Annotated in this window: 93 protein-coding genes and 2 riboswitches (2 of these 95 cut by a window edge); of the genes, 45 read left to right on the top strand and 48 right to left on the bottom strand. The window is 68.3% G+C overall.

Going from position 1 to position 115,343, the window contains the following annotated elements; all coding sequences use genetic code 11:
* From AC6CR5_RS17165 to AC6CR5_RS17140, 6 genes are all read right to left on the bottom strand, one after another.
* A protein-coding gene (locus AC6CR5_RS17165) for a TonB-dependent siderophore receptor (RefSeq protein ID WP_498084750.1) crosses the window boundary here: on the bottom strand, positions 1-2,177 show its 5' portion. The gene continues 295 nt to the left of window position 1, outside the view; 2,177 of the gene's 2,472 nt are visible here — the first part of the coding sequence; its start codon is at positions 2,175-2,177; its stop codon lies off the left edge, out of view.
* A gap of 80 nt (positions 2,178-2,257) precedes the next feature.
* The gene (locus AC6CR5_RS17160; protein ID WP_049056952.1) at positions 2,258-3,226 is read right to left on the bottom strand and encodes a FecR domain-containing protein; all 969 of its coding nucleotides are present in this window, start codon (positions 3,224-3,226) and stop codon (positions 2,258-2,260) included.
* Positions 3,220-3,720 (bottom strand): sigma-70 family RNA polymerase sigma factor, encoded by a 501-nt coding sequence (locus AC6CR5_RS17155; RefSeq protein ID WP_054518159.1) that lies wholly within the window; start codon positions 3,718-3,720, stop codon positions 3,220-3,222. The genes AC6CR5_RS17160 and AC6CR5_RS17155 overlap by 7 nt, the downstream gene beginning before the upstream one ends.
* A 130-nt stretch (positions 3,721-3,850) precedes the next feature.
* The gene (prpF, locus tag AC6CR5_RS17150; protein ID WP_020926233.1) at positions 3,851-5,035 is read right to left on the bottom strand and encodes a 2-methylaconitate cis-trans isomerase PrpF; all 1,185 of its coding nucleotides are present in this window, start codon (positions 5,033-5,035) and stop codon (positions 3,851-3,853) included.
* A gap of 64 nt (positions 5,036-5,099) precedes the next feature.
* Positions 5,100-7,718: a Fe/S-dependent 2-methylisocitrate dehydratase AcnD gene (gene acnD, locus AC6CR5_RS17145; protein ID WP_498084749.1), complete on the bottom strand. Its 2,619-nt coding sequence runs from the start codon at positions 7,716-7,718 to the stop codon at positions 5,100-5,102.
* Entirely contained in the window at positions 7,715-8,425 is a 711-nt protein-coding gene (locus AC6CR5_RS17140) for a GntR family transcriptional regulator (protein WP_006385795.1), read from the bottom strand. The genes acnD and AC6CR5_RS17140 overlap by 4 nt, the downstream gene beginning before the upstream one ends.
* A 215-nt stretch (positions 8,426-8,640) precedes the next feature.
* Between AC6CR5_RS17140 and ykgO the strand changes: the two genes are divergently transcribed.
* Positions 8,641-8,781: a type B 50S ribosomal protein L36 gene (ykgO, locus tag AC6CR5_RS17135; RefSeq protein WP_006385796.1), complete on the top strand. Its 141-nt coding sequence runs from the start codon at positions 8,641-8,643 to the stop codon at positions 8,779-8,781.
* 128 nt (positions 8,782-8,909) lie between these two features.
* Complete coding sequence (locus AC6CR5_RS17130; protein ID WP_047991930.1) at positions 8,910-9,140, top strand: hypothetical protein; 231 nt, start codon at positions 8,910-8,912, stop codon at positions 9,138-9,140.
* Positions 9,141-9,211: 71 nt separating this feature from the next.
* Here the strand turns inward: AC6CR5_RS17130 and AC6CR5_RS17125 are convergent, their stop codons facing one another.
* Entirely contained in the window at positions 9,212-9,379 is a 168-nt protein-coding gene (locus AC6CR5_RS17125) for a hypothetical protein (protein ID WP_006385798.1), read from the bottom strand.
* A 200-nt stretch (positions 9,380-9,579) separates the two neighbouring features.
* Here AC6CR5_RS17125 and AC6CR5_RS17120 point away from each other — a divergent pair, with 200 nt between their 5' ends.
* Entirely contained in the window at positions 9,580-10,020 is a 441-nt protein-coding gene (locus AC6CR5_RS17120) for a hypothetical protein (protein WP_047992111.1), read from the top strand.
* On the opposite strand, the gene ertE is transcribed toward AC6CR5_RS17120, so the two are convergent.
* Together ertE and ertD are read right to left on the bottom strand one after the other, a co-directional pair.
* Positions 10,017-11,279: an N-carbamyl-l-glutamate amidohydrolase ErtE gene (gene ertE / locus AC6CR5_RS17115; protein ID WP_498084748.1), complete on the bottom strand. Its 1,263-nt coding sequence runs from the start codon at positions 11,277-11,279 to the stop codon at positions 10,017-10,019. The two genes, AC6CR5_RS17120 and ertE, sit on opposite strands and share 4 nt — an antisense overlap.
* A gap of 5 nt (positions 11,280-11,284) precedes the next feature.
* Entirely contained in the window at positions 11,285-12,640 is a 1,356-nt protein-coding gene (gene ertD / locus AC6CR5_RS17110) for a hydantoin-5-propionate amidohydrolase (protein WP_498084747.1), read from the bottom strand.
* 101 nt (positions 12,641-12,741) lie between these two features.
* Here ertD and AC6CR5_RS17105 point away from each other — a divergent pair, with 101 nt between their 5' ends.
* The 13 genes from AC6CR5_RS17105 to AC6CR5_RS17045 all read left to right on the top strand — a co-directional run bounded on the left by AC6CR5_RS17105 (position 12,742) and on the right by AC6CR5_RS17045 (position 29,216).
* On the top strand, positions 12,742-13,638 hold the full coding sequence (locus tag AC6CR5_RS17105) for a LysR family transcriptional regulator (RefSeq protein WP_054445973.1): 897 nt from the start codon (positions 12,742-12,744) through the stop codon (positions 13,636-13,638).
* A 215-nt stretch (positions 13,639-13,853) separates the two neighbouring features.
* Positions 13,854-14,957 carry a thiohydantoin desulfurase gene (gene ertC, locus AC6CR5_RS17100; protein ID WP_026384767.1) on the top strand — a complete coding sequence of 368 codons (1,104 nt, stop codon included), beginning with the start codon at positions 13,854-13,856 and terminating at the stop codon, positions 14,955-14,957.
* Between the two features lie 10 nt (positions 14,958-14,967).
* Positions 14,968-16,623, top strand: a complete 1,656-nt coding sequence (gene ertB, locus AC6CR5_RS17095) for a thiourocanate hydratase (protein ID WP_047991926.1) — start codon at positions 14,968-14,970, stop codon at positions 16,621-16,623.
* A gap of 50 nt (positions 16,624-16,673) precedes the next feature.
* On the top strand, positions 16,674-18,014 hold the full coding sequence (locus tag AC6CR5_RS17090) for an MFS transporter (RefSeq protein ID WP_411764459.1): 1,341 nt from the start codon (positions 16,674-16,676) through the stop codon (positions 18,012-18,014).
* On the top strand, positions 18,007-19,155 hold the full coding sequence (locus tag AC6CR5_RS17085; protein ID WP_498084746.1) for an MBL fold metallo-hydrolase: 1,149 nt from the start codon (positions 18,007-18,009) through the stop codon (positions 19,153-19,155). Before AC6CR5_RS17090 ends, AC6CR5_RS17085 begins: the two co-directional genes overlap by 8 nt.
* Before the next feature lie 71 nt (positions 19,156-19,226).
* A complete protein-coding gene (locus tag AC6CR5_RS17080) occupies positions 19,227-20,900 on the top strand; it encodes an HAL/PAL/TAL family ammonia-lyase (RefSeq protein ID WP_241116974.1) in 1,674 nt (557 codons plus the stop codon).
* 232 nt (positions 20,901-21,132) lie between these two features.
* Positions 21,133-21,831: a glutathione S-transferase N-terminal domain-containing protein gene (locus tag AC6CR5_RS17075; RefSeq protein ID WP_241116973.1), complete on the top strand. Its 699-nt coding sequence runs from the start codon at positions 21,133-21,135 to the stop codon at positions 21,829-21,831.
* Between the two features lie 254 nt (positions 21,832-22,085).
* Positions 22,086-23,438, top strand: a complete 1,353-nt coding sequence (locus AC6CR5_RS17070) for a c-type cytochrome (RefSeq protein ID WP_058665685.1) — start codon at positions 22,086-22,088, stop codon at positions 23,436-23,438.
* Positions 23,431-24,330, top strand: a complete 900-nt coding sequence (locus AC6CR5_RS17065; RefSeq protein WP_026384772.1) for a c-type cytochrome — start codon at positions 23,431-23,433, stop codon at positions 24,328-24,330. The genes AC6CR5_RS17070 and AC6CR5_RS17065 overlap by 8 nt, the downstream gene beginning before the upstream one ends.
* Positions 24,331-24,450: 120 nt before the next feature.
* Complete coding sequence (locus AC6CR5_RS17060) at positions 24,451-25,377, top strand: LysR family transcriptional regulator (RefSeq protein ID WP_110060118.1); 927 nt, start codon at positions 24,451-24,453, stop codon at positions 25,375-25,377.
* 145 nt (positions 25,378-25,522) lie between these two features.
* Positions 25,523-26,956, top strand: coding sequence for an FAD-dependent tricarballylate dehydrogenase TcuA (tcuA, locus tag AC6CR5_RS17055; protein ID WP_110060119.1), 1,434 nt, complete (start codon positions 25,523-25,525; stop codon positions 26,954-26,956).
* Positions 26,943-28,148: a tricarballylate utilization 4Fe-4S protein TcuB gene (gene tcuB / locus AC6CR5_RS17050; RefSeq protein ID WP_054437880.1), complete on the top strand. Its 1,206-nt coding sequence runs from the start codon at positions 26,943-26,945 to the stop codon at positions 28,146-28,148. The genes tcuA and tcuB overlap by 14 nt, the downstream gene beginning before the upstream one ends.
* A gap of 90 nt (positions 28,149-28,238) precedes the next feature.
* A complete protein-coding gene (locus tag AC6CR5_RS17045; protein WP_150101217.1) occupies positions 28,239-29,216 on the top strand; it encodes a Bug family tripartite tricarboxylate transporter substrate binding protein in 978 nt (325 codons plus the stop codon).
* Between the two features lie 39 nt (positions 29,217-29,255).
* Here the strand turns inward: AC6CR5_RS17045 and AC6CR5_RS17040 are convergent, their stop codons facing one another.
* From AC6CR5_RS17040 to AC6CR5_RS17005, 8 genes are all read right to left on the bottom strand, one after another.
* On the bottom strand, positions 29,256-29,732 hold the full coding sequence (locus AC6CR5_RS17040; RefSeq protein WP_498084745.1) for a hypothetical protein: 477 nt from the start codon (positions 29,730-29,732) through the stop codon (positions 29,256-29,258).
* A gap of 54 nt (positions 29,733-29,786) precedes the next feature.
* Positions 29,787-30,506, bottom strand: coding sequence for a hypothetical protein (locus AC6CR5_RS17035; RefSeq protein ID WP_006385819.1), 720 nt, complete (start codon positions 30,504-30,506; stop codon positions 29,787-29,789).
* Between the two features lie 103 nt (positions 30,507-30,609).
* Positions 30,610-32,019 (bottom strand): aminotransferase-like domain-containing protein, encoded by a 1,410-nt coding sequence (locus tag AC6CR5_RS17030; protein WP_020926248.1) that lies wholly within the window; start codon positions 32,017-32,019, stop codon positions 30,610-30,612.
* Positions 32,020-32,044: 25 nt separating this feature from the next.
* On the bottom strand, positions 32,045-32,185 hold the full coding sequence (locus AC6CR5_RS17025; protein ID WP_020926249.1) for a DUF2474 family protein: 141 nt from the start codon (positions 32,183-32,185) through the stop codon (positions 32,045-32,047).
* On the bottom strand, positions 32,185-33,192 hold the full coding sequence (gene cydB / locus AC6CR5_RS17020; RefSeq protein WP_054516007.1) for a cytochrome d ubiquinol oxidase subunit II: 1,008 nt from the start codon (positions 33,190-33,192) through the stop codon (positions 32,185-32,187). Before cydB ends, AC6CR5_RS17025 begins: the two co-directional genes overlap by 1 nt.
* 4 nt (positions 33,193-33,196) lie before the next feature.
* Positions 33,197-34,633 (bottom strand): cytochrome ubiquinol oxidase subunit I, encoded by a 1,437-nt coding sequence (locus AC6CR5_RS17015; protein WP_498084744.1) that lies wholly within the window; start codon positions 34,631-34,633, stop codon positions 33,197-33,199.
* Positions 34,634-34,967: 334 nt separating this feature from the next.
* Complete coding sequence (locus AC6CR5_RS17010; protein ID WP_047991913.1) at positions 34,968-35,186, bottom strand: tautomerase family protein; 219 nt, start codon at positions 35,184-35,186, stop codon at positions 34,968-34,970.
* Between the two features lie 59 nt (positions 35,187-35,245).
* The gene (locus AC6CR5_RS17005; RefSeq protein ID WP_047991912.1) at positions 35,246-35,983 is read right to left on the bottom strand and encodes an SDR family NAD(P)-dependent oxidoreductase; all 738 of its coding nucleotides are present in this window, start codon (positions 35,981-35,983) and stop codon (positions 35,246-35,248) included.
* Positions 35,984-36,120: 137 nt separating this feature from the next.
* Here AC6CR5_RS17005 and AC6CR5_RS17000 point away from each other — a divergent pair, with 137 nt between their 5' ends.
* Positions 36,121-37,032, top strand: coding sequence for a LysR family transcriptional regulator (locus tag AC6CR5_RS17000; protein ID WP_316312177.1), 912 nt, complete (start codon positions 36,121-36,123; stop codon positions 37,030-37,032).
* 115 nt (positions 37,033-37,147) lie between these two features.
* On the opposite strand, the gene phbB is transcribed toward AC6CR5_RS17000, so the two are convergent.
* From phbB to AC6CR5_RS16965, 7 genes are read right to left on the bottom strand one after another with little or no spacing between them, the layout of a single operon-like run.
* Positions 37,148-37,894 (bottom strand): acetoacetyl-CoA reductase, encoded by a 747-nt coding sequence (phbB, locus tag AC6CR5_RS16995; protein ID WP_006385829.1) that lies wholly within the window; start codon positions 37,892-37,894, stop codon positions 37,148-37,150.
* The gene (locus tag AC6CR5_RS16990) at positions 37,884-38,366 is read right to left on the bottom strand and encodes a hypothetical protein (RefSeq protein WP_020926254.1); all 483 of its coding nucleotides are present in this window, start codon (positions 38,364-38,366) and stop codon (positions 37,884-37,886) included. The genes phbB and AC6CR5_RS16990 overlap by 11 nt, the downstream gene beginning before the upstream one ends.
* A gap of 47 nt (positions 38,367-38,413) precedes the next feature.
* The gene (locus AC6CR5_RS16985; RefSeq protein WP_020926255.1) at positions 38,414-39,541 is read right to left on the bottom strand and encodes an ABC transporter permease; all 1,128 of its coding nucleotides are present in this window, start codon (positions 39,539-39,541) and stop codon (positions 38,414-38,416) included.
* Between the two features lie 3 nt (positions 39,542-39,544).
* A complete protein-coding gene (rbbA, locus tag AC6CR5_RS16980) occupies positions 39,545-42,298 on the bottom strand; it encodes a ribosome-associated ATPase/putative transporter RbbA (RefSeq protein WP_054445966.1) in 2,754 nt (917 codons plus the stop codon).
* Positions 42,298-43,365, bottom strand: a complete 1,068-nt coding sequence (locus tag AC6CR5_RS16975; RefSeq protein ID WP_020926257.1) for an HlyD family secretion protein — start codon at positions 43,363-43,365, stop codon at positions 42,298-42,300. The genes rbbA and AC6CR5_RS16975 overlap by 1 nt, the downstream gene beginning before the upstream one ends.
* Positions 43,362-44,870 carry an efflux transporter outer membrane subunit gene (locus tag AC6CR5_RS16970; protein ID WP_020926258.1) on the bottom strand — a complete coding sequence of 503 codons (1,509 nt, stop codon included), beginning with the start codon at positions 44,868-44,870 and terminating at the stop codon, positions 43,362-43,364. Before AC6CR5_RS16970 ends, AC6CR5_RS16975 begins: the two co-directional genes overlap by 4 nt.
* 2 nt (positions 44,871-44,872) lie before the next feature.
* Positions 44,873-46,393: a PHA/PHB synthase family protein gene (locus tag AC6CR5_RS16965; protein ID WP_051429216.1), complete on the bottom strand. Its 1,521-nt coding sequence runs from the start codon at positions 46,391-46,393 to the stop codon at positions 44,873-44,875.
* 236 nt (positions 46,394-46,629) lie between these two features.
* Between AC6CR5_RS16965 and AC6CR5_RS16960 the strand changes: the two genes are divergently transcribed.
* A complete protein-coding gene (locus AC6CR5_RS16960) occupies positions 46,630-47,232 on the top strand; it encodes a TetR/AcrR family transcriptional regulator (RefSeq protein WP_047991908.1) in 603 nt (200 codons plus the stop codon).
* Between the two features lie 3 nt (positions 47,233-47,235).
* On the opposite strand, the gene AC6CR5_RS16955 is transcribed toward AC6CR5_RS16960, so the two are convergent.
* The 3 genes from AC6CR5_RS16955 to AC6CR5_RS16945 all read right to left on the bottom strand — a co-directional run bounded on the left by AC6CR5_RS16955 (position 47,236) and on the right by AC6CR5_RS16945 (position 51,181).
* Positions 47,236-49,614: a TonB-dependent siderophore receptor gene (locus AC6CR5_RS16955; RefSeq protein ID WP_498084743.1), complete on the bottom strand. Its 2,379-nt coding sequence runs from the start codon at positions 49,612-49,614 to the stop codon at positions 47,236-47,238.
* Positions 49,615-49,724: 110 nt separating this feature from the next.
* On the bottom strand, positions 49,725-50,672 hold the full coding sequence (locus tag AC6CR5_RS16950) for a FecR family protein (protein WP_054445961.1): 948 nt from the start codon (positions 50,670-50,672) through the stop codon (positions 49,725-49,727).
* Positions 50,669-51,181, bottom strand: a complete 513-nt coding sequence (locus AC6CR5_RS16945) for a sigma-70 family RNA polymerase sigma factor (RefSeq protein ID WP_047991906.1) — start codon at positions 51,179-51,181, stop codon at positions 50,669-50,671. Before AC6CR5_RS16945 ends, AC6CR5_RS16950 begins: the two co-directional genes overlap by 4 nt.
* A 143-nt stretch (positions 51,182-51,324) precedes the next feature.
* Here AC6CR5_RS16945 and AC6CR5_RS16940 point away from each other — a divergent pair, with 143 nt between their 5' ends.
* The gene (locus AC6CR5_RS16940; RefSeq protein WP_325100427.1) at positions 51,325-52,905 is read left to right on the top strand and encodes an EAL domain-containing protein; all 1,581 of its coding nucleotides are present in this window, start codon (positions 51,325-51,327) and stop codon (positions 52,903-52,905) included.
* Positions 52,906-53,053: 148 nt separating this feature from the next.
* Here AC6CR5_RS16940 and kch read toward each other — a convergent pair whose 3' ends face one another.
* Both kch and AC6CR5_RS16930 read right to left on the bottom strand, forming a co-directional pair.
* Positions 53,054-54,244 (bottom strand): voltage-gated potassium channel protein, encoded by a 1,191-nt coding sequence (gene kch / locus AC6CR5_RS16935; RefSeq protein ID WP_370445606.1) that lies wholly within the window; start codon positions 54,242-54,244, stop codon positions 53,054-53,056.
* A gap of 439 nt (positions 54,245-54,683) precedes the next feature.
* Positions 54,684-55,499 carry a winged helix-turn-helix domain-containing protein gene (locus AC6CR5_RS16930; RefSeq protein WP_006385843.1) on the bottom strand — a complete coding sequence of 272 codons (816 nt, stop codon included), beginning with the start codon at positions 55,497-55,499 and terminating at the stop codon, positions 54,684-54,686.
* A 679-nt stretch (positions 55,500-56,178) separates the two neighbouring features.
* On the opposite strand from AC6CR5_RS16930, the gene AC6CR5_RS16925 reads away from it, so the two are divergent.
* Positions 56,179-56,574, top strand: coding sequence for a helix-turn-helix domain-containing protein (locus tag AC6CR5_RS16925; protein WP_155874114.1), 396 nt, complete (start codon positions 56,179-56,181; stop codon positions 56,572-56,574).
* Here AC6CR5_RS16925 and AC6CR5_RS16920 read toward each other — a convergent pair.
* Complete coding sequence (locus AC6CR5_RS16920) at positions 56,555-57,754, bottom strand: acyltransferase family protein (protein ID WP_223203251.1); 1,200 nt, start codon at positions 57,752-57,754, stop codon at positions 56,555-56,557. The two genes, AC6CR5_RS16925 and AC6CR5_RS16920, sit on opposite strands and share 20 nt — an antisense overlap.
* Positions 57,755-58,019: 265 nt before the next feature.
* Here AC6CR5_RS16920 and AC6CR5_RS16915 point away from each other — a divergent pair, with 265 nt between their 5' ends.
* The 3 genes from AC6CR5_RS16915 (at position 58,020) to AC6CR5_RS16905 (ending at position 60,316) form a co-directional block, all read left to right on the top strand.
* Positions 58,020-58,550 carry an META domain-containing protein gene (locus tag AC6CR5_RS16915; RefSeq protein ID WP_020926270.1) on the top strand — a complete coding sequence of 177 codons (531 nt, stop codon included), beginning with the start codon at positions 58,020-58,022 and terminating at the stop codon, positions 58,548-58,550.
* Positions 58,551-58,688: 138 nt separating this feature from the next.
* The gene (locus AC6CR5_RS16910; RefSeq protein WP_006385847.1) at positions 58,689-59,483 is read left to right on the top strand and encodes an META and DUF4377 domain-containing protein; all 795 of its coding nucleotides are present in this window, start codon (positions 58,689-58,691) and stop codon (positions 59,481-59,483) included.
* Between the two features lie 95 nt (positions 59,484-59,578).
* Complete coding sequence (locus AC6CR5_RS16905) at positions 59,579-60,316, top strand: sulfurtransferase (RefSeq protein WP_024070442.1); 738 nt, start codon at positions 59,579-59,581, stop codon at positions 60,314-60,316.
* An 87-nt stretch (positions 60,317-60,403) separates the two neighbouring features.
* Here AC6CR5_RS16905 and metG read toward each other — a convergent pair whose 3' ends face one another.
* Together metG and AC6CR5_RS16895 are read right to left on the bottom strand one after the other, a co-directional pair.
* A complete protein-coding gene (gene metG, locus AC6CR5_RS16900; RefSeq protein WP_241061022.1) occupies positions 60,404-62,470 on the bottom strand; it encodes a methionine--tRNA ligase in 2,067 nt (688 codons plus the stop codon).
* A 211-nt stretch (positions 62,471-62,681) separates the two neighbouring features.
* Entirely contained in the window at positions 62,682-62,957 is a 276-nt protein-coding gene (locus tag AC6CR5_RS16895) for a hypothetical protein (RefSeq protein WP_006385850.1), read from the bottom strand.
* A gap of 101 nt (positions 62,958-63,058) precedes the next feature.
* Between AC6CR5_RS16895 and apbC the strand changes: the two genes are divergently transcribed.
* From apbC to dcd, 4 genes are all read left to right on the top strand, one after another.
* Positions 63,059-64,147, top strand: a complete 1,089-nt coding sequence (gene apbC / locus AC6CR5_RS16890) for an iron-sulfur cluster carrier protein ApbC (protein WP_006385851.1) — start codon at positions 63,059-63,061, stop codon at positions 64,145-64,147.
* A 3-nt stretch (positions 64,148-64,150) separates the two neighbouring features.
* Positions 64,151-66,043, top strand: a complete 1,893-nt coding sequence (locus AC6CR5_RS16885) for an autotransporter assembly complex protein TamA (RefSeq protein ID WP_150101228.1) — start codon at positions 64,151-64,153, stop codon at positions 66,041-66,043.
* Entirely contained in the window at positions 66,040-69,756 is a 3,717-nt protein-coding gene (locus tag AC6CR5_RS16880; protein WP_498084742.1) for a translocation/assembly module TamB domain-containing protein, read from the top strand. Before AC6CR5_RS16885 ends, AC6CR5_RS16880 begins: the two co-directional genes overlap by 4 nt.
* A 91-nt stretch (positions 69,757-69,847) precedes the next feature.
* Positions 69,848-70,411 carry a dCTP deaminase gene (gene dcd, locus AC6CR5_RS16875; protein WP_006385856.1) on the top strand — a complete coding sequence of 188 codons (564 nt, stop codon included), beginning with the start codon at positions 69,848-69,850 and terminating at the stop codon, positions 70,409-70,411.
* 43 nt (positions 70,412-70,454) lie between these two features.
* Here the strand turns inward: dcd and AC6CR5_RS16870 are convergent, their stop codons facing one another.
* The gene (locus AC6CR5_RS16870) at positions 70,455-71,306 is read right to left on the bottom strand and encodes a VOC family protein (RefSeq protein ID WP_054437853.1); all 852 of its coding nucleotides are present in this window, start codon (positions 71,304-71,306) and stop codon (positions 70,455-70,457) included.
* A gap of 160 nt (positions 71,307-71,466) precedes the next feature.
* Between AC6CR5_RS16870 and AC6CR5_RS16865 the strand changes: the two genes are divergently transcribed.
* A complete protein-coding gene (locus AC6CR5_RS16865) occupies positions 71,467-72,705 on the top strand; it encodes a GGDEF domain-containing protein (RefSeq protein WP_498084741.1) in 1,239 nt (412 codons plus the stop codon).
* Here AC6CR5_RS16865 and AC6CR5_RS16860 read toward each other — a convergent pair.
* Positions 72,675-73,247: a GNAT family N-acetyltransferase gene (locus tag AC6CR5_RS16860; protein ID WP_051429218.1), complete on the bottom strand. Its 573-nt coding sequence runs from the start codon at positions 73,245-73,247 to the stop codon at positions 72,675-72,677. The two genes, AC6CR5_RS16865 and AC6CR5_RS16860, sit on opposite strands and share 31 nt — an antisense overlap.
* 116 nt (positions 73,248-73,363) lie before the next feature.
* Here AC6CR5_RS16860 and AC6CR5_RS16855 point away from each other — a divergent pair, with 116 nt between their 5' ends.
* The 8 genes from AC6CR5_RS16855 to gcvP all read left to right on the top strand — a co-directional run bounded on the left by AC6CR5_RS16855 (position 73,364) and on the right by gcvP (position 84,243).
* A complete protein-coding gene (locus AC6CR5_RS16855; protein WP_006385860.1) occupies positions 73,364-73,816 on the top strand; it encodes a hypothetical protein in 453 nt (150 codons plus the stop codon).
* A 254-nt stretch (positions 73,817-74,070) separates the two neighbouring features.
* Positions 74,071-76,332: an arginine/lysine/ornithine decarboxylase gene (locus AC6CR5_RS16850; protein ID WP_006385861.1), complete on the top strand. Its 2,262-nt coding sequence runs from the start codon at positions 74,071-74,073 to the stop codon at positions 76,330-76,332.
* Positions 76,333-76,349: 17 nt separating this feature from the next.
* Positions 76,350-77,552 carry a BaiN/RdsA family NAD(P)/FAD-dependent oxidoreductase gene (locus tag AC6CR5_RS16845; protein ID WP_437257292.1) on the top strand — a complete coding sequence of 401 codons (1,203 nt, stop codon included), beginning with the start codon at positions 76,350-76,352 and terminating at the stop codon, positions 77,550-77,552.
* Between the two features lie 208 nt (positions 77,553-77,760).
* A complete protein-coding gene (locus AC6CR5_RS16840; protein ID WP_049053699.1) occupies positions 77,761-78,375 on the top strand; it encodes a superoxide dismutase in 615 nt (204 codons plus the stop codon).
* A 27-nt stretch (positions 78,376-78,402) separates the two neighbouring features.
* On the top strand, positions 78,403-79,296 hold the full coding sequence (locus AC6CR5_RS16835; RefSeq protein WP_437257293.1) for a ZIP family metal transporter: 894 nt from the start codon (positions 78,403-78,405) through the stop codon (positions 79,294-79,296).
* A 69-nt stretch (positions 79,297-79,365) separates the two neighbouring features.
* A riboswitch (glycine riboswitch) is annotated at positions 79,366-79,458 on the top strand.
* 33 nt (positions 79,459-79,491) lie between these two features.
* Positions 79,492-79,614, top strand: a riboswitch (glycine riboswitch).
* Positions 79,615-79,701: 87 nt separating this feature from the next.
* The gene (gene gcvT, locus AC6CR5_RS16830; protein WP_024070433.1) at positions 79,702-80,802 is read left to right on the top strand and encodes a glycine cleavage system aminomethyltransferase GcvT; all 1,101 of its coding nucleotides are present in this window, start codon (positions 79,702-79,704) and stop codon (positions 80,800-80,802) included.
* 97 nt (positions 80,803-80,899) lie between these two features.
* The gene (gene gcvH / locus AC6CR5_RS16825) at positions 80,900-81,277 is read left to right on the top strand and encodes a glycine cleavage system protein GcvH (RefSeq protein ID WP_498084740.1); all 378 of its coding nucleotides are present in this window, start codon (positions 80,900-80,902) and stop codon (positions 81,275-81,277) included.
* A gap of 92 nt (positions 81,278-81,369) precedes the next feature.
* A complete protein-coding gene (gcvP, locus tag AC6CR5_RS16820) occupies positions 81,370-84,243 on the top strand; it encodes an aminomethyl-transferring glycine dehydrogenase (protein WP_498084739.1) in 2,874 nt (957 codons plus the stop codon).
* Between the two features lie 106 nt (positions 84,244-84,349).
* On the opposite strand, the gene AC6CR5_RS16815 is transcribed toward gcvP, so the two are convergent.
* The 10 genes from AC6CR5_RS16815 to aptA form a co-directional block, all read right to left on the bottom strand.
* Positions 84,350-86,320 (bottom strand): DUF945 family protein, encoded by a 1,971-nt coding sequence (locus AC6CR5_RS16815; protein WP_047991895.1) that lies wholly within the window; start codon positions 86,318-86,320, stop codon positions 84,350-84,352.
* 209 nt (positions 86,321-86,529) lie between these two features.
* Positions 86,530-88,005, bottom strand: coding sequence for a M81 family metallopeptidase (locus tag AC6CR5_RS16810; RefSeq protein ID WP_047991894.1), 1,476 nt, complete (start codon positions 88,003-88,005; stop codon positions 86,530-86,532).
* A gap of 45 nt (positions 88,006-88,050) precedes the next feature.
* The gene (locus AC6CR5_RS16805) at positions 88,051-89,457 is read right to left on the bottom strand and encodes an amidase (protein ID WP_498084738.1); all 1,407 of its coding nucleotides are present in this window, start codon (positions 89,455-89,457) and stop codon (positions 88,051-88,053) included.
* A gap of 44 nt (positions 89,458-89,501) precedes the next feature.
* Positions 89,502-91,187 carry an ABC transporter ATP-binding protein gene (locus tag AC6CR5_RS16800; protein ID WP_047991892.1) on the bottom strand — a complete coding sequence of 562 codons (1,686 nt, stop codon included), beginning with the start codon at positions 91,185-91,187 and terminating at the stop codon, positions 89,502-89,504.
* A 5-nt stretch (positions 91,188-91,192) separates the two neighbouring features.
* A complete protein-coding gene (locus AC6CR5_RS16795; protein WP_006385876.1) occupies positions 91,193-92,098 on the bottom strand; it encodes an ABC transporter permease in 906 nt (301 codons plus the stop codon).
* Between the two features lie 9 nt (positions 92,099-92,107).
* Positions 92,108-93,049, bottom strand: a complete 942-nt coding sequence (locus AC6CR5_RS16790) for an ABC transporter permease (protein WP_006385877.1) — start codon at positions 93,047-93,049, stop codon at positions 92,108-92,110.
* 26 nt (positions 93,050-93,075) lie between these two features.
* Positions 93,076-94,641: an ABC transporter substrate-binding protein gene (locus AC6CR5_RS16785; RefSeq protein WP_006385878.1), complete on the bottom strand. Its 1,566-nt coding sequence runs from the start codon at positions 94,639-94,641 to the stop codon at positions 93,076-93,078.
* Between the two features lie 84 nt (positions 94,642-94,725).
* Positions 94,726-96,231, bottom strand: a complete 1,506-nt coding sequence (locus AC6CR5_RS16780; RefSeq protein WP_024070429.1) for a M81 family metallopeptidase — start codon at positions 96,229-96,231, stop codon at positions 94,726-94,728.
* Between the two features lie 78 nt (positions 96,232-96,309).
* On the bottom strand, positions 96,310-97,806 hold the full coding sequence (locus tag AC6CR5_RS16775) for a CoA-acylating methylmalonate-semialdehyde dehydrogenase (RefSeq protein WP_026384808.1): 1,497 nt from the start codon (positions 97,804-97,806) through the stop codon (positions 96,310-96,312).
* A 98-nt stretch (positions 97,807-97,904) separates the two neighbouring features.
* The gene (gene aptA / locus AC6CR5_RS16770) at positions 97,905-99,230 is read right to left on the bottom strand and encodes an omega-aminotransferase AptA (protein WP_006385881.1); all 1,326 of its coding nucleotides are present in this window, start codon (positions 99,228-99,230) and stop codon (positions 97,905-97,907) included.
* A gap of 171 nt (positions 99,231-99,401) precedes the next feature.
* Here aptA and AC6CR5_RS16765 point away from each other — a divergent pair, with 171 nt between their 5' ends.
* Entirely contained in the window at positions 99,402-100,820 is a 1,419-nt protein-coding gene (locus AC6CR5_RS16765) for an aminotransferase-like domain-containing protein (protein WP_047991889.1), read from the top strand.
* 70 nt (positions 100,821-100,890) lie between these two features.
* Here the strand turns inward: AC6CR5_RS16765 and AC6CR5_RS16760 are convergent, their stop codons facing one another.
* From AC6CR5_RS16760 to AC6CR5_RS16745, 4 genes are all read right to left on the bottom strand, one after another.
* A complete protein-coding gene (locus AC6CR5_RS16760) occupies positions 100,891-101,376 on the bottom strand; it encodes a dihydrofolate reductase (RefSeq protein ID WP_020926293.1) in 486 nt (161 codons plus the stop codon).
* A 114-nt stretch (positions 101,377-101,490) separates the two neighbouring features.
* Positions 101,491-103,554, bottom strand: coding sequence for a putative bifunctional diguanylate cyclase/phosphodiesterase (locus AC6CR5_RS16755; protein ID WP_020926294.1), 2,064 nt, complete (start codon positions 103,552-103,554; stop codon positions 101,491-101,493).
* 398 nt (positions 103,555-103,952) lie between these two features.
* A complete protein-coding gene (locus tag AC6CR5_RS16750; RefSeq protein WP_353630821.1) occupies positions 103,953-104,924 on the bottom strand; it encodes a thymidylate synthase in 972 nt (323 codons plus the stop codon).
* A gap of 50 nt (positions 104,925-104,974) precedes the next feature.
* The gene (locus AC6CR5_RS16745; protein WP_006385886.1) at positions 104,975-105,415 is read right to left on the bottom strand and encodes an OsmC family protein; all 441 of its coding nucleotides are present in this window, start codon (positions 105,413-105,415) and stop codon (positions 104,975-104,977) included.
* Positions 105,416-105,531: 116 nt separating this feature from the next.
* Here AC6CR5_RS16745 and coq7 point away from each other — a divergent pair, with 116 nt between their 5' ends.
* From coq7 to AC6CR5_RS16705, 8 genes are all read left to right on the top strand, one after another.
* Positions 105,532-106,209, top strand: coding sequence for a 2-polyprenyl-3-methyl-6-methoxy-1,4-benzoquinone monooxygenase (coq7, locus tag AC6CR5_RS16740; RefSeq protein WP_006385887.1), 678 nt, complete (start codon positions 105,532-105,534; stop codon positions 106,207-106,209).
* A gap of 809 nt (positions 106,210-107,018) precedes the next feature.
* A complete protein-coding gene (locus tag AC6CR5_RS16735) occupies positions 107,019-108,122 on the top strand; it encodes an MraY family glycosyltransferase (RefSeq protein WP_006385888.1) in 1,104 nt (367 codons plus the stop codon).
* Between the two features lie 97 nt (positions 108,123-108,219).
* Positions 108,220-109,497 (top strand): Vi polysaccharide biosynthesis UDP-N-acetylglucosamine C-6 dehydrogenase TviB, encoded by a 1,278-nt coding sequence (gene tviB / locus AC6CR5_RS16730; RefSeq protein ID WP_006385889.1) that lies wholly within the window; start codon positions 108,220-108,222, stop codon positions 109,495-109,497.
* Positions 109,498-109,509: 12 nt separating this feature from the next.
* On the top strand, positions 109,510-110,535 hold the full coding sequence (locus AC6CR5_RS16725) for an SDR family oxidoreductase (protein ID WP_024070425.1): 1,026 nt from the start codon (positions 109,510-109,512) through the stop codon (positions 110,533-110,535).
* Between the two features lies 1 nt (position 110,536).
* Positions 110,537-111,886, top strand: coding sequence for a murein biosynthesis integral membrane protein MurJ (murJ, locus tag AC6CR5_RS16720; protein WP_047991887.1), 1,350 nt, complete (start codon positions 110,537-110,539; stop codon positions 111,884-111,886).
* Entirely contained in the window at positions 111,887-113,032 is a 1,146-nt protein-coding gene (locus AC6CR5_RS16715; RefSeq protein ID WP_047991886.1) for a glycosyltransferase family 4 protein, read from the top strand. It begins immediately after the preceding gene.
* Positions 113,033-113,078: 46 nt separating this feature from the next.
* Complete coding sequence (gene asnB, locus AC6CR5_RS16710) at positions 113,079-115,010, top strand: asparagine synthase (glutamine-hydrolyzing) (protein ID WP_047991885.1); 1,932 nt, start codon at positions 113,079-113,081, stop codon at positions 115,008-115,010.
* A 3-nt stretch (positions 115,011-115,013) separates the two neighbouring features.
* Positions 115,014-115,343, top strand: partial view of a glycosyltransferase family 4 protein gene (locus tag AC6CR5_RS16705; protein ID WP_047991884.1) — the start only. Its footprint extends 786 nt past the window's final position; only the first 330 of its 1,116 coding nucleotides appear in the window; its start codon is at positions 115,014-115,016; its stop codon lies off the right edge, out of view.

Here is a 115,343-nt window from a genome sequence, read left to right as displayed (position 1 = left end):
CTGGCCTTGAGCATCTGTTCGGGCTGCGTGGTCTGGACCTTCCTGCCGGCGTTGTCCTTGGATACCCGGTAGGTGTAACCCAGGAACAGGTTCCAGCCGGGCGATACCTCGCCGGCCAGTTCCAATTCGAATCCGCGGGTGCGCGTGCCGTCCAGCATCTCGTACCAGGACTCATTGCGGGCGGCGTCGAAGCCGGCGTATTCGGCCACGTCCTTCTGGTTGGTCTGGAACACGGTGAACGAGCCATTAAGGCGGCCCTCCAGATACGAAGCCTTGATGCCGGCTTCGTAATTGTGGCCATACGCCGGACCGGTCATGTTCCAGTCCCGCGTCTTGTACATCTGCGGCTGGAAGATGTTGGTGTAGCTCACATAGGCCGTGTAGGTGTCGTCGAGGTCGTACGTGACGCCCAGGTAGGGCGTTATCTCGGAGTAGCGCTGCGATTGCGACAGCGTGATGGGGGCGGAATCGGGCGACCACTGGTTCCAGCGGTATTCATCGGCTTCCCAGCGCGTCCAGCGCGCGCCGGTCAGCAGGTGCAGGCGACTGCCGAGATTGAAGCGGGCGGTGCCGAAGATGCCGGTCTGGGTGGTGCGCAATTGCTGGTCGGATACCGCCAGGTCCCAGACCGGTTCGGGCCAGTCGCCATGCCAGTCATGGATGTTGGGGACCGGGTAGGTGGCCTGGTCTGAAGAGTTCCAGCCCTTGGTCCGGCTGCGCGTCCTGGAATGCGAAAAGCCCAGGTTGAATTCGTGCGTCGCGCCGAGCAGGCCGAAGTCGCCGGTCAACGATCCACCATAGACGTCCTGCTTGCTGTGGCCACGGTATTTGCGCAGCGTCGGCGTGCCCGAGAGGTAGCCGGTGTCCGCGTCCACCGGGAAGTCGGCCGCGAAAAGCAGCGACGCGTCGAAGTCGTTGTCCAGTCGCGAGTACGACAGCCGGCCGTTCCAGCCGTTGGCGAAGCCGTGCTCCAGCTGGGCGAAGTACTCGGTCGAGTCGGTGTCCCAGGTGGTCCATTTGGCGCCGACCGTCTGGCCCTTCTTCCAGTCGACCTGATCGCCGTTGGTGTCGAAGATCGGCAGGCCGCCCCACATCACGCCCTTGGGACGCGAGCGCTGCGTCGAGGCGCCGGCGCTGAGGGTGGTGGCCGGCGCGAGATCCGCCTCGACGATGCCATAGGCCACGTCGCGCTTCTTGCTGTAGAAATCCAGTGTGTCGCCGCGTCTTTCCTTGGCTCCGACGATGCGCGCGCGGATCGCGCCGGACGCGGTCAGGGGCGACGACAGGTCGATTTCACCGCGATAGGTGTCGTAGCTGCCGCCCATGGCTCGCAGGCTGCCCTGGAATTCGCGCGTGGGCCGCTTGCGGATGAAGTTCACTGAACCGCCCGGGTTGCCGGTGCCGCTCATCAGTCCGGTGGCGCCGCGGATGATCTCGACGTGGTCGTAGATGACGGGGTCCAGATTGCCTTCGCCGAACTGGTAGGTGCCGTCCAGCGGCTTGACCACGCCGTCGAACTGCATGGTGTCCATCTGGAAACCGCGCGAGTAGTAGCTTAGCCGGTCTGTCTCGCTTTGCTGGACGTTCATGCCGGTGGCGTTCTCCATCACGTCCCGCACGCTGCCCATGGCCTGATCGTCGAGCTGCTGGCGCGTGACGATACTGGTCGATTGGGGCGTGTCGCGCTGCGCCAGCACCAGGCCGTTGGCCGAGCGCATCCAGTCGGCGGTGTAGGCGCCGGTGCCTTCGGTGGTGGCGCCCGCGCCCAGCACGGTGACAGCGGCGAGTTGGCTGATGCCCTCGGCGGCGGCCGCCTCCAACGCGTAGCTGTCGTCGGGCAGGCGCCGCACGCGCAGGGCGGTGCCGGACAGCAGGCGGGCGAAGCCTTCCTCGACGGCGTAGCTGCCGCTCAGGCCGGGCGTCGACAGGCCGTCGGTCTGGGCGGGACGGAACGACAGCAGTACCCGCATGCGCTGGGCATAGGCGGCCAAGGCCGGTCCCAGCGGACCGGCCGGGATGTCGACGGCGCGGCTGTCGGCCTGGAGGGCGGGTTGGGCCAGGGCGGCGGCCGGGCAGAGCATGGTTCCAGCCAGGGCGGAAAGCAGGGCGAGCGCCAGGCCGGCCAGGCGTGGACCGTCTTGTCGAGGGGCGGGGGGGCGCCGTGTGGGAGCGTGCATGTCGATGGATTTCCGGTGAAGAGAAATGAGGCTTCACCTGTATGCCAATCGAGATCGGAAAAGTGACAATCCCGTCGGTGTCAGCGCGCCCTCACCGTGACCCAATAGCGGGTGAGGCGGTCGGCGCGAACCGGCAGCACGCGTTCAATCGCGGCCAGCGCGCGGTCGGTATCGTCCACCGGATAGGCGCCGGAGATGCGCAGGGACCCGACCGCCGGGTCGCAGGCCAGGCGGCCGGGCCGATAGCGCGCCAGCGCCGCCACCAACGCGTCCAGCCGCATGCCGTTCGCATACAGCATGCCGTCGACCCAGCCCTGTTGCTGTGGCGGGAAGGCCGTGGGCGCAGTCGCCGAACCGGCGTCGAAAGTGGCTGCCATGCCCGCCGGCACGACGACCGAGGCATGGGTCGCGAGGCGTGGTTCCAGGCGCACCGCGCCCTGTTCGACCGCGACCTGGGCGTGATCGCCCATCAGGTTGACGTCGAACCGGGTGCCAAGCGCGGTGGCGCGGCCGACGGGCGTGCTGACGAGGAAGGGCCGGGCAGGACGCAGCGGATCCGGGCGCGTCTCGATGTGGATTTCGCCACGCCGCAGGATCAGTTCGCGCTTTGCGCCGTCGAATGCCAGGTCCACGGCGCTGTCGGTGTTCATGGTGAGGATGCTGCCATCGGCCAGCTCCAGCCGCCGCCGTTCGCCGGTGGCGGTGCGCGCGTCGGCGCCCCAGGCATCCCACGGCAGCTCCTGGGCGGCCAGGGCCCCGCCGCCCGCCACGAATGCCAGCGACAAGGTCTTGAGCAGCTTGCGCCGGCCCGCTGAGCGCGGCCTGTCCAGCGCCGTCAGGCCGGCGCGCGGTTCGATGTGGCCGAATTCCCGCCCCAGGGCTTCGACCCGTTCCCAGGCCTGTTGGTGCAGGGGATCGGACCGCAGCCATTCCTGCCATTGCCGCCGATCGTCCGCGCCGGCGTCTTCCGCGCCCAGGCGCACGAACCAGACGCTGGCGGCCTGGAGGACGGCATCGGGCAGGCCGGCGGCCGCGCGACGGTTCAGCACGACGCCAGGCAATGGCGCATGGCGAGCGCCAGGTATTGCCGCACGGAGCTGACCGATACCTGCAGGCGTTCGGCGATCTCGCCGTGCTTCAGGCCTTCGAGTTGCAGCAGCAGGAACGCGCGCCGCGCCTTGGGCGGGAGGCCATCGAGCAGCCGATCGATTCGTACCAGCGCCTCCAGCGCCAGCGCCCGGCGTTCAGGCGAGGGCCAGGAAGTTTCCTCGCAGGCCGCGAGGCAATCGAGATAGGCGCGCTCGATGTCACGCCGACGGAACAGATTGACCAGCAAGCCATGCGCGATGGTGACGAGGTAGGCGCGCGGCTCGCGCAAGTCGCGCGCGTCTTCGTTGCGCAACAGCACCTTCATGTAGGTGTCGTGGGTCAGGTCGGCGGCGTCGTAGGGGCAGCCGGTCTTGCGGCGCAGCCAGTCGCGCAGCCACGACTGGTGCTGCGCGTAGAGATCCTCGAAAGACGCATGGGGACTGCTTTGGGTCATGGCCGGGCAGGGGCGGGTAGATCAGACGTTAATAGTAACCATTATCAACATCGATATCCAAGCGCCCGGCATCGGCCGAAACTGCGCGCCACCGCCGGGGGGCTGCCCGGGCGGCGGCGCGGCCCGGGCCTCAGAACCCGGTGGGCGGCACGTGCACCCGGCCTTCCATCAGCACGCGCGCGCTGCGGCTCATGATGGCCTTGGTGACGGTCCATTCGCCGTCGATCAGCTGGGCCTGGGCGCCGACGCGCAGCGTGCCCGAGGGGTGGCCGAAGTTGACCTGGTCGCGCTGGCCGCCGCCGGCCGCCAGGTTGACCAGCGTGCCGGGCACGGCCGCGGCGGTGGCGATGGCGACCGAGGCGGTGCCCATCATGGCGTGGTGCAGCTTGCCCATGGACAGGGCGCGCACCAGCACGTCGATGTCGCCGGCGCCGATCTGCTTGCCGCTGGAGGACGTGTAGGCCTTGGGACGGGCCACGAAGGCCACCTTGGGCGTGTGCTGGCGCGCGGCGGCTTCTTCCAGTTTCTGGATCAGGCCCATGCGCAGCGCGCCGTGGGCGCGGATGGTCTCGAAGCGCGCCAGGGCGGCGGCGTCGCCGTTGATGTCGTCCTGCAGCTCGGTGCCGGTGTAGCCCAGCGCCTCGGCGTCCAGGAAGATGGTGGGGATGCCGGAGTTGATCATGGTGGCCTTGAAGGTGCCGATGCCGGGCACTTCCAGGTCGTCCACCAGGTTGCCGGTGGGGAACATCGAGCCGCCGTCGCCTTCCTCGGCCGGGTTCATGAATTCCAGTTGCAGCTCGGCGGCCGGGAAGGTCACGCCGTCCAGTTCGAAGTCGCCGGTCTCCTGCACCGCGCCGTCGGTGATGGGCACGTGGGCGATGATGGTCTTCTGGATGTTGGCCTGCCAGATGCGCACCACGGCGATGCCGTTGCGCGGGATGCGGTCCGGGTCCACCAGGCCGTTGCTGATGGCGAAGGGGCCGACGGCGGCCGACAGGTTGCCGCAGTTGCCGCTCCAGTCGACGAAGGCCTGGTCGATCGAGACCTGGCCGAACAGGTAGTCGACGTCATGCTCGGGGCGGCTGCTCTTGCCGATGATGACGGTCTTGCTGGTGCTGGAGGTGGCCGCGCCCATGCCGTCGATCTGCTTGCCGTAGGGGTCGGGGCTGCCGATCACGCGCATCAGCAGCGCGTCGCGGGCCGGGCCCGGCACGCGGGCGGATTCAGGCAGGTCGTCGAGCTTGAAGAACACGCCTTTGCTGGTGCCGCCGCGCATGTAGGTGGCGGGAATCTTGATCTGGGGGGCATGGGCCATGGGGCAGTCCTGATGTCTTGGGTGGGGAAGGCGGGCGCCGCGGCGCCCGCCATGCTGTAGGGTGTCAGCCGGCCTTCTTGGCCGAACCGGCGGCCGATTCCGCTTCCAGGAAGTCCTGCGCGAAGCGTTGCAGCACGCCGCCGGCTTCGTAGATGGACACTTCCTCGGCGGTGTCGAGGCGACAGGTCATCGGCACTTCCAGGGTCTCGCCGTTGCGGCGGTGGATCACCAGCGTCAGGTCGGCGCGCGGCTTGCGCTCGCCCACCACGTCGTAGGTCTCGGTGCCGTCCAGGGCCAGCGTCTTGCGGTTCACGCCGGGCTTGAATTCCAGCGGCAGCACGCCCATGCCGATGAGGTTGGTGCGGTGGATGCGCTCGAAACCTTCGGCGGCAATGGCCTCGACGCCGGCCAGGCGCACGCCCTTGGCGGCCCAGTCGCGCGACGAGCCCTGGCCGTAGTCGGCGCCGGCCACGATGATCAGCGGCTGCTTGCGGTCCATGTAGGTCTCGATGGCTTCCCACATGCGCATCTCCTTGCCTTCCGGTTCGACGCGGGCCAGCGAGCCCTGCTTGACCGTGCCGTCGGCGTTCCTGACCATCTCGTTGAACAGCTTGGGATTGGCGAAGGTGGCGCGCTGCGCGGTCAGGTGGTCGCCGCGGTGGGTGGCGTAGGAGTTGAAGTCCTCTTCCGGCAGGCCCATCTTGTGCAGGTATTCGCCGGCGGCGCTGTCCATCAGGATGGCGTTGGACGGCGACAGGTGGTCGGTGGTGATGTTGTCGCCCAGCACGGCCAGCGGCCGCATGCCGCGCAGCGTGCGCTCGCCGGCCAGCGCGCCTTCCCAGTACGGCGGGCGGCGGATGTAGGTGCTCTGCGGGCGCCAGGCGTACAGCGGCTCGACCGCGGCGTCGCGCTCGTTGCGCAGGCCGAACATGGGCGCGTAGACCTTGCGGAACTGTTCCGGCTTGACGGCGGCCTTGACCATGGCGTCGATCTCTTCGTCGCTGGGCCAGATGTCCTTCAGGCGGATCTCGCGGCCGCTGGCGTCGGTGCCAAGCACGTCGCGCTCGATGTCGAAGCGGATGGTGCCGGCGATGGCATAGGCCACCACCAGCGGCGGCGAGGCCAGGAAGGCCTGCTTGGCGTAGGGATGGATGCGGCCGTCGAAGTTGCGGTTGCCGGACAGCACGGCGGTGGCGTACAGGTCGCGGTCGATGATCTCCTGCTGGATCACGGGGTCGAGCGCGCCCGACATGCCGTTGCACGTGGTACAGGCAAATGCCACGACGCCGAAGCCGAGCTTTTCCAGGTCGGCGGTCAGGCCGGCTTCGTCCAGGTACAGGGCCACGGCCTTGGAGCCGGGCGCCAGCGAACTCTTGACCCACGGCTTGCGCGTCAGGCCGGCGCGGTTGGCGTTGCGCGCCAGCAGGCCGGCGGCGATGACGTTGCGCGGGTTGCTGGTGTTGGTGCAGCTGGTGATGGCGGCGATGATGACGGCGCCGTCGGGCATCAGGCCGGGCTGGTTCTCGACCGTGCCGGCGATACCGCGCTCGGCCAGGTCGGCCACCGGCAGGCGGCGGTGCGGATTGGACGGGCCGGCCAGGGTGCGCACCACGGTCGACAGATCAAAGCGCAGCACGCGCTCGTATTCGGCGGTCTTGAGGCTGTCGGCCCACAGACCGGCGGTCTTGGCGTAGGTTTCCACCAGCGCGATCTGCTCGTCCTCGCGGCCGGTCAGGCGCAGGTAGTCGATGGTCTGTTGATCGATGGCGAACATCGCGGCGGTGGCGCCGTACTCGGGCGCCATGTTGGAGATGGTGGCGCGGTCGCCCAGCGTCAGGCTGGCGGCGCCTTCGCCGTGGAACTCCAGGTAGGCGCCCACGACTTTTTCCTTGCGCAGGAATTCGGTCAGCGTCAGCACCACGTCGGTGGCGGTGATGCCGGGGCCGGCGCGGCCGGTCAGTTCGACGCCGACGATGTCGGGCAGGCGCATCCACGAGGCGCGGCCCAGCATCACGTTCTCGGCTTCCAGGCCGCCCACGCCGATGGCGATCACGCCTAGCGCGTCCACGTGCGGGGTGTGGCTGTCGGTGCCGACCAGCGTGTCGGGGAAGGCCACGCCGTCCTGCGTGTAGATCACCGGCGACATCCGCTCCAGGTTGATCTGGTGCATGATGCCGTTGCCCGGGGGCACTACTTCGATGTTGCGGAAGGCCTGCTTGGTCCAGTCGATGAAGTGGAAGCGGTCTTCGTTGCGGCGGTCTTCCACCGCGCGGTTCTTGGCGAAGGCGTCGGGATCGTTGCCGCCGTATTCCACCGCCAGCGAGTGGTCGACGATCAGCTGCACCGGCACCACCGGGTTGACCTTGGCGGGGTCGCCGCCCTTGTCGGCGATGGCGTCGCGCAGGCCGGCCAGGTCGACCAGCGCGGTCTGGCCGAGGATGTCATGACAGACCACGCGCGCCGGATACCACGGAAAGTCCAGGTCGCGGCGGCGTTCGATCAGCTGCTTGAGCGCGTCGGTCAGCAGCACCGGATCGCAGCGGCGCACCAGGTTCTCGGCGTGCACGCGCGAGGTATAGGGCAGGCGGTCGTAGGCGCCGGGGGCGATGGCGTCCACGGCGGCGCGCGCGTCGAAATAGTCCAGGCGGGTGCCTTGCAGGGGCTTGCGATAGGATTTGTTCATGCCTCGGTGCGCTTCAGGTTGCCCTGAGCGATCTGTTTTTCAATGTTGAGACGGGATGCGCGGATGTGGCGGCGCATCAGGAGTTCAGCCAGTTCGCCATCGCGGTCGGCGATGGCGTCCAGAATGCGGTGATGCTCGGCATACGACTGCCGCGGGCGGTTGGGGGTGGTCGAGTACTGGATACGGTACATCCGCGCCAGCTGGTAGAGCTCGTCGCACAGCATGCGGAACAGCATCTGGTTGCCGCTGCCTTTGACGATACGGTAGTGGAAATCGTAGTCGCCTTCCTGCTGGTAATAGCCGATGCCGGCCTGGAAGGCTTCGTCTTTTTCGTGGGCGTGCAGCACCTGGCGCACTTCCTCGACTTCCGCCGGCGCCATGCGTTCGGCCGCCAGGCGGCAGGCCATGCCTTCGAGCGATTCGCGGATTTCGTAGAGTTCGGCCAGTTCCTGCGGGCTGAGCGAGACCACGCGGGCGCCGGCGTGCGGCACGCGCACCAGCAATCGCTGGCCCTCGAGCCGGTGCAGCGCCTCGCGCAGCGGGCCGCGGCTGACGCCGTGGATGCGCGCCAGTTCCGGTTCGGAAATCTTGCTGCCGGGGGCGATCTCGCCCTTGACGATGGCGGACTGGATCTTGCGGAAAATCTGTTCCGCCAGGGTCTCGCTGTCGTCGTGCGCGGCGCCCGGCAGCGTCAGCACTTTGCTCATTGTGTCAACAATCGGATGGTTTTTCGGGTGAAAACCCGATAAGCAACGCCGTATGGCGATTGATTGTCAACAATTTACCCTTGGTCCGAGATGGGCGCAAGCGGCCTTGGCGTGACCGGCGTGACAATTGTAATGTTATTACATATCATTCAATATCGCCGGCGGCCCTCGATGGCCATCGCCCCTCGTTCCATCCCCTTGCCGGAGCCTTCCGCATGAAAGTCCTTTCCTCTCTCAAAGACGCCAAGACCCGCCATCGCGATTGCCAGGTGGTCAAGCGCCGCGGGCGCATCTACGTGATCTGCAAATCGAATCCGCGCTTCAAGGCACGCCAGGGCGGGGCCAAGCACAAGTAGCCGGGCATGGTGCAAGCGAAAGTCCTGGAAGTGGCGGTGGTCGGCGCCCGCCACGCGTGTACCCTGGCGGCCCGCCAGGCCGCGACCTCGGTGGTGACGGCCTGGCTGTTGATCTGAGGAGAGCTGGAATGATCCCCGAAACCTATGCGCAGTGGCACCGTTGCATCACGATCGACTGCGGCCTTTCACTGACTCCGGAATTCATCGCGCAGCGTCTGGCGGCGATGGCGGATCCGCAATCCGACGACAACCTGCGGTTTCGCCGGCTCTATGGCGATGCGCACTGGCAGCGGGTGCAGCGGTGGTTCCGGCTGGCCAATGAGCCGCGGGCCGCGTTGGACGGGGCCCGGAGCGCCTAGCGCGGGCATCGACAGTCAACAGTACCCCGCGCGGGCCGGCGGATGGCGCGTGCGAGGCGATCCGGCCTGTTTCAGGGACCGGTGTCCGGATAGTTGGGGCCGGCATCATGGAAGCCGCCGCTGCTGTAGGGATTGGCGGCGCCCGGGTGCGGCGGGCCGCCGGGACCCAGCGAGGAACAGCCACCCAGGATCAGCAGGGCGGCCAGCAAGGCAAGTGCGCGTGTGGTGGTGGCATGCATGGTCATCTCCGGCGACTGCCCCTCGGCAGCCGCGTGCAGCGTATGGTGCTGTTGCCAGTTTACGCCCGGCGCGGTGGGGCGTGGTTCTTGCGGCTCGGGGGCGGGGTGCCGGGGAACGCGCCCCGGCCGCCGTATGCGCGGGCGACGCGAGGCGGCTTTGTGGCATGCTGCGGGCTGCCCGCCGTTTCTCGACCTTTCCCATGCCCAGATTGCTGTCGCGCCTGCGCGATTTCCTGCTGTTCTTCGCCACGGCGTCCTTGTTCGGCGCCTGCCTGACCGCCAAGCTGCGCACGGGCAGCTATGGGCTGGAAATTCCCCAGGCGCCCTATATGTACGAGCGCGCCGATTTCTTCCTGGATGCGATGTTCGCCGGGCTGGTCGCGACGGCGGCCCTGGCGCTGGCCGAGCGGTTGTGGCGGGCCAGGCTGTCGGCGCCGGGGCGCGCCGCGCTCGTCGCCGTGGCGGCGCTGCTTGCCATCTATCTTGGGCCGCCGAACCCCCAAGTGTTCGGCAACACCTGGGCGCGCGGGGAGGCGACCTTCGAGTTGTTCCTGGACCAGTGGGATATCGCGCTGCCGCTGGCGCTGGCCGCCGCGGTTGTGCGCGGCGTCCTGCGCCGGACGGCCGGATCGCGGCTCTAGCCGCGCAGCCTGCGATCCAGTTCCAGCACGGTCTGGTACAGCACGCGGGTGCCGTCCAGCAGTTGCGCCGGCTCGATCCACTCCTCGGGGCAGTGGCTGCGCCCGTTCAGGCAGGGGATGAAGATCATGCCGATGGGGCCGGTGGGCGCCATGTAGACGGCGTCGTGGCCGGCGCCGCTGGGCAGGCGCATGCTGGCGTAGCCGAGCTGGTCGGCGGCGGCCTGCACCGCGTCCATCACCAGCGGCGTGCAGTCGGTGGGCTGGGCCCGGCTCAGTTGCACGAAGCCGGCGGTCAGGCGCAGCGCCTTCAGGTCGGCGGCCACGCCAGCCATTAGCGTTTCGGGGAAAGCGTCCAGCACGGCGTTGCTGTCGCTGCGCATTTCCAGCGTCAGCTCGACGCGGCCGGGCACGGCGTTGGCGGCGTTGGGCGTCATGGCGAGCTTGCCGACGGTGGCGACCACGTAGTGCGGCTTGCCGCTGGCGGCGCTGGCCTGGCGGCTGGCGGCGTCGATGATGCGGGCCGCGCCCACCAGGGCGTCGCGGCGGATGTCCATGGGCGTGGTGCCGGCGTGATCGGGCTGGCCTTCGACCGTGATCAGCACGCGGCGGATGCCGACGATGTTGGTGACCACGCCGATGGGCAACTGGCGGCTTTCCAGCACCGGGCCTTGCTCGATGTGCAGTTCGACGAAGGCGGCGGTGCCGTCCGGGCCGCGCAGGGGCTGGGTCAGCGCGGTCGGATCGCCGCCGATGCGGGCGATGCCCTGCACCAGCGTCTCGCCGTCGGCGTTGCGCGCGGCCAGCATGTCGGCGCTGAGCTGGCCGCTCAGGGCGCGGCTGCCGACGCAGGAGATGCCGTAGTCGCTGGGTTCTTCCGACAGGAAGTCGATGACCTCGAAGGGATGCTCCAGTTCGATGCCGTGTTCCCGCATGGTGTGGGCGACCTCGATGCCGGCCAGCACGCCGATGATGCCGTCGAAGCGGCCGCCGCTCATGACGGTGTCGCAGTGCGAGCCGGTGGCGATGGGCTTGCGCTGCGCGTTGCGGCCGGCGCGCGTGCCGATGAGGTTGCCGCCGGCGTCCAGGCGGGTGGTCAGGCCGGCGGCCTCGAATTCACCGCGCAGCCACTCGCGCGCTTGCAGGAACAGCGGCGAAAAGGCGCGCCGGGTCCAGGGTTGGTCGGGCAGGGTGTAGCGCGACAGGGTCTCGACGCGGGCCCAGAGGCGTTCGGCGTTCAACGGCGGAAAGGACATGGCCATGCCGTTCATGCCTTGCGCGGGCGCAGGAAGCGGCCGTCGCCCGGGTTGTTGACGATGCGGCTGCCATCATAGACTTGCTGGCCGCGGCACCACGTGCCGGCCACGCGCACGGTGAACTCGCGGCCCTCGAACGAACTCCATTGCACCGCCGACAGGCTGGTGGACGGATCGTAGGCATGGCGCTCCGGCGCCAGGATGACGATGTCGGCGTCCTTGCCGATGTCCAGCGTGCCCTTGCGGTCGTCCAGCAGGAAGTGGCGCGCGGGGTTGTCGCACAGCTGGCGCACCACCATCGACGGCGAGATGCCGTGTTCCTCGCAACCGGTCCAGAAGGCCGGCAGCAGCGTTTCCAGGCCCGGGCCGCCGGACGAGTTCTTGAAGACGTTGGGGTTCTGCTTGCGCTCCAGGCCCCAGCTGACGTGATCCGACGACACGAAGGTGCATTCGTCGTTGGCGATGTGGGTCCACAGCAGGTCGACCTCGGCCTTGGGGCGGATCGGCGGGTAATGCTTGGTCTTGGCGCCGAAGCGGCGCGTGTGTTCCTCGTGGTTCAGCATCAGGTACTGCACGCAGGTCTCGATGCTGGCGCGGTGGCCGTTGCGGCGGTACATGTTGCAGATCTCGAAGCCGCGCGAGGTCGACACGTGCACCGCGTGGGCGCGGGCGCCGGTCTCGGCGCCGATCTCGTAGATCAGCGCGGTGGCCAGGTTCTCGATCAGGGGTGTATGGGCGCGCATGAAGGCGTCCCAGCCGGTGTCGTCGGCCTCGATCAGGCGGGCGATGTTCTTGCGCGTCATTTCCTGCATCTGGTTGTGCACGCCGCACACCAGGCCGGACGGCGCGATCAGGCGGAAAGCTTCGTACAGGTCGTCTTCCTCGATACGCGGGAAGCGGCCGGGGGTGGCTTCAAAGGTGGAGAACTTGAAGGCACAGACGCCGCCTTCGATCAGGCCGGCGGCGGCCGCCAGGCCGTGTTCCTTGTTCAGGGTGCCGAACAGCGCCACGTCGACGTGGCAGTCGCGCTCGACCTCGGCGATCTTGGCGTCCAGGTGCGGGCGCGAGGCGACCGGTTCGGGATCGTCGTAGGGCATGTCGACCATGACCGTGACGCCACCGGCGGCGGCGGCGCGCGAGGCCCAGCCCAGCCCTTCCTGGTTGGCCTGGCTGCCGGAGTGCACCTGGCCGTCGACCACGCCGGGGATGATCCACTGCCCGCTAGCGTCGACGCTGTCGCGCGCCGCGGGGGGCGCGCCGGCACCGCGCGCGGCGATCCTGCCGTCCCGCACTGCCAGCCAGCCGTTTTCCACGATGCCATGCGGATCGACGATATTGCCGCGCACCACCCAATCGAAATCGCTCATGTCCACTTCCATCCAATGAAGAACTGAAGGGCAGTGTAGTAAGCGCGATTCAAAACGTCTTATGCTTATATGTGCATGGGAATTAACATCAGGTTAAGCATATGAAATTGAATCTGCGCCAGATCGAGGTCTTCCGCGCCATCATGTTGAGCGGCTCGATCAGCGGCGCTTCCAAGCTGCTGTTCGTGTCGCAACCGGCCGTCAGCCGGCTCATCGCCTACACCGAGCAGCGCCTGGGCCTGATGCTGTTCGAGCGCATCAAGGGGCGGCTGTACCCCACGCCGGAAGCGCGGCGGCTGTTCGTCGAAGTGACCGCGCTCTATCAGAATGTGCAGCGCGTCAACGAGGTGGCCGACAACCTGGCCGAGAACCGCGAAGGCCAGTTGCGCCTGTCCTGTAGCCCGAGCCTGGGCCAGTCGCTGCTGCCGCGCGCCATCGCCCGCTTTCGCCAACTGCATCCGGAAATCCGCATCGTGTTGCAGACGCTGATCCCGGCGGTGATGGAGCAGTCGCTGCTGACCCAGCAGGTGGAGCTGGGCGTGGCCTACATGCCGGTGAATCATCCCAGTCTGGCGACCCGGCCGCTGTACGAGAACCGCATCGTGGCGGTGCTGCCGGCCGGCCATCCGCTGGCCGCGCGCCGCCAGGTCACCGCCGCCGAACTGGCGCGCGAGCCGTTGATCGGCTACAGCGCCGACATTCCCTTCGGCATGCTGGTACACAAGCTGTTCGGCGCCGAGGACGCGCAGCCCGAGCCGCGCATCGAGGTGCAGCAGGCGCACGTGGCCTGCGCCCTGGTGCAGGCCGGCGCCGGCGTGGCGCTGGTGGACGAGATCACCGTGGCCGGCCCGATCTGGTCGCAGGTGGTGACCGTGCCGATCGCCGATACCGTCAGCGCGCCTGTCAATGTGTTCCACCTGCAATTGCAGCCGTTGTCGCGCTTGGCGCAGGCCTTCATCGACGTGCTGCTGGCGCTCGACCAGCCCGTTTCCGTCTGAGCTTTGCGCCGGCGGGCGCCTGGGGATATCCCTAGGTGCCGTTTGCGCCCGGCCGGCCGCTCCCTCGGGGCGCGCCCCGCTATTAACCCAATGTTATGAACAAGGCATAAAAGGTAATACGACATTAACGGGATTGGTTCCTATGATGCCCTCGTCCATCCAGCGCGAACGCCGCTGGAGCCGCTAAACGCAATCAGGAAAGGAAGGGCGCAGCAATGGGAAGAATCTTGACGATGCAGGATGTCGAAGCCGCGGTCAGGGGCGGTTCGGTGTTTGCCTGTGGCGGGGGCGGCTGGGCCGAGCATGGCCGCGAACTGGGATCGCTGGCCGTGACCATCGGCCGGCCCGAGCTGGTGTCGATGGACGAAGTGCCCGATGACGCCTGGATCGCCACCGCCGCCGCCATTGGCGCGCCGGGCGGCCTGACCGACTGGCAGATGCTGGGCATCGACTACGTCAAGGCGGCCGAGCGCCTGCAGGACGCGCTGGGTGAACGCCTGTATGGCCTCATCATCGGCCAGAACGGCATGTCCAGCACGCTCAACGGCTGGCTGCCGTCGGCGGTGCTGGGCACCAAGGTGGTGGACGCGGTGGGCGATATCCGTGCCCATCCCACCGGCGATATGGGCTCGCTGGGCCTGGCCGGCAGCCCCGAGCCGATGATCCAGTGCGCCGTGGGCGGCAACCGCGCCAACAACGCCTATATGGAATTGACGGTGCACGGCGCCACCGGCAAGGTCTCGCCGGTGCTGCGCCGCGCAGCCGACATGGCTGGCGGCTTCATCGCCAGCTGCCGCAATCCGATCCGCGCGTCCTACGTGCGGCGCCACGCCGCGCTGGGCGGCATCAGCCGCGCGCTGGCGCTGGGCGAGGCGATCCTGGCGGCGCAGCCCAAGGGCGGCAGCGCCGTGATCGATGCCATCTGCAAGGCCACGCAGGGCGAGATCATCGGCTCCGGCAAGGTGGCGCGCAACACGCTCAAGTACACCGAGGAAGCCTTCGACATCGGCACCGTCGAGATTGGCGAAGGCGCGGGCAAGCGCGTCATCCACGTCATGAACGAGCACATGGCCGTGACCGACGCGCAGGGCGAGCGCATCGCCTGCTATCCGGACGTGATCACCACGCTGGACGCCGACGGCAATCCAGTCAGCGCCGGCAAGCTGCGCGAGGGCCTGCAGGTGTCAATCCTGCACGTGTCCAAGCAGCACATCCCGCTGTCCTCCAGCGTCACGGACGCGTCGGTCTACCCCATCGTCGAGAAGGCGCTGGGCATGGATTTCACCGGCTACGCGCTGGGTCGCGGTTCGGATCGTTGAGGGGGCAGCGATGAAACGTGAATTCAAGGTGCCGGGCGGCGCCACGCTGCGTTGCAAGGGCTGGCGCCAGGAAGCGCTGCTGCGCCTGTTGGAGAACGTGCTGGCGGTGGGCGAGGATCCCGCCAACCTGGTGGTGTACGCGGCGCTGGGCCGCGCCGCGCGCGACTGGCCGTCGCACGACGCCATCGTGCGCGCGCTGACGACGCTGGAAGAGGACCAGACCCTGATCGTGCAGTCCGGCAAGCCCATCGGCGTGCTGCGCACCCATCCGCAGGCGCCGATCGTGATCATGGCCAACTGCAATATGGTGGGGCAGTGGGCGCATGCCGAGAATTTCTACCGCATGCAGGACGACAACCTGATCTGCTGGGGCGGCCTGACCGCCGGCGACTGGCAGTACATCGGCTCGCAGGGCGTGATCCAGGGCACCTACGAGATCTTCTCGCGCATCGCCGAGCGCCATTTCGACAACGACCTGCGCGGCCGTTTCATCCTGACCGCGGGCATGGGCGGCATGGGCGGCGCCCAGCCGCTGGCGGGCCGCATGGCCAACGCCGCCATCCTGACGGTCGAGATCGATCCGGAACGCATCGAGAAACGCATCAAGGCCGGCTTCCTGGAGTGCCGCGCCGACTCGCTGGACGAAGCGCTGGCGCTGATCCGCGACGCGCAGGCGGCGCGCCGTCCGCTGTCGGTGGGCCTGCTCGGCAACGCCGCCGACGTGTATCCCGAGATCCTGGCGCGCGGCATCGTGCCCGACATCGTCACCGACCAGACCTCGGCGCATGACCTGGTCTACGGCTACGTGCCGGCCGGCCACACGCTGGAGCAGGTGGCGCGCATGCGCCGCGACGACATGGCCGGCCTGATGGACGCCAGCCGCCGCTCGATCGTGCGCCACGTCACCGCGATGCTGGGCTTCAAGGATCGCGGCGCGGTGGTGTTCGACAACGGCAACCTGATCCGCACCCATGCGAAGCAGGGCGGCGTCGAGCGCGCCTTCGAGATCCCGGTGTTCACCGAGGCCTTCCTGCGCCCGCTGTTCGCGCGCGCCATCGGCCCGTTCCGCTGGATCGCGCTGTCCAACGATCCCGATGACATCCGCAAGATCGACGATTTCCTGCTGCGGCGCTTCCCCGACAACCTGATCGTGTCCAACTGGATCCGGCTGGCGCGCGAGTCGGTGCCGTTCGAGGGCCTGCCCGCGCGCATCGCCTGGCTCGGCCATGGCGAGCGCACCGAGCTGGCGCTGGAAGTGAACCGCATGGTGCGCGCCGGCATCCTGGCCGCGCCGGTGGCCTTCACCCGCGACCACCTGGACGCCGGCGCCATGGCGCATCCGAACATCATGACCGAGAACATGCGCGACGGCTCCGACGCCATCGCCGACTGGCCGCTGCTGAACGCGATGATCAACTGTTCGTCCAGCGCCGACCTGGTGGCGATCCACTCGGGCGGCGGCGGCTACAGCGGCTATATGACCAGCGCCGGCGTGACGGTGGTGGCCGATGGCACCGACGCGGCGGCGCAGCGCCTGTCGCTGTCGCTGACCAACGACACCGCCAGCGGCGTGCTGCGCTATGCCGACGCCGGCTACGAAGAGGCGCTGGACGAAGTGGGCAGGAAGGGTATCGACCGTATCGACACGACGGCGACGCAGGTTTGAAAGGCAATACATAACAGCCCCGGATACGGGGCGAATCAACGGGAACGTCAATGAAAAACATCGCAATCAACCCGGGCGCGGGGATGGTGGGGGGCAATGCCGCCCACGCGGGCGCCGACGAGCACAAGGGCGCCAAGAAGGCGGTCATCGCCGCTTCCATCGGCAACGCCCTGGAGTGGTACGACTTTTCGGTCTACGCGCTGTTCGCGGTGTACATCGGGCAGAACTTCTTCCACAACGAAGATCCGACGGTGCAGCTGATGGCCTCGTTCCTGGCCTTCGGGCTGGGCTTCGTGGTGCGACCCCTGGGCGCGCTGATGCTGGGGGCGTACGGCGACCGCGCCGGCCGCAAGGCCGCGCTGACGCTGACCATCATGCTGATGGCGCTGGGCACGCTGCTGATCGCCATCGCGCCGCCGTACGCCGCCATCGGCGTGGGCGCGCCCCTGCTGATCGTCTGCGGCCGCATGCTGCAGGGGTTCTCGGCCGGAGGCGAAGTGGGCGGCGCCACCGCCTTCCTGGTCGAGCATGCGCCGGCCGGCAAGCGCGGCCAGTATGCGTCGTGGCTGCAGGCCAGCATGGGCATCTCCAACCTGCTGGGCGCGCTGGTCGCCACGCTGGTGACCACGCTGCTGACCGAAGACCAGGTGGGCGAGTGGGGCTGGCGCATTCCGTTCATCGTCGGCCTGTCGATCGCGCCGGTGGGCCTGTGGATGCGCCGCACGCTCGACGAGACGCCGCATTTCCGCGAAGAGCAGCAGCGCCAGGCCGCCAGCGGCGAGCCCGTCAAGGCGCCGCTCTTGAGCGTGCTGCGCGACTATCCGCGCGAGCTGTTCACCGGCCTGTGCATGTCGGTGCTGTGGGCCATCGGCCCGTACGCGCTGATCATCTTCATGCCGATCTACGTGCAAAAGAGCATGGGCTTCACCAGCTCACAGGCCTTCCTGGGCGCGCTGATCGGCAACCTGTTCCTGATCGGCGGCTGCTTCTTCTCGGGCACCCTGTCCGACCGCTATGGCCGCCGCACCGTGTTGCGGGCCTCGGCGCTGTTGCTGCTGATCGCGGTGTATCCGCTGATGATGTGGCTGCAGGCCAACCACACCCAGTTCGCGCTGATCGTGGTGCAGTCGTCGTTCTGCCTGCTGGTGGCGCTGTACGTCGGCACCGCGCCGTCGGCGCTGTCGGAGGTGTTCCCGACGGCGGTGCGCTCGTCCGGCATGTCCCTGGCCTACAACACCGCGGTGACGGTGCTGGGCGGCTTCGCGCCGGCCATCCTGACCTGGATCACCTACACCACCGGCGTGGCCTTCGCGCCGGCGCTGTACGTGATGGGCGCCTGCGTGGTGGCGCTGGTGGCGTTGACCGTGCTGCCGCAGAAGAATCATGTCTGAGGCCCACATGCGGTTCGCGGATGTGGCGCCAGCAAGCTTGCCGGCGCGCCGGTTGGCCGCCGGCGGCCTGCGCCGCTGGCTCGGCCGCGCCGCCGCTGCGCTGGGCGTGGCGGCGCTGCTGGCCGCGCCCGCCGCGCAGGCGGCTGATGGCGCCGAACTGGTGCTGCTGGGCGTGGCCGGCGGCCCGACCTGGTACGGCAACGACGCGCCCCACGGCATCTCATCGGCGCTGGTGGTGGACGGCAAGGCCTACCTGGTCGACCTGGGCTCGGGCGCCTACCGGCAATTGCGCCGCGCCGGCATCAAGCCCGGCGCCGAGCAGGCCGTGTTCCTCACGCACCTGCATACGGACCACATCATCGACCTGGCCAGCCTGCTGATGTACGACCCCAGCGCGCGCCGCCGCGCCAAGGCGTCGTTGCAGATCTACGGGCCGGGCCGCCGCGGCGCTCTGCCGCCGCTGGCGCCGGGCCTGGCGGGCGATCCGGTGATCCATGCCGAGAACCCCGGAGCCGGCACGGCGGACCTGGTGGACTCGATGGTGGCGGGCATGGCCGCCGACCTGAACATCCGCGTGCGCAGCGAAGGCGTGCCGGATGTGCGCGGTTTCTTCCAGGCCCACGACATCGTCGTGCCGGCCGGGGTGGTTAAGGATCCGAACGTCGATCCCGCGCCGCCGATGGAGCCCTTCGAGGTCTGGCGCGACGAGCGCGTGACGGTCAGCGCCATCCTGGTGCCGCACGGGCTGGTGTATCCCAACTTCGCCTACCGCTTCGACACCGCGTCGGGATCGGTGGTGTTCTCCGGGGACACCGCGCTCAGTCCCAACCTGGTCAAGCTGGCGCGCGGCGCCGACATCCTGGTGCACGAGGCGATCGATCCCGCCTGGGTCGACCACATCGTCGGCCCCAAGCCATGGGATGCGCGCCAGCAGGCGCTGGCGCGGCAGCTGCTGGAGGCGCACACCACGCCGCAGCAGGCGGGCGAGGCGGCCACGCGGGCCGGTGTGCGCAAGCTGGTGCTGTCGCACCTGGTGCCAGGCGACGCGCCGGCCGAGCATTGGCTGCATGCCCGCGAGACCTTCAAGGGGCCGGTGGTGCTGGGCCAGGATTTGATGCGTATTCCCTTGAAGCAACCGTAAGCATCGTCGGAGGCGAGATGAAGTCTTTGTGTGTTGATACCCACCGACGCGCGGCGCGCGCGTGCGGCCGGATGGCGCTGCTGGCGTCGCTGATGTTGGCCACGGCCGCGCAGGCGGCAGCCGATTGCAGCGTGACGCTGGACGGCAAATCGCTGACTGCGGCGCAGGTGCTGGCGGTGGCGCGGCAGGATTGCGCCGTCGCCATCGCGCCGGCCGCTGCCCAGCGCGCGGCGCGTGCCTACGACCTGCTGCTGGCCTACGCGCGCCTGGACAAGCCGGTCTATGGCCTGAACCGGGGCGTTGGCCTGAACAAGGACCAGACCATCTTCCAGGGCGGCGAGATCTCGCCCGAGGTGCGGCGCCTGTCCGAACAGTTCAACCGTAACCTGCTGCATTCGCACAGCGCGGCCTACGGCGCCGAGGCGCCGCGCGACGTGACCCGCGCCGCCATGCTGATCCGCCTGAACACCGCGCTGTTCGGCGGTTCGGGCATGCAGCCGGCCGTGCTGGAGCAATACGCCGCGTTCCTGAACCGCGACGTGACGCCGGTGATGCTGGGCGAGGGCTCGGTCGGCCAGGCCGACATCACCATCCTGCCGCAGATCGGGCTGGTGATGATGGGCGAGGGCGAAGCCTGGCATGGCGACCAGCGCATGAGTGCCGCGCAGGCCTTGCGCGAGGCCGGCCTGGCGCCGGTGCGCCCGTTCGGCAAGGACGCGCTGGCGATGGTCAGCTCCAACGCCTACGGCGCCGCGCTGGCGGTGCTGGCCGCGCACGATGCGCGCGCGCTGCTGGCGCAGGCCGATGCCGTGGCGGCCTTGTCGCTGGAAGGCCTGGACGGCAACCTGGCGCCGTTGTTGCCGCCGGCCCAGGCGCAACGGCCCTACGCCGGCCAGCGCCAGACCGCCGAACGCATGCTGGGCCTGCTGCGTGGCAGCGCGCTGTGGCGGCGCGATGCGCAGCGGCCGCTGCAGGATCCGCTGAGCTTTCGCACCGTGAGCCAGGTGCATGGCGCGGCGCGCGACCTGTTGGCGTTGCTGGATCGCCAATTGCAATTGCAGATCAACAGTTCGGATGACAATCCCACCGTGGTGCTGGACGCCGCGCCAGCGGCCGACGCATCGGACTACGAAACGCAGTACTACGTGACCGACGGACCGGTGCGCGGGGCGGTGATGCCCAGCGCGGGTTTCGACCCCAGCGCCTGGGTGCTGCCGCTGCAAGGCACCGCCGTCGCCCTGTCGCAGGTGGCTCAGTTGTCGGCGCAACGCACCCTGCGCCTGACGGACCCGGGCTTCACGCGGCTGCCGCGCTTTCTCAGCCCGGGCAATGGCGCCATCGGCTATGGCCCGATCCAGAAGACGGTGTCCTCGCTGGCGGCGGACGTGCGCGCCCTGGCCGGACCGGTCGTGACCGATGTGCAGCCGCAGGCCGGCAACATCGAGGACGTCGGCACCAACGCGTCGCTGACCGGGCTGCGTGTGAGGGGCCAGATCGTCGCGCTGACGCGGCTGCTGGCGGTGGAGTTGATGCATGGCGCCCAGGCGGTCGACCTGCGCTATCCACAGGGGCCGGCCGCCGCGCTGGGGCAGGGCACCGCCAGCCTGTGGCGGGATTTCCGCAAACAGGTGCCTTACATGGCCGAAGACCGGCGCAACGATACCGATGTCATCACCGCCACGGCCTTTCTGCGCCAGGCGCGTGGCGGCGAGTCGGCCTGGGCGCGCGCCGATACGGCGCGCTGAGCGGCGGCCAGCGGAAATCGGCTCGCGCCCGGCGGAAATGCCCCCGGGCGTGCGCGCGGTTTTTCCCGTGGAACAGTGCGTTGCGCCGCCACCGCCCGCGCGGTGGCCTGGAGGCGCTTTGCGGCGGGCGATTTGCGCTACATTTGCCCGACGCGCGCGGGGCGCCAGTCAGGCGCCGCGCCTGTCACAATCGTCATCCCTTACCGCCACCGGATCTCCAGGAGCCCCCCGCATGTCCTCCCTAGACTCGTTCGCCATCACCCGGAAATGGCCCGCCCGGCATCCCGACCGCATCCAGCTGTATTCGCTGCCCACGCCCAACGGCGTCAAGGTGTCGATCCTGCTGGAAGAGCTGGGCCTGCCCTATGAGCCGCACCGGGTCAGTTTCGATTCGCAGGACCAGTTCACCCCGGAGTTCCTGTCGCTCAGCCCGAACAACAAGATCCCCGCGATCCTCGATCCCAATGGCCCGGACGGCAAGCCGCTGGCGCTGTTCGAGTCCGGCGCCATCCTGGTCTACCTGGCCAGCAAGACCGGCCAGCTCATCCCCGCCGACACCGCCGGCCGCTTCGAAACGCTGCAGTGGGTGATGTTCCAGATGGGCGGCATCGGCCCGATGTTTGGCCAGCTGGGCTTTTTCCACAAGTTCGCCGGCAAGGACTACGAGGACAAGCGCCCGCGCGACCGCTACGTGGCTGAATCCAAGCGCCTGCTGGGCGTGCTGGACAAGCGCCTGGATGGGCGCGACTGGGTCATGGGCGAGCAATACACCATTGCCGATATCGCCATCCTGCCGTGGGTGCGCAACCTTATCGGGTTCTACGGCGCGGGCGACCTGGTTGACTTTCAGCAGTTCAAGAACGTCGCCCGCGTGCTGGAAACCTTCGTGGCGCGTCCGGCCGTGGTGAAGGGCCTGGCTATCCCGGCCTGACGGCCACCGTTTACGCCGGTCCGTCGGCTCATCGCGGCCCGCCGGACCGGCCCGATTCGCCCCATCCCGGAAATTGTTCCCCTGTTAATTAGTCTGAGGGATCGGGCCGGTTTGCGCCGCATCAAACAACGCCGATACTTTCATGTTTTTCGGTCATATGCTTATTACCAAAAAGCGTAAGCTGCCTCCATAAGCTGGACAACGCAGTACGAACACCCGACGTGCGCGCTGGCCGGCAGCAACGGAGGGTTGGAATGAAGCATTTCGGGATCAAGGCGGTGGCGCTGCTGGCGCTGGCGGGCCTGGGCGGCGGTATCGGCGGCGCCCACCTGTTGACCGCCATCCGCAAGACGGACAGCACCGTCGCCGTCGATCCACAGGACCGCCGGCTGGCCGAAGCCGGCGCCTATATCGCGCGCACCGCCGACTGTGTCGCCTGTCACAGCGCGCCAGGCGACAAACCCTTCTCGGGCGGCCTGGCGATGCAGACGCCGGTGGGCACCATCTATTCGTCCAACATCACGCCCGACAAGCGCACCGGCATCGGCGCCTACAGCTACGCCGACTTCAAGAACGCGGTGCAATACGGCATTCGCAAGGACGGCGCGACGCTGTACCCCGCCATGCCGTACCCGTCGTACGCCATCATGCCCGACGCGGACATCCAGGCGCTCTACGCGTATTTCATGTCGCAAGTCGAGCCCGTGGACAAGCCCAGCGCCGACTCCACCATTCCGTGGCCGTTGAACATGCGCTGGCCCATGGCCTGGTGGCAGCTGGTGTTCGCCGGCAAGCGCGACTTCGCCGCGCCGGCGGGCGCGGACGAGCAGGTCCGGCGCGGCGCGTACCTGGTGGAAGGTCCGGGCCATTGCGGCGCCTGCCACACGCCGCGCGGCCTGGCCTACCAGGAAAAGGCGCTGTCCATGGCGGACGGCGACGCCTTCCTTTCCGGCGCCGTGATCGACGGCTGGCGCGCCAAGAGCCTGCGCGGCGAAGCCCGCGGCCTGGCCTCCTGGAGCGCGGACGACATCGCCCTGTTCCTGAAGACCGGCCGCACCGACAGGGTCGCGGTGTTCGGCGCCATGGCCGACGTGGTCGAGCACAGCACGCGTTATTTCACCGACGACGACCTGGCCAGCATCGCCGCCTACCTGAAGCAACTGCCGCCGGTGCCGGGCAAGGCGCCGGTGTTCCCCGCCAAGGCTGACAACACCACGGCGTCCCTGCTGGCTGGCCGCTACGACTCGCGCGGCGCGGTGATCTACATGGAGCATTGCGTCATCTGCCATCGCGCCGACGGCCAGGGCATGCCGCGCATCTTCCCGGCGCTGGCGGGCAACTCGGCGATCTTCGCGCAGAACCCCCAGTCCATCATCCAGATCACGCTGGAAGGCGGCAAGATGCCCGAAAGCGACCGCGATTCCATGGCTTTCGCCATGCCGCGCTTCAACCACCTGAGCGACCAGGACATCACCGACGTCATCAACTTCATCCGCACGGCCTGGACCAACCAGGCGCCGCCGATCGCCAGCGACGAGGTCGCGCATATCCGTGGTTTCCTGGCCAGCAAGAAGCCGAACATCGTGTCGGGAGGCAAGCATGAATAAGCTGTACAAAATCGCCGCCACGGTGGCGCTGATGGCCGGGGGCGGCATGGCCGCGCTGGCGGCGCCGCCGGCGCCGGCCGGCGAGGCCAAGACCTTCGCGGTGCTCGACAAGGACGGCAAGCGGCTGCCCGACTACACCATCCCGTCCGACACCTCGATCGACAAGGAACCCAACGCCGAACAGATCCGCTACGGCCAGCGCCTGCTCAACGAAACCCGCCGCCTGTTGCCGAACAACACGGGCGCCAGCCTCAATTGCAGCAGCTGCCATGTGCAGCAGGGCAAGAAGCCGCTGGGCGCGCCGTACATCAACTCGGTCAACTCGTTCCCGCAGTTCAATCCGCGCTCGGGCCGGGTCGTGTCGCTGGCGGACCGCATCAACGGCTGTTTCCAACGCTCGATGAACGGCAAGCCGCTGGACAAGGAATCGCCCGAAATGCTGGCGATGCTGGCCTACATGAAGTGGCTGGCCCAGGATGTGCCGCATGGGGCGCAGGTGCAGATCAAGAACGCCTGGCCCATCGACACCAAGCTGGTTCCCAACCCGGAGCGGGGCAAGGGCCTGTATGCCGCGCAGTGCGCCGCCTGCCACGGCGCCAACGGCGAAGGCAAGCGCGACCGCGCCGGCAATATCGTGTTCCCGCCGTTGTGGGGCGACGAATCATTCAATATCGGCGCCGGCCTGGCGCGCACCTACAAGGCAGCCGCCTTCATCCGCAACAGCATGCCGATGGGCGTGAACACCCATGGTAACTGGGGCGAGGGCAAGGTGCTGTCGGACCAGGACGCGGTGGACGTGGCCGAGTACTTCACGCACATGCCGCGGCCGGATTTCCCGCCCAAGGACAAGGACTGGCCGGACGGCAAAAAGCCCAAGGACGCGCGCTATTGAGCAACCAGGCCGGACGCGCGGGCCTGTCCCGTCCGGGGCGGCCCGGATCCGGGCCGGGCGATGGCGCGCTCCACGCCCTACAATCGGCGAGTCTTCCCTCGTGATCGTCCCCGGCCCGCCATGGAACTGCGCCAGCTTCGTTATTTCGTTCGCGTCGTCGAAGCCGGCAGCATCGGCCGCGCGGCCATGTCGCTGGGCATGGTGACGTCCGCGCTCAGCCAGCAGATCAGCCGGCTCGAAGGCGAACTGGCCACGCGGCTGCTGCAACGCAGCGCCAGCGGCGTGGTGCCCACCGACGCCGGGCTGGCGTTCTTCCGCCAGGCCCAGTTGGCGCTGCGCCATGCCGACGACGCGATCCAGGCCGCGCAGCAGGCGCGCCTGGCCGGCCACGTCAGCGTCGGCCTGCCATCCACCACCGCGGCCATCCTGGGCGCGCCGTTCGTGCAGGCCATGAACCAGCGCTATCCCGATATCCGCCTGCATCTGGTGGAGGCATTGTCGGGCCACCTGGCCGACATGCTCAACGGCCGCCAGCTCGACCTGGCCATCGTGTTCCATGCCGAGGCGGCGCGCCGCTGGAGCGTTACGCCGCTGCTGGACGAACCCCTCTATCTATGCGCCCGGCGCGACATGCCGGGACTGCCCGCCGGCCCCACCACACGCCTGGACGAGATCGCCGGCCTGCCGCTGGTGCTGCCCGGCGGCCGCCACGGGCTGCGCGCCTCGGTCAACCTGGCGTTCCAGCAGGCGGGCCACGTGCCGCGGGTGGTGGCCGAGGTCGATGGCCTGGCGCTGCTGATGGACGTGGTGCAGCTGGGTTACGCCGCCACCATCCAGCCCAGCTCGGCCACCGCGCGCATCGCGCCGGGCCAGTTGGCGATGGCGCGGATCGACGAGGCCGACCTGTTCCGGCCCAATCTGCTGGCCAGCCTGTCGGACGACGAATTGTCGCCGGCGGCGCTGGCTGCGCGCCTGGTGCTGGCCGACGTCTCGCGCACGTTGGCGCGAGACGGCAAATGGGCCGTTACCGCGCTGCATGAGTCGTGAACGGGCGTCGCTTGCCGCCCGTGAGCAATGCCGCGCGCAGCCGGCATACCGCTCTTCACGAATCATGAATACCCGTTGACGGCGCGCTGATATCGCGGCGCGCGGCGCCGGCCTACAGTCCGTTCCTTGATCCGGGAACGATGACATGGTCGATGTATTGGTGATAGGCGGAGGCAATGCGGCGCTGTGCGCGGCCTTGATGGCGCGCGAGGCGGGCGCCAGCGTGTTGCTGCTGGAGGCCGCGCCGCGCGCATGGCGCGGCGGCAATTCGCAGCACACACGCAACCTGCGCTGCATGCACGACGCGCCGCAGGACGTGCTGGTGGACGCCTATCCGGAAGAGGAATACTGGCAGGACCTGCTCAAGGTCACCGGCGGCCAGACCGACGAGAAACTGGCGCGGCTGGTGATCCGCGAGTCCGCCACCTGTCGCGACTGGATGCGGCGCCATGGCGTCAATTTCCAGCCGCCGCTGTCGGGCGCGCTGCACGTGGCCCGCACCAACGCCTTCTTCATGGGCGGCGGCAAGGCGCTGGTCAATGCCTATTACCGCAGCGCCGAGGCCCTGGGCGTGGGCATCCGCTACGACGCGCCGGTGGACGCGCTGGAACTGCGGGACGGCCGCTTTCAGGCCGCCCGCATCGGCGCCGAGCGCATCGAGGCGCGCGCCTGTGTGCTGGCGGCCGGCGGTTTCGAGTCCAACCGCGAATGGCTGCGCGAGGCCTGGGGCCGCAACGAGCGCGGCGAGTGGCCGGCCGACAACTTCCTCATCCGCGGCACCCGCTACAACCAGGGCGTGCTGCTCAAGTTCATGCTGGAGGCCGGCGCCGACCGCATCGGCGATCCGTCGCAATCGCACTGCGTGGCCATCGACGCGCGCGCGCCGCTGTACGACGGCGGTATCTGCACCCGTATCGACTGCGTCTCGCTGGGCGTGGTGGTCAACCGCGACGCGCAACGCTTCTACGACGAGGGCGAGGACTTCTGGCCCAAGCGCTACGCCATCTGGGGCCGCCTGACGGCCATGCAGCCGGGGCAGATCGCCTACTCCATCATCGACGCCAAGGCCGTGGGCCGTTTCATGCCGCCGGTGTTCCCCGGCGTTACCGCAGATTCCGTGGCGGAACTGGGGCGGCGGCTGGGACTGGACCCGGTGGCGCTCGAGCACACCATCCGCGAATACAACCAGGCCTGTAGAACCGGCACCTTCGACCACACGACGCTGGACGACTGCCGCACCGAGGGCCTGGCGCCCGCCAAGACCCACTGGGCCCGGCCCATCGACACCGCGCCGTTCTACGGTTACGCGCTGCGGCCGGGCATTACCTTCACCTACCTGGGGCTGAAGGTGGACGATACCGCCGCCGTTCGTTTCAACGGCGTGCCTAGCGACAACCTGTTCGTGGCCGGCGAGATGATGGCCGGCAACGTGCTGGGCAAGGGCTACACGGCGGGGGTGGGCATGTCCATCGGCACCGCCTTCGGCCGCATCGCCGGCACCCGCGCCGCGGCAGCCGCCCAGCGCATGCATCGTACCCCCGGCACCCACCGCAACGGAGCACAGCATGCGGCAGCTTGAAACCCTGGCCCGCGAGGCTCAATCGTTAGCGCGGACGGCGCCGGCCATGGATGAACGGCCGGTGCGCTGGCATGGACGTGGCGCGGCCGCGCTCAGTCCGCAGGAAACCGAAGTGGCGCGCGTCATGCAGATCTGCAACGCCTGTCGCTACTGCGAAGGCTTCTGCGCCGTCTTTCCGGCCATGACCCGGCGCCTGGAGTTTGGCAAGGCTGACCTGAACTACCTGGCCAACCTGTGCCACAACTGCGGCGCCTGCCTGCACGCCTGCCAGTACGCGCCGCCGCACGAGTTCGCGGTGAACGTGCCGCAGGCCATGGCCAAGGTGCGATTGCAGACTTATACCGAGTACGCGTTTCCAGCGGCGCTGGGCAAACTGTACCAGCGCAACGGGCTGGCGCTGTCGCTGGCCACGGCCGCGGGGCTGGCGCTGTTCCTGGCGTTGACGGTGATGCAGGCGGGTGGGCTGTTGCACGCGCCGATGGCCGGCAATTTCTACGCGGTGTTCCCCCACAACACGCTGGCGCTGATGTTCGGCGCGGTGTTCGGCTTCGCCATGGTGGCCCTGGCCATCGGCGCGGCGCGCTTCTGGCGCGACGTCAGCCCGGGCACGGCCAGCGGCGCGGCCGTGGCCGAGGCCGCGCACGACGCGCTGCGCCTGCGCTACCTGGATGGCGGCCATGGCAAGGGCTGCAACAACGCCGACGATGCCTTCACGCTGTGGCGCAGGCGCTTTCACCACTTCACGTTCTACGGCTTCATGCTGTGTTTTGCCGCCACCTGCGTGGCCACGCTCTACCACTACCTGCTGGGCGAACAAGCGCCATATCCGTTCTGGAGCGCGCCGGTGCTGCTGGGCACGGCGGGCGGCATCGGCCTGCTGATCGGGCCGGCGGGCCTGCTGTGGTTGAACCTGCGGCGCCATCCGCTGCAGGGCGACGCGGCGCAAAAACCGATGGACCGCGGCTTCATCGCCTTGCTGCTGCTGACCAGCGCCACCGGCCTGGCGCTGCTGGCCGGCCGCGACACCGGCGCCATGGCTCTGCTGCTGGCGGTGCACCTGGGCGTGGTGATGGCGCTGTTCCTGACCTTGCCCTATGGCAAGTTCGCACACGGTATCTATCGCTCGGCCGCGTTGCTGAAGTGGGCGATCGAGAAGCGCCAGCCCGACAAGCTGAAGTTGGGCGCCGACTGAGCCGCGCCGCCGCCGCGGTCCCGTGGCGGTATGCGCGCATGACGGCGCCCTCGAAGGCGCCGCGATTCCAATATCCTTCAGGAGACTTGCATGTTCCCTCATCGCCTTGCCCGCGCGGCATTCGCCGCCGCCTGTCTGCTGCCGGCCCTGCCGGCCGCGCAGGCGCAGACCTTTCCCGCCAAGCCCATCACGCTGGTCGTGCCGCATTCGGCCGGCGGCACTTCCGACATCCTGGCGCGCACGGTGGCGGCCGAAGCCGCCAGGTCGCTCGGCCAGACCATCGTGATCGACAACAAGGGCGGCGCCAACGGCACCATCGCCGCCAAGCAGGTGGCTTCGGCCGCGCCCGACGGCTACATGCTGCTGCTGGCGACCGCCAGCACCCATGGCATCAACCCGTCGCTGTACTCGCGCATTTCGTATGACGCGGTCAGGGATTTCAAGCCGGTCACGTTGCTGGCGACCGTGCCCAATGTGCTGGTGGTCGGCTCCAACGTGAAGGCCGCCAGCGTGCCGGAGCTGATCGCCTACATCAAGACGCAGGGCGATCGCATCAACATGGGTTCGGCGGGGGCGGGCACGCCGGGCCACCTGGCCGGCGAGATGTTCAAGCGGGCGGCGGCCTTGCAGTTCACGCACGTGCCGTACAAGGGGGGCAGCCCTGCCATCACCGACTTGATCGGCGGCCAGATCGACTTCATGTTCACCACCATTCCGGGCGTGCTGCCGCACGTCAAGGCCGGCACCTTGCGCGCGCTGGCGGTGACCTCGCCGCAGCGTTCACCCGCCTTGCCCGACATTCCCACGATGGCGGAGTCGGGCCTGGCGGGCTTTCAGGCCCTGTCGTGGCATGGGGTGGTGGCGCCGGCCGGGACGCCGGACGCGGTGGTGGCGCGGTTGAATGAAGCCTTGGGCGGGGCCTTGGCGGCGCCGGCGGTCAAGCAGCGCCTGATGGAGGAGGGGGCCCAGGCATCGACCCTGCACACGGCCGCCTTCGGCGCGTTCATCGACAGGGAGATCGCGGCCTGGGCGCAGGCCGTGAAGGACTCCGGCGCCACCGCGAACTGAGTGCGTTGCCGATGCGCGCCGCGCATCGGCGATGGCCGTTCAACCCGCCTGGTAGGCGTCGCACAGGGCCAGGTATTCGTCGCCGCTGATCTCCAGCGCCATGGCGGGGATCAGCACGCGCTTGCGGTCCGGCAGCGAGGTCTTCAGCTGGATCTGGCGGCCGATCGGAATGCCGACGTAGGTCTGGTTGACGTAGGTGTTCTCGTTGACCGCCTGCCAGGGAATCACCGTGCCATCCGTCACCCGCAGGCCGTCGCGGGTGAAGGTAATGACGGGCTTGGCGGGGCCGAAGGCGCGCAGCAGGCAGCGGATCACCAGCCAGACGCCGATGGCGGCGATGGCGGCGAAGAACGCCATCCCGCCGATGTTTGCGCGGGCACGCGCGGCCAGCACGCCGAACGCCACCGCGGCCACCGTCCAGATGACGGCGCCGGCGATGAGGCGGTTGCGGGAGTAGTACACGGGGCGATCGGCCAGGGTCTGGGCTTGGTGCGAGGCGGAGCTGTAGATTTCCATGTTCGGGTTGCGTGCAAAGGATGAGGGGGCCGCCACGCGGGCGGGATTTCGGAGTCAGGCAGGCAGGTAGTGCCGCAGGCAGGCCAACAGCACCGGCTCGTTGTCGATGCCGGAGCGGTCGATCCTGTGGGTCTTGCCGCGCGCGACGACGATCAGCGTCTCGTCGGTTTCCATGCCTTCGCTGTCGGATTGGGTGCGGATGGTGTCGATGCTTGCCCACGGGATCTGCTGTCCCTTGTGCACCAGGCCGGCGGCGTTCATGCCCACGGCGCCGAAGGCGACGGTGGCGCCGGCGTCGATGCGGCGCCTGGCATCGGCTTCGAGATTGCCGCCCACGCGCGCCTCCAGCAGGTCCAGCAGCGCATCGGCATCGTCCCAGATGGCCAGGCGCAGCCGCAGGCGTCGGCCGTCGGCCAGCGTGAGCAGCAGATGGTCGCGATTGTGGCGATGACGCATCGAGGCGATGTCGGCATAGGGTACCGCCAGGGGACCCAGGCGCAGCGCCCGCTCGTCCAGCGTCAGCGCGGCGGGCGCGCGCCACCACGCGACCAGGTCCGAACCCCGCCACAGCAGGTAGCCCACGGTCGGCAAGGTCAGGAAGAAGACCAGCCACATGGCGCGATAGCGCAGCATCTCGACCAGCAGGCGGCGCGGCAGCAGCCAGATGTCAATGGCCGCCAGCAATTGCGCGGAGAACAGATACAGCAGCGCCGCCGCGCCCAGGTAGCAACCCAGCGCGTAGCGCGGCAGAATACGGGGAAATGAAGCCGTCATGGAAACCGGCCGCGACGCGGCACCGTTCTGGAATTTGAAGGCTTGGCACTCTAAGGCGATGTCCGGCGGGGCGGGGTTTCCATCTGTATCAATATTGCGGATTTCATGTCGCCATCAGCTTGCCCAGCGTCGCCATGCCCTGTTCCATCGCGTCGCTCCAGGGATGTCCGCAGTTCAGCCGCAGGTAGTTGCCGAACGCGCCGGAGGACGAGAACAGCGGCCCGGGCGCGATGCTGATGCCGTGGTCGAGCGCCGCGCGATGCAGTCGCAGGGTGTCGATGCGCGCGGGCAGCTCGACCCAGGTGAAGTAGCCGCCGAGCGGCCGCGTGGCGCGCGTGCCCTTGGGAAAGTAGCGCGCCACCGCCTGCAGCATCTCGCCCTGCTGCAAGGCCAGCGTCTGGCGGAACTGGCGCAGGTGGCGGTCGTAGCCGCCCTGCGACAGGTAGGCGGCAATCGCCGCCTGCGTCGGCGCGGCGGTGGCCAGGCTGGTGGTGAGCTTGTTGCGCATGATGGCGCGGGTGTAGCGTCCGGCCGCGACCCAGCCGACCCGGTAGCCCGGCGCCAGCGTCTTCGAGAAGGACGAGCAGTGCATCACCACGCCCTCGTGATCGAAGGCCTTGGCGGGCCGCGGCCGATTGGCGCCGAAGTACAGTTCGCCGTACACGTCGTCCTCGATCAGCGCGACGCCATGGCGCGTCAGCAGCTCGACCAAGGCTTCTTTCTTGGCCTCGGGCATCAGGCTGCCCAGCGGGTTCTGGAAGGTCGTCATCAGCCAGCAGGCGCGCGGCTGGTGTTGCTGGATGGCCCGCTCCAGCGCCTGCAGGTCGATACCCTCGCGCGGATGCGTCGCCACTTCGATCGCGTGCAGCTGGTTGCGTTCGAGCGACTGCAAGGCGGCGTAGAAGGTGGGCGATTCCACGATCACGGCGTCGCCGGGCCGGGTGACCGCGCTCAGGCACAGGTTGAGCGCGTCGAGCGCGCCGTTGGTGATGATGATGTCGTCCACCGGCACCGTCAGCCCGTCGGCCAGGTAGCGCAGGGCGATGGCGCGGCGCAAGGCTGCGTCGCCCGGGCTGAGGTCGTCGATGGAACCCCACGGGTCCAGCTGCTGCACGGTGGCGGCCATGAATTTCGCCAGCCTGCCGTACGGCAGCAGCGACGGGCTGGGAAACGCCGAGCCGAACGGCAGCATGTCGCGCCGCAGGGTGGCGTTGAGCACCTGCAGCACGTTGTCGCTGACGTCCACCGGATGGCGGCCGGCGGCGGCGCTGGACAGATCTTCGGGCTCGGGCAGGCTGGCCTGCGAGGCGCGCAGCACGTAGTAGCCGGAACGGTCGCGCGCGCGGATCAGCCCGCGCGCTTCCAGCAGGTAGTAGGCCTTGAACACCGTCGACGGACTGACGCCGCGGCTGGCGCTGGTCTGGCGCACCGAGGGCAGGCGGTCGCCCGCCTGCAGCAGCCCTGACAGGATCGAGGCGGTGATCTCTTCGGTCAGCCGTTCGTAGCGTTTCATGAGGGGATCCGGAGAAGACGGCGTTTCAGGTCGACATGCCGAGGGCGCGCATCACCAGCCGCAACGCGCCGGCGGCCAGGCCCAGCGACGCCACACCGCCGGCCCAGATCAACAGCAGCCACAGCAGCCGGCTGCGCCAGGAGGGCAGGGAGCTCGGCGCGGCCATCAGTGAAACGCCTCGCCGGTGCGCACCTTGCCGCGGAACACGTAGTAGGACCAGGCGGTGTACATCAGGATAATCGGAATGATGGCGAGCGCGCCGACCAGCGCGAAGCCCAGGCTCTGCGGCGGCGCGGCCGCGGTCCAGATCGACACGTCCGGCGGAATCACGGCGGGCCAGATGCTGATGCCCAGGCCGCTGTAGCCCAGGAACACCAGGCACAGCGCCAGCACGAACGGCCCGGCGTCCGGCTTGCCGCGCACGCGCCGCATCAGGTCGATACCGGCGGCCGCCACCAGCAGCGGCACCGGCAGGAACCAGAACATGTTGGGCAGGCTGAACCAGCGCTGCGCGATATGCGGCTGCGCCAGTGGCGTCCACAGGCTGATCGCGGCGATCACGGCCAACAGCGCCAGCGTCAGCGGCCGTGCCAGCGCGCACATGTGGCGATGCAGGCGGCCCTCGGTCTTCATGATGAGCCAGGTGCAGCCCAGCAGCGCATACGCCACCACCAGGCCCGCGCCGGTGAACAGCGAGAACGGGCTGATCCAGTCCCACGGTCCGCCCTGGTAGGCGCGCTCGACCACCGGGATGCCTTCGATGTAGGCGCCCAGCGTCACGCCCTGGAAGAAGGTGGCGCAGAGCGAGCCCAGCACGAAGGCGCGGTCCCACAGCGGGCGGTGGCGCGGGTCGGCCTTGAAGCGGAACTCGAAGGCCACGCCGCGGAAGATCAGCCCCAGCAGCATGAACACCAGCGGCAGGTGCAGCGCGCTCAGGATCACCGAGTAGGCCAGCGGAAACGCGGCCAGCAGCCCCGCGCCGCCCAGCACCAGCCAGGTCTCGTTGCCGTCCCACACGGGCGCCACGGTGTTGACCATGGCGTCGCGTTCCTCGGCGTCGCCGACCAGCGGAAAGAGGATGCCGATGCCCAGGTCGAAGCCGTCCATCACCACGTACATCATCACGCCGAACAGGATGATGACGGCCCATATCAGTGCAAGGTCGATGCCCATGGTGTCAGGCTCCTTTGAATCCAGGTTGCGCGGACGGGGCGTCCGCCGAGGTGGAGGCGGCCGACAGCGGCCGCGACGGCTGGCGCGGTTCGCCCGGGCCGCCGGACAGCGGCGCATGGCCGGGCGCCGGGGTCGGGCCCATGCGGATCAGGCGCAGCATGTACGACACGCCCGCGCCGAACACGAACAGGTACACCACCACGAACAGCGCCAGCGTCAGCGTCAATTCGCCCAGGCCGTGGCGGGTGGCGGCGTCGGCCGTGCGCATCACGCCGTAGACGATCCATGGCTGGCGGCCGATCTCGGTCACGTACCAGCCGGCCAGGATCGCCACCAGGCCGGAGGGCCCCATCCACAGCGCGAAGCGTTGCAGCGCGCGCGACTGGTACAGGCGGCCGCGCCAGCGCGCCCACAGCGCCCAGCCGGCCAGCAGGATCATCAGCATGCCCAGCCCCGCCATCACGCGGAACGACCAGAACACCACGGTGGCGTTGGGCCGGTCCTCGGGCGGATACGACTTCAGTCCGGGGAACTGGCCGTCCCAGCTGTGCGTCAGGATCAGGCTGCCCAGGCGCGGCACGTTGAGCGCGTAGCGGGTCTCTTCGCGTTCCATGTCGGGGATGCCGAACAGCGTCAGCGGGACGCCCGCGCCCGGCTCGTTTTCCCAATGGCCTTCGATCGCGGCGATCTTGGCGGGCTGGTGCTTGAGCGTGTTCAGGCCGTGGAAATCGCCCACCACCGCCTGCAGCGGCGCCGAGATCGCCAGCATGGCCATCGCCATCGCGAACATCTTTTTCACCGCCGGGCTGCGGTCGCCGCGCAGCAGGTGCCAGGCGCCGGACGCGCCCACCATCAGCGCGGTGGCTAGGAACGCGGCGATGCCCATGTGCGCCAGGCGGTAGGGGAACGAGGGGTTGAAGACCACCGCCAGCCAGTCGGTCGGCACCACACGGCCGTCCAGGATCTCGTAGCCCGCGGGAGTCTGCATCCAGCTGTTGGAGGCCAGGATCCAGGTGGCCGATACCAGCGTGCCCAGCGCCACCATGATGGTCGAGAAGAAGTGCAGCCCCGGGCCCACGCGCGACCAGCCGAACAGCATCACGCCGAGAAAGCCCGCTTCAAGAAAGAATGCGGTCAGCACTTCGTAGGCCAGCAGGGGCCCGGTGACGCTGCCGGCGAAATCGGAGAAGAAGCTCCAGTTGGTGCCGAACTGGTAAGCCATCACCAGGCCGGACACCACGCCCATGCCGAAATTGACGGCGAAGATCTTGGTCCAGAAGTGGTAGAGGTCGCGGTAGACGGTGTTGCGGGTGCGCAGCCAGCAGCCTTCGAGCACGGCCAGGTAGCTGGCCAGGCCGATGGTGATGGCCGGAAAGATGATGTGAAAGGAAATGGTGAATCCGAACTGTATTCGGGCAAGCAGTAGCGCGTCGCTATCCATGGCGGGTGATTCCTGACTTCAAGGCCCGCGCGATCCTGCCGCCACCGGGCGGCGCGCGCGGACAGGCTGGTGCCTGTAGCGTCAAGATAGGCCGGCCCTGCTGAGCAGTACAGATTCAGAAGGCGGCGAAAAAAAGCGGATCAGTTTGGCGGGCGTCGACGTGGAAATGGCGCGCCGCCATAGGGAAGACCGGCCGTTTTCATGAAAAGGGCCAGATCCGGCCGTTACAAAAAAAACAGCACAGCGGGACCGCTGTGCTGCCTGACCCTGCCGCCGGGGCAGGGCAAAGGGCATTCGTGTTCAGCCGCTCGCCGCTTTGCGGCGCGGGAGACGTCTATGTCGAACGCGTGGCGCGCTGGCGCTGGCGCAAGACGGTGACGGTTTCGCCGGCCACGCCCCAATTGTCGGTATCGACTTCCTCGATGACGACAAACGTGGCTTGCGGGTCCTTGCCGAGCACTCGCACCACCAGGTCGGTGGCGCCGCGGATCAGTTCGGCTTTCTGCTCGCGCGTGGCGCCTTCGCGGGTGATCTGGATGTTGATGTAAGGCATGTCTGTTCCTTGGCGGTTGGCAGCCGGCGCGCGCCGGCCAAAAGGCGTTGCCTTGCGGATTACCACCGGCCGGCAGTGGCTCCGCCATCGACGGGGATCACCGCCCCCGAGGTGAATGACGACTCGGTCAGGTACAGCACCGCATCGACCACGTCCCCGGTGTCGCCGCGCCGCCTGGAGGGCGAAAGCCGGTCCAGGAAATCCGCGTCGCCGTTTTCATGCATCGGCGTTTGGATGATACCCGGGGCCACCGCGTTGACCCGGACGCGGTGCGGCGCCAATTCCAGGGCTAGTGCCTTGGTGGCCTGGTTCAGGCCGCCCTTGACCAGGACGGGAAGCAGCGCGGGCACTTGTTGCAGCGGCTGCATGGCGATGCTGGCGGTGATATTGACGATGTGCCCGCCGCCATGGGCGGCCATATGCGCCGCCGCCAGTTGCGACGGATAGAAGAAGCCCTTGAGGTTGGTGCTGAACAATTGGTCGACGTCGTCGGTGGTGTAGTCGCCCACCGGCTTGGCGATGAAGATGCCGGCGTTGTTGACCAGCACGTCGACCTTGCCGAAGGCCTGGATCGCGCGCTCGAACAGGGCGCGCGCGGTGGCGGGGGCGCCGATGTCGCCGGGTACGCCGATGAAGCGAGGCGGATTGCCCAGTTGGCGCGCTGCCTGGGCCAGGCGCTCGGCGCTCCGGGCATTGCCGACGACATTGTCGCCGCGCTCGAGGTAGGCGCGGGCGATGGCCAGGCCGATGCCGCTGGAGGCGCCGGTCACGATGATGGTTTTGGCGGGATGGGTCATGTCTGGACTCCGGATAAGAAGGGGTAGCGCCACTCTACTTATGACCCGAAACGTGATAAACACCTCAAAGATCAAATCTATGCATACATCATGTAATGAGTCTGGCGGGCTCCGCCAGGCCAGCCAGGACGCCATTCATGCAACGTCGCTTCGAAGACCTGATGCTCGGCAGCGTGGAGCTGTTCTGCCTGGCAGCCGAACTGCAGAGCTTCACCGCCGCCGCCAATGCGGCCGGCGTGACGCCGGCCGCCGTCAGCCGCTCGGTGTCGCGGCTGGAAGAGCGCCTCGGCGTCCGCCTGTTCGTGCGCACCACGCGCCAGATCCGTCTGACCGCGGCGGGCCTGCGCTACATGGAGCAGTGCCGTTCTGCCCTGGCGTTGCTGACCGAGGCCGAACGCGAGGTCACCGGGCAGCAGGCCGAGCCCGCGGGCAAGCTGCGCATCAGCATGCCCACGCCGTATGCCCATCACCGCGTGCTGCCATTGCTGGGCGAGTTCCGCCAGCGGTACCCGCAGGTGCAGGTCGATGTGCACATCAGCAACCGCAATGTCGACTTTGCCGAAGAAGGCTACGACCTTGCCATTCGCGGCCGGCTGCCGCCGGACTCGAATCTGGTGGCGCGCAAGCTGGAAGACGCGGAACTGGTGCTGGTGGCGGCCCCGGGCTATCTGCGGCGCGTGGGCACGCCGCGCACCCTGGAGGATCTCGACGGGCACGACTGCATCCAGTTCGAGTTGCCCAGCACCGGCCGCAACATCCCATGGATATTCATGCGTGACGGCCGGCAGATCGACGTGCCGACCCATGGCGGCACCAGTTGCTCGGGCGATGTGCTGGGCGGCGTCAGTTTGGCGCGTCATGGCGCGGGGTTGTTCCAGGCGTACCGCTTCACCGTGCAGGAGGATCTGCGGCGCGGTGATCTGGTGGAGGTGTTGCCGCGCTTTGGCGGCGCCACGCGGCCATTCACTTTGCTCTACCCGCACGTGCGCCATGTGTCGTTGCGGGTGAGGACATTTGCCGACTTCCTGCTGGAGCGCCTGCGACGCTAGCCGCCGCGCTGCGGATCAGGCGCCCATGTCCCCGAGCCTGGCGCTGGACCGGCATCTGGCGGATGGCCGCATCGACCTCGTCCAGGGGGCGATGCGGTCATCCGTGGCGGAGGCGTCAGTACATGTGCTGCCCGCCGTTCATGGCGACATTGCTGCCGGTCATGAACGCCGCCGCATCGCTGCAGATGAACGCCACCAGCGCGGCGATTTCGTCGGGCTGGCCCAGCCGGCCCAGCGGAATCTGCGGCAGGATCTTCTCCTTGAGCACATCTTCCGGCACGGCCTCGACCATGCGCGTGGCCAGGTAGCCCGGCGACACCGTGTTGACCGTGACGCCCTTCCTGGCCAATTCCAGCGCCAGCGATTTGGTGAAGCCGTGGATGCCGGCCTTGGACGCGGCGTAGTTGGTCTGCCCGAAGGCACCCTTGGAGCCATTCACCGACGAGATGTTGACGATGCGTCCCCAGCCGCGGTCGGCCATCGGCCCGCACAGGGGCTGCGTCATGTTGAACATCGAATCGAGATTGCTGCGCAGCACGTCGTTCCAGTTCTCGTAGCTCATCTTGCGCAGGCTGGCGTCGCGCGTGATGCCGGCATTGTTGACCAGGATGTCGATCTGGCGGCCGTCGTCGGCCAGGCGCCGCGCCAGCGCCTGGCAGGCGTCGTAGTCGGCCACGTCGACCTTGACCATGTCGTAGCGGCGGCCGGCGGCCGCCTCCTGGTCGAGCCACTGGCGCGTGGCCGCTTCGCTGGCATGGCAGGTGACGATGACATCATGGCCGGCATCGAGCAGCGCCCGGGCAATGGCGCGCCCCAGGCAGCCGGTGCCGCCGGTGACGAGCGCGGTGCGTTTAGTCGCCATGGCGCGCTCCGAACTGGCTGGCCTCGCGCATGGCCGAGCAGGCCGAGGTCATCTGATCGCAATACGACGACCACATGCGCGTCAGCGGCGAATCGGCCAGGCCGCCGCTGGCCGCCGCCGAGGCGTTGCGCAGCCAGCCGCTGACGGCCTCGCTGACGCCGGCGGCCAGCGCCGCCTGGTCTTCCAGCGCGGCATGCGTGATGGCCTGGCTGGCTTCGAGCTGGCACTGCCATTGCTTGCGCGTGACCTCGCCCAGCGCGGGGGCGATGTTCTGCCAGTTGCCGTCGAGCTTGAGCGGCGCCAGCGTCGACAGGTACTGGCCGGTGCCGTCGCTGGCCAGGCGCTGGCCCAGCTGCAGCCAGCGCTGCTGGCTTTCACGCGCCAGTTCAGCCAGGCGCTGGCAGTAGGCGGCGTTGGCGCCGGCGAGGTCCTGGGGCGAGGAAGCGGTGGTCTTCCCGGTGGTCTTCTTCATGATGCGTCCTTTTAAGAGAGTGGTAAGGGGCAACGAATGCACAGGCCTCACGCCATCTGGCTGAGGGTCTTGCGGAAACGGGTCAACGAGAAGGCGAACAGGACGCTGCCGATCAGCGCCAGCGCCAGGAACGGTTGCCATACGACGCCCAGGCCGGCGCCGCGAAAGAGAATCGCCTGGCCCAGTTCCACGAAATGGGTGGTGGGGGCGGCCAGCATGATGTTCTGCACGAAGTCCGGCATGCTTTCGCGCGGCGTGGTGCCGCCGGACAGCATCTGCAGCGGCAGCAGCACCAGGACCAGCAGCATGCCGAACTGCGGCATGCTGCGCGCCAGGGTGGCCATGAAGATGCCCATGGAGGTGGTCGCGAACAGGTGCAGCGCCACCCCGGCCAGGAACAGCGCCACCGATCCCTCGACCGGCACCTGCAGCAGGCCACGCACGACGAATGTCAACGATAGCCCAGCCGACACCAGTACCACCAGCCCCATGGACCAGACTTTCGCCAGCATGATCTCGGTCGGTGTAACCGGCATGACCAGCAGGTGTTCGATGGTGCCGTGCTCGCGCTCGCGGATCAGCGCCGCGCCCGTCAGGATGATGGACAGCATCGTGACGTTGTTGATGATCTCCATCAGGCTGCCGAACCAGGCCTGCGTCAGGTTGGGGTTGAAGCGCATGCGCACCGCCAGGTCCACCGGCAGCTCGGTCGGCTTGCGGTAGCGCTTGACGAATTCGTTGATCTCGTCGGTGATGATCTGCTGGATGTAGCTGCTGCCGGTGAACGCCTGGCTCATGCGGGTGGCGTCCACGTTCAGCTGGATCTCGGCCGGCCTGCCGGCCAGCACGTCGCGCTGGAAGTTCGGCGGCACGTTGACGACAAAGGTGTAGCGTCCGGCGTCCATGCCGGCGTCGGCCTCGGCCGAGGTGACCATCGCCGGACGCGTGAAGTGCGGCGGGTAGAACGCCGAGGTGATGCGCGCGGACAGTGGCGAGACGTCCTCGTCCACCACCGCGATGGCCGCGTTGTGCAGCGATTCGGGCACGGCGGTCGCGGCCGTGTAGATCATCAGCGTGAACGACACGAAGATCAGCACCAGCATCATCGGGTCGCGCGCCAGGCTCCACAGTTCCTTGACGCCCAGGCGGAAGATATTGGCGGCATGTCGCGGCATGGCTCAGGTCTCCTGTTTTTTCAGAAGCAGCGCCGAGGCGCCCAGGATCACCGGAATGGCGATCAGCAGCGGCCAGAACGAACCCTGCAGGTTGGAGAAATCCAGCGCCTTGCTGAACACGCCGCGGCTGATCGTGAGCATGTGGGTGGCGGGGTAGACCTGGCCGATCAGCTTGCCGCCGCCTTCCAGCGACGACACCGGGTTGAGCAGGCCGGCGAACTGCACCGCCGGCACCAGCGTGCCGATCATGGTGAAGAACAGCGCCGCGATCTGGCTGCGGGTGAAGGTGGAGGCCAGCAGGCCGATGGCGGTGGCCACCACGTTGTAGATCAGCGCGGCCGCCAGCAGCGTGGTGAAGCTGCCGGTGATCGGCACGCCGAACAGCGTCACCGCCAGCAGCGTCATCAACAGGAAGTTCAGCATCGCCAGCGCCACATAGGGCGCCTGCTTGCCCAGCAGGAATTCCAGCCGCGTCACCGGCGTGACGTACAGATTGATGATCGAGCCCAGCTCCTTCTCGCGCACCACCGCCAGCGCGGTCAGCATGGCGGGCATCATCAGCAGCAACAGCGGGATCACGGCCGGCACCATGGCCGGCAGGCTGCGCACGTCGGGGTTGTAGCGAAAGCGCGTCTCGATGCCGACCGCCTGCGTGGCGGCGGCGCCCAGCCGTTCGCGCGCCTGCTGCTGCAGCCAGCCCTGGTGCATGCCGAGCACGTAGCCGCGGATGGTCTCGGCGCGCTGCGGCATGGCGCCGTCGATCCAGACGCCGACCTGCGCGTTGCGGCCGCGCTCGGCGTCGCGCGCGAACCCCTGCGGAATCTCGATCGCCAGCGACAGCTCGCCGCTGCGCATGCGCGCGTCCATGTCCTGGTAGCTGCTGATCGGCGGCTGCTCGATGAAGTAGCGCGAGCCCGCCAGGTTCAGGCTGTAGTTCTGGCTCAGCGCGGTCTGGTCGCGGTCCATGACCGCGTAGCGCAGGTCTTCCACGTCCAGGCTGATGCCAAAGCCCATCACGAACATCAGCAGCAGCGAACCGGCCAGCGCCAGGGTGGCGCGCACTGGGTCGCGGCGCAGTTCCAGCGCCTCGCGCCACATGTAGCTGAACATGCGCTGCATGCTGAAGCCGCGCGGCTCGTGCGCGGCTGCCGGCGGCTGCGCGACAGGCGCCTGCTCAACCTCCCGCGCCGCGTCGGGTGCCGTGCCCGCGCCCGCATCGACCAGGTAGGCGATGAAGGCTTCCTCCAGCGTCTTGGCGCCGCGCATCCGGGTGATCTCGTCGGGCGAGGCGCTCACCAGCACCTTGCCCGCGTGCATCAGCGACATGCGGTCGCAGCGCTGCGCCTCGTTCATGAAGTGCGTCGAGATGAAGATGGTGACCTGGTCCTGCCGCGCCAGCGCGATCAGCAGGCGCCAGAAGTTGTCGCGCGCCACCGGGTCCACGCCCGAGGTCGGCTCATCCAGGATCAGCAGTTCGGGCTTGTGCACCATGGCCACCGCCAGCGACAGGCGCTGGCGCACGCCCATCGGCAGGTTCTCGGGCAGTTCCTCCAGCGCATCGCCCAGGCCGAAGCGCGCCGCCATCTCGGCGACGCGGCCGGGGATGTCGGCCTCGGGCACATGGAACAGCCGCGCGTGCAGCACCAGGTTCTGCCGCACGGTCAGTTCGCCATAGAGCGAAAACGCCTGCGACATGTAGCCGACGCGGCGGCGCGTGTCGATGTTGCGCGGGTCGACTTCGGCGCCGAACAGCCAGGCCTTGCCTTCGCTGGCCGGCAGCAGGCCCGTCAGCATCTTCATGGTGGTCGACTTGCCGCAGCCGTTGGATCCGAGAAAGCCGAAGATCTCGCCCTTGCGGATGCGGAAATTGACATGGTCCACCGCGACGAAGTCGCCGAAGCGCATGGTCAGGTCGCGCGCCTCGATGGCGATGGTGGCGTCTTCGTCCAGCGCCAGCGGCGTGATCTCGACGGGTTGGTGGCCGCGCCGCTTTTCCTCGGGCAGCAGCGCGATGAAGGCGGCCTCCAGCGAGCCGGTGCCGGTGCGCTGGCGCAGTTCGTCAGGGGTGCCGGTAGCCAGCACGCGGCCTTCGTCCATGGCGATGAGCCAGTCGAAACGCTGGGCCTCGTCCATGTAGGCGGTGGCGACGATCACGCTCATGCCCGGGCGCTCGCGCCGGATCTGGTTGATCAGGTCCCAGAACTGCGCCCGCGCCAGCGGGTCGACGCCGGTGGTGGGCTCGTCCAGGATCAGCAGGTCGGGATCGTGGATCAGCGCGCAGCACAGGCCCAGCTTCTGCTTCATGCCGCCGGACAGCTTGCCCGCCGGGCGCGACAGGAACGCGGCCATGCCGGTGCTGCGGGTCAGGCTGTCGATACGGCGGCGGCGCTCGGCCTCGCCATGGCCGAACAGGCGGCCGAAGAATTGCAGGTTCTCTTCCACCGACAGGGTGGGGTAGAGATTCTTGCCCAGGCCCTGCGGCATGTAGGCGATGCGCGGGCAGACGTCGTCCCTATGGCGCTTGTCGGCCATGTCGCCGCCCAGCACCTCGATCGTGCCGTCCTGTACAGCGCGCGATCCGGCGATCAGCGCCAGCAGGCTGGACTTGCCCACGCCGTCCGGCCCGATCAGGCCGATCATGCGGCCGGCGGCAATGTCGAGCGTGATGCCATCCAGCGCCAGCGTCTTGCCATAGCGCAGCGATACCCCCGACAGCTTGACCACCGGAGCCGGGGAGGCCGTCGTGGTCGGAGCCATCAGGGCACCTTGACTTCAAGGTTGGCGGGCCATTGCGCGTCGGCGTCCAGCTTCAGCCAGGCGACGCCGGGCAGGCCGGTCTTGACCTGGCGCAGATGCTGGCGCAGCAGCTCGGGCGCGATCTGCGCCTTGACGCGGAACATCAGCTTCTGGCGCTCGGTTGCCGTCTCGACGGTCTTGGGCGTGAATTGCGCGGTGCTGGCCACGAACGACACCTTGGCCGGAATCACATACTGCGGCGCCGCGTCCAGCACGATGCGCACGTCCTGGCCCAGGGCGACGCGGCCGGCCGCCTGCTCCGGCAGGAAGAAGGTCATGTAGACATCGGCCAGGTCGACCATGTTCAGCACCTTGCCGCCCGCGCCCAGCACTTCGCCGGCCTGCGCCACGCGGTACTGCACGCGGCCGTCGCGCGGGGCGCGCAGTTCGCTGTCGGCGATGTCGGCCTCGATGCGGGCGATGGTGGCCAGCGCGGCGTTGACCGCGGACTGGGCGCCAACCTGGGCGGCCTTGGCGGCGTCGATGGCGGCCTGTGCCGCCTTGACCTGGGCGCGCCCGGCGTTGACGGCGGCCTGCGCGCTGCGCACCCGGGCGCGGTCGTCGTCCAGCTCCTGGATCGACGAGGCGCCTTCGCGCGACAGCGTCTCGGAACGCGCCAGCCGTCGACGCGCCGCGTCCAGCTCGCTTTCGCGCTGCACCACCACGGCCTCGGCGGCCAGCTTGTCGCTTTCGCGTTGCGCCACCTGCGCGCTGGCGCTGGCGGCATTGTTGACGGCCTGCTGGTGCTGGGCGCGGGCTTCCTCGCGCTGCGCCTGCAGCGTGTCGATCTGCATGCGGGCCAGCGGCTGGCCGGCGCTGACGAAATCGCCTTCGGCCACCAGCACGTCCTGCACCCGCCCGGCCAGCTTGGTGGCGACGTCGACCTCGGTGGCTTCGATGCGGCCGTTGCCGCTGACGAAGCCCGCGCCCGGGCCGGTGTCGGACAGCATGCGCCAGCCGTAGTAGCCGGCGGCCGCCACGGCCACGATCGCGAGCAGGGGAATCAGTTTTCGGGTGGGCAGCTTCATGATGCGGATCCTGTGTTGAGCGGCGCGGGAGCGGCGGGGGCGGGCTGGGCTCCGGGTGGGGCGGGCGGCGCGGCGCGCGCCTGCGAGCCCCCGCCCAGCGCGGCGTACAGGCCGACACGGGCCGACAGCAGCGCGCGGCGGGTCTGCACCAGCGTCTGCTGGGCGGCCAAGAGGTCGCGTTGCGCGTCCAGTACCTCCAGATAGGGCGAGGCGCCGTGGTCGTAGCGCAGCTTGGCCAGCCGCGCGCGTTCGCTTTGCGCGTCCACGGTGGCGCGCAATACCTGCACTTGTTCGGCCAGCCAGCGGCGCGCCGACAGGGCGTCGGCGACATCCTTGAAGGCGCCCTGGATGGCGCGCTCATAGCTGGCCACGGCCTGGTCGCGCCGCACTTCGGCCAGGTCGAGGTTGGCGCCGCGGCGTCCCGCGTCGAAGATCGGCAGGTTGATGCTGGGCGCGAAATTCCAGGCGCGGCTGCCGCCGCCGAACAGGCCGTCCAGTTCGGCGCTGGCGCTGCCGAACGCGCCCGTCAGCGTGATGCGCGGAAAGAAGGCGGCGCGCGCCGCGCCGATGTTGGCGTTGGCGGCACGCAGCTGGTGTTCGGCGGCGACGATGTCGGGCCGATTGGTCAGCAGGTCCGACGGCAGCCCGGCCGGCAGGTCGCGCATGACGCTGTCGTCGTCCAGGCCGGCGCGCGGCAGCGGCTGCGCCAGCGGCTGGCCGGTCAGCAGTTCCAGCGCATGGGCCTGCGTGGCGCGGGCCTGTTCCAGGTCGGCGCCAAGCGCGCGCGCCTGTTGCCAGAGCGTCTCGACCTGGGTCAGGTCCAGCTTCGAGATCGAGCCCACCTCGTAGCGCCGGCGGAAGATGCGCAGCGACTCCTCGCGCGAGGCGATGGTGGCGCGCGTCAGCGCCAGCCGCTCATCCAGTTCGCGCAGCGTCAGGTAGCTGTCGGCCACTTGCGCGATCAGGCTCAGCGTGGCGGCTTCGGCGGCGGCGTCCGAGGCCAGGTAGTTCTCCAGCGCGGCGTCCTTGAGGCTGCGCACGCGGCCCCAGAAGTCCAGTTCCCAGGCCGCCATGCCCACGCCGACCTGGTACTGGCTGGCCACCTGCGGCTGGCCGGTGAGGTTCAGGTCGCCGGGCGTGCGGCCGCGGCTGCCGTCCGCCTGCGCGCCGATCGTGGGGAACTGGTCGGCGCGCTGGATGCCGTAGAGGGCCCGCGCTTCCTCGACCCGCAACAGCGCCGTGCGCAGGTCGCGGTTGTGCGCCAGGGCGTCGCCGATCAGGCCTTGCAGCACGGGATCGGTGAAGTAGCCGCGCCAGTCGACGCGCGCCGCGCTCGGCAGCGAGGCGTCGGGCGCGGCGGCCTGGCCGGGATAGACGGCCGCCACTGGCGCCGTGGGCCGGACGTATTGCGGCGCCATCGACACGCAGCCTTGCGCCAGCAGTACGGCCAGGGCGGCCGGCGCCAGCCGGGCGGCGCGCCATCGCGCAAGGGGACGGCGGTTCATGCTCATTGCTCCATCACATAGGTGCCGGGCGCGTCGCCCAGCGCGGGGTAGCCCTTGCGCGCGGCGCCCATCGAGGGGGGGCTGGCCGGCTTGCCGGACAACCCGTCCAGCCAGGCGCGCCAGTGCGGCCACCAGGAACCGTCGTGCGGCGTGGCCGCCGCCAGCCAGGCGTCCGGGGCCAGCGCCGGCTGACCCGCCGCGCGCAGCAGGCTGCGAAAGCGCCGCCGCGGATGGCCCGGTTCGCTGACGATGCCGGCGTTGTGACCGCCGCTGGTCAGCACGAAGGTCAGCGCGGCAGGCGACAGCTCGTGCAGCTTGTAGACCGAACGCCATGGCGCCACATGATCGGTCTCGGTGCCGACGCAGAAGGTCGGCAGGCGCAGGTCCTGCAGCCGCACCGGGCGGCCATCCACGGCGTAGCGGCCGGCGGCCAGGTCGTTGTCCAGGTACAGGTGGCGCAGGTATTGGCCGTGCATGCGGGCGGGCATGCGGGTGGCGTCGGCGTTCCAGGCCTGCAGGTCGTTCATGGGGCGGCGCTGGCCCAGCAGGTATTCCGAGGTCATGCGCGACCACACCAGCTGCTGCGCGCGCAGCAGCTGGAATGCGCCGCTCATCTGCCGCGCCGGGAAATAGCCCAGCGCCGCCATTTCGGCCTCCATCAGGGCGACCTGGAACGCGTCGATGAACAGGCCCAGCTCGCCGGGCTCGCTGAAGTCGGTTTGCGCCGCCAGCAGGCTCAGGCTGGCCAGCCGCGAGTCGCCGTCGCGCGCCATGGCGCTGGCGGCCATGGCCAGCAGCGTGCCGCCCAGGCAGTATCCCGCCGCGTGCACCGCCGCGCCGGGCACGATCGCCGCGATCGCTTGCAACGGCTCGCGCACACCCAGGCGCAGGTAATCGTCCAGCCCCAGGTCGCGGTCGGCGGCCGTGGGGTTTTTCCACGACACGCAGAACACCGTATAGCCCTGGCCGACGAGATAGCGGATCAGCGAGTTGTGCGGCGACAGATCCAGCACGTAGTACTTCATGATCCAGGCCGGCACGATGAAGATCGGCTCGGGCCGCACCTGGCGGGTCGCGGGCCGGTACTGGATCAGTTCGGCCAGCGGATTGCGCAGCACGACCTTGCCGGGCGTGACCGCCACCTCGTGGCCGGGACGGAACTGTTCGGCGCCGGCCGGCGGCAGGCCGCCCAACTGACGCAGCCCGTCTTCCCAGGCGGCCTGCGCGCCGCGCAGCAGATTGGCACCGCCTTCCCGCAAGGTCTGGCGCAGCACCAGCGGATTGGCGCATGGGTTGTTGTCCGGGGCCCACCACTCCAGCCATTGGCGCACCATGAACGCGGCCAGGTCGCGCTGGTGGCGATCCGCCAGCGGCAGGGCGCGGACGCAGGCGTCCCAGTTGCGCTGGGCCTGCTGGAAGCCTTGGCTCCACAGGGCGTAGGGCCATTGGCGCCAGGCGTCGTCATCGAACCGGCCCGCGCGCAGCGCGGTCTGTGGGGGGGCTGGCGGGTTCCGTTTCGGCATGATGGCTCCAGGGCGCGCGGGCGGCGGGAATGCCGCTCGCGAGGCCGGATCGTCGCGCATCCGGGCTTGTGGCCCGGTGTCGGACCAATCCGACTCAAACGTCTTGAAAGCATTGTGCCGCCGCGGTGGTGATCAATCCTTGATCAGAATCAAGTTAGCGACTGACTGGTCGGTTTTTAATGGTGCTGTTGGCGGGCGGCGGCGCTGCCCGCCAATCCGCAATGGGAGCAGGGGTGATGAGTTCGCAACGTCAGCGTCTCCCTCCTACCGTGCGCGTCGGGCAGATCCTCGATGCCGCGCTGCAGGAGTTCTCGGCCGCCGGCTACACCGGCGCCCGGATGGATGACATCGCCTTGCGCGCCGGTCTGTCCAAAGGCGGCCTGTACGCGCATTTCGCCAGCAAGGAGGAAGTCTTCGAGGCGCTGCTGGCGCGCTACCTTTGCCCACCGCGGCTCGACGCCCGCGCCCTGGTAGAGGGCTCGGCCACGCCGCGCCACCTGGCCGAACGCCTCGTCAACCATCTCTATGCCAGCCTGGCCAATCCCGCCATGATCAGCGCCATGCGCCTGCTGCTGGCCGAAAGCCTGCGCGTGCCGCACCTGGCGCGGCGCTGGCGCGAACAGACCGCCGACGCGCACCAGGCCGACATCGCCCAACTGCTGGAGCTGGCCCGCGCGCGCGGCCTGTGCGGCGATGGCGCCGCGCTGCGGCATCCCTGGCTGCTGCTGTCGCCGGTGGTCCACGCCATCTTCATGGCGATCCTGCTGGGCCCGGACGAGCGCCTGAACCTGCCGCAGCGGCGCGAAGCGCACGTGGCGCTGATCTGCGGTTTGCTGTAGCCGTCACCAGCGATAACTGGCGGTGGCGACGACCGTGCGCGGATCGCCGTAATAGCAATTGCCGTAGCCGCAGTTGGCGATGTACGTCTTGTTGGTCAGGTTGCGCGCGTTCAGCGCCAAGCTCCAGCGACCGATGTCGTAGCCGATCATGGCGTCGAACAGCACGAACGAGGGCACTTGCTTGGGGGCGATGCTGCCATCGCCATAGTTGGCGCCGGTGAAGCGCGCGCCCGCGCCGACTTTGATGTGCGAGTCGAAGCGGTAATCGACCCACAGCGACGCGCGGTTCAACGGCACGGCGGTGGCCTGCTTGCCGACCTCGTCCGGATTGCTGCTGGCCGTGATGGCCGCCTTGGGCGTCCACGAATACGAGGCAATCACGTTCATGCGCGGGATCGGTTGTAGCGTGGCCTCGAACTCCACGCCGCGCACCGTGACCTCTCCGGTCTGCCTGGGAATGGAGTCCGCGTCGTAGGTGATGTAGTTGCGACGCCGTAAATCGAACGCCGCCACGCTATAGCTGTCCTGGGTGCCGGGCGGGTGGTAGCGCAGGCCGACCTCGTACTGGCGACTGGTCTCGGGCTTGAACGGTGTGCGTTGCGACGAGTCCACGGTGGCGGTGGGTACGAACGACTCGCCGTAGCTGACGTAGGGCGCCCAGCCGGTCGGATCCACATAGACCAGGCCGGCGCGGCTGGTGAACTTGTGGCTGCTGATGCGGGTGGTGCTGCCGTCCTGGCGGTCGCGCACCGTGTTGTCGGCGCTGTCGTAGCGCCCGCCCAGCGTGGCGACCCAGCGCTCGTTCCACTTGATCTGGTCCTGCACGTACAGCCCCGTCTGCGTCAGCGTCAGATCGGCATCCATCCAGGGCGTGGCGCGCGTGATCGGGCCCTGGCGGTATTGCGGGTCGTGGATGCTCAGGGGCGGCGCCGAGCCCCCGCTGAAGCTGACCTGGTCGATGCGGTGACGTTGGTAGTCCACGCCCACCAGGATGCGATGGTGCCAGTCGCCCAGCCGCACATCGGTCTGGGCCTGATTGTCGACGTTGAAGCTTGCGATGTGTTCGCGGCTGCCGAACACCGAACGCCGCAGTACCTGGTAGTTGGCGGGATCGGTGACGTCGTCGTTGACACTGGCGTAGCCGTTGGCCTGCACCGCGGAGTAATCGAGGTCGAGATGGCCGTAGCGCAGGTTCTGGCGCAGCGTCAGCGCGTCGCTGACGCGGTGTTCCAGCTCGTAGCCCGCCATCCACTGGGTCTGGTTGAAATGGTCGTAGCCGGGCTCGCCGACGAACAGCGAGGTCGGGATGCGCGTGCCTGCCGGCGTCGGCACCAGCGACCCTTCGGCCGGTCGGGCCCGCGTGTACGTGCCGCCGCGCTTGGTGGCGTATTGCGTCAGCAACGTCAGCGTGGTGTCCGCCGACGGCCGCCAGGTCAGCGACGGCGCCAGGTACAGCCGGTCATTGTCGATGCCATGGGTCGGCAACTCGGCATCCAGGCCCATGCCGACGAAGCGGTACAGCCACTTGCCGTCTTCATCCACCGGCCCGGTGAAGTCCGCGGCGATGCGGCGGCGCTGGTGGTCGCCCACCTGTGCCTGCAGTTCGTGCTGCGGCTCTTCCTGCGGACGCTTGCTGACCACGTTGATCAGGCCGCCAGGACCGGTCTGCCCGAACAGCACCGACGCCGGTCCGCGCAGCAGTTCGATGCGCTCGGCGCCATAGTTCTCGGTCTGCCAGATGCCCCAGTTGCCGTTATTGCGCAGCGGTAGCCCGTCGAGATAGAAGCCCGGCGTGTAGGCGTCGAAGCCGCGCAGCGAGACCCAGTCGTAGCGCGAGTCCGAGCCATAGGTCGTGGTGGATACGCCAGGCGTGTAGGCCAAGGCGTCCTTGATGTTGGTGGCGCCCAGCGTGTTGTAGCGGTCCGCCGTGATCACCGAGATCGACTGTGGCGTCTCGATGATGGGCGTGTCGGTCTTGGTCGCGGTGGCGCTGCGGCGCGCCAGGTAACCCTGTACCGGTCCCCAGGCGCTTTCGCGGTTGCCGGTGACATCGATCGGCGCCAGCGTGGGCACCGACTGCGTGTTGCGCCTGAGTGTGAGCGCGCCGCCCGGCAGTGCCACCGCTTCGAGTCCGGAACCGGCCGTCGCTTGCCTGAGCGCCTCGTCCAGTGTGTAGCTGCCGCGCAGCGCGGGCGCCTCCAGGCCGCGCGTCATGGTGGGGTCCACCGACAGGACGCGGTTGTTCTGGATTGCGATGCGGTTCAGGGTGACGGCCAGCGATGCGGCGGGCAGGTCGTAGGCGAGGCGCGCGGGTTGGGCGACGGCGACGGGGGCAATCAGCGCGGCCAGGAAGAGCAGGCTGGCGCGGGACGGGCGGGGCATGGCGGTGGGTCTCCGGGGAGGGAAAAGGGGGGTGATTCACCCGGAGGTGTCGCCACGCCGGAAAACCGGACAAGCAATGTGTAAGCAGATGTTGTGTGGCGGCTGGCGTGTCAGGCCGCGTCCACCCAGGTCAGCCAGCCCCCGTAACGCGTGACGGTGAGCGGCAGGGTGGCGGCGAGCGCGGCCCAGGCCTGGTCGGGATGGTCGAGCGGGAATACCCCCTGGACCCGCAGCGCGGCGGCGCGCTCGGACAGATGCAGCGCGCCGGGCATGTAGGGGCGCAGCGCATCCGCCACGACGGCCAGCGGCGCGTCCAGCACGTCGAGCCGTCCCTGGCGCCAGGCGGCCAGGGCGGTGGCCGACTCCGCCTCCAGGGCCTGGATGCCGTCCGCGCCATAGCGTGCCGCCCGTCCCTGTCCCAGGTCCATTTGCTGGCCCGAGCGGCTGTCGATGCGGGCTTCGCGTAGCAGCACAGCCGCCAGACTGTGCCCGGTTCCCTTGCGCACCATGTATTCGGCGCCATGGGTCCAGGCGGTGCCGTCTTCGGTCGTGACGCCGAACGGCCGCCGGGTATCCCGGGTGACGGCCGCGACCAGCGCGCCGTGCAGCAGGCGCACCCGCCGCACGGCGTCCGTGAATTCCAGCCGCACCGCGGTGTGCGCGTCCAGATCCAGCCGGCTGCCGTCTTCCAGAGCGATCGACAGGCGTTGCGCCGTGCCGGTGCTGACGTCCGCGCGCGCCAGCCATAGATGGCGACCGAGCCACGCGCTGCCGACGCCCACCCCGGCCAGCGCCAGGGTCTTGCCGAGAAACTGGCGTCGGGAGGGGCCGCGCGCCAGCAGATCGCGCAGCGGCGAGCCGTCGGCGCACGGCATGCCGGCGGCCCGCAATGCCTGCAGCGGCGCGCCGACGCTGGTCTGCAGCGCCTGCCAAGCCCGCGCATGGGCCGGCGCCGCTTCGCACCATTGCCTGAAGCGGGACTGGTCGTCCGCGGTGGCGGAGCCCGAACAGAGCCGCACCATCCATTGCACCGCCTGGCGATCGATGTCGGGCGTCATGCGCGGTTCTCGCGCTGCGCCTTCAGGCAGCGTTCCAGCGCCAGGGCGAAATGGCGTTGCACCGTGCGCACCGACAGGCCCATGCGCTGGCCGATTTCGGCGTAGCCCAGGCCATCCAGCTGGCTGTACAGGAACACCGCGCGCACGGCCTGCGGCAGGCCGGCCAGCAGGGTGTCCACGCGCAACAGTAGCTCCATGGCCAGGGCCTGTGATTCCGGGGAGGGCGCGCTGTCGCCGGCATGCAGCGCCAGCCATTGCAGATAGGCCTGCTCCAGTTCGCGCCGCCGCCAGAAATGGAACAGCAGGCGCCGCGCGATGGTGGACAGATAGGCCTTGGGCTCGGCGATCTGGGCCGGGTCGCGGCCCGTCGCCACCTGCAGGAAGGTCTCTGAGGCGAGGTCCTCGGCGTCGGCGTGGTTGCGTAGCCGGAAGCGCAGCCGGTCCACCAGCCAGGGACGATAGCCCACGTACAGGGAAGCGAGAGCGGAGAAGGCGGACGGCTTTCCCATGGGACGTACTAATCGATAGGAATAAGTATCATTCAGTATATGGGAAAAACGTCGATCCGGACCATTGCGGCGTGCCCGCGCACGCGGGGCCGCGCCTCCCTGTATCCTTGCGACACCCCCATGACTGACGCTGCGAGGAAGATGTGCCCACCTCAGGAATGACGGTCCGCGTGCCGTCCTGGCGCTATTTCCCGGTGGCACTGGCCCTGGTGCTGCCGGTGCTCGGTTGCATCGGCTGGACCTGGCTGCACGCGCTGAGCACCGAGCGTGCCGAAGCCGCCACGGCTGGCCGGATCGTGCGCGTGCAGACAGGCCAGATCATGGCTCGTGCCCTCGACATCCTGCCGCGGGTCACGGCCTTGTCCGAGCAGTCCTGCCAGACGGCGCGTCCCGACCTGTACCGCTGGGGCACGCTCAATCCGTATTTCCGCTCGTTGTTGCTGGTCAAGCGCGAGCACATCTATTGCTCGTCGGCCTTGGGAGAGGTGGACTACGAAACCGGCGCGTTCCACCGCTGGCCGGTCGGCACACCGCCGACGCAGTGGTTCGTCAGTGTGTCCGGCACGCCCCTGGCGCCCGATCGCCCGGCCTTGTTGCTGGGCATGGCGGGGGAGGACGGGCGCGGCGGCGTGGTGGTGGTCGACGGCCGCTACGTGCAGGACCTGCTCAATGCGGTGTCGTCACTGGGTGCCTACCAGCTCGAAGTGACGCTGGGCCGGGGCGCGCCTATCCGCAACGATGCCTGGGGTACGGCGGCGGCCGAGAGCCTGTTTGAATCGACCGAGACGGTTGCCGGCCGCGGCGACCTGGTCATCAGGGTGATGGCGCCGTCCGAAACCGTGGTGCGCGCCTGGCAGCAGCTGCTGGTCACCTATCTGCCCGTGGCGATGCTGTGCGGGGCGTTGCTGGCCTTCGGCGCCTACCGCCTGCAAGTGAACCGGCAGTCGTTCAAGGAGCAATTGCGCCGCGCCATGGACGCCGATGAGTTGCACGTCGAATACCAGCCGGTCTACGGCAAGGCCACCGGTCGTTGCGAGGGCGCCGAGGCCTTGATGCGCTGGACGCGGCCGGGCGTGGGGCCGGTGCGGCCCGACATCTTCATCGCGGCGGCCGAGGCCGAAAACATGATCGTGCCGCTCACGCAACACTTGCTCAAGCTGATCCAGCGCGACATGCAGGCCTGGAACACACCGCCCGATTTCCATATCGCCGTGAACGTGGCGCCGGAACATCTGTCGAGTCCCGCCCTGGTCGCGGACATCCAGGCCTTTCGCGGCGCGATCCGGCCGTCCTTGATGGTGCTGGAAATCACCGAACGCAGCCTGATCTCCGACAATGGCCAGGCACGCCGCAATATCGACGCGCTGCGCGCTCAGGGCGTTTTCGTCGCTATCGACGATTTCGGCACGGGGCATTGTTCGCTGTCGTACCTGCAGATGTTCCCGGTCGACTATCTCAAGATCGACAAGGGCTTCGTGCAGGCCATCCAGGACAACGGCGAGGAAGCGCCGGTGCTGGACGTGATCATCACGCTATCGCACCGCCTGGGCCTGTCGGTCGTGGCCGAGGGAGTGGAAACCCCTGGACAATTCACTTACCTGACCGAGCGCGGCGTGGCATTCATCCAGGGCTACCTGTTCGCGCGGCCCATGCGGTCGGCCGACTTCGTGCGCTGGTATGCCGACAAAGCGGCCGAGCCACCGGTGCCGGCGGCGCGGAGTTGAGCAGCGCGCGGTCCGGGACGTCCGGGTGCGGCATTTGCGTCGCGGCGGGCGCGTTCCAGTGCCTCCCCGCCACAGGCGCAAGCCGAAGCCAGCGTCGTGAACAGCAGGCCCGCGCCACCACGCTGTCCGGCAATGTCTATCGCTGCGGCTAGCGTTGTGGCGCCGCCTTGGCGAAGAAGAGGTCGGTGATCGATTGGCTGTCCAGCGGCTCGCCGTTGATGGCGCGCGTCAGCAGTTCGGCACCGAGCAATTGCACCGAGAACACCAGGTCGGGCTGCACCCGCCGGATTTTTTCCAGGTGCTTGCTGGTGTTGACCAGGGCCACCGTCCTGGCGCCCTGTTCTCCGGCGGCTTCCTTGGCGGCCAGCACGATGAAGGCGTTCTCGGCGTCGTCCTCGCGCAGCGCCAGCACATAGCGCGCGCGGGTCACGCCCGCGCTGCGCAGCACCTCGACGCTGGAGGCATCGCCTTCGATCAGGTCGGTGGCGGCCGGGTACTCCTGCGGCGCGCCGGCAGGCACGATGACCGTGACCTCGTCGCCGCGGCGCCGCAGGCCGTCGTAGACGCTCATGGCCAGGGGCGTGGCGCCGGCGATGATGATGTGGTTTTTTCTCATGGCGGTGGAAAACCGGCCCTTGACCAGCCGTTTCAGGTTGCCGCCGATCACCGGGCCGGCGATCGCGCTGATGGAGGTGGCGAAGACGGTGATGCCGAGAATGATAATCGACGCGGTGAACAGCCGCGCCGCGTTGCTGTGCGGCGTGATGTCGCCATAGCCCACCGTCGACATCGAGACGATGGAAAAGTACAGGGCGGTCGCCGCGTCCTTGATGGGCGGATTGAATTCCTCGCCCAGGTACAGCGTGCCGAACACCGCATAGATCAGCAGCGACACCATGCTGACCAGCGCGAACAGCGAGCCGGCAGTGACGCTGGCGCGATCGAAGCGGCGCCAATAGGCGACCAGCGCCACCACCAGCACCAGCGTATAGATGCCGAGTCCGGCGCGGCCGCTGTCGCCCAGGATGGCGAAGGTGCCGATGCCGATCAGCAGCACCAGCGAGAAGGCCCAGGCGATGCGCGCCTTCAGGATCAGGCCAAGGGCGATGATCTGCAGCCCCACCCCCAGCACCAGCCGCGGGATCTCCAGCAGGCCGACCACCTGCATCACGTCCCGCCAGTTGTCCAGCGCCAGCCAGAACGAATACTCGCGCGTCCGCACTTCGCGCAGCACCGGATGCATGAAGGCATACCCGTCCAGGGCCACCAGGATGGCGAGACACCAGTTGGGCGGCACAAGGGAGATCACACGGCGCAGGCGGCGCGCAAGGCCGGTCAGGGGATTGGGCATGGCAGGGGCATCCTTTGCCTGCATTCTATAGGCGCCCGCCGGGGGCTTGCTATATCCAATATGTATAGAAGGCTATCAACAAAGAATTACTTGAATTGCGCCCGACGTCCTAAACTGCCTTCATCACGCGGCTATCCGAGAGGAACGCCGCTGATACGGGCGACAAGCCCGCCAGCTGCCAGGGCGGACGAAATCCCCGGGCGTTATCACGCTGCAGCTTGGGTGGGGACTAGAGACCCCAACCGGGCTCACGGCCAGTCCGTGCGTGAGTAGTATGAGGCACGAATGTTGGAATCGCGTGATCTAGGTAGAAGGCATCAGTGCCGGCTGATGACTCCAGGCTCACGTGTTGTTTTAGCGCGGCGTCTTACCTTCGGGGCAGCGCCGCGTTTTTTTCGCCCATCGCCAGGCTCCTGGCGCCAGCGTATCAGTAAGATGGCGCGCCCGCATCCGCGGTGTCGCGACGCCAGGCCTCCTGTCCGTCCGGACGACTCTCCTCTCCTCCTTCCCGCGGATCCAGTTCCAGCGCGATATCCGCCGCGAACATATAGCCCCAGCCATGCACCGCGCGGATCGGCAAGGTCATGTGATTGGCTGTCGCCTTGCGCCGCAGCCGGCTGATCATGACGTCTACGAAGCGGCGCCGCGTGATGGCGCCGTCGGCGTCTTCGGCGCCGTCGGGATAGAACGCGTCGCGGCTGACCTTGCGGTCGGGCGCCTTCACCAGGCGGGTCAGGAAATCACGCTCGCCCGTGGTCAGCCCGAGGGTACGCCCGGCGGGACTGATGAGGGTCCAGCCCTTGTTGGCCAGGCGCCAGGTTTCCTGCAGGGGGTCGTCGGGGGGCGGCTCGGCCACCGCTTCGGACAGGTCCAGGCCCACTGCGCGGCGCACCAGCGCCTGCAGCACCGCCGCCAGCTCCAGGCCGGTGACCTCCGGCGGCAGGCACGCGTCGGCGCCGCAGAGCAAGGTGCGAATGCGGTTTTCCTCGGCGCCGAAGGGCGCGATGGCGACGATGCCCAGGCTGCGGTCGATGGCGCGCAACCGTACGGCGGCGTTGTGGATATCGGGCAGCGGCGCTTCCAGGATGATCAGCGGGCAGGCGCGGCGGGAATAGCGGTCGTAGACGTCGGCCAGGTCGTGGCAGCGACGTACGCTGAATCCGAGATGGGACAGCGCTTGGACCAGCCGGCCGTGCCTGGCGTCGTCCTGGGCCAGGAAAATGACATCCAGTGTGTTGTTCATGGATGCCCGTCCGCGCCTGCGTTGCGTGTCATGCCCCTCTCCCTTTGCTGCGCCATGATGTGGCGGCATCTGGCGGTGTTGTCTGGTGGCGGGCGAAGGTCTGGGCTGGTGCCCAGCGTGTGGGCCGCGGCAGGTTGAGGCCGCGGTCGGGGTCCGGGGCGGCGCCTGGCTCGAGCGCGTTGCGCCCAGGCCGCCGATGATCCGATTCCGCATGGAAGTCACGCCCGTGTTTCATTTAAACACGGGCGTGTTTTTTTGTGAAGATACGTTTCTGTAGTTTCTGGTGGTAACAATTGACGCGAGGCATATTTCCGCGTGGCGCTTGGAACGCTGTTTGTTTTGCGTGGTTGAGACCTGAAGATATTAAGTATTACCGATACATTATTTTCTATTTTCACACGCCGAAAAACCATAAACTCGGGCCGGCGTTAACCCGCGCCAACGTCGCGCGTCCGCGCGCGGCAGGTACCGTCGGGATGGCGCCGTGCCGACTGCAAGCCGATGATAGAAAGGGGTTTTTTGCATCGCCGCGGGTCAGTTTCGCGGTGGCGGGGCAGGGGCCCGCACGGGGCCGGGAGGAGGGCGCCGCGATTTACGGATTAGCCACGGAATTGGGGTGCAATCCGTTTATTTGGCGGCAGTATTGAGATGTTTTAATCAAATAAATAAATTCATATTAATGTCTCAGGTTGATCGATTGGACACGTTTAGCCATCGTCTGCGCAACGCAAGAATGCTTCAGGGATGGACACAAAAGGACTTGGCGGTCGCGAGCAACCTGTCGCAAAGCGCTATCGGCAATTACGAAAGCGGCCAGCGCCTGCAGCCTTCCAGCGATGCACTCATCAAGCTGACCCGCGCGCTGCGGGTCAATCCCATGTGGCTCAGCACCGGCGAAGGGCCGATGCTCAATCCTGGCCATGCCACGTCCGTCGCCGGCGCCGGTGACGCGCCTGAACAGCCTCCCTGGCCGTTCGAAACGGTGTCGTACGCCACCTATGCACGCCTGAGCCTGCAGGAAAGGCGCCAGATCGAGCAGGTGCTGGCCGCCTACATCAAGGCGCGCGGCGAATAGTCCCCACCGTGCCGCCGGCGGACGCGGCGTGCCGGACGGGCGCCCTGTCCAGAGGCGCCGCGCCGCGCGCCACGCCGGTCGGGTTGACGGTGCGCGGCGCCGATCCCACGCCTGCGAGCGGCGCGTCCACGCGCAGGCGCCGCCGCAGGCGTTCCACCGGCTCGGCGATGAGACTGTTGAGCAACGCGGCCAAGCCGATGCAGCCGGCCACCACCAGCGCCATGAACATCGCCGGCTGCCGCGCCTGGGTGCCGTCGAGCAGCCAGCCGAAGAACAGGATGACCAGCGCGTGGCAGATGTAGATCGGATAGCTCAGTTCGCCGATCGCCTTGTCGAGCCGGTGCCGTGACTGGAACAGGAAGGCCAGCGGCAGCAGCGCAGCGAACAGCAACACCGCGATGCCATCGCGCAAGGTGGGCGGCAGGCCAATGGAAAAATGGGCCAGCGCATACAGCAACAGCAACGCCGTGCCCAGTTCCGGCAGCCGCGCAACGCGCCGGCTCCAGGCCTGCCAGCGTGGCAGCAGCACCTGGTGCGATAGTGAACCCAGCAGGAACAACGCCAATTCGGTTGGGAAGAAGCGGTAGGTCCAGGGATCGCCCAGGCCGATGCCGCTGGCGATCAGCGCCGCGCGCAGCGCCAGCGAGGCCACCAGCAGCACCAGCAAGCGGCGCGGCGAGTGCAGCACGAAAGGCGCGACCAGGTAGAAACTCATTTCCACGCCCAGCGTCCACGCCTGCGGCACCAGCAATCCCTGGTACAGCGGCACTTCGCTGTGGGCAAAACTGCCGGTAAAGGCCAGGCCACCCTGTTCGATACCGAAGAACATGAGCCAGTCCTGGCCCAGGATCACCAGGTTCGACACCGCCAGGAACAGTTCGGCGGACAGCGGCAGGTCTTCGTAGACGCGCCAGAACGCCTCGCCACCGCCTGCAAGGTACGCCAGCAGCGTCAGCGCGGCCACGGCCAGATAGACGGGATACAGGCGCAAGGCGCGATTGGCATAGAACCTGCCCGGCGCGCCCCGATAGTGGTCGGTGGCGGTCAGCACATAGGAAATCAGGAAGCCCGAGATCACGTAGAAAAGCTGTACGGCAAGGCGCCCGCCCACCAGCCAGTCGGTGGCGCCGCCGCCCAGGTGGTCGAGCACGACGGACAGCGCCAGCAAGGTTCTCAACATGCCCATCGCCGTGTCTCCGGAAATTGTTGTTATGGCTGCCCGGGCCGGGCGCCGATCCGCGCCCGGCCTGTCGGGAAGTGTCAGTCGATTCTGCGCGTGGCGACGGCGCCCCGCCATGCGGCATTCGATGCAGGCCCCCTGCGCGCGATGTAGCGCGCGCGATGAGCGGGTGCAGCTTTAGGCTTCGGCTGTCGGGCGGAGGCACGGGACGTGCTGGCCTCATGGCGGTTACAGTCGAGGTTGTGTCTTTTCAGGAGTGCTGTCGATGTTTACCTTCCTGTCTTCGCGTTGCCGGGTGCTGGGCGTCGGGGTGCTGGCCGTGGCGTTGGCTGGCTGCGCCGGGTCCACCGGCGGCGCGCGCGCCGAGGGCGCCGCCGCCGCCAACGCGGCCAGCAGCGCGGACTCGCTGGCCCAGACCAGCTGGGAACTGGTGCGCTGGACACGCGCGGGCGGGGCCTTGCGCGATATTCCGCATGGCGACAATGGCGAGCCGATCCGCCTGACCTTCCTGGCACAGGGCAAGCAGTACCGCGCCGAGGGCTTCTCGGGCTGCAACCGCTACCAGGGCAGCTATAAGCTGCAGGGCGGCAAACTGGCCATCGACGCGCCCGCCGCCACCCGCATGGCGTGCGTGCCGGCCGAGCGCGCCGCGCTGGAAGCCGACTATCTGCGCGGCTTGACCGTCATCGACACGTTCACGCTGGACAGCGGCGGCGCGCCGCGCCATCTGACGTTCAACCTGCGCGGCGGCGACGTGCTGGAGTTCGAGCGCCGCCAGGATCCGCCCACTCCCTGAACGCGCGCGCCGGCCAGGTGTTTCAGTATGTTTTGCGGCATCCGGCCGCAAGGCGGGGCGCGCCTACAATGGGCGCTGCCCGAAACCGCCGGCAAGCGTGCCGCGGCGGGCGGTCCTTGTTTCTTGCGGGAGATTTCCATGTCCTTGTCCTCTGCCTGGCGCTGGATCGCGCCGTGCGCGCTTGGTTTGACGCTGGCGGCCTGCGCGGCGCCGCCGCGCACCGCGGACGGGCGCGACCCGCGCTTCCAGCCGGCCGCTGCCTCGGACGTGCTGGCGCAGACCAACTGGGACCTGGCGCGTTGGACCCGCCCCGGCGGCGCGTTGCGCGAGATCCCGCATCCGTCATCCAATTCGGTGCCTGTGACCATCGGCTTCATCCATGACCAGGGCGCTACCCGCGCGACCGGCTTCGCCGGCTGCAACACCTACAGCGCGCCTTATACGGTGGCCAACGGCCAGTTGATCATCCAGTCCAACCCGGTGGCGACGATGAAGGCCTGCGCGCCGGTGAACATGAAGCTCGAACAGGAATTCCTGGCCGGCCTGACGCGCATCACCGCCACGTCCTTCGACAACACCAGCAATCCGCGACGCATGACGTGGGCGCTGAGCAACGGCGACACGCTGGATTTCGGCCGTCGCCTCGATCCCGTCGCCGGCGGCCAGGTGGGCGCGACCAAGCTGGTCTACGTCAACGCCGAGCGCGTGCCGTGCAACGCCGGCGCCGGGCGCGCCATGTGCTATCAGGTGCGCGATACGCCGACGCAGCCCTGGCAGCTCTGGTATGGCGATATCACCGGCTTCAATTTCCAGCCCGGCATCCGCTACCGCCTGCGAGTGGTCGAGGTCAGGGACCCCAACCCGCCAGCCGACGCCTCGGGCCTGCGCTGGGTGCTGGATACGGTGGTGGAACAGGAAATCGTGCGCCGCTGAGGCGGTTCGGCGGGCCGCGCTTGATCCGTGGCAAGCGGGCGCCGCGGTCCAGCGATTACTATTACGCCCTTCGCCGCTCAACGCCCCGCTTTGCCATGTCTTCCGTCGTCAATATCGCCGCCTACAAATTCGTTTCGCTGGACGCGCTGCCCGAGCTGCGCGCCCGGCTGCTGGCCGTGGCTGGCGCGGCCGGCCTGAAGGGCACCATCCTGCTGGCCGAGGAAGGCATCAACCTGTTCCTGGCGGGCCAGGCCGGCGCTATCGACGGCTTTCTGCGCGACCTGCGCGGCGATGCCCGGTTCGCCGACCTGGAGGTGAAGTTCAGCCACAGTGCGCAGGTGCCGTTCCGCAAGCTGCTGGTGAAGATCAAGCGCGAAATCATCCGCATGAATCACCCGACGATCCGGCCCGAGGCCGGCCGCGCGCCGGGCGTGGACGCCAAGACGCTCGCGCGTTGGCTGGAACAGGGCGCCGACGACAGCGGCCGCCCCGTGGTCATGCTGGACACGCGCAACGCCTTTGAGGTGGACGAAGGCACCTTCCGCGACGCCATCGACTGGCGCATCGACCGTTTCACGCAATTCCCCGCGGCGGTGCAGGCGCACCGCGACGAACTGCAAGGCAAGACCGTGGTCAGCTTCTGCACCGGCGGCATCCGTTGCGAGAAGGCCGCGATCTACATGAACGAGGCCGGCATCGACAACGTCTACCAGCTCGACGGCGGCATCCTCAAATACTTCGAGGAAACCGGCGGTCCGGGGTTCGACGGCAAGTGCTTCGTGTTCGACGAGCGCATCTCGCTCGACCCGGCGCTGGCGCCGAGCAAGGATTGATCCCGTCCCGCGAGGACCGGCGCGCCGCCGCCGCCTGAAAAAAAGCCCGCAGATTGCGGGCTTTTTTTCATGGCTCGGGAGTGCGGATCAGCGCACGCGCATGCCGGGCTTGGCGCCGGGGAACGGCTCCAGCACGTAGATGCCGGCGTCCACCGTCTCGTCGGCGTGGCTGGCGGCCAGCACCATGCCTTCGGAGACGCCGAACTTCATCTTGCGCGGCGCCAGGTTGGCGACCATGACGGTCAGCTTGCCGATCAGGTCTTCGGGCTGGTAGGCCGACTTGATGCCGGAGAAGACGTTGCGGTGGCGGCCTTCGCCCACGTCCAGCGTCAGGCGCAGCAGCTTGGTCGAGCCTTCGACGTGCTCGCAGTTGACGATCTGCGCGATGCGCAGGTCGACGCGGGCGAAGTCGTCGATCGAGATGGTCTCGGCCAGCGGCTCGCCGCCGGGGATCACGGCGGGGGCGGCGGGCGGCTCGAACAGGTCTTCCAGCATCTGCGGCTCGACGCGCTGCATCAGGTGCTTGAACGGCGCCACGCGCTGCGGCAGCACGGCGGCGTCGGCCCAGGTGAAGTCGGCCTCGGCGGCGAACAGTTCGCGCGCGACGCGCTCGGCCAGGGCCGGCAGCACCGGCGCCAGCATCACCGACAGGGCCTTGAAGCCGGCCAGCGAACGCGAGCAGATGTCCTGCAGCGCGGCCTTCTGCGCCTCGTCTGCGGTGGCGATGCCCTTGGCCAGCACCCACGGCTGGGCCGTGTCGAACGCCTGGTTGATGCGGTCGGCGTAGGCCATGATCTCGCGGATGGCGCGGTTGTACTCGCGCGCCTCGAAGGCGGCGCGGATCGACTCGGCCTGCGCGGCGTATTCGGCCGACAGCGCGGCGGTGTCGCCCGAATAGGCCAGGGCGCCGTCGAAATGCTTGGTGATGAAGCTGGCGGCGCGGCTGGCGATGTTGACGTACTTGCCGACCAGGTCGCTGTTGACGCGGGCGATGAAGTCTTCGGGGTTGAAGTCCATGTCCTCGACCCGGGCGTTCAGCTTGGCGGCGATGTAGTAGCGCATCCACTCGGCGTTCATGCCGAGTTCCAGGTAGCGCAGCGGCGAGATGCCGGTGCCGCGGCTCTTGGACATCTTTTCGCCGCTGACGGTGATGAAGCCGTGCACGTTGACCGCGTCCGGCGTCTTGCGGCCGGCGAATTTCAGCATCGCGGGCCAGAACAGCGCGTGGAAGTAGACGATGTCCTTGCCGATGAAGTGGACCTGCTCGGTGCTGCCGGCCGGGTCGAGCAGGGCGTCGAAGTCCAGCCCTTTGACCGCGCAGTACGACTTCAGCGAGGCCAGGTAGCCCACCGGCGCGTCCAGCCAGACGTAGAAGTACTTGCCCGGCGCGTCCGGGATCTCGATGCCGAAATAGGGCGCGTCGCGCGAGATGTCCCAGTCGCCCAGCTTGGCCTCGCCGTCCTCGGCGCCCAGCCATTCGCGGGTCTTGGCCAGCATTTCGGGCTGCAGGTGCTTGCCGCCATTGGCGTTGCTGCCGGTGGTCCATTGCTGCAGGAATTCGACGCAGCGCGGATCCGACAGCTTGAAGAAGAAGTGATCCGACGATTTCAGCACCGGCGTGGCGCCGGTCAGGGCCGAGTACGGGTTGATCAGGTCCGTCGGGGCGTAGACCGCGCCGCAGACTTCGCAGGAATCGCCGTACTGGTCCTTGGCGTGGCACTTGGGGCATTCGCCCTTGATGTAGCGGTCGGCCAGGAACATGCCCTTGACCGGGTCGTAGAACTGCTCGATGGAGCGGGTCTCGATCAGGTCCTGCGCCTTGAGCGCGCGATAGATGTCCTGCGACAGCGCCACGTTCTCGGGCGAGTCGGTGGTGTGCCAGTGGTCGAAACGGATGTGGAAGCCGTTCAGGTACTGCGGACGCTCGGCGGCGTAGCGGGCCACCAGCGCCTGCGGCGTGATGCCTTCTTTCTCGGCCTTGAGCATGATCGGCGCGCCGTGCGCGTCGTCGGCACCTACGAAGTGCACCGTGTGGCCCGCCATTCGCATCGAACGAACCCAGATGTCGGCCTGGATGTACTCCATGATGTGGCCGATGTGGAAGGATCCGTTGGCGTAGGGCAGCGCAGTGGTGACAAAGAGAGTGCGAGACATGGTTGTCGGTCGAGGTTGAAGGGAAAAATGGGTTGGCCGGCCATTTTAGGGCAATGGCGGGCATGCGCCCGGCGCGGTCGGGGGCGGGCCCCTGAAACGACGCAACCCGCCGGTCGCGCGGGGCGCGTCTGGCGGGTTGGATAGCGCTAAGCCGGCGGGCCGGCCGCAGCACGGCCGCCGCAGGGCGCGGCGGGCGCCGGTGTTGCCGTGTTCAGCGGACCTCGCGGGCCTCGACGTCGATCACGTCGCCGCGCGGTTGCGTGGCGAACGGGGCGTTGGCGGACTGGAAGGGGCTGGGACGGGCGCCCTGGCGCTGGCTCCAGTAGGCGCGCACGCCGAAAGGCTTGCCGCGCACCTTGGCGACCACGTACAGGATCGCCACGGCGATTGCCGTGGACAGCATGAAGACCAGCGCCATCGCCATGCCGATCAAGGCCAGGGCGGCGAACAACACGGCACGAAAGAAGCGGATAAGAGTATTGGTCATGTAGGTCGGATGCAAAACGCAGCGAAAGGTTCCCGTGTATCCGCTATCCTTTAGGGGATGGCGGCCCGCAGACGCCGCGCTGCCTACGGAACCATAGTGACATGAGTATAACGATAGAACACATCCGCGCCGCGCTGCGCGGCGCGCAAGACCCCAATACCGGCCTGGATCTGGGCGTTTCTGTAAAAGATCGTGACATTCAAATCGACGGCGGCCGCGTCACCGTGGCGCTGGAACTCGGCTATCCCGCCGACGCCGTGCGCGACCAGGTGCGCGAGATCGCCGTGGCCGCGCTGGCCGGCGCCGGCGCGCCTGGCGCGCAGGTGAACGTTTCCTGGAAAGTGGCCGCGCACGCGGTGCAGAAGGGGCTCAAGCCGCTGCCCAATGTACGCAACATTATTGCAGTCGCCTCCGGCAAGGGCGGCGTGGGCAAGAGCACCACGGCCGTGAACCTGGCGCTGGCGCTGGCCGCCGAGGGCGCCAAGGTCGGCCTGCTGGACGCCGACATCTACGGTCCCAGCGTGCCGACCATGCTGGGCGTCTCGGGCCGTCCCGAGAGCCTGGACAACAAGAGCATGGAGCCCCTGACCGGCCATGGCCTGCAGGCCAACTCCATCGGCTTCCTCATTGACGCCGATTCGCCCGCGATCTGGCGCGGCCCGATGGTCACGCAGGCGCTCGAACAGCTGCTGCGCCAGACCAACTGGCGCGACCTGGACTATCTGATCGTCGACATGCCGCCGGGCACCGGCGACGTGGCGCTGACGCTGGCCCAGAAAGTGCCGGTGGTGGGCGCCGTCATCGTCACCACGCCACAGGACGTGGCGCTGCTCGACGCGCGCAAGGGCCTGCGCATGTTCCAGAAGGTCGAGGTGCCGATCCTGGGCGTGGTCGAGAACATGGCCATCCACATCTGCTCGCAATGCGGCCACGCCGAGCACATCTTCGGCGAAGGCGGCGGCCAGCGCATGGCCGCGCAGTACGGCACGCCCTGGCTGGGCAGCCTGCCGCTGACGCTGGCGATCCGCGAACAGACCGACGCCGGCACGCCGACCGTGGTGGCTGACCCCGGCAGCGAGGCGGCCGGACTGTATCGCGGCATCGCCAGGAAGCTGGCGGCCGGCGTTGCCGCGCTTCCCCGAGACATGGCCGGGAAATTCCCGTCCATCGTCGTGCAGCAGCCGACCTGACGCATGCGGTGGGCGGCCCGGGCCTTGCTGGCTGGACTTTGCGTAGTGGCGGGCGAGGCTGCGGCCAAGCGCCCGGAAATCATCGTGGACCCGGGCGGCGTGCCGCCGGCCGCGCTGCAGGCGATCACCGAGGCGGTGGGCGCCATCGCGCGCCTGGCTGAAGACCAGGACGGCGGCGAAATCAACCGCCTGCGGCGGCGCGCCCGCGACGCCACGCTGGCCGCGCTGGCCACCCAGGGCTACTTCTCGCCCACCGTCACGCTCGAAGCCGGCACCGACATCGGCGGCGAAACCTGGGATATCGGCATCGTGCCGGGCAAGCGCACCACGGTGTCTTCGGTCGACCTGACCTTCACCGGCCGCATCACGCGGCCGGAATACGCGCAGCGCGTGCAGAAGCTGCGCGAGGACTGGCTGCTCAAGCCGGGCCAGCCTTTCATCAACGCCGACTGGAACAAGGCCAAGTCCTCGCTGCTGGACCAGGTGTCGGAGCGCGATTTCATGCTGGCGCGCATGACGGCGTCCGAAGCCGAGGTGCAGGCCGACAGCGCCGCGGCGGCGCTGCGCGTCACCATCGACAGCGGGCCGCAGGTGCGCATGGGCGAACTCAGCACCGAGGGCCTGGAGCGCGTGCCGCCCAAGCTCATCACCCGTTATGTGCGCTATTCGCCGGGAGCGGCCTACGATCAGAACCGCCTGGATGAATGGCAGCAGGATCTGCAGTCCACGGCGTTTTTCCGCGGCGCCTTCGTGGCGCTGCGCCAGCCTGGCAGCGCGCAGCAGCCTGCGGAGCCGGTTTCGGACCGGGCCCGCGCGCCGGGCGCGGCCAAGGCCGCCGAATCCGCGCCGGCCGGCGATCCGGTGGTGTCGGGCGCCGTCGCGCCGCCGCCACCCAAATACGATTCCGATGGCGAAGTGACGCTGCCTGTGCAAGTGCGGGTGGTGGAGGCGCCACCCAAGCGTTTTTCGGCCTCGATCGGCGTCGACGACGAAGCCGGCGTGCGGCTGGAGTCGCTCTACCGCCAGAACGTGGTGTTCGGCCAGCCCGTGACCATGGAATCGGGGTTCAGCGTCGACCGGCTGCAGCAGCGCGTCTACACCGACTTCCTGTTGCCGCCGACCGAGCGCGGCTACAAGGATTCCATTGGCGTGTTGGCCCAGCATTCCGATATCCAGGGCCTGGACGTGACCCGTTATGCCCTGGGCGCCACCCGCAGCCAGGAGCGCAAGGGCGCCGGCGACAGCCGCGTGACCTACGAGACCCGCTGGGGCCTGCTGCTGGCGCACGACGATGTCAAGATCGATGGCGGCGACGAATATTCGCTGCCCACGCTGACCGCCACCGGCGAATGGCTGCGGCGCGACGTGGACAACAAATACGACCCGCGCGAAGGCAACCTGATCGCGCTGGGCGGTGGCGTGGGCGTGACGCTGGACACCGGCGAGCCCTATACCCGGGCCCGCTTCCGCGCGCAGAAATGGTGGCCGATCGGCAAGCTGGACGTGCTGACGGTGCGTGGCGAGGTCGGGCGCGTCTGGGCCAATGGCAATGTGCAGGTTCCGGACGACTTCGGCTTCCGCACCGGCGGCGCGCGCTCGATCCGCGGCTACAAGTACCAGAGCATCGGCCTCAAGCGCGACAAGGCCACCGTGGGGGCGCCCACGCTGGTGGTCGGCAGCATCGAATACGACCATTACTTCAATGAACGTTGGGGCATGGGCGTGTTCGTCGATGCCGGCGATGCCGCCCAATCCTTCGGCGACATGTCGATGGCGGTGGGCTATGGCGTGGGCGCGCGGGTGCGCACGCCGGCCGGCCCGCTGTTTCTGGACGTGGCCTACGGTCAACGCGAGCGCGACCTGCGCCTGCACTTCTCGCTGGGGATCGCATTTTGACCGGGCTGCGCAGATTCCTGCGGCGCCTCCTGGTGTGGTGGCTGCCGGGGCTGGCGATGCTGGCTGTGCTGGCCTGCAGCTTCGTATTCTGGCTGCTGGCCTCGCAGACCGGCACGCGGCTGCTGCTGACCACCGCTGCCCAGCAACTGGACGGCCAGGCGCTGGACGTGCGTGGGTCGATCCTGCGCGGACTGGAAGTGGGGCGGCTGGATCTCGACGTCGGCGGAACCCGCATCGGCATCAGCGACCTGCGGCTGACGGTGCGCTGGCGCGCGCTGGGTGACCGCCTGTTGCACGTGCGCGAGCTTGCCGCCGGCAGCGTCGAGGTCGCGCTGGCCACGGGCGGGGAAACGCCTGCCGACGCCGGCAGCGACGAACCTTTCGCATTGCCCTCCCTGCCGGTGGCGATCGCCGTCGACCGGCTGGCGCTGGGCGAATTCCACCTGTTGCAGGATGGCGAGCCGCTGCCGGTCGAACTCGGCGACCTGAGCGCCACCTTTGCCGCCGGCAGGCAGGGCGCGCAACTGCGCATCGCCAATCTGCGCGTAGGCCACGAAGTTGGACAGGCGCAGGTGAGCGGGCAGGCTGAGCTGCAGGCCTTGGCGGACCCCTGGCCGTTCACCGCGCGCCTGGATGTGATCGCGCGCGGCTCGGGGCCGGATTCGCCGCTGTGCCAGGCCGACCAGTTGAGCGGCAAGTTCGCGCCGCTCGCGCAGGCGCAGGCATCCAAGGCGCCGGAGACGGCCAAATCCCGGGCGGGCGCGGGCAAGGCCAAGGCCGGTGCCGCCAAGGCGTCGGCGGAGCCTGTCCAGTCCAAGGACGCCGGCGCCTTCGTCGGCCCGCCTGCGCCCGCCTGCCAGGTGGTGCTGCGCGCGGACGCGGCCGGCTCGATGGAGGGCATCCAGGCCAAGCTGGACGGCACCGGCGCCGGCCTGGCGCTGGACGTGATGGCCGACCTGGCGCCACGCACGCCGCTGGTGCTGCGCAGCGCGCGGGCCGATGCGCGCCTCCCGGACAAGTCGACGCTGTCGGCCCGCCTGGACCTGCAGGCGGTGGATGGGCAACCGGGCCGCGATCGCGTTGTCGGCAGCCTGGGGGCGCAGCGCCTGAACCTGTCGCCGTGGCTGGGCGACGCGGTTCCACCGGCGGTGCTCAGCGCCAATGCACAGCTGAGCGCCGAATTCGAGAATCTGAGCCGGTTGCGCCAGGCCGCCATCGACCTGCGTTTCGAGGACGGCACGCGCTGGAACAAGCAAGCGCTCGCCGGCATGGTCAAGGCCCAGGTCGAGGTCGCCGTGCCCGCCGCCAATCCGCCGGCCGGCGCCGATGCCGCCGCCGCGGCCAACGCCGCGACCGCCGAGCTGCTGGCCGGCCTGCGTATCCATGGCCTGGATGTGGACCTGAAGCTCGGACCCAACCGGGTGCGGGCGCAGGGTGAAATCGGCGGCGCCGACGGCGCCTTGACGCTGGACGCGCAGGCGCCGCAACTGGACGCGTTCTGGCCCGGCGTGCCGGGCGGCGCGGACGTGAAGGGCAAGCTCGGCGGCACCGTGGCGTCGCATCGCGGCGAGATCAGCGCCGGCTACAACCCGCCCAAGCCGCGTCCCGGCGTATTGGGGCAGTCGCGCGCCGAGGCCGCCATCACGTTTGCCGGAGGCTGGGGCAAAGGCCCGGCTGGCGAGGCCGATGCGGCCCTGACCGGCTGGCGCGGCACGCTCTCGCGCCTGACGGCCGGTAGCGCGGGCTTTACCGTCTCGGCCGACCGGCCGGTGACGCTGTCGTACCTGCCGGCGGCGGTGGCGCCGCAATGGCAGTGGCAGGTAGGCCCGACGGTGCTGGGCGTGGCCCTGCCGGGCAAGGAAAAACTGGCGATCGCGCACAAGGGCTCGCGCGGCGACGCCAAGCGCTGGGAAACCGCCGGCCAGGCCGACAACCTGGTCATCACCGCCGCCATGGCGCGCCAGGTCATCGCCGCCGTCGATCCCGAGGCCGCGGCGAAGATGAAACAGGGCCCCAAGCGCGTCAATGCCACCGTGGCCGAAAGCCAGCGCCGCATTGCGCTGGACGCCTCCTGGGACCTGAAATTCGACGGCCGCCTGGCCGGGCGCGCCCGCATCGCGCGCCGCGACGGCGATCTGCTGATCCCGGGCGACCCGCCGGTGCCGCTGGGCGTGAAGGCGCTGGTGCTGGACCTGACCGCCACGCCCACCGGCCCTAACGCCAGCCGCCTGGACGCCAGGCTGGACCTGGCCACGGACAAGATGGGCAAGATCGCCGGCAACGGCACGGCGGTGCTGGCGGTCGACGCCAAGGGCGGCATGGCGCTGGATCCGCGCCAGCCGATCCGGGCCAGGCTGGACGCCGATATCGCCGACCTGGCGTGGGTCGGCCTGTTCGTCGGCGACTCCATGGAAATCGGCGGCCAGGTCAAGGCCAATCTCGAGGCCCAGGGCACGCTTGCCGGCAAGTGGAGCGCCAGCGGCGCGATCCGTGGCGACAAGCTGCGCGTGGTGCGCATCGACGACGGCGTGCGGCTGATCGACGGCACGCTGGCGGCGCGGCTGGACGGCGACAAGCTGGTGCTCGACAGCCTGCGTTTCCCGGCCTCGCTGCGCGTGATGCCGGCCGAATGGCGCACCAAGGAATGGATCACCACCAACCCCGAGGCCAAGGGCGGCTATGCCGAGGCCAAGGGGCAATGGAACCTGATCGACGGCGGCGGCAACGTGCGCCTGACGCTGTACCGCTTTCCGGCGCTGCAGCGCTCGGACCGCTACGCCATGGTCTCCGGCACCATCGACCTGAACGCGGCGATGCCGCGCATCGACATCGTTGGCGACCTGAAGGCGGACGCCGGCTGGTTCAGCCTGGAGATCCTGCAGGGCGTGCCGTCGCTGGACGACGACGTCAAGGTGCGGCGCGCGGGCGACGACCCCGGCGCCGTGTCGACACCGCTGCAGACCAGCATGAACCTGAAGTTCGACATGGGGCCGCGCTTCTACATCACGGGCATGGGGCTGGATGCCGGCCTGCTGGGGTCGATCCAGATCCTGCTGAACGACGGCCGCCTGACCGGCGTCGGCGCGCTGCGCACGCGCGGCGGTGGCATCGAGGCCTATGGCCAGAAGCTGCGCCTGCGGCGCGGCACGCTGACTTTCCAGGGGCGCCTGGACAATCCGTTGCTGGACATCGAGGCCCTGCGCACCGGCGAGCAGGTCGAGGCCGGCGTCAAGGTGGTGGGGACCGCGCAGCGCCCGCGCATCGACCTGGTGTCGTACCCGGACGTCAGCGACGTCGAGAAGCTGTCGTGGCTGCTGCTGGGGCGCGGCCCCGACGAAAGCGGCAGCGACGCCGCGCTGCTGCTGTCGGTGGGCACGGCCCTGCTGGGGGGCGGCGAGCCGTTCTACAAGCAGTTCGGGCTGGACGACGTCAGCGTGCGCACCGGCAACCTGGGCAGTTCGGGCAGCATCCTGCCGGACCGCACCGTGGCCGGCGACGTCAACCGCGACAGCGACAGCCAGCTGGCGACGCAATTCCTGGTGGCCAGCAAGTCGTTCGCCAACGGCATCACGCTCAGCGTCGAGCAGGCGCTGGCCGGCAGCGACACCGTCGGCCGGGCCAGCTACCGGCTGGCGCGCGGCCTGTCGCTGGATCTGAAGGGCGGCTCGGTCAACGGCATTGCGCTGGTGTACCGGACCTTCTTCGGCGATTGAGGCCCGTGACCGTTCCGTCCCCGTTCGGGGACGGAGCGGCGCGCTCGGGATAAAATGACGCCCATTCCATTCCCCCAAGCACCTTGCCATCATGAGCATCAAAAGCGACCGCTGGATCCGCCGCCAGGCCGAAGCCGGCATGATCGAACCCTTCGAAGCGGGTCAGGTCCGCACGGCCAATGGCGGGCGCATCGTCAGCTACGGCACCAGCAGCTACGGCTACGACGTGCGCTGCGCCGACGAATTCAAGATCTTCACCAACATCAATTCCACCATCGTCGATCCCAAGAACTTCGACGAAGGCTCGTTCGTGGATTTCAAGGGCGACGTCTGCATCATCCCGCCCAACTCGTTCGCGCTGGCCCGCACGGTCGAATACTTCCGCATCCCGCGCAGCGTCCTGACCATCTGCCTGGGCAAGAGCACCTACGCGCGCTGCGGCATCATCGTCAACGTGACGCCGCTCGAACCCGAATGGGAAGGCCACGTCACGCTGGAATTCTCGAACACCACGCCGTTGCCGGCCAAGATCTACGCCGGCGAAGGCTGCGCCCAGATGCTGTTCCTCGAAAGCGACGAGATCTGCGAGACTTCGTACGCCGACCGCGGCGGCAAGTACCAGGGTCAGCGCGGCGTGACGCTGCCGCGCACCTGATGCGCCAGGGCCTGTGCGAGGCTCCTTTTAGCCTGCACAGGCCCTAGGCCTGGCGCCCCGGCGCCGGGCGCAGGTAGTCGATGTCCCACTCGCTTTCCGCCACCGGCTCGAAGCCGTGGCGGCGGTAGAAGCGGTTCGAGTCGCTGCCGCGCAGCGCGCCCACGCGCACAGGCAGGCCCCGAAGGTCGGCGTCGCGCAACAGGCGGCCCAGCACCTGGCCGCCCACCCCCAGCCCTTGCGCCGCGGGCACCACATACAGATGATCCAGCCGCAGGCCGTCGCCGTCGGGGCGCAGGGCATAGAAGCCGATGCGCGCGCCGTCGCGTTCGATGAACCAGGTATGGTCGGGACGGAACGTTGCGCGCAATCGTGCCCGGGCCCGCTCGGGGTCGAACCGGCCCAGGCGTTCCAGGCTGTCGCGCATGGCCTCGATGCGGATCGCCAGCAGGGCGTCGAAATCGGCTTCGCCCACGGGCGCGTCGCGTAGCGCGCCCGCCGCCAGGGCATCGTAGCCCCGGCCCAGGAACTGCATGATGCAGATGCCATGGCCGAATGGATCGCTCAGGTGGGCGATCCGGCCCCAGTCATGCGAAACCGCCGGATCTTCGAGCCGCGCACCCGCGGCCACCGCCCGCGCCACCGCGTCATCCACGTCGTCGACCACCACGTCCAGGTGTACCGGCGTCCAGTGGCGGGCGTAGTCGCGCGGCTGGCGCACGGCGCCCGCGGCCGGCGTGCCGGCGGCCTTCTGCAGCAGGTAGATGGGCGCCGGGGCGCCCAGCATCTCGGCGCCGGTCGCGCCCAACCGGCGGTGCAGCGCCAGCCCGAAGGCGCGGCTATAGAAATCGATGGCCGCCTCGAGATCGGGCACGTCGATATTGACCAGGATGCGCATGAGGTTTTTCCAGGGTATCCGAGCGCTCAACATAGCACGGCGCGCACCCCGCGCCGGCCTCGCTAACGCGCTAAAGAACCCGCGCCCGCGACCGTAAAATGACATATGTGTTTGCCGATTTGGCGACGTCATTTCAGCAAGCGTGAGCAAGGCCCTATCCGTGCGTTACCCCCACATCCCCTGGCTGCCCCTGTTGTTCTATCCTGCGCTGCCGGTGATCGCGGCCGCGGGCTTGCTGCTTTGGCGGGACTGGCCGCCGGCCTTGACGCTGGTGGTGCCTTTCGTGCCCTGGGTGATGGCGCTGATCGGGGCGGCGATCTGCCTGATGTACCAGCGTTCGCAGACGCTGGCGCTGATGCTGGCGGTGCTGGCGCCAGCCGCCGCCTGGCCCACGCTGGCCAGCCAGGCGCCGTGGGCGTTGGCGCCGGCGCTGGTGTGGTGGTCGCTGGCCTACACCATCAACGCGTTGTGGCCCGAGCGCGCCGGCATGTTGCGCGACCTGGCGGCGCGCGTCGGCCTGATGGCCCTGGGCGCGGCCGCCATCGCGCTGGCCGGCAAGGAGGGCATGGCGCAGCTGTTCGGCGCCCTGGCGGTACAGGGCGCGCTGGCGCGGCTGGGCCTGCCGTTCGAGGCGCTGGCGGCGCTGTTGCTGACCGGGCTGACCCTGACCCTGCTGCTGCTGCGCTATGGCCGTCCGCAGCAGGCCGGCCAATGGCTGGGTTTCGTCTGCATGGCCTGGGCGTTGCCGCGGGGGACCCAGCACGAGATCGAGCTGGCCGTGATGGCCGCCGCTGCATTGACATCGCTGTCGATCTCGCTGGCGCACGAGGGTTATCACATGGCCTTCCGCGACGAGCTGACGGGCCTGCCCGGGCGCCGCGCGCTCAATGAGCGCCTGCAGCGCATGGGCCGCGTCTACACGCTGGCGATGGCCGACGTGGATCATTTCAAGGCCTTCAACGACACCCATGGCCATGACGTGGGCGACCAGGTGCTGCGCATGGTGGCGGCGCAGCTGCGCCGGGTGCCGGGCGGCGGCTACGCCTATCGCTACGGCGGCGAGGAATTCACGCTGGTGTTCCCGGGCAAGACCGCGGTCGAGGCCATGCCGCACATGGAGACCGTGCGGCGCGCCATCGAGGCCTACCAGATGCGCTTGCGCGACAAGCCGGCGCGTCCCAAGGCCGACCAGATCGGCTTGCGCCGGCGTGGCGCGCGTGGCGGCCGCAATGCGCGCCCGTTGCGGGTGACGGTGAGCATTGGCGTGGCCGAGCGCGGCGAGACCTTGCGCGCGCCGGACGCGGTCATCAAGGCGGCCGACCAGGCGCTCTACAAGGCCAAGGATGGCGGCCGCAACCAGGTGTGGGCCTACGGTTCGCGGCGCCGGGCGGGCGGGTAAGGCCGGCTGGGGCCGGCCTGCGCGCGGTCCAGCGGTAGCGCCATCAGCACTTCGTCGTACAGCACGCCGTTCACGCACAGGGCCTCGCGCTCGTGGCCGTAGGTCTCGAAGCCGAGGCTGGCGTACAACTGGCAGGCCGCGGCGTTGTTGGCGGTGACGCTCAACTGCACCGTGCGCACGCCGCGCATGGTGCCGGCATGTCCGAGGGCGGCCTGCATCAGCTGCCGCGCCAGCCCCAGGCCGCGCCAGGCCGGCGCCACGTAGACGCTCCAGATATGCGCCTTGTGACGCACCTTCAGGCGCCGCTGCCTGGCCACGCCGATGATGCCCGCCAGCGCGCCTTCGGCGAAAACGCCGAACATGGCGCTGTCGTCCGCGGGCGCGATCCAGGCCTGGAAGTCATCCAGTGTCAGCGTATGTTCCTCTTCGTAACTCGATCCGAATGCTTCCGGGGTTTCGCGCAGGGCGTCCAGGCGCAATTGGCGCAGCGCCGGGGCGTCGGAAGGGGTGAGACGTCGGACAAGCGGGGCGGAGGACGGCATCGGGGGCGAGGCAAGTGTTGGGAATAGGGAACGGTCGGGCCGCATTCGGCCAGTATAGGCAGGGTCGCTGCCTATAATGGGGTCAACGCCGCTTGCGGTTTTCAAAGGAGCCAATGATGTTCGGTTTCCTCAAGATAAACCAGGACGCCAAGCGCGACGAAGTCCAGCAAGAGTTCGTGGCGCGCGTGGCCCACGCCGCGCAGGATTTCGTCCAGGCAGCCGGCCCGGACGGGGCCGGACTCGACTACTCCCTGTCGAGCGTCCACGCGCTCGACGACGCGCTCGAAGCCGCGCACCTGGGCACCTTGCCCCTGACCCCCATGCAGACCGTCGGCGCCGCCGCCTACCTTTACGAAGTGGCCCGGCGCGCCCATGGCGGCCTGTACGAGGTCTGCGATGACGAGGACCCGGTGGTGCTGGTCTGCGGCTCGCCCGAGACCGAGGTCTGCTTCGGCGCCATCGCCAAGGTCGAGCGGCGCATCCGCTATGGCGCCGCCGAAGCCATTCCACCTTATTTCGACCGCTTCCTGGCAGCGTTGGACGCCGGCGCGGCCACCACCATCCGCTAGCCGAGGCGAGCCGCGCGGGCGCGCCGGGATGGCGTCGGCAGGGGGCCGCGCGGCGCCTTCGCCGGCGCCCGGCGCGGCCCTTTGGCGCCGTCTTCGGGAAAACCATAGGGCCTGGGGGAAAACGGCCCTACAATTCCGCCATTCCCGCCGCCGGCGGGAACCTCGCGCCCGCCTGTCATCAGACGGTTTTTCACTAGAAGTACACTCGCGTCCGCCAACCCGGTCCGATTCGCCTTGCCCCCAGGAGCGCCTGCATGAAATTCCGCTTCCCCATCTTCATCATCGACGAGGACTACCGTTCCGAGAACGCGTCCGGTCTGGGTATCCGCGCCCTGTCCGCGGCGATCGAGGCCGAGGGCGTCGAGGTGATCGGGGTGACCAGTTACGGCGACCTGAGTTCGTTCGCCCAGCAGCAGAGCCGTGCCAGCGCGTTCATCCTGTCGATCGACGATGAAGAGTTCGACGTGGATTCGCCCGAGGACGTGGCCAGCGCCATCAAGAACCTGCGCACCTTCATCGGCGAACTGCGTTTCCGCAACGCCGACATCCCCATCTACCTGTACGGCGAGACGCGCACCTCGGAACACATTCCGAACGACATCCTGCGCGAGCTGCACGGCTTCATCCACATGTTCGAGGACACCCCCGAATTCGTGGCGCGCCACATCATCCGCGAAGCGCGCAGCTATGTGGACAGCCTGCCGCCGCCGTTCTTCCGCGAGCTGGTCAAGTACGCCCAGGATGGCTCCTATTCCTGGCACTGCCCGGGTCACTCGGGCGGCGTGGCGTTCCTGAAGAGCCCGGTGGGCCAGATGTTCCACCAGTTCTTCGGCGAGAACATGCTGCGCGCCGACGTCTGCAACGCCGTCGATGAACTGGGCCAGCTGCTGGACCACACCGGCCCGGTGGCCGAGTCCGAGCTGAACGCGGCGCGCATCTTCCACGCCGACCACTGCTACTTCGTGACCAACGGCACCTCGACCTCGAACAAGGTGGTGTGGCACGCCAACGTCGCCGCTGGCGACGTGGTGGTGGTGGACCGCAACTGCCACAAGTCGATCCTGCACGCCATCACCATGACGGGCGCGATCCCGGTGTTCCTGCGCCCGACGCGCAACCACCTGGGCATCATCGGCCCTATCCCGCTGGAAGAGTTCCATCCGGACAGCATCCGCAAGAAGATCGAGGCCAACCCGTTCGCGCGCGAAGCCGTGAACAAGAACCCGCGCATCCTGACGCTCACGCAGAGCACCTACGACGGCGTGATCTACAACGTCGAGATGATCAAGAAGGAACTGGGCAGCTACGTCGACACGCTGCACTTTGACGAAGCCTGGCTGCCGCACGCGTCGTTCCACGAGTTCTACCAGGACATGCACGCGATCGGCCAGGACCGTCCGCGCAGCAAGGACGCGATGGTGTTCGCGACCCACTCCACGCACAAGCTGCTGGCCGGCATCTCGCAGGCCTCGCAGATCATCGTGCAGGAATCCGAGACCCGCAAACTGGACCGCAACGTCTTCAACGAAGCCTACCTGATGCACACGTCGACCTCGCCGCAGTACGCGATCATCGCGTCGTGCGACGTGGCCGCGGCCATGATGGAGCCGCCGGGCGGCACCGCGCTGGTCGAGGAAAGCATCCGCGAAGCCATGGATTTCCGCCGCGCCATGCGCAAGGTGGAATCCGAGTTCGGCAAGAACGACTGGTGGTTCAAGGTCTGGGGCCCGAACCGCCTGGTGTCCGAAGGCATCGGCAACCGCGACGAGTGGATCCTGGAGTCGAACGACCACTGGCACGGCTTCGGCGACCTGGCCGAAGGCTTCAACATGCTGGACCCGATCAAGGCCACGGTCATCACGCCGGGGCTGGACATGTCGGGCAGCTTCGGCGAAACCGGCATTCCCGCCGCGCTGGTCTCCAAGTACCTGACCGAGCACGGCGTGGTGGTCGAGAAGACCGGCCTGTATTCGTTCTTCATCCTGTTCACCATCGGCATCACCAAGGGCCGCTGGAACACGCTGCTGACCGCGCTGCAGCAGTTCAAGGACGACTACGACCGCAACCAGCCGCTGTGGCGCATCCTGCCGGAATTCTGCCGCGACCATCGCCGCTACGAGCGCATGGGCCTGCGCGACCTGTGCCAGCAGATCCACGAAGCCTACCGCGAGCGCGACGTGGCCCGCCTGACCACCGAGATGTACCTGAGCGACATGGTGCCGGCGCTCAAGCCGTCCGACGCCTTCGCCCGCATGGCGCACCGCGAGGTCGAGCGTGTCGACATCGACCAGCTCGAAGGCCGCGTCACCGGCGTGCTGCTGACGCCGTATCCTCCGGGCATCCCGCTGCTGATCCCGGGCGAGCGCTTCAACCGCACCATCGTCCAGTACCTGCAGTTCGCGCGCGAGTTCAACGAACGCTTCCCGGGCTTCGAAACCTACATCCACGGCCTGGCCGACGAAGTGGGGCCGGACGGCGAGAAGCGCTACTACGTTGATTGCCTGATCGAAGACTGATCAGGTCCGGAGTCCCGATGTTCGATGTCGCCGTCCTCGGTGCCGGCGCCGCCGGCATGATGTGTGCCGCGGTCGCCGGCCAGCGCGGCTTGCGCGTGGTGCTGGTGGACCACGCCGAGCGCCTGGCCGAGAAGATCCGTATCTCGGGCGGCGGCCGTTGCAACTTCACCAACATCGGCGCGGGACCCGCCAATTTCCTCTCCGACAACCCGCATTTCTGCCGCTCGGCGTTGTCGGGCTACACCCCGCAGGACTTCCTGGCGCTGCTCAAGCGCCACCGCATCGCCTGGCACGAGAAGCATCGCGGCCAGCTGTTCTGCGACGATTCCAGCGAATCCATCATCGAGATGCTGCGCGCCGAATGCGATGCCGGCGGCGTACAGTGGCGCATGGGCTGCCAGGTGGCCGAGGTGGCGCATGGCGAGGCGGGCTTCGAGCTGCGCACCAGCCAGGGCGCGATCCGCGCGGCCAAGCTGGTGGTGGCCACGGGCGGCATGGCGATCCCGCAGTTGGGCGCCACCGACTTCGGCCTGAAGCTGGCGCGCCAGTTCGGCCTGAAGGTGGTCGAGCCGCGGCCGGCGCTGGTGCCGCTGACCTTCGACGCGGCGCACTGGCAGCCGCTGGCCGAACTGTCCGGCGTGGCGCTGGAGGTCAGCCTGGCGACGGGGCAGGGCAAGGCCCGGGGGGAATTCCTGGAAGACCTGCTGTTCACCCATCGCGGGTTGTCGGGTCCGGCCATCCTGCAGATCTCCAGCTTCTGGAAACCGGGCGAGCCCATCATCATCGACCTGGCGCCGGGGCGCGACCTGGCGGCCGAACTGCTGGCGGCCAAGTCCGGCAACCGGCAGCAATTGCATACGGTGCTGGCCGGCCTGTGGCCCAAGCGCCTGGCCGACCGCTGGCTACAGCTGGCCGAGCAGGGCGGCAAGCCGGGCCTGGCGGCCTTGCGCCTGGCCGACGCGCCCGACAAGACCCTGCGCGCCCTGGCGCAGGACATCCACCAATGGACGCTGGTGCCCAGTGGCACCGCCGGCTACAAGAAGGCCGAGGTCATGCGCGGCGGCGTCGATACGCGCGGCCTGGACCAGAAATCGATGCAGGCCCGCACCACGCCCGGCCTGTACTTCATCGGCGAGACCGTGGACGTCACCGGCTGGCTGGGCGGCTACAACTTCCAGTGGGCCTGGGCCTCGGGCGTGGCCTGCGGCAAGGCGCTCTAGGCGTTCCTGGCGCTTCATCCAACGCTTTTCCCGTCCGTCGGGCGCGGGCACGCTTCGTGCTGCCCGCCAAGGCCTGCCCGGCCCATAGCCTGACTGCATGACGGGCATTGCAACGTTGTCGTTGTGATATCAAATAAAAATACCTATCATTTGTATTTCACAAATTCAGCCGTGCCGCATCCGGTGGCACCGCCTGATGGAGACCGCCTTGGCCTATACCTTGCCGACCCTGCCTTACGCCTATGACGCGCTCGAACCGCACATCGACGCGCTGACGATGGAAATCCACCACAGCAAGCACCACCAGACCTACGTCAACAACCTGAACGCCGCGCTCGAAGGCGCCGGCATCGCCACCGACGAGCCGGTCGAGGCCCTGGTGGCGCGCATCGACCAACTTCCCGAAGCCGTCCGTGGCGCGGTGCGCAACAACGGCGGCGGCCACGCCAACCACAGCCTGTTCTGGTCGGTCATGTCGCCACGGGGCGGGGGCGAGCCCGACGGCGCGCTGGCCCGCGCCATCGACACCGAACTGGGTGGCCACGCCGCCTTCCGAGAAGCCTTCACCAAGGCCGCGCTGACGCGCTTCGGCAGCGGCTGGGCCTGGCTCAGCGTGACGCCCGCCGGCAAGCTGGCGGTGGAAAGCAGTGCCAACCAGGACAGCCCGCTGATGCAGGGCAACACGCCGATCCTGGGCCTGGACGTGTGGGAACACGCCTACTATCTCAAGTACCAGAACCGCCGCCCGGAATACATCGGCGCCTTCTACAATGTGATCGATTGGCCCGAGGTGGCGCGCCGCTACGCCGCCGCCGTGGGCTGAGCCGGCATTGCGCGGGGGCAGCGGTCCATGAATACCTTCAGCCGTCATCGCATTCGGCCCGCGGCCACCAGCGTCAGTGTCTGGACGCTGGCGGTGCTGGTCGCCTGCCTGGGCCTGCACCAGATGTGGGCCTATTTCAACGACCACGCGCCGCACGTGGCCGACGCCCTGCTGGGCGGCATGGTCGCCGCGGGCGCCACCGCGGCGGGCACGTTGCCGATCCTGTTCGCGCGCACCATCCCGCAGAAGATGCAGGACAGCATGTTCGGCTTCGGCGCCGGCGTGATGCTGGCCGCCAGCGCCTTCTCGCTGGTGGCGCCGGGCATCGCGGCGGCCGAGGCGCAGGGCGCGGGGCCGTGGGGCGCCGGCCTGACGGTGGGCGCCGCCATCCTGCTGGGGGCGGCGGCGCTGTTGCTGATGGACCGGTTGCTGCCTCACGAGCATTTCATCAAGGGCCGCGAAGGTATCGAGGCCCACCGGCTGCGCCGTACCTGGCTGTTCGTCTTCGCCATCACCCTGCACAACCTGCCCGAAGGCCTGGCCATCGGCGTCGGCTACGCCGGCAACGACCCGGTGCGCGGCACGGCGCTGGCCACCGGCATCGCCATCCAGGACATCCCCGAGGGCCTGGTGGTGGCCGTGGCGTTGATCGCCGCGGGCTACAAGCGCGCGTTCGCGGTGGCGCTGGGCATGCTGTCGGGCCTGGTCGAGCCGGTGGGCGCGGTGCTGGGCGCGGCCGTGGTGGGCTGGTCGGCGGCGCTGCTGCCGTGGGGCCTGGGCTTTGCCGCCGGCGCCATGCTGTTCGTGATCAGCCACGAAATCATTCCTGAATCGCACCGCAAGGGGCACGAGGTCTACGCCACCTGCGGGCTGATGCTGGGCTTCGTGCTGATGATGCTGCTGGACACCGCGCTGGGCTGAAGCGGCGCCCGGGCGGCGATCGCGGATCAACAACGGAACCGCGTTTCGCGGTATGCTTTCGGCGCTGTCACGCATGTTGCGGGAGAGAGCGGCCGTTCGCGGCTGCCGCCGAAGGCGCAATTCGCCCGGAATCGCTCAGGTATCCCATACCGCGCATGCTTGCCCTGTCCCGGTTTTCACCGCGCGGACTCGGCAAAGCAGCACTCTGGAGAGACCTGGCGCCGCTGCCCAATCAGGGACATAGCGAGCAGCCCAGGCGCCGAAGGTGCAAACCCGCCACGCGGGGCAACTCTCAGGCAAAAGGACAGAGGGGCGGAAGATTCAGCCGTTGCGCGGGCGTTTTCCGTCTGTCCGCCAGCGGCATTCCGTAACCCTGGCACCGCTGCCGCTCCGGAGTACCCGCGCATGTCCGCACCCCTCAAACGCACCCCGCTGGCCGAAGAACATATCGCCTCCGGCGCCCGCATGGTCGATTTCGGCGGCTGGGATATGCCCCTGGCCTACGGCTCGCAACTGGAAGAGCACCACGCGGTGCGCCAGGACGCCGGCATGTTCGACGTCTCGCACATGCTCAACGCCGACGTCACGGGCCCCGACGCCTACGCCTTCCTGCAGCGCCTGGTGGCCAACGACGTCGCCAAGCTGACCGTACCGGGCAAGGCGCTCTACACCTGCATGCTGAACCCGCAGGGCGGCGTCATCGACGACCTGATCGTGTACTTCTTCGCGCTCGACGAATGGCGCGTGGTGGTCAACGCCGGCACCGCCGACAAGGACATGGCCTGGATGCAGCGCGTCAAGCAGGCCGGCAAGTTCGACGTCACCATCACGCCGCGCCGCGACTTGGCCATGATCGCCGTGCAGGGCCCCAACGCCCGCGCCAAGGTCTGGGCCGCGCGCCCGGCCTGGCAGGCCGCCAGCGAGCCGCTGACCCCGTTCGTGGCCGCGCGCGTCGGTGACGACACGCTGGTGGCGCGCACCGGTTACACCGGCGAAGACGGCTTCGAAATCGTGCTGCCCGCGGCCGAGGCGGTGCAACTGTGGCGCGACCTGGCGGCCCAGGGCGTGCGCCCGGCGGGCCTGGGCGCGCGCGACACGCTGCGCCTGGAAGCCGGCATGAACCTGTATGGCCAGGACATGGACGAACTGACCCAGCCCGGCGAAGCCGCGCTGACCTGGACGGTGTCCCTGAAGAACCCCGAGCGCCGCTTCATCGGCCGCGATGCGCTGGAGCAGTTCGCCACGCCCGCCGCCTTCGTCGGCCTGAAGCTGCAGGAACGCGGGGTGATGCGCGCCCACATGGCGGTGCGCACCGCGCAGGGCGTGGGCGAGCTCACCAGCGGCACCATGTCGCCGACGCTGGGCGTGTCGATCGGCTTTGCCCGCCTGCCGCAAGGCGTGGCCGCGGGCGACACGGTCGAGGTCGACATCCGCGGCAAGTGGGTGCCCGCCCTGGTCTGCAAGCTGCCGTTTGTCCGTAACGGCAAAGCCGTCGAACACTCGTAAACTCGAAGCTTCGCGCCGGTGGCCGGCCCTGCGGGGCGTGGCCGCCGGCGCGAGGCGCGCAACACCATTTCCTTATCCGAATCCCCCAGGAGTTCCCATGAGTCTGCCCATCGATCGCAAGTACACCGAGTCCCATGAATGGGTCAAAGCCGAAGGCGACGTGTTCGTCGTCGGCATCACCGATACCGCCCAGGACCAGCTGGGTGACCTGGTCTTCGTCGGCGACGTCAAGGTCGGCGCCAAGCTGAACGCGGGCGAGACCGCCGGCGTGGTCGAGTCGGTCAAGGCCGCCTCCGACATCTACGCGCCCGTGGCCGGCGAAATCGTCGCGTTCAACGACGAGCTGGAAAGCAACCCCAACCTGATCAACGAATCGGCCTTCACCGCCTGGATCTTCAAGATCAAGCCGGTCAACGCCGCCGATGCCGACAAGCTGCTGGACGCCGCCGGCTACGAAGCCATCGCCAACGGCTAAGCCCGTCAGGGCGGGCGCGGCGCTGGCGCCGCCGCCCGTCCATGCATCACCGTCCGTCCCTCCCGACGACACCGCCATCCCGAGATCCCCCCATGTCGCGCGCCCTAGACACCCACACCGACTTCATCCCCCGCCACATCGGCCCCTCCGACGCCGACCAGGCCGCCATGCTCGCCGCCATCGGCAGCCCCAGCTTGGACGCCCTGATCGAAGAAGTCGTGCCGCCCAAGATCCGCAGCCAGGCGCCGCTGGCGCTGCCGCCGTCGCGCAGCGAAGCCGACGTGCTGGCCGAACTGAAGCAGATCGCCGGCCGCAACAAGGTCTTTCGCAACTACATCGGCCAGGGGTACTACGGCACGCAGACGCCCAACGTGGTGTTGCGCAACATTCTCGAGAATCCCGCCTGGTACACGGCCTACACGCCGTACCAGCCCGAGATCTCGCAGGGTCGCCTGGAGGCCCTGCTGAACTACCAGACCATGGTCGCCGACCTGACCGGGCTGGACATCTCCAACGCCTCGCTGCTCGATGAAAGCACCGCCGCCGCCGAAGCCATGACGCTGGCGCGCCGCAGCGCCAAGTCGCAAAGCCCGGTGTTCTTCATCTCGCGCCACGTGCATCCGCAGACCATCGAAGTCGTGCGCACGCGCGCCGAGGGCCTGGACATCGAGATCGCCGTCGGCGACGAGACCGAAGGCCTGCCGGAATGCTTTGGTGTGCTGCTGCAGTACCCGCACAGCACCGGCTCGGTGGCCGACTACCGCAAGCTGGCCGAGACCGCCCACGCGCAAGGCGCGGTGGTGGCCGTGGCCACCGACCTGCTGGCGCTGGCGCTGCTGGCCGCGCCGGGCGAGTGGGGCGCGGACATCGCCATCGGTTCGGCCCAGCGCTTCGGCGTGCCGTTCGGTTTCGGCGGCCCGCACGCCGGCTTCATGGCCTGCAAGGACGCCTTCAAGCGCAACATGGCCGGCCGCCTGGTCGGCGTGTCCAAGGACGCCCAAGGCAACCCGGCGATGCGCCTGGCGCTGCAGACGCGCGAACAGCACATCCGCCGCGAGAAGGCCACCTCGAACATTTGCACCGCGCAGGTGCTGCTGGCCGTGATGGCCGGCATGTACGCCGTCTGGCACGGCCCGGCCGGCATCCGCCGCATCGCCGAGCGCGTGCAGCGCTACACCGCCATCCTGCGCGCCGAACTCGGCAAGCTGGGCATCAAGGTCGCCAACGACACCTTCTTCGACACGCTGCTGCTGGAAACCGGCCCGGCCACGCCCGCCATCATCACCGCCGCCGAGTGCGAGCACATCAACCTGCGCCGTGTCGACGGCGCCCGCCTGGCCGTGTCGCTGGACGAAACCGTCACCGCCGCCGACCTGCAGGCCCTGGTGAACGTGTTCGCCGCCGGCCTGGAGCGCGATGACGTCGAACTCGACATCGACGCGCTGGACGCCAAGGCGGCCGGCGGCATTCCCGCCGCCGTGGCGCGCGAAAGCGCCATCCTCAAGCACCCGGTGTTCTCCAGCGTGCAGTCGGAAACCGACATGCTGCGCTACCTGCGCAAGCTGGCCGACAAGGACCTGGCGCTGGACCGCACCATGATCCCGCTGGGCTCGTGCACCATGAAGCTGAACGCCACGGCCGAGATGATTCCCATCACCTGGCCCGAGTTCGCGCTGGTGCATCCGTTCGCGCCCGCCTCGCAGAGCAAGGGCTATGACGAGCTGATCACGCGCCTGTCGGCCGCGCTGTGCGAGATCACGGGCTACGACAACATCAGCCTGCAGCCCAACTCGGGCGCGCAGGGCGAATACGCCGGCCTGCTGGCGATCCGCGGCTACCACCAGGCCAACGGCCAGCACCAGCGCAACGTCTGCCTGATCCCGTCGTCGGCCCACGGCACCAACCCCGCGTCGGCGCAACTGGCCGGCATGGACGTGGTGGTGGTGGCCTCCGACGCCAACGGCAACGTCGACCTGGCCGACCTGCGCGCCAAGATCGAACAGGTCGGCGACAAGCTGGCCGCGCTGATGATCACTTACCCGTCCACGCACGGCGTGTTCGAGGAAGCCGTGACCGAGATCTGCGACCTGGTGCACCAGGCCGGCGGCCAGGTGTACCTGGACGGCGCCAACATGAACGCCATGGTGGGCGTGGCCAAGCCGGGCAAATTCGGCTCGGACGTGTCGCACCTGAACCTGCACAAGACCTTCTGCATTCCGCACGGCGGCGGCGGTCCGGGCGTCGGCCCGGTCGCGGTGCGCGCGCACCTGGCGCCGTACCTGCCGGGCGTGGTCAACGAGCAGGGCAAGCTGCCCGGCGAAGCCAAGGTTGGCCCGGTCTCGGCCGCGCCGTTCGGCTCGGCCGGCATCCTGCCGATCCCGTTCGTGTACATCGCGCTGATGGGCGCCGACGGCCTGCGCCGCGCCACCGAAGTCGCGATCCTGAACGCCAACTACATCGCCACCCGCCTGCGCGGCCACTACCCGGTGCTGTACGCGGGCCGCAACGGCCGCGTGGCGCACGAGTGCATCCTGGACGTGCGTCCGCTCAAGGAAACCAGCGGCATCAGCGCCGAGGACATCGCCAAGCGCCTGATGGACTACGGCTTCCATGCCCCCACCATGAGCTTCCCGGTGGCCGGCACGCTGATGGTCGAGCCGACCGAATCCGAAGGCGTGGCCGAGCTGGACCGCTTCATCGAGGCGATGATCTCGATCCGCGAGGAAATCGCCCAGGTCGAGCGCGGCGAACGCGACCGCGAGGACAACGTCCTGAAGAACGCGCCGCACACCGCCCAGATGCTGCTGGCCGAGGAATGGCTGCACGACTACCCGCGCCAGCAGGCCGCCTACCCGGTGGCTTCGCTGCGCGAGGCCAAGTACTGGCCGCCGGTGGCGCGCGTGGACAACGCCTATGGCGACCGCAACCTGGTGTGCGCCTGCCTGCCGGTCGAAGCCTACGCCTGAGGCCGCGTGACGGCCCGCCCCTTGGGGCGGGTCATCGAGGCTTGCCTGGCGACAGGCAAAAAAAACCCCCATCGCACGATGGGGGTTTTGCTTTTGCGCGGCCGTCTTACTTCCTGGCCGGCGCCGCCGACATCGCGGTGGCGAATTCCTCGGTGATGCTGAAGTAGGTGTTCAGCAGGATCTGCAGGTTCTTCTTGCCGATGCCGCCTTCGGCGTTCATGTCCATCTGCAGCACGGCCTGGTTCTTGTCGTCCAGGTAGGCGCGGGTCCAGCGGTATTGCTGGTTCCAGGCGTTGATGGCCTTGAGCGTGGCCGGCTTCTTGCCGGCGTAGGTGGCGGTGGCGACCAGGTCGTAGCACTTCTCGGAGAAGTCGTTGCACAGGAATTCCAGGCGCAGGTCGGTGGCGCCGGTGTTGCTGGCATCCAGGATCAGGACCGGGCCTTCGTCGCCGTCGGTCTTGCGTGTGGTGTAGCCCATGTCGTCCAGCATGCCGACGACCATGTCGACGTCGAACTCGTTGACCACGTCGGCATTGCTGGTGGCGGCCATGTCGTCGTCCATGGCGGTGGCGCCGACGGCCGGCTCGGCTTCGTCTTCATCGTCCATCGTGTCCTCGTCCATGCCGGCCGCGCCCAGCAGGCCCGAGAACAGTTCGTCGGCGGGAATCTTCTTGCCGTTCAGGTCGCCCATGCCGTCGGCGAAGTGGAACTTGCCGACGATGTTGTCGCCGTCGTTCTTGCCGACGTTGAACATCTCGGCCATGCCGGACATGCTGCGGATGTTGTCGGCGGCCTCGGCTTCGGCCTTGTCGGCGGGCATGCCGTCCTTCTTGATGGCGTACTGCACCATCAGGTCCTGCACCATCGGCTTGGAGATCACCAGCGTGGCGTCGATCTGCTTGATGGCCTTGACCACGATTTCCTGCGGCGTCAGGTCCTTGACATTGGGAGGATTGGCCAGGTCCAGCGTGACGTTCAGCTTGCTTTCGCCCTTGGCGGTCTTCCAGCTGATCGGGTCGATGCTGAACGACGGATTGCCGGCCAGCAGCTTGCCGGCGTTATCCAGCAGCACCTGGAACTGTTCGTCGTTCAGGCCCTCGTCGTGGGCATCGGCCATGTATTGGCGCATCAGCTGGTTGTAGGTATCCGACAACTGCTTGACCGCGGCGCCGTCCAGCCGGGCCAGCTTGATGACGGCCTGGCCGTTGCCCAGCGGCACGTCGTTGACGTTGATGTCGCCGGTCTGATAGGCGGCCTGGATGTTGATGTTCTTGTCGTCCTCGGCCAGCTTGACGGTGTAGCTGAAGTTGTCGAGGATCACCTTGGCGTCGGCGTCCGGCTTGATCACTTCGATGCGCTTGATCTTGATGCCCGAGTCGCCGACCGACAGGCCGAACTTGCCCATGCGGCTGTCGACGTCCATGGTCAGGCCGGACATCGCCATCTTGATCGGATCGCTGCCCTTGGTGCCGTCCACCGCCAGGGTGTCGGTCTTGGCATTGGCGGTGATGGCGGCCAGGCCGCGGTCGAACGTGCCGGTGATTTCCATGCCGCTGAAATCGACCGAATTGCCTTCATGCGTCACCTTCACCGGCGCGATGCGGGCGGTCGATGCCGTGCTGCCGCCAAAGCTGACCATGGCATCGGTGACCAGGGGCGAGACGTCCTTGGTCAGCTCGAACACCGGCTTGACGTTGTCCGTCTTGGCCATTTCGGTGTGGACGAAAGCCAGCTTGGGCGCGATGGCGCCGCGCGCCAGCGCGCTCTTGGGGAACGGGCCGTGCTCGATTTGGGCATCGAATTCCAACATGCCGTCCGGCATGTCGCTCAGGCTCTTGTCGCTCTTGACGAACGACACGCCGTAGCGCGCCTGCGTCGAGAACAGGCCGCGCTCGTATTTGATCTGGTCGATGCGCAGGCCGAACAAAGGCGTGATCTTGGCCAGCTTCTCGTTGGCCTCGGCCAGGCGGCGCTGCGCGCCTTCCTCGATGCGCTTGCCGGTGTACCAGGTAGCACCCACCCAGCTTCCCGCTCCCACTATGACCACGGCTAAGGTGATCGCTACGCTCTTTTTCATGTTTTGCTTTGTCGTTGATTGTCGAGTCTTGTCCCTGCGGCGCGGCGCCGTCGAGCGGCGCGGGCAATGGGACATATTCATCGGCCTGTCAGGACCCGCGGCGAGTATACCGAGGCGGGGTAGCCAGTTGCAGTGCGCGCCGTTACCGAAGATTTCAAAATGAAAGCCGGCGCCCTCGGGCGCCGGCCATATTGTCGACAACGCGTGTTTTACAGGGGATCGAGCGGGTAGATCGGCCGGCGCACATGCTTGAAGTCAAGCTGGCCGTAGTCGGAGGTGGTGACGCCCACGCCGGTGCACTCGATGATCTCGGTGGCCATCTCGGAGAAGCCGGCGCGCCAGTGGACCCGGCTCTTGAGCACCACATAGCGCTTTTGCAGCGGATCGATGCCGGCCGACAGCAGGCAATTGATGTCGAAGGGCTCCTGGTGGCGCGACACCACCACGATCTCGACCCGTCCGGTATCGATCACCACCGTCAGGCCGGTGTCATTGCGCACGCCACGGTACATGGGGCCGCGGTTCAGGTAGACACCGTCGAACACCAGCTTGACCCGGCCGGTCACCGTCAGCGGCTCGCCGGCCCGCTTGATGGCGGGCATGTCCACCTTGCCGCCCAGGGGCAGGGTGACGGTGCTGCCCACGCCCGCCGTGGCGGCCTCGCGCGCCGCCTGGGGATCGCAGATGGCGTAGAACACCACGTTGTCCAGTTCCTGGCGCAGCACCTCGGCCAGCACCGCCGTCGTGTCCATGGTGCCGCCGGAGCCGGTGTTGTCGTAGTGGTCCAGCAGCACCACAGGCCCGTGCTCGATGGTCTTGGCCCGGGCAATGGTGGGCGCCAGCGGCTCGGAATGGAACACCCATTTCGCCCGGTCGTTCCAGGCGCGCTCCAGCAGTTCGTCGCGGTATTGCTGCGCCTGGGCCAGGTTGGCGTCCGTACAGACCACGGCGCTCAGGCCGGCTTCGCGGATGTCGGCGTGGGGGAAACCCACGAACACCGAGGCCGCCAGAACGCCATCGGCCTCCAGCTGGCGGCAGCGCTCCTGCAGCGATTTGTTGGGATCGGCGTGGGTGCCCTGGCACATGACGTGCGGCAGCATGGGCTTGTCGCCCCAGGTCATCACGGGCTTGATCTCGCCCTTGAGCGTGCGCACGATGACGTTGGCCGCGCGCACGCCGGCCTCGCGGATGTCCACGTGCGGATAGGTATGGAAGCCGCTGATGACGGTGGCGTTGTCAACGATGTCGGCGTAGATGTTGGCGTGCATGTCTAGCGTCACCGCCACCGGGGTCTTGGAATCGATCTCGCGCAGGCGGCGCAGCAGGTCGCCCTCGGCGTCTTCCACGCCCTCGGCCACCATGGCGCCGTGCAGGTCCAGCAGGATGGCGTCGTAGCCGCCCTTGCGGACCTCGTCCAGCACCCGCTTGCACAGCAGCTCGTGGGTCTCGGCGCTGGCCGGGCCGCTGGGCCAGGATTCGGCGGCCACCGGCACCACGATCTCGGCGCCGACGCGGCGCGCCACCTCGATGTAGCCGCCCAGGCCGCTGTCGGTGTTCTCGTAGGCGCGGATGGCGCGGTCGCCGGCCAGGATTTCAGGATTGCCGCGGAAAAAGCGCGCGAGCGGGGTCGGCACGGGCGAGAAGGTGTTCGTCTCGTGCTTGATCATTGCCAGAAGCCAACGCATGGGAATTCCTGTGGGTTGCCAAAGGGGAAGGGGAGCGGGACGGTGTCAGGCCCGGGGCGGTTGCGGCCAGGGCTGCTGGGCCGGGCGCATGCGCTCCCAGGCGCGGGCCACGCGCAGCACGCCCAGATCGTCGAAGCGCGCGCCGGCGATCTGCAGGCCGATCGGCAGGCCCGCCCTGGTGTAGCCGCAGTTGACCGAGGCGGCCGGCTGCTCGCTCATGTTGTAGGGCAGCGTGTAGCCGATGTGGTGCATGGTCGTGGCGACCTCGTTGGTGGGCGCGGCCCACTCGGCGTTGTAGGCCACCACCGGCGCCACCGGCGACAGCACGTAGTCGAAGGGGGCGGTGGCGGCCACGGTCCTGGCGCGCACGTTCAGGGTTTCGTAGTAGCTGCGGAACACGGCCTCGCCGGATTGGCCGCCGCCGCTTTCGGCCCAGGCGCGGATGAACGGCAGGATCTTGTCGCGGCGCGCTTTCGGCAGGGCCCCCAGGTCGATGGCCGAGCGGGTGCGCCAGAAACGGTCGACGCCGTCCAGCATCTCCGGCGTCATCCACGGCTTGAGCGGCGTGACGATGGCGCCGGCCGACTCGAACAGTCGGGCCGCGGCTTCGACGGCGGCGCGGATCTCCGGGTCCAGCGGCAGGCCGCAGCCGGCGTCCAGCTGCAGGCCGATGCGCAGGCCGCGCACGTCGATATCCAGGTTGAGCCAGTCGAAGTCCTGGAACGGCAGGCTCATGTGATCGCGCGCGTCGGGCTGCGACAGCACGCCCATCATCAGCGCGGCGTCAGTGATGTCGCGGGTCATGGGGCCGGCGCAGCGGCCCATGAAGGGCGGGTCGATGGGGATGCGGCCCAGGCTGGGCTTGAGCGTGGCGATGCCGCACCAGGCGGCCGGCAGGCGCACCGAGCCGCCGATGTCGGTGCCGATGTGCAGCGGGCCGTAGCCCGCCGCCGCCGCCGCCCCGGCGCCGGCGCTGGAGCCGCCCGGGTTTTTGCTCAGGTCCCAGGGGTTGCGCGTCAGCGCATGGAAGCTCGACAGCCCCGAGGACAGCATGCCGTAGTCGGGCATGGTGGTCTTGCCCAGCACTACCGCGCCGGCCTCGCGCATGCGCGCCGCCGGCGGGGCGTCGGCCGCGGCCGGCGTCAGGTCAGTGGCGGCGGTGCCCAGCGGCACCGGCACGCCGCGGGTGGCGATGTTTTCCTTGATGGTGGCGGGCACGCCGTCCAGCGAGTAGCCGCCGCAAGCCTGCGGCTCGCCCTTCATCCAGCGCGCCTCGGAAGCGCGCGCCTGCGCCAGCGCCTGGTCGGGATCGAGCGCATAGGTGGCGTGGATGTGCGGTTCCCAGCGCGCGATGTGGTCGAGCACCGAGCGGGTCGCCTCGACCGGCGACAGGGTCTTGTTGCGATAGGCGGCCAGCAGTTCCTGGGCCGAGAGTTCATGCGGTTGCGACATGGCGGGTTCCGATTGCGTGGGATGCCTGGGTTGATTGGGACGCCTCAGGCGGAGGGGGCCGCCAGCCCGGCCGCCACGGGCCGGAAATTGCGGAAGTCCCAGTCGCGCCCGGGCGCCGCGTCGATCAGGGCGCGGGTGTACTCGTGGCGGGGATCGGTCAGCACGGCCTGGGCGGCGCCGGTCTCGACGACCTTGCCGCGCTGCATGACCATGATGGTGTCGCAGATCTGCGCGGCCACGCGCAGGTCATGCGTGATGAACAGCACGCCCACGCCGGTGCGTTCGCGCACCTGCTCGAGCAGTTCCAGCACCTGCGCCTGCACCGACACGTCCAGCGCCGACACGGCTTCGTCGGCCACCAGGATCTCGGGGTCCATCACCAGCGCGCGGGCGATGCAGATGCGCTGGCGCTGGCCGCCGGAAAACTGGTGCGGGTAGCGCCGCATGGCGTCGGGGCTCAGTCCGACCACCGACAGCGTCTCGCCGGCGCGTTGCAGCGCCTGCTCGCGCGGCACGCCGAAGTTGAGCAGGCCTTCGATGATGGACTCGCCCACGGTGCGGCGCGGGTTGAGCGAGCGGTAAGGATCCTGGAACACGATCTGGATGCGGCGCCGCACCGGGCGCAGGGCCGCGCCGGACAGCGTGCTGAGGTCTTCGCCGCCCATCATCATGTGGCCGGCGGTGGGTTCGATCAGGCGCACGATGCAGCGCGCCACGGTCGACTTGCCCGAGCCGGACTCGCCCACGATGCCGAGGATTTCGCCCTTGCGCAGCGTCAGGTTGACGTCTGCCGCCGCGATCACGTTGCGCGGCGCGCTGCGCGAGAACAGCGAGCGCTTGCCGCCGTAGGTGCGCCCCAGGCCCTTGACGTGCAGCACCGGCACGCCCGCGGGCGCTTCGCGGTGCAACGGCACCAGGCTGGGCACCGACGACACCAGGCGCCGCGTGTACGACTGCTTGGGTTCGGCCAGGATCTCGTCGCGGGTGCCGCTTTCGATCAGGTCGCCGCGGTTCATCACCACGATTCGGTCGGCGATCTCGGCCACCACGCCGAAGTCGTGCGTGATGAACAGCACGGCGGTCCGGTGCTTGACCTGCAGTTCCTTGATCAGCAGCAGGATCTGCTTCTGCGTGGTGACGTCCAGCGCCGTGGTCGGCTCGTCGGCGATCAGCAGCTTGGGCTCCAGGATCAGCGCCATGGCGATCACGATGCGCTGGCGCTGGCCGCCCGAGAGCTGGTGCGGATAGGCATCGTAGATGCGCTCGACGTCGGGCAGGTGCACCGAGCGGAACATGTCCAGCACCTTGGCGCGGCGTTCGGCGGCCGACATGCGGCGATGCAGCCGCAGCACTTCGTCGACCTGCTTGCCGACGGTGTGCACGGGGTTCAGCGCGGTCATGGGTTCCTGGAACACCATGGCCATGCGGGTGGCGCGCAGTTCGCGCAGGCGCCGCGGCGTGGCGTTGGCCACGTCCTCGCCTTCGACGCGGATCGAGCCCGCGCTGATGCGCAGCACGCCGGCCGGCAACAGGCCCATGACGGCCAGCGACGTGACCGACTTGCCCGAGCCGGACTCGCCGACCACGCACACGGTTTCGCCGGCGTGCACGTCCAGGCTCAGGTTGCGCACCACGCGGTTGCCGGCGCCGCCGACCTCCACCGACAGGTTGCGGATCGCCAGCACGGCGGACGAGGTATCGCCCGCGGGGGGAGTGGGAGAGTAGGTCATCGGCATCAGATCCTGCGCACCATTTTCGGATCGAGGGCGTCGCGCAGCGCGTCGCCCAGGATGTTCACGCTGAGCACGGTCAGCGACAGGAACAGCCCCGGGAACAGGATCAGGCCGGGCAGCATGCGGAAGTACATGCGGCCTTCGGACATGATGTTGCCCCAGGAGGCGATCTCGGGCGGGATGCCCGCGCCCAGGAAGCTGAGGATGGCCTCGGTCAGCATGGCCGAAGCGAACACATACGTGCCCTGCACGGTCAGCGGCGCGATGGTGCTGGGCACCATGTGGCGCCACAGCAGCAGCGGCAGCGGCGTGCCCAGCGCCAGCGCCGCTTCGACGTAGGGCTCGCCGCGCACCGTCAGGATCTGTCCGCGCACCAGGCGCACCACCCGTGGAATCTCGGGGATGGTGATGGCCACCAGCACCGTCATCAGGCTGGCCCCGGTGACCGACACCAGGGCAATCGCCAACAGGATGCCGGGGATCGCCATGATGGCGTCCATGGTGCGCATGATGATGCCGTCGAGCGAGCGGAACCAGCCGGCGATGACGCCGACCACCAGCCCGATGGTGACGCTGATGACCGCCGCGCCCAGCCCCGCGATCAGCGAGACGCGCGCGCCGTAGGCCACGCGCGACCAGACGTCGCGGCCGAAGGCGTCGGTGCCGAACAGGTAATCGGTGAACGGCTGCTTCAGGCGCGCGCCGGGATTGATGGACGTCGGGTCGACCGTGCCCAGCAGCGGGGCGAACAGGGCGATGGCGACAATGATGAGCAGCACCACCAGGGCCAGCATCACCGGCCAGCTTTTGAGGCCCTGGCGGATCTGGCGCCAGGCGGTGACGTGGGGCGTGCCGCCGCCGGGAAGATCGGCGGCCGCTTGCGCAGCGGCGTCGGTTGGCGTTTGCATGGCGTGGCCTCAGTATCGGATACGGGGGTCGAACACCGTGTAGGCGCAATCGACAACCAGATTGATGAACACGTAGACGAAGGCGAAGAACAGCGTCAGGCCCTGGATCACGGGGTAGTCGCGCGCCAGCACGGCTTCGACCACCAGCCGGCCCAGACCGGGGATGTTGAACACCGATTCGGTCACCACCACGCCGCTGATCAGCAGCGCGATGCCCAGGCCCACCACCGTGGCGATGGGCACCGCGGCATTGCGCAACGCGTGGCCCAGCAGCACGCCGGTCTCGGTCAGCCCCTTGGAGCGCGCGGTGCGGATGAAGTCCTCGCCCATCACCTCGATGACGCTGGTGCGCGTGATGCGCGCGATCAGGGCGATGTACACGGTGGACAGCGCCAGCGACGGCAGGATCAGCCGATGCAGGAACAGCCAGAAGCCATTGGCCAGCGGCGTGTAGCCCTGCACGTTGAACCAGCCCAGCTTGATGGCGAAGGCCCAGATCAGCAGGTAGCCGGTGACGAACACCGGCACCGAGAAGCCCAGCACCGAAAAGCCCATGACCGCGCGGTCCAGCAGCCGGCCCTGGCGCCAGGCCGCCAGCACGCCCAGCGGGATCGCCACGATCAGCGTGAAGACCAGCGTCAACAGCGCCAGGCTCAACGACGGTTCGAGGCGCTGGCCGATGAGCTGGGTCACGGGCACGCCGGACATCAGCGAGGTGCCGAGGTCTCCCTGAAGCAGCTTGCCGCCCCAGATGAAGAACTGCCTGGCCATCGGCTGGTCCAGGCCCATCGTCTGGCGGATCTGTTCGATCCGCTCGGGCGTGGCGCCGTCGCCGGCCATGATGATGGCCGGATCACCCGGGCTCAAACGCAATATCGCAAAGACCACCACCGCGACCATCACCAGAACGGGGATGGTCGCGAGGAGCCGGCGTGAGACGAATGCCAGCATGTATTTCCCCCTGAACTACTTGCCCGTCAAGGGGCTTTTTTCACATTCCAGAACGCGAACACTGGCGCATGCACCAGGCCCGAGAGCTTGGCGGTGTACACGGTGGGCACCGACATCTGGCCCAGCGGCACGTACAGGCCCTCGTCGATGCCGATGCGCTGCAATTCATCGGCGATCTTCTTCTGCTCGGCCGGATCGGAGGTCAGCGCGAACTTGGTGCGCAGTTCCTCGACCTGGGGGAAGTCGGGCCAGCCGAACCAGGCGTTGTCGCCGTTGGCCGCGGCCGGGGCAGAGCGCACCGGGTCCATCACGTCGGTGGCGTACCAGTTGGTGTTGTGGATGTTCCAGCCGCCTTCGGCCGGCGCCGCCTTGGAGGCGCGGCGGGTCGCCACGCTCTGCCAGTCCATCGCCGCCAGGTTGACGTTGAAGCCGGCCTTGCGCAGCGCCTGGGCCATCACCACCGGCTGGGCCGACAGCGTGCCGACGTCGGTGGCGTGCATCACCAGGATCGGGGTGTTGTCATAGCCGGCTTCCTTCAGCAGGGCCTTGGCCTTCTCGATGTTCGAGGGCACCACCACGTCCTTGCCGATGTCCGATTCCAGCGGCGTGCCGCAGCCCCACAGCGAGGCGCAGGTCTTCCAGTACTTGGGATTGCCCACCAGCGCCTTCATCACGTCTTCCTGGCCGATGGCGTACATCGCGGCCTGGCGGATCTTCTTGTTGTTGAAGGGCGGGTACTTGAAGTTGAAGCGGTACATCGTGAAGTAGCCGACCGGGCTGAGCGACTCTTCCTTCAGGTCCTTGTTGCCTTCGATCATCGGCAGCAGGTCATAGGGGAACTGCTCGACGAAGTCGATTTCGCCGCCCAGCAGGGCGTTGGCGGTGGTCAGGGCGTCGGGCATCACATCCCATTGCACCTTGTCCACGTTCACCACCTTGCCACCGGCCAGGCCGCTGGCGGGTTCCTTGCGCGGCACGTAGTCGGCGTTCTTGGCGTAGACGGTCTTCACGCCCGGCTTGAACTCGATGACCTTGAACGGACCCGAGCCGGTCATGTCGGTGATCGGCTGGCCGATGGGCAGCTCGGCGATGCGCTTGGGCATCATGAACGGCGCGGTGCCGGTCGGCTTGGACAGGGCGCGCAGCGCCAGGTCCGTGGGTTCCTTCATGACGATGCGGAAGCTGTTGTCGTCGATGACTTCGATCTTGTCGGTGAATTTCAGCAGCGTGCGGCCCATGCCGTCGCCGGCGGCCCAGCGCTTGATCGACGCGACGCAGTCCTCGGCCGTGACCGGCTTGCCGTCATGCCATTTCTGGCCCGGGCGCAGCGTCATGGTGTAGGTCTTGCCGTCGGCCGAGACATCCCACTTTTCCAGCATCTGCGGCTGGATCTTGTTGTCGGCGTCGGTGGCCAGCAGGGTGTCGTAGATCATGTAGCCGTGCCACGTGGTGATGTACGCGGTGGTGGCGTGCGGATCGGTCAGGCGCAGCGGCGAATGCATCACCGCCTTGATGACGGTGTCGGCGTAGGCGCCATGGGCCATCAGCAGGGTGGCGCCGGCGAACGCGGCCGCGCGGACGAACTTGAGCATGAAATTCCCCTTTTATGCGTAGTGAGCGGCGCGGATTGCCGCTACGTCGTTGACGCGCCGCGCCCCGGGCGCGGCGTGCGAGGGTCAGTCGCTTGCGGCGCTGGAAAAAACCGGGCCGCAAGGCGCCATTCTGATGCCGGGACGCAACCGTGTCCATGGTTGTTTTGCCGCATCCATCAGCATCGATCCCGGCGCGGCGCAAACCAGGATGGCGTGGGCGATGGGGGTGAAGTCGGCGCGGAAATGCGCCGAGCTTTTCACCGCCAGGATGGCCGCGCGGCGCGGCTCGATGCCGGCGAAACGGAACATTTCCTGGTCCGCCATCTGCACCTTGTTGGACGCCACCACGATGCGCACGCCGCCGATGCGCAGGCAGGCGCTGGGGCCCAGGTCCATATGGAAGCCGCGGTAGAACGCGCCATGCGTATCGAAGCGCCCATCCGAAGTTTTCTCCACGATGAACTCGGCGTCCAGTGGTTCGTCGTCGGGAATACCCGAATGTCCACCCAATGCAATGCGGACCGATTTACCCACGCCGGCGCGGTGCGCGGCCAGCGCCGCTTCCGGATCGACGATCAATCCGATGGCGGCATCGCGCGCCTGGTGGCGGATCAGGGCGCGCAGCAGGCCCGTGGTGTCGGAACTGCCGCCGGCGCCGGGGTTGTCCTGCGCGTCGGCGATGACCACCGGCGCGTTGGCCTCGCGCGCCAGCCGCATGGCGGTCGTGACCGCGTCATCGGGTGAATACAGGGTGCCGCCAAAATCCCGTTCGGCATCGAGCACCGCGCGCGCCAGCGTGTCGGCGGCCGCGTCGGCCTCGGCCTGGGTGGCGCCGTAGGCCCATACCGCGGGCAGGCAATCGGGGAAATCCGCCGCCGGAAAACCGGTGGCCAGCGACACGCTCTGGGCGCCGCGCGCCTCGATGTCGCCCACCATCTGGTACAGGCTGCGCGCCGGCTCGATGTCGGTCGATTGCCAGCACAGCGGAATCAGGTAGGGCAGCTGTCGCAGCGCCACGCAGGGACGGGGCGCGCCCGCCAGGCGCCGCGCCAGCAGCGCGGCGGCGCGCTGGCCGGTCTCGGCCATGTCGATGTGCGGATAGGTGCGGTAGCAGACCAGCGCGTCGGCGTGGCGCACCATCGCCGCTGTCATGTTGGCGTGCAGGTCCAGGCTGGCCACCACCGGCACGTCGGGGCCGACCAGCGCGCGCACGCGCTTGAGCAGTTCGCCTTCGCCGTCGTCCAGGTGCTCGGTGACCATGGCGCCGTGCAGGTCCAGGTACACGCCGTCCAGCGGCAGGGCCGCTTGCAGGCCCTGCAGGATCAGGGCGCTGATGCGTTCGAAGGCATCCTCGGTGACTGGACCGGAAGGGCTGGCCGCGGCCCACGTGGCCGGCAGCAGCGTGTGCTGTTGCATGGCCTCGATGAAGCCGGCCACGGGAATGTTGGCGCCGGCCACGGCCTGGAACATCGCCGGACCGCTGACCAGCTTCGGCCAGCCGCCGCCCTTGTCGGCGAAGTCTTCCCAGGCCGCGCGCGAAGGCGCGAAGGTATTGGTTTCATGCTGAAAGCCGCCGATCCCGATGCGCATCAGGATTCCCCTTGTTGTGTGTCTTTCGGCAAAACCCCGGCCGCCTGGCGGCTCGGGGCGGTGAACGCGTCTACATGGTCACTTGGCCACCGGCATGGTGAATTCCGCGCCCTTGGCGATGCTGTCCGGCCAGCGCTGCATCACGCTCTTGTAGCGCGAGTAGAAGCGGATGCCTTCTTCGCCGTAGGCATGGTGGTCGCCGAACAGCGAACGCTTCCAGCCGCCGAACGAATGCCAGGCCATCGGCACCGGGATCGGCACGTTGATGCCGACCATGCCCACCTTGATCTGGCGGGCGAAGGCACGCGCCACACCGCCATCGGACGTGAAGCAGGCCACGCCGTTGCCGAATTCATGGGCGTTGATCAGCTCGACCGCGGCGGCGAAGTCGGGCACGCGTACCACGCACAGCACTGGTCCGAAGATCTCTTCGCGATAGATGTTCATCGTGGGCTTGACCTTGTCGAACAGCGTGCCGCCCAGAAAGAAGCCCTTTTCGGCGCCCGGCACCTTCAGGCCGCGGCCGTCGACCACCAGCTCGGCGCCGGCGGCGACGCCGTCCTCGATGTAGCCGATGACCTTGTTGCGGTGCTGCGCCGTGACCAGCGGGCCCATTTCGGCGTCGCCCTGCATGCCGTCCTTGACCACCAGCGCCTTGACGCGCGGGACCAGGCGTTCGATGACCTTGTCGGCCACGTCGCCCACCGCCACGGCCACCGAGATCGCCATGCAGCGTTCGCCGGCCGAGCCGTAGGCCGCGCCCATCAGCGCGTCGGTGACCTGGTCGAGGTCGGCGTCGGGCATCACCACCAGGTGGTTCTTGGCGCCGCCCAGGGCCTGCACGCGTTTGCCGCGGCGCGTGCCTTCGGCGTAGATGTATTCGGCGATCGGGGTCGAGCCGACGAAAGACAGGGCCTCGACGTCGGGGTGCGCGATCAGCGCGTCCACGGCCTGCTTGTCGCCGTGCACCACGTTGAACACGCCCGGCGGCAGACCGGCTTCGGTCAGCAGCTCGGCCAGGCGCAGCGAGGCCGAGGGATCGCGTTCGGACGGCTTGAGCACGAAGGTGTTGCCGCAGGCGATGGCCACCGGGAACATCCAGCACGGCACCATCATCGGGAAGTTGAACGGCGTGATGCCGGCCACCACGCCCAGCGCCTGGCGCATGCTCCAGTTGTCGATGCCGCCGCCGATCTGGTCGGAATACTGGCCCTTGAACAGATGAGGAATGCCGCAGGCGAATTCGACGATCTCGATGCCGCGCATCACTTCGCCCTTGGCGTCCGAGAACACCTTGCCGTGCTCGCGCGTGATCAGTTCGGCCAGTTCGTCCTGGTGCTTGTCCAGCAGCGCCTTGAAGTTGAACAGCACGCGGGCGCGCTTGAGCGCGGGGGTTTCCGACCAGGCGGGAAAGGCGGCCTTGGCGGCGGCCACGGCCAGCGCCACTTCGTCGGTGGAAGCCAGCGGCACGGAAGTGATGATCTCGCCGGTGGCCGGGTTGAAACCGTCGGCGTAGCGGTTGCTGCGGCCATCATAGGGCTGGCCGTTGATGTAGTGCGAGAGGTTCTTCTTCATGGGAAAGCTCGGAGCGGGGTTCTTTGAAAACGCCGGAGGGCGGCCCGGGGCCGCCCGCCGTTGTGTGTGATGCGCGGCGCCTGCGCCGCGCCGGGGGGTTACGCGACTTCCTTGAGCACCTTGCCGATCTGCTCGAAGATCTGGCCGATCTGGGCCTCATCGATGATCAGCGGCGGCGAGACGGCGATGATGTCGCCGGTGTAGCGCACCATCAGGCCGCTGTCGAAGCACTTCTGGAACACTTCAGCGGCGCGCGCGCCCGGCGCGCCGGCGCGCGGCGCCAGTTCGACGCCGGCCACCAGGCCCAGGTTGCGCACATCGATCACGTGCGGCGCGCCCTTCAGGCTGTGGGCGGCCTGCTCGAAGGCGCCGGACAGCTTGCGGGCGCGGCCGAACAGGTCTTCGCGGCGGTAGATGTCCAGCGTCGCCAGGATGGCGGCGGCCGCCAGCGGGTGGGCCGAATAGGTGTAGCCGTGGAAGAACTCGATGCCGCCGGCCGGGCCGTTGACGATGGCGTCATGCACCTCGCGGCGCACCGCGACCGCGCCCGCGGGCACGGCGGCGTTGCTGACGCCCTTGGCCATCGCGATCAGGTCCGGCGTCACGCCGAAGAATTCCGACGCGGTGGCCGCGCCGAGGCGGCCGTAGGCGGTGATGACTTCGTCGAAGATCAGCAGGATGCCGTGTTTGGACGTGATCTCGCGCAGCTTTTCCAGGTAGCCCTTGGGCGGGATCAGCACGCCGGTGGAACCGGCCATCGGTTCGACGATGACGGCGGCGATGGTCGAGGCATCGTGCAGCGCGATGATGCGTTCGAGTTCGTCGGCCAACTGCGCGCCCCAGGCCGGCTGTCCCTTGGAATAGGCGTTCTGCTCCAGGTTGTGGGTGTGGGGCAGGTGGTCGACGGCGGGCAGCAGCGCGCCGGAGAAGGTCTTGCGGTTGGTCGAGATGCCGCCGACCGAGATGCCGCCGAAGCCCACGCCGTGGTAGCCGCGCTCGCGGCCGATCAGGCGGGTGCGCTGGCCTTCGCCGCGGGCGCGGTGATAGGCCAGGGCGATCTTCAGCGCGGTGTCGACCGACTCGGAGCCCGAGTTGGTGAAGAACACGCGGTCCAGGCCCTGCGGCATGAAGCCGGCGACCGCCGTGGCCGCTTCGAAGGCCAGGGGGTGGCCCAGCTGGAAGCCGGGGGCGTAATCCATGGTGCCGGCCTGGCGCGAGATCGCCTCGACGATTTCCTGGCGGCCGTGGCCGGCGTTGACGCACCACAGGCCGGCGGTGCCGTCCAGCACCTGGCGGCCGTCGACCGAGGTGTAGTACATGCCCTTGGCCGACGCCAGCATGCGGGGATGCGCCTTGAACTGCTTGTTGGCGGTGAAAGGCATCCAGAGATGGGACAGGTCGGGCAACTCGGCGGGGGCGTTCATGGCGGCTCCAGGGGAAGGACAGGCGCCGGAGCCTGCGCGCGTGTCGGGCGGGCGGCCGGCGGGATGCGATTGATTCTGGTACGTCCGGCGAGGAATGAAAATATACAATCCGCGCAAACCGGGCTAACTGTATAGTTGCAAGCATGACAACTGTACAGATAGCGTAGCGCCGTGATCGACTTCCAGCCCGTGCGTGCCCGGGGGCAGGCGCCAACCCTGGTGGACCAGCTCGTGGCCGCCGTGCTGCGCGCCATCGAGGCGCAGGAGCTGCGTCCGGGTATGTCCCTACCCTCGGTGCGCGACTTCGCGCGCCAGTACCAGGTCAGCACCTTCACCGTGGCCAGCGCCTACAACCGCCTGGTATCACTGGGGTGGCTGGCGGCGCGCCCCGGCGCCGGCTATCGCGTGGCCTCGCCCGACGCGCCGCCGCGCCGGGGCGCGCCGCAGTCATGGGAGCCGCCGCGGCTGAACGCGGCCTGGCTGCTGTCGGACATCTTCGCGGACCACTCCATTCCCATCAAGTCGGGCTGCGGCTGGCTGCCGGGCGAGTGGCTCAATGAAGAGGGGCTGCACATGGCGCTGCGCCACATGGGCCGGGTGCCGGCCATGCGCATCGCCAACTACGGCCATCCCTATGGCTACGCGCCGCTGCGCGAGACCATCGCCGCCACGCTCAGCGCGCAGGGCATGGAGGTGGAAGTGTCGCAGGTGCTGCTGACCCAGGGCGTGACGCACGGACTCGACATGGTGATCCGCACGCTGCTGCGTCCGGGCGACACCGTGCTGGTCGAGCAGCCGGCCTACGCCAACCTGTTGCAGATGCTGCGGTTGGCCGGGCTGCGGGTGGTGCCGGTGGCGCGCACGCTGGATGGCCTGGATTGCGAGGCGCTGGAGCTGGCCGCGACGCAGCACCGGCCGCGCGCGCTGTTCGTCAACACCGCCCTGCAGAACCCGTCCGGCGCCAGCATCAGCATGGCCAATGCCTTCCGCATCCTGCAACTGGCCGAGCGCCACGGGCTGTGGGTGGTCGAGGACGACATTTCCCGCGAACTGGCGCCCGGCGTCACGCCCATGCTGGCGGCGCTCGATGGCGGCCGCCGGGTGGTCTACCTGGGCGGCTATTCCAAGGTCATCAGCCCGTCGGTGCGGGTCGGTTACGTGGTGGCGCACCGCGACCTGGCGCGCGACATCGCGCGCACCAAGATGGCGGTGGGCCTGACCTCGCCGGAAATCATGGAGCGTATCGTCCACCAGGTCATCCGCGAAGGACGCTACCGGGCGCACATCGAGCGCACCCGCGAGCGGCTGGCGCAGGCGCACGCCACGGTGGCCGAATTGATGGCGCAACACGGTTTCGAGATCTACGCGCAGCCCCGTGCCGGGCTGTTCCTGTGGGCCAAGGTGGCCGGGCAGTGGCGTGAGCGGGGCGCCAACGGCCTGGCCGGCCTGGCATTGAAGGACGGCATCTGGCTGGCGCCGGGGTCGTACTTTGAGGCGGACGAGGCTGATACGCCCTGGGTGCGCTTCAACGTGGCGTACTCGGAAGCGCCGGCGCTGTGGCGCTTCATGCGCAATGAGGGCGCGGCCTAGCCTGCTGTCCCGGGGGAGGCGGCGCGGCGTTGGCACCGCGATGGCAGCCACCACGCCCGGGCGGGGCGGCTCAGGCGCGTTCGTACGTCACGAAATCGTAGCGGTAGCCGTTTTCCTCGGGCTGCGCCGCGCGCGCGGTTTCGCGCCACTGGAAGCCGGGCAGCAGGGGGAAGAAGGCGTCGCCCTCGACCTCGGCATGGACCTCGGTGGCAAGGACGCGGCTGGCCAGCGCCAGGGCCTGCGTGTAGATCTGCGCGCCGCCGATGACGAAGGCCTCGGCGCTGTCGCCGCAGGCGGCGATGGCGGCCTCCAGTGTCGGCACCACGGTGGCGCCGGCGGCCTCGAAGGCCGGGTTGCGGCTGACGACGATATTGGCGCGGCCGGGCAGGGGGCGGCCGAGCGAATCCCAGGTCTTGCGGCCCATGATGATCGGATGGCCCAAGGTGCTGCGCTTGAAGTGCGCCAGGTCGCCCGGCAGTTTCCAGGGCAGGGCGTTGTCGCGGCCGATGGCGCGATTGGTGGAATAGGCGACGATCAGGGTCAGGCTGGCGGGCATTCGGACAGGTACGCAAGGAGGCGGCCGGCGGCGCCGGCGGGAAGATTCCAAGCGTAGCAAATTTGGCACGCGGGGCGGGGATTCGCCCGGCCGCGCGGGTCGGCTGGCCTGGATTCAGCCCGCGGCGTGTTCCAGGAATTCGTCGGCCGGCATCGGCTTGCCCAGCAGGAAGCCCTGCAGTGAATCGCACCCCAGCCCGGTCAGGAACTTCTGCTGGGCCGCGGTCTCCACCCCCTCGGCGACGATGCGTAGATTCAACTGCTGCGCCAGCGCCACGATGGCCGAAACGATGGCAGCGTCCTCGTTGTCGTTTTCCAGCTGGTTGACAAAACCCCGGTCGATTTTCAGTTCGGTCGCGGGAAGTCGCTTGAGGTACAGCAGGCTGGAGTAGCCGGTGCCGAAGTCGTCGATCGAAATGGTCACGCCCAGTCCCGACAGGCGCTTGAGCACGGTCAGGCTGGCTTCGGCGTCGCGCATGGCGGTCGATTCGGTCACTTCCAGCGTCAGGCAGGATGGTGGCACATCGTGCCGCGCCAGCGCGGTGCGCACGGTCTCGACCAGGCTGGCGTGGGCGAACTGCAGCGCGGAAATGTTGACCGCGATGGTCCAGTGGCCCTGCCCGGCGTTGATCCATTCGCGCATCTGGCGGCAGGCTTCATTGATGACCCATTCGCCGATCGACAGGATCAGCCCGGTCTTTTCCGCCGTGGGGATGAACTGGTCCGGACCCACCAGGCCGCGGGTCGGGTGGTTCCAGCGCAGCAAGGCCTCGGCGCCCATGATGGGGCCGGCCGGCGCCTCGTACTTGGGCTGGTAGTGCAGCACGAACTGGTCGCGTTCCTGCGCCAGGCGCAGGTCGTGCAGCAGCTCGATCTGTTCATGCGCGTCGGCGTTCATCGACGGCTCGAAGAAGCTGTAGCCGGTGCCGCCCAGGCGCTTGGCGTGGTACATCGCGGCGTCCGCGTTGGTCAGCAGCGCATGGGTGTCCTCGCCGTCATTCGGGTAGATGGCGATGCCGACGCTGGAGGTCACCAGCACCTCGTGGCCGTACACCATCACCGGCCGCGCGATGGCTTCGATCAGGCGGTCGGCCACATTGGCGGCGTCGGTTGGTTCCACCACTTCGCTGAGCACGATGAATTCGTCGCCGCCCAGGCGCGCCACCGTGTCCTGGGTGCGCAGGGTCTGGCGGATGCGCTGGGCCAGGTCGATCAGCAGGGCGTCGCCGGTATGGTGGCCGTAGGCGTCGTTGACCGCCTTGAATCCGTCCAGGTCGAAGAACAGCACGGCGAAATAGCCCTTGCGGCGGCTGGCGCTTTCGATGGCCTGTTCCAGCCGGTCTTCCAGCAGGATGCGGTTGGGCAGCTTGGTCAGCGTGTCGTGCAGCGCCAGCTGCACCAGTTCCTCGTTGGCCTCGGCCAGCGACGAGGCCAACGCCGAGGTGCGGGCTTCGAGGCGGTTGTCCAGCACCGCCACCACCAGGGCGATGGCCAGCACGCTGAGGGTGACGGCGGTGACCGCGATGGCGAGCCAGCCGGCCGAAATGCCGGCGTCCGCCGCCATGCAGATGCTGCCGTCCGGAAAGCCCGCGGCTTCCATGCCGGTGTAGTGCATGCCGACGATCGCCAGCCCCATGACCACGGCCGCCAGCGGCCGCGACAGCGCCACCCGCGGCCCGTCGTGGCGTAGGCGGTAGGTGATCCAGAGCGCCGCGCCCGAGGCCGCCACCGCGATGGCGATGGACAGGGCGAACCAGGCGGGGTCGTAGACGATGCCCGGCATCATGCGCATGGCGGCCATGCCGATATAGTGCATGGCGGCGATCCCCGCGCCCATCAGCAGGGCGCCGCTGAGCAGGCGGGCCCAGGGCAGGTCGTCCTTGCAGACGATCCACAACGCGAAGGCGGAGCAGCCGATGGCGATGGCCAGCGACAGCACGGTCAGCGGCAGGTCGTAGCCCATGGGAATGGGCAGGTTGAACGCCAGCATGCCGACGAAGTGCATGGACCAGATGCCGATGCCCATCGCCAGCGCGCCGCCGCCCAGCCAATAGCGCGCCGCCGGCAGCCCGCTCGCCGCCCGCACGCGGTTGGCCATGCCCAGCGCCGTATACGACGCCAGGATGGCGACCCCTAGGGAAACGAGGACGAGCGAAGGGTTATATGTTCCAACGAGCATTTTTGGGGTCCTGTCCTGAGCGCATACAGCCGCCGCGCCGGCCTCAATTCAAATCAATTAGTAGTCAACAGTTGCAACTGGGCCGCAAGGGAATCCTGCTGTCGACGCTGGCGATTCACGTACTCTCTTGTCTGGATGGGGGGTGCGGCGCGGCACTGCAGGCGGGCGGCGGACCGGACGGACTGCCCGGTTACGCGGCGAGGGCCAGGCACGGCGCGGCATGGGCCGTTCGGAAGCAACGGCGCGCACGGCTTGCTGGACGCGCGTCCGGGGCTAAGGGATGGGTTATACCGAAAACGGGCTTCCAGAAGCTCACCAATCTTCACTTGCGCCGGACGGGGGCGCACCCGGCGCCGGATGGCGGCCGCACGCGACCCGCGAAATGCCGGCGGTGGGTTCTAGACGGCCATCGGCGCCGTCAATGGCGCGTGGTGCGTGTATCCGGCCAGCGAAAAATCGCCGGGCTCGACCTTCTCGAGCCATTCCGGCTCGTAACGGCCGGTCTGGGCGAAATCGGGGATGCGGTCGGACAGCACCAGGCGCGGGGCTTCCAGCGGCGTGCGCGTCAGTTGCTCGCGCAGCATCGGCAGGTGGTTTTCGTAGATATGGGCATCGCCGATGAAATACGTGAACCAGCGCGGCGTGTAGCCGGTCAGTCGACCCACCAGGTGCAACAGGGCCGCGCCCTCGGTAAGGTTGAACGGCGTGCCCAGCCCGACGTCATTCGAGCGGATATACAGGCACAGCGAGATTTCGCGGGTGGTCGCGTTCGGCAGGAACTGATAGAGCAGGTGGCAGGGCGGCAGCGCCATTTCCTCGATCTGCGCCCAATTCCAGCCATGGAACAGGATGCGACGGTCGCCCGGCCGTTCGTGGATGGTGTCCAGGCACTGGCGCAACTGGTCGACCGCCTTGTACAGCAGCACCTTGGACGCGCCGCCTTCCCGCAGGTCCGCGACCTTGGTGTAGCCGCGGCCCAGGGCGTCGGCGATCTGGCCGTCGCGATCGGCGTCCAGCAGCTTGTAGGCCGGCCACTGGCGCCATTGCACCCCATAGACCGGGCCCAGGTCGTCCGGGCCTTCGCGGTAGGGGTTGGCCAGCCACTGGGCGTTTTCGTTGGCGTTCTGGTCCCAGACCTTGCAACCCAGTTCGCGGAACTCGGCGGCGCTGCGCACGCCACGCAGGAAGCCGACCATTTCGCCGATGGCGGACTTGAAGGCCAGCTTCTTGGTGGTCACGGCCGGAAAGCCCTGCTGCAGGTCGAAGCGCAGCGAGGCGCCCGGCATGCTCAGCGTGCGTATGCCCGTCCGGTTTTCCTGCCACGCGCCGGTGTCCAGGATGGATTGAACGAGGTCCAGGTATTGTTTCATGGGTACAGAATCAGAAAAGGCTGAAATGGCGGCGTGTCGGCCGGGGCGCGCTAGGCAGCGGCGGCGTCCCGGGTGTCGACGATGTCCACCGAAAACGTCAATTCGGCGGTTTTTTCGAGCATCGCGGATGCCGAGCAGTATTTTTCGTGCGACAACTGCACCGCGCGCTCGACCGCGGCGCGCGGCAGGTCGCGGCCGGTGACCGTGAAGGCAAAGTGGATGCGCGTGAACACCTTGGGGTCGACATCGGCGCGGTCGGCCTGCAGCTTGACGCTGCAGCCGGTCACGGCGTGGCGGCCACGCTTGAGGATCAGCACGACGTCATAGGCGGTGCAGCCGCCGGTGCCGGCCAGCAGCATTTCCATCGGACGCGGCGCCAGATTGTGGCCGCCGCCGTCCACGGCGCCGTCCATCACGGCCACGTGGCCGCTGCCGGTGCTGGCGGTAAAGAGCATGCCGTTGGGGCCGCCCCAGTCGATCGTGCATTCCATTTGTCAGGTCCTTGTGCTTGAGCGCAGTCAATGGCTGATGATACCCGTTGCGTACAATTCCAGGCACGAGAGTCCCACCCCGGATGAGGGGTGTGTGCCCCATTCAGGAGTCGTCTATGTCCCTCACGCTGTCTCGATCCGGTCCCGCTGCCTTCCTGCGCCGCGCCAGCCCGCTGGATGCCCTGCTGGCCGAAGCCGACCGGGCCCTGCGGGTGTTGTCCGGCAGCGCCAGCGCCGGTCGCCCCAACCCAGCCACCGCCGAGGAGGCGCCGGATACCCTGTCGGCGCAGGAAAAGCGTCACGCGGCGGGCTTGATGCGGGTGAACCACGTGGGCGAGGTCTGCGCCCAGGCCCTGTATCGCGGGCAGGCCGCGGTCTGCCGCGAGCCGGGGCCGCGCAACTTGTTGCTGGAGGCAGCCGGTGAGGAAGTCGACCACCTTGTCTGGTGCAACCAGCGCCTGACCGAACTGGGCAGCCGCCCAAGCCTGCTGAACCCGGTCTGGTACGCCGGCTCGTTCGCGCTGGGCTTGTTGGCCGGCTATGCGGGCGCGCCGCGCAACCTGGGCTTCATGGCCGAAACCGAAAAGCAGGTCGAGGCGCACCTGGAAGGGCATTTGCGGACGCTGCCGGAGCAGGACGCCCGTTCCCGCCAGATCGTGCAGAAGATGAAGGACGACGAGGCCCAGCATCGCGCCAGCGCCGAGGCTGCCGGCGGCGTGCCGCTGCCTGGGCCGGTCAAGGCCGCCATGCGCGCCATGTCCAAGGTCATGACCACCACCGCGTACCGGATCTAGGACTGCCCGCGCAGCGCCGGCAAGGCACGGCATCAGAATGTTGCAGTGCGCAATATTTGCCGCATATTGGTGCCGCATGCACCTTTCCGGTGCAAATCATAGGGCGGGATAACCCGATCGTGGCTAGGGTAATTCCGCAAGGGGTTAACCCGTTCGGCAATAACCCTCCATTTTTGCAACGCATTACTGGGTGCGGCTTTCCGGCGAGGGAGGCGCGACGTTGCGGCAAAAATGCAACGCAACATCGGACAATGCGACTGCTCTAAAAAAATTCTTGCAACGCACAAAAAAAACCGATACTATGCATCTCATCGGATGTTGAAACGCAGTCGGCGCGGTGCCAAACCCCGACAGCGCAGCGAGCGAAACGCTCCCAACATGCCACGGTTGTCTCCTCCACCCTCCTCCTTTGGTGGATTTAGCCCGAGATCTCACGATCTCGGGCTTTTTTTTGAGCGCATTTGAACTGTCCCTTTTTGTTCGAGGCGTCGGCGCGTGATCCCGCCGGCGAGTGGCCGTAACCCCCGGAAATCGCTCCACCATCGTCTCCGTGTTTCCCCTTGGATATTTCGCGTGTGTCGGGGCGGAAAGCTCTACAATCGATTCATGAATTCGGTCTTTCCACGCGTCTGCGGTCGCGTTGCTGTCCGGCCCCGTCATAGCGGGGTTCGGCTTGTGCACGGGTCCGGAGCGCGGACGTTACGTTCTGTCCCGGTGAATTGCACTTCCTTATCCCTCCCATATATGGGCGTTACACCTGCCATTGATAATGGCGGGCCTGTCTCGATAGACCAACCCGAGGTGACCCAGTGACCTGGCTGTACATTTGCGTGGTCGCGTTCATGGTGGGGGGACTCATCGTGGCGTCGGAGCGCTGGCATGGCGCCTTCACCGGCGACAGCGATCTGAACAAACCGCAAGCGAATCACTCTCGCGCCACGCCCCGCGTGGGCGGACTGGCCGTGCTGGCGGGCACGCTGATGGGCCTGCTGGTGCTCGGCCCCGACAACATGACCCTGACCTGGCTGTGGCCGGCCTTGTTCGTGTCGGCGTTGCCTGTATTCGTGGCGGGCCTGCTCGAAGACATCACCAAGGATATCGGCGCGAGCAAGCGCCTGCTGGCGGCCTTCGCGTCGGCCGCGATCGCCTGGTGGCTGCTGGGCGGCGTCAGCCGGGTCGGCATGGCGCCCGTGGACTACGTCCTGTCGTATTGGCCCGTTTCTCTGATTTTCACCATGTTCGCCGTGGGTGGCTGTACCCATGCCCTGAACATCGTCGACGGCATGAACGGCCTGGCCGGCATGATCGCCACACTGATGGCGGTGTCCATCAGCCTGGTGGCGCTGCAGGTGGGCGATGTGCCGATCTTCATGGTCGCGGCGGCGCTGGCGTCGGCGACCCTCGGCTTCCTGGTCTGGAATTTCCCGTTCGGGCGCGTTTTCCTGGGCGATGGGGGCGCGTATTTCCTCGGTTTCATGCTGGCTGAACTGGCCGTGCTGCTGGTCGTGCGCAATCCGTCGGTGTCGCCGTTCTACGCGTTGGCGGTGTTGTTCTACCCCGTATTCGAAACCGGCTTTTCCATCTGGCGCCGCCGCTTCAAGCGCGGCGTGCCGGTGGACCAGCCGGACGCCCTGCACCTGCACCAACTGGTCTTTCGCCGCCTGGTGCGCGTCACCTTCAGCCGCGGCCGTCGCCACGCGGTGCCGGCGTTGTGCAACGCCCTGGCGTCGCCCTACATGTGGGTGCTGGCCCTGATCGGCTTGGTGCCGGCCACCATCTGGTGGGACAACGCCTGGGTGCTCAGCGCCAGCCTGGTGGTGTTCGCCAGCGTCTACATCTGGCTGTATGCGCGGCTGGTCTCCTGGCGCCGTCCGGGATGGCTGTTGCTGCCGTCCGTGCTGCGGGCAGACTAAGTTTTGGGCGCCCCGGTGATCACCGCCGGGGGCTCGGTTATCCATCACCCCGACCATATTTAAAATGCCGTAATCGTCTTACGGCAAAGGGAGAGTTATGTTGCGTATTCAGGATGTGAAACTCGCAGTCGTCGGCCTGGGCTATGTCGGCCTGCCGCTGGCGGTGGAATTCGGCAAGAAGCGCTCGGTCATCGGCTTCGACATCAACACGCGCCGCATCGAGGCGCTGAAGGCCGGACACGATCACACGCTGGAAGTCAGCGACGCCGAACTGGCCGAAGCCAAGCAACTGACCTATACCGCCGACCGCGCCGAGCTGGGCCAGGCCAACGTCTTCATCGTCACCGTGCCGACGCCGATCGATGAATACAAACAGCCCGACCTGACGCCGCTGGTCAAGGCCAGCGAGACCATCGGCGCGGTGCTCAAGCGCGGCGACATCGTCATCTACGAATCGACCGTCTACCCCGGCGCCACCGAGGAAGACTGCGTGCCCGTGCTGGAGCGCGTGTCGGGCCTGAAGTTCAACGTTGACTTCTATGCCGGCTACAGTCCCGAGCGTATCAACCCGGGCGACAAGGCTCACCGCGTCAGCACCATCAAGAAGGTCACCTCGGGTTCGACGCCGGAAGTGGCCGAACTGGTCGACCAGCTCTACAAGCAGATCATCACCGCCGGCACTCACAAGGCCTCCAGCATCCGCGTGGCCGAAGCGGCCAAGGTGATCGAGAACACCCAGCGCGACGTCAACATCGCCCTGATCAACGAACTGGCGCTGATCTTCAACAAGATGGGCATCGACACCGAAGCGGTGCTGCAGGCCGCCGGCACCAAGTGGAACTTCCTGCCGTTCCGCCCGGGCCTGGTGGGCGGGCACTGCATCGGCGTCGATCCGTACTACCTGACGCACAAGGCGCAGTCGATCGGCTACCACCCCGAGATCATCCTGGCGGGCCGCCGCCTGAACGACTCGATGGGCGGCTACGTGGTGTCGCAGCTGGTCAAGGCCATGACCAAGCGCCGCATCCACGTGCAGGGCGCGCGCGTGCTGGTGATGGGCCTGGCGTTTAAGGAAAACTGCCCCGACCTGCGCAACACCCGCATCGTCGACATCGTCAAGGAATTGGGCGACTACAACGTTGAAGTCGACGTATACGATCCCTGGGTCGACGCGGAAGAAGCCGTGCACGAATACGGCATCACGCCGGTCGCCAAACTCGAGGAAGGCAAGTACGACGCCGTGATCCTGGGCGTCGCGCACCATCAATTCGCAGACCTGGGTGCCGCCGGCATCCGCAAGCTGGGCAAGCCGGAACACATTCTTTATGACCTGAAGTACGTGTTGTCGCCCGCCGAATCCGATCTGCGCCTGTAAGGAGGACGTTGCATGACTACACGCTTCGAGACCGTCACCCAGGAACTGGCCGCCGCGCCGCGCAAATGGCTGGTGACCGGCTGCGCCGGCTTCATCGGCTCCAACCTGCTGGAAACGCTGCTGAAGTTGAACCAGACCGTCACCGGCCTGGACAACTTCGCCACCGGCCACCAGCACAACCTGGACGAAGTGAAGGCCTCCGTCACGCCCGAGCAGTGGGCGCGGCTGACCTTCATCGAGGGGGACATCCGCGATCTGGATGCCTGCCGCCGCGCGGTGCAGGGCGTGGACTTCGTGCTGCATCAGGCTGCCCTGGGTTCGGTGCCGCGTTCGCTCAAGGACCCGATCACCACCAACGAGGTGAACATCGGCGGCTTTCTGAATATGCTGGTGGCGGCGCGCGATGCCGGCGTGAAGTCATTCGTGTATGCGGCTTCCAGCTCGACCTACGGCGACCACCCGGCCTTGCCGAAGGTTGAGGAGAACATCGGCAAACCGCTCTCGCCATACGCCGTGACCAAGTTCGTCAATGAGTTGTACGCCGACGTGTTCGCGCGCTCCTACGGTTTCGAAACCGTGGGGTTGCGCTATTTCAACGTGTTCGGCAAGCGCCAGGATCCCAACGGCGCCTATGCGGCCGTGATCCCGAAGTGGACCGCCGCCATGATTCAGGGCGAGGACGTCACCATCAACGGCGATGGCGAGACCAGCCGCGATTTCTGCTTCGTCGACAACGCGGTGCAGGCCAACATCCTGGCCGCCATGGCGCCGGCCGAGGGCCGCAACCAGGTGTACAACGTGGCGGTCAGCGGCCGCAGCACCCTGAACCAGCTGTTCGAATTCCTCGTGAAGGCGCTGGGCAACCAGGGCGTGGCTTATGCCAAGAAGCCGGTCTACGCCGACTTCCGCGCCGGCGACGTGCGCCATTCGCAGGCGGACGTCAGCAAGGCCGGCCGCCTGCTGGGCTACCAGCCCACGCACACGGTGCTGCAGGGCCTGGAAGTGGCGATGCCCTGGTACACGCAATTCCTGCGTTGATTTGAAAGCACTTATCCGCAAACTCGGCAGCATCCACCCGGACCACCAGCGCATCTTCAAAGGCGCGTTCCGGGTGGCGGTGTTCCTGCTGCTGGGCAAGGCCGCCGGCGCCATCAAGGAGATGGCGGTGGCGTACCGCTACGGCGTCAGCGACGCCGTCGACGCCTACCAGTTCACGATGACCATGGCCACCTGGCTGCCGGTCACCATCGTGGGCGTGCTGTCGGTGGTGCTGATTCCGGTGCTGGTGCGGCTGCGCCGCGCCGAGGACGCCGAACGCGAGCAGTTCATCCGTGAGTTGCAGGGCTGGGTGGCGGCGGCGGGCGTTGCGCTGGCCGCGCTGACCTGGTTCGCCTGGCCCCACGTGCTTGGCGCGCTGGGGCAAGGCCTGTCGGCGCGCGTCGGCGAGATGACCGGCGAACTGCTGCTGGCCTTCGCGCCGGTGGCGGCATTGCTGCTCGTCGCCGGCATCAGCGCCGCGCGGCTGCGCTCGCACGAGCGTCACGTCAATACCCTGCTGGACAGCGTGCCGGCCGTGGCGACCCTGGCATGGGTGATGCTGGCCGCCAGCGCCGAGAGCGTCGGGCCGCTGCTGTGGGGCACGCTGGTCGGCTACGCGATCCAGACCGTTTGGCTGGCCTGGCTGGCGGCGCGCGCCGACGGCGGTTTCTGGGGCGCGCCCAGGCTGACCCTGCAATCGCCGCACTGGCCCGAACTGATGAGCGCCGCCGGCGTGATGCTGATCGGCCAGGTGGCCATGAGCTTCGTCGGCCCGCTGGACCAATACGCCGCCGCCAACCTGGGCGCCAATGCCAACGCCACGCTGGGCTACGCCAGCCGACTGCTGTCGCTGTTGCTGGGCATCGGCGCGGTGTCGGTGGGCCGCGCGGCGCTGCCGGTGCTGGCCGACGTGCAGGCACGCGGCGACACGGCGCGCGCGCGCGGCATGGCGCTGAAATGGTCGGTGCTGATGGTGGCGGCGGGCGCCGCCGCGGTGGCAGTGGGCTGGGTGCTGGCGCCGTGGGGCGTGTCGGTGCTGTTCCAGCGCGGCGCCTTCACCGCCGAGAACACCGAGGCCGTGGCGCACGTGCTGCGCTGGGGCCTGTTGCAGTTGCCGTTCTATTTCGGCGTGCTGATCCTGGTGCAGCTGCTGGCCAGCCAGAACCGCTATCGCATCATGGCCGCCATCGCGGTCGGGAATTTTGCGCTGAAGGCGGCGCTCAACACCGTCCTGGCGCCCCGGATGGGCGCCGCCGGCATCATGCTGGCCACCAGCCTGATGTACCTGCTGTCCTATGCCTGCTACCTGGTGGTGGCCCTGCGCCGCGCCGAACCCAAAGAGGCCGACTGAATGCCCGCCGTTTCCGACTCCGGCCGCCCGTTGCGCGTGCTGCTGTTCATCCATTCGCTGCACGGCGGCGGCGCCGAACGGGTCGCCGCCGACCTGAGCGCGCATTGGGCCGGCATGGGGCGCGAGGTCATGGTGGTGACGCAGGCGAGCGCCGACGGCGATGTCTACACGCTGCACCCCAAGGTGCGGCGCGAGGTGCTGCATACCGCGGGCGAGGGCGGCGGGCTGCGCGGCATCTGGAGCAATGTGCAGCGGGTGCGCGCGCTGCGGCGCGTGATCAAGGCGTTCCGGCCCGATATCGTGCTGGGCATGATGACCACGGCGTCCGTGCTGTCGGTGCTGGCGTCCACCGGCCTGGCGTGCCGCGTCATCGCCACGGAACATACTCATCCGCCGTCGCAGACCTTGTCGGGCTTCTGGCAGCGCCTGCGCCGCCTGACCTATCCCCGCGCCGCGCGCGTGGTGGCCCTGACCCGCGGCACCGCGCAATGGATCGAACAGCATGTGCCGGGATCGCGGCTGGCGGTGATCCCCAACCCGGTGCATTGGCCGTTGCCCAAGGGCGAACCCGTGCTGGCGCCGGCTTCGAACGATGGCCGCCGGCGCCTGCTGGCGGTGGGGCGGCTGCACGCGGACAAGGGCTTCGACCTGCTGCTGCAGGCATATGCCCGGCTGGCCCCGTCGCATCCGGACTGGGATCTGGTTATCCTGGGCGAGGGCGGCGAACGCCGCGCGCTGCAAGCGCAGGTGCGAGAGGCCGGCCTGCAGGACCGGGTCAGCCTGCCGGGGCGCGCGGGCAACGTGGGCGATTGGTACCAGAGCGCCGACCTGTACGTGCTGACGTCGCGCTTCGAGGGGCTGTCCAACACCCTGTTGGAGTCGATGGCCAGCGGGCTGGCCGCGGTGGCATTCGATTGCGATACCGGGCCGCGCGAAATCGTGCGCGAAGGGGTGGACGGCGTGCTGGTGCGGCCCAACGGCGACGTCGATGCGCTGTGCCGCGAGCTGGGCGCGGTGATGGGCGACGATGCCGCCCGCCTGCGCATGGCCGAGGCGGCCACGGCGGTGCGCGAGCGCTTTTCCGCCGAGCGGGTGCTGGGCCTATGGGAAGAACTTTTTGACGGTGTGCGCGGATCGGGCCGCTAGGCCGCGCGCCACACCGTTGCTGCGGTGACCACGAGAACCTGAAATCATGTGTGGAATTGTCGGAATTTGGGGCCCCCTGGGGGATAAGGCACAAGTGCTGGCGGAAAGCTGCCGCCGCATCCGCCACCGCGGGCCGGACAGCAATGGCTTCTGGGAAGACACTGGCGCCGAACTGGCGCTGGCGCACGTGCGCCTGGCGATCCAGGACCTGACCGAGGCCGGCCACCAGCCGATGGTGTCGGCCTGCGGCCGCTACGTCATGGTGTTCAACGGCGAGATCTACAACCACATGGACATGCGCCAGCAGCTCGAGGCATCGGGCCTGGCGCCGTCCTGGCGCGGCCACTCCGATACCGAGACGCTGCTGGCCGGCTTCACCGCGCTGGGCATCGAAGCCACGCTGCAAGCGTCGGTCGGCATGTTCGCCATCGCCCTGTGGGACCGCGCCTCGCGCAAACTGGTGCTGGCGCGCGACCGCATGGGCGAAAAGCCGCTGTATTACGGTTATTCGGGCGCCGAGCTGGTGTTCGCCTCGGAACTCAAGGGGCTGACGCCGATTCCCGGATTCGGTCGCAACCTGAACCGCAACGCGTTGGCGTCGTTCATGCGGCACAACTACATTCCGGCGCCGCAATCCATCTACGAAGGCATCGCCAAGCTGCCGCCGGGCACCTGGATCGAGTTCACCGCCGATGACACCCGCAGCCGCCGCATGCCCGAGCCCCGCGTGTACTGGTCGGCGCGGGAAGCGGCCGATACCGCGGCGCAATCGTTGCTGTCGTTCGACTCGGACGCGCAGGCGACCGATGCGCTGGAGGGCGTGCTGTCCAAGGCCGTGGGCGGCCAGATGCTGTCGGACGTGGCCCTGGGGGCCTTCCTGTCGGGCGGCATCGATTCGTCCACCATCGTTTCGCTGATGCAGGCCCAGAGTTCGCAACCGGTGCGCACCTTCGCCATCGGCTTCCATGAAAAGGGCTACGACGAGGCGCAGCACGCCAAGGCGGTTGCGACGCACCTGGGCACCGACCATACCGAGCTTTACGTCACCGCGGAGGACGCGCTGGCGGTCGTGCCAGGCCTGGCCGACATGTATGACGAGCCGTTCGCCGATTCGTCGCAGATCCCGACCTCGCTGGTGACGCGCATGGCGCGCCAGCATGTCACGGTGGCCTTGTCCGGCGACGGCGGCGATGAGCTCTTCGGCGGCTATTCGCGCTATTTCCGCGTCAACAACTGGTGGCAGAAGTGCGAACGCATTCCGTCGCTGCTGCGCACGCCGGCCGGCGCGCTGCTCAGCGCCTCGACCCATCTGCCGGGACGCGGCGCCTGGCGCGGCAAGGTCGGCAAGCTGGGCGAGCTGCTGCGCGCCGACTCGCGCGGCGATTTCTACCGCCTGTTCGTGTCGTACTGGTCGGATCCGGCCCGGGTGGTCAAGGGCGGGGTGGAGCCCGTGTCCGAATTCGCGCAGGCGATGCGCGGGTCCACCTTCGAGTCCATGATGAAGCTCGATACCGTGACCTACCTGCCGGACGACATCCTGGTCAAGGTCGATCGCGCCGCCATGGCGGTGAGCCTGGAAACCCGCGTGCCGTTGATCGATCACCGTGTCTACGAATTCGCCTGGAGCCTGCCGCACCACTACAAGGTGCGCGGCGCCACCGGCAAATGGCTGTTGCGGCAGGTGCTGTACCGCCATGTGCCGCAGGCGCTGGTGGACCGGCCCAAGCGCGGCTTTGCCGTGCCGCTTGCGGCCTGGCTGCGTGGACCGCTGCGCGACTGGGCCGAAGCGCTGCTGGACCCGGCGCGCCTGCGCCAGGAAGGCTGGTTCGAGCCCGAGCCCATCCTGCGCAAGTGGCGCGAGCACGTGTCCGGACATCGCAATTGGGACAGTCACCTGTGGGGGGTGCTGATGATGCAGGCCTGGCTGGACCGCTATCGCGCGGGCACTGAACAGGGAGGAACGGTTGGGAGTCGCTGACGAATGAAAATACTGATGCTGGTCAGTTCCATGCACGCCGGGGGCGCCGAGCGCGTGGCCGCCACGCTGGTCAACGCTTGGGCCGAACGCGGCGACGACGTCACCCTGACGCCGACCTATTCGTCCAAGGGCACCTGCTTCTACCCGCTGTCGGACAAGGTCAAATTGGACTGGCTGGCGGACTTGGCGGGCACGCGCGTGTCGGGGCCGATGGCCGCGTTCAAGCGCCTGCTGGCCCTGCGCAGGCATATCCGCGATACCGCGCCCGACGTGGTGGTGTCGTTCCTGACCAACGTCAACGTGGCCGCCATTCTGGCCACCCGCGGCCTGCGC

This window comes from Achromobacter sp. EG18, assembly GCF_059759395.1.
This window is presented reverse-complemented; position numbering and strand designations above follow the sequence as displayed.

Coding starts and splice junctions, on each gene's coding strand:
- AC6CR5_RS17155 (WP_054518159.1), bottom strand. CDS start 3,720: ATGACCCAAAGCAGTCCCCATGCGTCTTTCGAGGATCTCTACGCGCAG.
- prpF (WP_020926233.1), bottom strand. CDS start 5,035: ATGGCCCATGCCCCCCAGATCAAGATTCCCGCCACCTACATGCGCGGC.
- acnD (WP_498084749.1), bottom strand. CDS start 7,718: ATGAACAAATCCTATCGCAAGCCCCTGCAAGGCACCCGCCTGGACTAT.
- AC6CR5_RS17140 (WP_006385795.1), bottom strand. CDS start 8,425: ATGAGCAAAGTGCTGACGCTGCCGGGCGCCGCGCACGACGACAGCGAG.
- ykgO (WP_006385796.1), top strand. CDS start 8,641: ATGAAAGTCCTTTCCTCTCTCAAAGACGCCAAGACCCGCCATCGCGAT.
- AC6CR5_RS17130 (WP_047991930.1), top strand. CDS start 8,910: ATGATCCCCGAAACCTATGCGCAGTGGCACCGTTGCATCACGATCGAC.
- AC6CR5_RS17125 (WP_006385798.1), bottom strand. CDS start 9,379: ATGCATGCCACCACCACACGCGCACTTGCCTTGCTGGCCGCCCTGCTG.
- AC6CR5_RS17120 (WP_047992111.1), top strand. CDS start 9,580: ATGCCCAGATTGCTGTCGCGCCTGCGCGATTTCCTGCTGTTCTTCGCC.
- ertE (WP_498084748.1), bottom strand. CDS start 11,279: ATGGCCATGTCCTTTCCGCCGTTGAACGCCGAACGCCTCTGGGCCCGC.
- ertD (WP_498084747.1), bottom strand. CDS start 12,640: ATGAGCGATTTCGATTGGGTGGTGCGCGGCAATATCGTCGATCCGCAT.
- AC6CR5_RS17105 (WP_054445973.1), top strand. CDS start 12,742: ATGAAATTGAATCTGCGCCAGATCGAGGTCTTCCGCGCCATCATGTTG.
- ertC (WP_026384767.1), top strand. CDS start 13,854: ATGGGAAGAATCTTGACGATGCAGGATGTCGAAGCCGCGGTCAGGGGC.
- ertB (WP_047991926.1), top strand. CDS start 14,968: ATGAAACGTGAATTCAAGGTGCCGGGCGGCGCCACGCTGCGTTGCAAG.
- AC6CR5_RS17090 (WP_411764459.1), top strand. CDS start 16,674: ATGAAAAACATCGCAATCAACCCGGGCGCGGGGATGGTGGGGGGCAAT.
- AC6CR5_RS17085 (WP_498084746.1), top strand. CDS start 18,007: ATGTCTGAGGCCCACATGCGGTTCGCGGATGTGGCGCCAGCAAGCTTG.
- AC6CR5_RS17080 (WP_241116974.1), top strand. CDS start 19,227: ATGGCGCTGCTGGCGTCGCTGATGTTGGCCACGGCCGCGCAGGCGGCA.
- AC6CR5_RS17075 (WP_241116973.1), top strand. CDS start 21,133: ATGTCCTCCCTAGACTCGTTCGCCATCACCCGGAAATGGCCCGCCCGG.
- AC6CR5_RS17070 (WP_058665685.1), top strand. CDS start 22,086: ATGAAGCATTTCGGGATCAAGGCGGTGGCGCTGCTGGCGCTGGCGGGC.
- AC6CR5_RS17065 (WP_026384772.1), top strand. CDS start 23,431: ATGAATAAGCTGTACAAAATCGCCGCCACGGTGGCGCTGATGGCCGGG.
- AC6CR5_RS17060 (WP_110060118.1), top strand. CDS start 24,451: ATGGAACTGCGCCAGCTTCGTTATTTCGTTCGCGTCGTCGAAGCCGGC.
- tcuA (WP_110060119.1), top strand. CDS start 25,523: ATGGTCGATGTATTGGTGATAGGCGGAGGCAATGCGGCGCTGTGCGCG.
- tcuB (WP_054437880.1), top strand. CDS start 26,943: ATGCGGCAGCTTGAAACCCTGGCCCGCGAGGCTCAATCGTTAGCGCGG.
- AC6CR5_RS17045 (WP_150101217.1), top strand. CDS start 28,239: ATGTTCCCTCATCGCCTTGCCCGCGCGGCATTCGCCGCCGCCTGTCTG.
- AC6CR5_RS17040 (WP_498084745.1), bottom strand. CDS start 29,732: ATGGAAATCTACAGCTCCGCCTCGCACCAAGCCCAGACCCTGGCCGAT.
- AC6CR5_RS17035 (WP_006385819.1), bottom strand. CDS start 30,506: ATGACGGCTTCATTTCCCCGTATTCTGCCGCGCTACGCGCTGGGTTGC.
- AC6CR5_RS17030 (WP_020926248.1), bottom strand. CDS start 32,019: ATGAAACGCTACGAACGGCTGACCGAAGAGATCACCGCCTCGATCCTG.
- AC6CR5_RS17025 (WP_020926249.1), bottom strand. CDS start 32,185: ATGGCCGCGCCGAGCTCCCTGCCCTCCTGGCGCAGCCGGCTGCTGTGG.
- cydB (WP_054516007.1), bottom strand. CDS start 33,192: ATGGGCATCGACCTTGCACTGATATGGGCCGTCATCATCCTGTTCGGC.
- AC6CR5_RS17015 (WP_498084744.1), bottom strand. CDS start 34,633: ATGGATAGCGACGCGCTACTGCTTGCCCGAATACAGTTCGGATTCACC.
- AC6CR5_RS17010 (WP_047991913.1), bottom strand. CDS start 35,186: ATGCCTTACATCAACATCCAGATCACCCGCGAAGGCGCCACGCGCGAG.
- AC6CR5_RS17005 (WP_047991912.1), bottom strand. CDS start 35,983: ATGACCCATCCCGCCAAAACCATCATCGTGACCGGCGCCTCCAGCGGC.
- AC6CR5_RS17000 (WP_316312177.1), top strand. CDS start 36,121: ATGCAACGTCGCTTCGAAGACCTGATGCTCGGCAGCGTGGAGCTGTTC.
- phbB (WP_006385829.1), bottom strand. CDS start 37,894: ATGGCGACTAAACGCACCGCGCTCGTCACCGGCGGCACCGGCTGCCTG.
- AC6CR5_RS16990 (WP_020926254.1), bottom strand. CDS start 38,366: ATGAAGAAGACCACCGGGAAGACCACCGCTTCCTCGCCCCAGGACCTC.
- AC6CR5_RS16985 (WP_020926255.1), bottom strand. CDS start 39,541: ATGCCGCGACATGCCGCCAATATCTTCCGCCTGGGCGTCAAGGAACTG.
- rbbA (WP_054445966.1), bottom strand. CDS start 42,298: ATGGCTCCGACCACGACGGCCTCCCCGGCTCCGGTGGTCAAGCTGTCG.
- AC6CR5_RS16975 (WP_020926257.1), bottom strand. CDS start 43,365: ATGAAGCTGCCCACCCGAAAACTGATTCCCCTGCTCGCGATCGTGGCC.
- AC6CR5_RS16970 (WP_020926258.1), bottom strand. CDS start 44,870: ATGAACCGCCGTCCCCTTGCGCGATGGCGCGCCGCCCGGCTGGCGCCG.
- AC6CR5_RS16965 (WP_051429216.1), bottom strand. CDS start 46,393: ATGCCGAAACGGAACCCGCCAGCCCCCCCACAGACCGCGCTGCGCGCG.
- AC6CR5_RS16960 (WP_047991908.1), top strand. CDS start 46,630: ATGAGTTCGCAACGTCAGCGTCTCCCTCCTACCGTGCGCGTCGGGCAG.
- AC6CR5_RS16955 (WP_498084743.1), bottom strand. CDS start 49,614: ATGCCCCGCCCGTCCCGCGCCAGCCTGCTCTTCCTGGCCGCGCTGATT.
- AC6CR5_RS16950 (WP_054445961.1), bottom strand. CDS start 50,672: ATGACGCCCGACATCGATCGCCAGGCGGTGCAATGGATGGTGCGGCTC.
- AC6CR5_RS16945 (WP_047991906.1), bottom strand. CDS start 51,181: ATGGGAAAGCCGTCCGCCTTCTCCGCTCTCGCTTCCCTGTACGTGGGC.
- AC6CR5_RS16930 (WP_006385843.1), bottom strand. CDS start 55,499: ATGAACAACACACTGGATGTCATTTTCCTGGCCCAGGACGACGCCAGG.
- AC6CR5_RS16925 (WP_155874114.1), top strand. CDS start 56,179: ATGTCTCAGGTTGATCGATTGGACACGTTTAGCCATCGTCTGCGCAAC.
- AC6CR5_RS16920 (WP_223203251.1), bottom strand. CDS start 57,754: ATGTTGAGAACCTTGCTGGCGCTGTCCGTCGTGCTCGACCACCTGGGC.
- AC6CR5_RS16915 (WP_020926270.1), top strand. CDS start 58,020: ATGTTTACCTTCCTGTCTTCGCGTTGCCGGGTGCTGGGCGTCGGGGTG.
- AC6CR5_RS16910 (WP_006385847.1), top strand. CDS start 58,689: ATGTCCTTGTCCTCTGCCTGGCGCTGGATCGCGCCGTGCGCGCTTGGT.
- AC6CR5_RS16905 (WP_024070442.1), top strand. CDS start 59,579: ATGTCTTCCGTCGTCAATATCGCCGCCTACAAATTCGTTTCGCTGGAC.
- metG (WP_241061022.1), bottom strand. CDS start 62,470: ATGTCTCGCACTCTCTTTGTCACCACTGCGCTGCCCTACGCCAACGGA.
- AC6CR5_RS16895 (WP_006385850.1), bottom strand. CDS start 62,957: ATGACCAATACTCTTATCCGCTTCTTTCGTGCCGTGTTGTTCGCCGCC.
- apbC (WP_006385851.1), top strand. CDS start 63,059: ATGAGTATAACGATAGAACACATCCGCGCCGCGCTGCGCGGCGCGCAA.
- AC6CR5_RS16885 (WP_150101228.1), top strand. CDS start 64,151: ATGCGGTGGGCGGCCCGGGCCTTGCTGGCTGGACTTTGCGTAGTGGCG.
- dcd (WP_006385856.1), top strand. CDS start 69,848: ATGAGCATCAAAAGCGACCGCTGGATCCGCCGCCAGGCCGAAGCCGGC.
- AC6CR5_RS16870 (WP_054437853.1), bottom strand. CDS start 71,306: ATGCGCATCCTGGTCAATATCGACGTGCCCGATCTCGAGGCGGCCATC.
- AC6CR5_RS16860 (WP_051429218.1), bottom strand. CDS start 73,247: ATGCCGTCCTCCGCCCCGCTTGTCCGACGTCTCACCCCTTCCGACGCC.
- AC6CR5_RS16855 (WP_006385860.1), top strand. CDS start 73,364: ATGTTCGGTTTCCTCAAGATAAACCAGGACGCCAAGCGCGACGAAGTC.
- AC6CR5_RS16850 (WP_006385861.1), top strand. CDS start 74,071: ATGAAATTCCGCTTCCCCATCTTCATCATCGACGAGGACTACCGTTCC.
- AC6CR5_RS16845 (WP_437257292.1), top strand. CDS start 76,350: ATGTTCGATGTCGCCGTCCTCGGTGCCGGCGCCGCCGGCATGATGTGT.
- AC6CR5_RS16835 (WP_437257293.1), top strand. CDS start 78,403: ATGAATACCTTCAGCCGTCATCGCATTCGGCCCGCGGCCACCAGCGTC.
- gcvT (WP_024070433.1), top strand. CDS start 79,702: ATGTCCGCACCCCTCAAACGCACCCCGCTGGCCGAAGAACATATCGCC.
- gcvH (WP_498084740.1), top strand. CDS start 80,900: ATGAGTCTGCCCATCGATCGCAAGTACACCGAGTCCCATGAATGGGTC.
- gcvP (WP_498084739.1), top strand. CDS start 81,370: ATGTCGCGCGCCCTAGACACCCACACCGACTTCATCCCCCGCCACATC.
- AC6CR5_RS16815 (WP_047991895.1), bottom strand. CDS start 86,320: ATGAAAAAGAGCGTAGCGATCACCTTAGCCGTGGTCATAGTGGGAGCG.
- AC6CR5_RS16810 (WP_047991894.1), bottom strand. CDS start 88,005: ATGCGTTGGCTTCTGGCAATGATCAAGCACGAGACGAACACCTTCTCG.
- AC6CR5_RS16805 (WP_498084738.1), bottom strand. CDS start 89,457: ATGTCGCAACCGCATGAACTCTCGGCCCAGGAACTGCTGGCCGCCTAT.
- AC6CR5_RS16800 (WP_047991892.1), bottom strand. CDS start 91,187: ATGACCTACTCTCCCACTCCCCCCGCGGGCGATACCTCGTCCGCCGTG.
- AC6CR5_RS16795 (WP_006385876.1), bottom strand. CDS start 92,098: ATGCAAACGCCAACCGACGCCGCTGCGCAAGCGGCCGCCGATCTTCCC.
- AC6CR5_RS16790 (WP_006385877.1), bottom strand. CDS start 93,049: ATGCTGGCATTCGTCTCACGCCGGCTCCTCGCGACCATCCCCGTTCTG.
- AC6CR5_RS16785 (WP_006385878.1), bottom strand. CDS start 94,641: ATGCTCAAGTTCGTCCGCGCGGCCGCGTTCGCCGGCGCCACCCTGCTG.
- AC6CR5_RS16780 (WP_024070429.1), bottom strand. CDS start 96,231: ATGCGCATCGGGATCGGCGGCTTTCAGCATGAAACCAATACCTTCGCG.
- AC6CR5_RS16775 (WP_026384808.1), bottom strand. CDS start 97,806: ATGAAGAAGAACCTCTCGCACTACATCAACGGCCAGCCCTATGATGGC.
- aptA (WP_006385881.1), bottom strand. CDS start 99,230: ATGAACGCCCCCGCCGAGTTGCCCGACCTGTCCCATCTCTGGATGCCT.
- AC6CR5_RS16760 (WP_020926293.1), bottom strand. CDS start 101,376: ATGCCCGCCAGCCTGACCCTGATCGTCGCCTATTCCACCAATCGCGCC.
- AC6CR5_RS16755 (WP_020926294.1), bottom strand. CDS start 103,554: ATGCTCGTTGGAACATATAACCCTTCGCTCGTCCTCGTTTCCCTAGGG.
- AC6CR5_RS16750 (WP_353630821.1), bottom strand. CDS start 104,924: ATGAAACAATACCTGGACCTCGTTCAATCCATCCTGGACACCGGCGCG.
- AC6CR5_RS16745 (WP_006385886.1), bottom strand. CDS start 105,415: ATGGAATGCACGATCGACTGGGGCGGCCCCAACGGCATGCTCTTTACC.
- coq7 (WP_006385887.1), top strand. CDS start 105,532: ATGTCCCTCACGCTGTCTCGATCCGGTCCCGCTGCCTTCCTGCGCCGC.
- tviB (WP_006385889.1), top strand. CDS start 108,220: ATGTTGCGTATTCAGGATGTGAAACTCGCAGTCGTCGGCCTGGGCTAT.
- AC6CR5_RS16725 (WP_024070425.1), top strand. CDS start 109,510: ATGACTACACGCTTCGAGACCGTCACCCAGGAACTGGCCGCCGCGCCG.
- AC6CR5_RS16715 (WP_047991886.1), top strand. CDS start 111,887: ATGCCCGCCGTTTCCGACTCCGGCCGCCCGTTGCGCGTGCTGCTGTTC.
- asnB (WP_047991885.1), top strand. CDS start 113,079: ATGTGTGGAATTGTCGGAATTTGGGGCCCCCTGGGGGATAAGGCACAA.